At 67.3% G+C, this 115,343-nt stretch carries 93 protein-coding genes, 1 tRNA gene and 1 pseudogene (1 of these 95 running past the window's edge); 63 read left to right on the forward strand and 32 right to left on the reverse strand.

Annotation, left to right across the window (positions count from 1 at the left end):
• Nucleotides 1-191 precede the first annotated feature (191 nt).
• The 35 genes from ACQEVO_RS34810 to ACQEVO_RS34980 all read left to right on the forward strand — a co-directional run bounded on the left by ACQEVO_RS34810 (nucleotide 192) and on the right by ACQEVO_RS34980 (nucleotide 27,893).
• A complete protein-coding gene (locus ACQEVO_RS34810) occupies nucleotides 192-749 on the forward strand; it encodes a hypothetical protein (protein ID WP_432921585.1) in 558 nt (185 codons plus the stop codon).
• A 177-nt stretch (nucleotides 750-926) separates the two neighbouring features.
• On the forward strand, nucleotides 927-2,360 hold the full coding sequence (locus ACQEVO_RS34815; protein ID WP_432921587.1) for a glycosyltransferase family 2 protein: 1,434 nt from the start codon (nucleotides 927-929) through the stop codon (nucleotides 2,358-2,360).
• Complete coding sequence (locus ACQEVO_RS34820) at nucleotides 2,357-3,016, forward strand: hypothetical protein (protein WP_432921590.1); 660 nt, start codon at nucleotides 2,357-2,359, stop codon at nucleotides 3,014-3,016. Before ACQEVO_RS34815 ends, ACQEVO_RS34820 begins: the two co-directional genes overlap by 4 nt.
• A complete protein-coding gene (locus ACQEVO_RS34825) occupies nucleotides 3,016-3,375 on the forward strand; it encodes a hypothetical protein (RefSeq protein WP_432921593.1) in 360 nt (119 codons plus the stop codon). The genes ACQEVO_RS34820 and ACQEVO_RS34825 overlap by 1 nt, the downstream gene beginning before the upstream one ends.
• On the forward strand, nucleotides 3,372-3,713 hold the full coding sequence (locus ACQEVO_RS34830) for a hypothetical protein (RefSeq protein WP_432921596.1): 342 nt from the start codon (nucleotides 3,372-3,374) through the stop codon (nucleotides 3,711-3,713). Before ACQEVO_RS34825 ends, ACQEVO_RS34830 begins: the two co-directional genes overlap by 4 nt.
• A complete protein-coding gene (locus tag ACQEVO_RS34835; RefSeq protein WP_432921599.1) occupies nucleotides 3,710-4,168 on the forward strand; it encodes a hypothetical protein in 459 nt (152 codons plus the stop codon). Before ACQEVO_RS34830 ends, ACQEVO_RS34835 begins: the two co-directional genes overlap by 4 nt.
• Nucleotides 4,165-4,791: a hypothetical protein gene (locus ACQEVO_RS34840; protein ID WP_432921602.1), complete on the forward strand. Its 627-nt coding sequence runs from the start codon at nucleotides 4,165-4,167 to the stop codon at nucleotides 4,789-4,791. The genes ACQEVO_RS34835 and ACQEVO_RS34840 overlap by 4 nt, the downstream gene beginning before the upstream one ends.
• Before the next feature lie 7 nt (nucleotides 4,792-4,798).
• A complete protein-coding gene (locus tag ACQEVO_RS34845; RefSeq protein WP_432921605.1) occupies nucleotides 4,799-5,107 on the forward strand; it encodes an HNH endonuclease in 309 nt (102 codons plus the stop codon).
• 155 nt (nucleotides 5,108-5,262) lie between these two features.
• A complete protein-coding gene (locus ACQEVO_RS34850) occupies nucleotides 5,263-5,556 on the forward strand; it encodes a hypothetical protein (protein ID WP_432921608.1) in 294 nt (97 codons plus the stop codon).
• Nucleotides 5,557-5,566: 10 nt separating this feature from the next.
• On the forward strand, nucleotides 5,567-6,961 hold the full coding sequence (locus tag ACQEVO_RS34855) for a terminase (RefSeq protein ID WP_432921611.1): 1,395 nt from the start codon (nucleotides 5,567-5,569) through the stop codon (nucleotides 6,959-6,961).
• Nucleotides 6,962-6,974: 13 nt separating this feature from the next.
• Nucleotides 6,975-8,369 (forward strand): phage portal protein, encoded by a 1,395-nt coding sequence (locus tag ACQEVO_RS34860; protein ID WP_432921614.1) that lies wholly within the window; start codon nucleotides 6,975-6,977, stop codon nucleotides 8,367-8,369.
• Complete coding sequence (locus tag ACQEVO_RS34865; RefSeq protein WP_432921617.1) at nucleotides 8,353-9,270, forward strand: hypothetical protein; 918 nt, start codon at nucleotides 8,353-8,355, stop codon at nucleotides 9,268-9,270. The genes ACQEVO_RS34860 and ACQEVO_RS34865 overlap by 17 nt, the downstream gene beginning before the upstream one ends.
• Nucleotides 9,271-9,350: 80 nt before the next feature.
• The gene (locus tag ACQEVO_RS34870; RefSeq protein ID WP_432921620.1) at nucleotides 9,351-9,887 is read left to right on the forward strand and encodes a capsid assembly scaffolding protein Gp46 family protein; all 537 of its coding nucleotides are present in this window, start codon (nucleotides 9,351-9,353) and stop codon (nucleotides 9,885-9,887) included.
• 53 nt (nucleotides 9,888-9,940) lie between these two features.
• Nucleotides 9,941-10,864 (forward strand): phage major capsid protein, encoded by a 924-nt coding sequence (locus ACQEVO_RS34875; protein WP_432921623.1) that lies wholly within the window; start codon nucleotides 9,941-9,943, stop codon nucleotides 10,862-10,864.
• A 108-nt stretch (nucleotides 10,865-10,972) separates the two neighbouring features.
• On the forward strand, nucleotides 10,973-11,347 hold the full coding sequence (locus ACQEVO_RS34880; RefSeq protein WP_432921626.1) for a hypothetical protein: 375 nt from the start codon (nucleotides 10,973-10,975) through the stop codon (nucleotides 11,345-11,347).
• Complete coding sequence (locus ACQEVO_RS34885) at nucleotides 11,344-11,709, forward strand: hypothetical protein (RefSeq protein ID WP_432921629.1); 366 nt, start codon at nucleotides 11,344-11,346, stop codon at nucleotides 11,707-11,709. The genes ACQEVO_RS34880 and ACQEVO_RS34885 overlap by 4 nt, the downstream gene beginning before the upstream one ends.
• Nucleotides 11,709-11,960, forward strand: coding sequence for a hypothetical protein (locus tag ACQEVO_RS34890; protein ID WP_432921632.1), 252 nt, complete (start codon nucleotides 11,709-11,711; stop codon nucleotides 11,958-11,960). The genes ACQEVO_RS34885 and ACQEVO_RS34890 overlap by 1 nt, the downstream gene beginning before the upstream one ends.
• Nucleotides 11,957-12,358: a hypothetical protein gene (locus tag ACQEVO_RS34895; protein ID WP_432921635.1), complete on the forward strand. Its 402-nt coding sequence runs from the start codon at nucleotides 11,957-11,959 to the stop codon at nucleotides 12,356-12,358. The genes ACQEVO_RS34890 and ACQEVO_RS34895 overlap by 4 nt, the downstream gene beginning before the upstream one ends.
• Nucleotides 12,359-12,425: 67 nt before the next feature.
• Entirely contained in the window at nucleotides 12,426-13,019 is a 594-nt protein-coding gene (locus ACQEVO_RS34900) for a hypothetical protein (protein WP_432921638.1), read from the forward strand.
• A gap of 110 nt (nucleotides 13,020-13,129) precedes the next feature.
• Complete coding sequence (locus tag ACQEVO_RS34905) at nucleotides 13,130-13,447, forward strand: hypothetical protein (protein ID WP_432921641.1); 318 nt, start codon at nucleotides 13,130-13,132, stop codon at nucleotides 13,445-13,447.
• Entirely contained in the window at nucleotides 13,393-13,815 is a 423-nt protein-coding gene (locus ACQEVO_RS34910) for a DUF5361 domain-containing protein (protein WP_432921644.1), read from the forward strand. Before ACQEVO_RS34905 ends, ACQEVO_RS34910 begins: the two co-directional genes overlap by 55 nt.
• On the forward strand, nucleotides 13,812-17,726 hold the full coding sequence (locus tag ACQEVO_RS34915) for a hypothetical protein (protein ID WP_432921647.1): 3,915 nt from the start codon (nucleotides 13,812-13,814) through the stop codon (nucleotides 17,724-17,726). The genes ACQEVO_RS34910 and ACQEVO_RS34915 overlap by 4 nt, the downstream gene beginning before the upstream one ends.
• Nucleotides 17,723-18,589 carry a phage tail protein gene (locus ACQEVO_RS34920; protein WP_432921650.1) on the forward strand — a complete coding sequence of 289 codons (867 nt, stop codon included), beginning with the start codon at nucleotides 17,723-17,725 and terminating at the stop codon, nucleotides 18,587-18,589. The genes ACQEVO_RS34915 and ACQEVO_RS34920 overlap by 4 nt, the downstream gene beginning before the upstream one ends.
• Nucleotides 18,589-20,223, forward strand: a complete 1,635-nt coding sequence (locus ACQEVO_RS34925) for a phage tail protein (protein WP_432921653.1) — start codon at nucleotides 18,589-18,591, stop codon at nucleotides 20,221-20,223. Before ACQEVO_RS34920 ends, ACQEVO_RS34925 begins: the two co-directional genes overlap by 1 nt.
• Before the next feature lie 9 nt (nucleotides 20,224-20,232).
• Nucleotides 20,233-21,279: a hypothetical protein gene (locus ACQEVO_RS34930; protein ID WP_432921656.1), complete on the forward strand. Its 1,047-nt coding sequence runs from the start codon at nucleotides 20,233-20,235 to the stop codon at nucleotides 21,277-21,279.
• A 7-nt stretch (nucleotides 21,280-21,286) separates the two neighbouring features.
• Nucleotides 21,287-22,363: a hypothetical protein gene (locus tag ACQEVO_RS34935; protein WP_432921659.1), complete on the forward strand. Its 1,077-nt coding sequence runs from the start codon at nucleotides 21,287-21,289 to the stop codon at nucleotides 22,361-22,363.
• Nucleotides 22,360-23,406, forward strand: coding sequence for a hypothetical protein (locus ACQEVO_RS34940; RefSeq protein ID WP_432921662.1), 1,047 nt, complete (start codon nucleotides 22,360-22,362; stop codon nucleotides 23,404-23,406). Before ACQEVO_RS34935 ends, ACQEVO_RS34940 begins: the two co-directional genes overlap by 4 nt.
• Nucleotides 23,403-24,002 carry a hypothetical protein gene (locus tag ACQEVO_RS34945; protein ID WP_432921665.1) on the forward strand — a complete coding sequence of 200 codons (600 nt, stop codon included), beginning with the start codon at nucleotides 23,403-23,405 and terminating at the stop codon, nucleotides 24,000-24,002. The genes ACQEVO_RS34940 and ACQEVO_RS34945 overlap by 4 nt, the downstream gene beginning before the upstream one ends.
• Entirely contained in the window at nucleotides 23,986-24,810 is an 825-nt protein-coding gene (locus tag ACQEVO_RS34950; protein WP_432921668.1) for a peptidoglycan recognition protein family protein, read from the forward strand. Before ACQEVO_RS34945 ends, ACQEVO_RS34950 begins: the two co-directional genes overlap by 17 nt.
• A complete protein-coding gene (locus ACQEVO_RS34955; protein WP_432921671.1) occupies nucleotides 24,807-25,070 on the forward strand; it encodes a hypothetical protein in 264 nt (87 codons plus the stop codon). The genes ACQEVO_RS34950 and ACQEVO_RS34955 overlap by 4 nt, the downstream gene beginning before the upstream one ends.
• Before the next feature lie 65 nt (nucleotides 25,071-25,135).
• Nucleotides 25,136-25,402 (forward strand): hypothetical protein, encoded by a 267-nt coding sequence (locus tag ACQEVO_RS34960; RefSeq protein WP_432921674.1) that lies wholly within the window; start codon nucleotides 25,136-25,138, stop codon nucleotides 25,400-25,402.
• Nucleotides 25,383-25,592, forward strand: a complete 210-nt coding sequence (locus ACQEVO_RS34965) for a DUF7620 family protein (protein WP_432921676.1) — start codon at nucleotides 25,383-25,385, stop codon at nucleotides 25,590-25,592. The genes ACQEVO_RS34960 and ACQEVO_RS34965 overlap by 20 nt, the downstream gene beginning before the upstream one ends.
• Nucleotides 25,589-25,987: a putative phage holin gene (locus tag ACQEVO_RS34970; protein ID WP_432921679.1), complete on the forward strand. Its 399-nt coding sequence runs from the start codon at nucleotides 25,589-25,591 to the stop codon at nucleotides 25,985-25,987. Before ACQEVO_RS34965 ends, ACQEVO_RS34970 begins: the two co-directional genes overlap by 4 nt.
• Nucleotides 25,975-27,438 (forward strand): hypothetical protein, encoded by a 1,464-nt coding sequence (locus tag ACQEVO_RS34975; protein WP_432921682.1) that lies wholly within the window; start codon nucleotides 25,975-25,977, stop codon nucleotides 27,436-27,438. Before ACQEVO_RS34970 ends, ACQEVO_RS34975 begins: the two co-directional genes overlap by 13 nt.
• Entirely contained in the window at nucleotides 27,438-27,893 is a 456-nt protein-coding gene (locus tag ACQEVO_RS34980; RefSeq protein ID WP_432921685.1) for a hypothetical protein, read from the forward strand. Before ACQEVO_RS34975 ends, ACQEVO_RS34980 begins: the two co-directional genes overlap by 1 nt.
• On the opposite strand, the gene ACQEVO_RS34985 is transcribed toward ACQEVO_RS34980, so the two are convergent.
• Both ACQEVO_RS34985 and ACQEVO_RS34990 read right to left on the reverse strand, forming a co-directional pair.
• Nucleotides 27,894-28,793 (reverse strand): hypothetical protein, encoded by a 900-nt coding sequence (locus ACQEVO_RS34985; RefSeq protein ID WP_432921687.1) that lies wholly within the window; start codon nucleotides 28,791-28,793, stop codon nucleotides 27,894-27,896.
• Between the two features lie 609 nt (nucleotides 28,794-29,402).
• Nucleotides 29,403-29,615 carry a hypothetical protein gene (locus ACQEVO_RS34990; RefSeq protein WP_432921690.1) on the reverse strand — a complete coding sequence of 71 codons (213 nt, stop codon included), beginning with the start codon at nucleotides 29,613-29,615 and terminating at the stop codon, nucleotides 29,403-29,405.
• Nucleotides 29,616-29,842: 227 nt separating this feature from the next.
• Here ACQEVO_RS34990 and ACQEVO_RS34995 point away from each other — a divergent pair, with 227 nt between their 5' ends.
• Entirely contained in the window at nucleotides 29,843-31,054 is a 1,212-nt protein-coding gene (locus tag ACQEVO_RS34995) for a helix-turn-helix domain-containing protein (RefSeq protein ID WP_432921693.1), read from the forward strand.
• Nucleotides 31,055-31,115: 61 nt separating this feature from the next.
• Here ACQEVO_RS34995 and ACQEVO_RS35000 read toward each other — a convergent pair whose 3' ends face one another.
• The 5 genes from ACQEVO_RS35000 to ACQEVO_RS35020 form a co-directional block, all read right to left on the reverse strand.
• Nucleotides 31,116-32,684: a TROVE domain-containing protein gene (locus tag ACQEVO_RS35000; RefSeq protein WP_432921696.1), complete on the reverse strand. Its 1,569-nt coding sequence runs from the start codon at nucleotides 32,682-32,684 to the stop codon at nucleotides 31,116-31,118.
• Between the two features lie 263 nt (nucleotides 32,685-32,947).
• Nucleotides 32,948-33,018 (reverse strand) — tRNA-Ser (locus ACQEVO_RS35005).
• 238 nt (nucleotides 33,019-33,256) lie between these two features.
• Nucleotides 33,257-33,430 carry a hypothetical protein gene (locus tag ACQEVO_RS35010; protein ID WP_432921699.1) on the reverse strand — a complete coding sequence of 58 codons (174 nt, stop codon included), beginning with the start codon at nucleotides 33,428-33,430 and terminating at the stop codon, nucleotides 33,257-33,259.
• A complete protein-coding gene (locus ACQEVO_RS35015) occupies nucleotides 33,430-33,747 on the reverse strand; it encodes a hypothetical protein (protein ID WP_432921702.1) in 318 nt (105 codons plus the stop codon). The genes ACQEVO_RS35010 and ACQEVO_RS35015 overlap by 1 nt, the downstream gene beginning before the upstream one ends.
• The gene (locus ACQEVO_RS35020) at nucleotides 33,744-34,409 is read right to left on the reverse strand and encodes a hypothetical protein (protein ID WP_432921705.1); all 666 of its coding nucleotides are present in this window, start codon (nucleotides 34,407-34,409) and stop codon (nucleotides 33,744-33,746) included. Before ACQEVO_RS35020 ends, ACQEVO_RS35015 begins: the two co-directional genes overlap by 4 nt.
• Nucleotides 34,410-35,072: 663 nt before the next feature.
• On the opposite strand from ACQEVO_RS35020, the gene ACQEVO_RS35025 reads away from it, so the two are divergent.
• The gene (locus ACQEVO_RS35025) at nucleotides 35,073-35,564 is read left to right on the forward strand and encodes a DUF4254 domain-containing protein (protein ID WP_432921708.1); all 492 of its coding nucleotides are present in this window, start codon (nucleotides 35,073-35,075) and stop codon (nucleotides 35,562-35,564) included.
• Between the two features lie 97 nt (nucleotides 35,565-35,661).
• Here ACQEVO_RS35025 and ACQEVO_RS35030 read toward each other — a convergent pair whose 3' ends face one another.
• The 10 genes from ACQEVO_RS35030 to ACQEVO_RS35075 all read right to left on the reverse strand — a co-directional run bounded on the left by ACQEVO_RS35030 (nucleotide 35,662) and on the right by ACQEVO_RS35075 (nucleotide 74,128).
• Nucleotides 35,662-63,288 carry a toxin glutamine deamidase domain-containing protein gene (locus ACQEVO_RS35030; RefSeq protein WP_432921711.1) on the reverse strand — a complete coding sequence of 9,209 codons (27,627 nt, stop codon included), beginning with the start codon at nucleotides 63,286-63,288 and terminating at the stop codon, nucleotides 35,662-35,664.
• Nucleotides 63,289-63,297: 9 nt separating this feature from the next.
• Entirely contained in the window at nucleotides 63,298-64,947 is a 1,650-nt protein-coding gene (locus tag ACQEVO_RS35035) for a hypothetical protein (RefSeq protein WP_432921714.1), read from the reverse strand.
• The gene (locus ACQEVO_RS35040) at nucleotides 64,944-66,350 is read right to left on the reverse strand and encodes a hypothetical protein (protein ID WP_432921717.1); all 1,407 of its coding nucleotides are present in this window, start codon (nucleotides 66,348-66,350) and stop codon (nucleotides 64,944-64,946) included. Before ACQEVO_RS35040 ends, ACQEVO_RS35035 begins: the two co-directional genes overlap by 4 nt.
• 246 nt (nucleotides 66,351-66,596) lie before the next feature.
• Nucleotides 66,597-67,724 (reverse strand): glycosyltransferase, encoded by a 1,128-nt coding sequence (locus ACQEVO_RS35045; protein WP_432921720.1) that lies wholly within the window; start codon nucleotides 67,722-67,724, stop codon nucleotides 66,597-66,599.
• 89 nt (nucleotides 67,725-67,813) lie between these two features.
• Nucleotides 67,814-69,640 carry a bifunctional diguanylate cyclase/phosphodiesterase gene (locus ACQEVO_RS35050; protein WP_432921724.1) on the reverse strand — a complete coding sequence of 609 codons (1,827 nt, stop codon included), beginning with the start codon at nucleotides 69,638-69,640 and terminating at the stop codon, nucleotides 67,814-67,816.
• A gap of 43 nt (nucleotides 69,641-69,683) precedes the next feature.
• The gene (locus ACQEVO_RS35055) at nucleotides 69,684-71,828 is read right to left on the reverse strand and encodes an Rv1355c family protein (protein ID WP_432921728.1); all 2,145 of its coding nucleotides are present in this window, start codon (nucleotides 71,826-71,828) and stop codon (nucleotides 69,684-69,686) included.
• The gene (locus tag ACQEVO_RS35060; protein WP_432921731.1) at nucleotides 71,818-72,594 is read right to left on the reverse strand and encodes a hypothetical protein; all 777 of its coding nucleotides are present in this window, start codon (nucleotides 72,592-72,594) and stop codon (nucleotides 71,818-71,820) included. The genes ACQEVO_RS35055 and ACQEVO_RS35060 overlap by 11 nt, the downstream gene beginning before the upstream one ends.
• A 271-nt stretch (nucleotides 72,595-72,865) precedes the next feature.
• A complete protein-coding gene (locus tag ACQEVO_RS35065; RefSeq protein WP_432921734.1) occupies nucleotides 72,866-73,321 on the reverse strand; it encodes a GyrI-like domain-containing protein in 456 nt (151 codons plus the stop codon).
• On the reverse strand, nucleotides 73,318-73,761 hold the full coding sequence (locus tag ACQEVO_RS35070; protein WP_432921737.1) for a GyrI-like domain-containing protein: 444 nt from the start codon (nucleotides 73,759-73,761) through the stop codon (nucleotides 73,318-73,320). Before ACQEVO_RS35070 ends, ACQEVO_RS35065 begins: the two co-directional genes overlap by 4 nt.
• Before the next feature lie 145 nt (nucleotides 73,762-73,906).
• A complete protein-coding gene (locus ACQEVO_RS35075) occupies nucleotides 73,907-74,128 on the reverse strand; it encodes a hypothetical protein (protein ID WP_432921740.1) in 222 nt (73 codons plus the stop codon).
• On the opposite strand from ACQEVO_RS35075, the gene ACQEVO_RS35080 reads away from it, so the two are divergent.
• Both ACQEVO_RS35080 and ACQEVO_RS35085 read left to right on the forward strand, forming a co-directional pair.
• Entirely contained in the window at nucleotides 74,127-76,307 is a 2,181-nt protein-coding gene (locus tag ACQEVO_RS35080) for a hypothetical protein (RefSeq protein WP_432921743.1), read from the forward strand. The two genes, ACQEVO_RS35075 and ACQEVO_RS35080, sit on opposite strands and share 2 nt — an antisense overlap.
• A 107-nt stretch (nucleotides 76,308-76,414) precedes the next feature.
• Entirely contained in the window at nucleotides 76,415-77,329 is a 915-nt protein-coding gene (locus ACQEVO_RS35085; protein WP_432921751.1) for an SDR family oxidoreductase, read from the forward strand.
• A 64-nt stretch (nucleotides 77,330-77,393) separates the two neighbouring features.
• Here the strand turns inward: ACQEVO_RS35085 and soxR are convergent.
• Nucleotides 77,394-77,867, reverse strand: a pseudogene (soxR, locus tag ACQEVO_RS35090) (redox-sensitive transcriptional activator SoxR); the annotation flags it as partial.
• A gap of 129 nt (nucleotides 77,868-77,996) precedes the next feature.
• Here soxR and ACQEVO_RS35095 point away from each other — a divergent pair.
• Nucleotides 77,997-79,247, forward strand: coding sequence for an arginine deiminase (locus tag ACQEVO_RS35095; protein WP_432921754.1), 1,251 nt, complete (start codon nucleotides 77,997-77,999; stop codon nucleotides 79,245-79,247).
• Nucleotides 79,248-79,276: 29 nt separating this feature from the next.
• Complete coding sequence (locus ACQEVO_RS35100; RefSeq protein WP_432921757.1) at nucleotides 79,277-79,636, forward strand: GntR family transcriptional regulator; 360 nt, start codon at nucleotides 79,277-79,279, stop codon at nucleotides 79,634-79,636.
• An 81-nt stretch (nucleotides 79,637-79,717) separates the two neighbouring features.
• On the opposite strand, the gene ACQEVO_RS35105 is transcribed toward ACQEVO_RS35100, so the two are convergent.
• On the reverse strand, nucleotides 79,718-81,337 hold the full coding sequence (locus tag ACQEVO_RS35105) for a dolichyl-phosphate-mannose--protein mannosyltransferase (protein ID WP_432921760.1): 1,620 nt from the start codon (nucleotides 81,335-81,337) through the stop codon (nucleotides 79,718-79,720).
• A gap of 436 nt (nucleotides 81,338-81,773) precedes the next feature.
• Here ACQEVO_RS35105 and rsmI point away from each other — a divergent pair, with 436 nt between their 5' ends.
• On the forward strand, nucleotides 81,774-82,622 hold the full coding sequence (gene rsmI, locus ACQEVO_RS35110; protein ID WP_432921762.1) for a 16S rRNA (cytidine(1402)-2'-O)-methyltransferase: 849 nt from the start codon (nucleotides 81,774-81,776) through the stop codon (nucleotides 82,620-82,622).
• Nucleotides 82,623-82,740: 118 nt separating this feature from the next.
• Here the strand turns inward: rsmI and metG are convergent, their stop codons facing one another.
• The gene (metG, locus tag ACQEVO_RS35115; protein ID WP_432921765.1) at nucleotides 82,741-84,306 is read right to left on the reverse strand and encodes a methionine--tRNA ligase; all 1,566 of its coding nucleotides are present in this window, start codon (nucleotides 84,304-84,306) and stop codon (nucleotides 82,741-82,743) included.
• Nucleotides 84,307-84,596: 290 nt separating this feature from the next.
• Between metG and ACQEVO_RS35120 the strand changes: the two genes are divergently transcribed.
• The 3 genes from ACQEVO_RS35120 to rsmA all read left to right on the forward strand — a co-directional run bounded on the left by ACQEVO_RS35120 (nucleotide 84,597) and on the right by rsmA (nucleotide 86,818).
• Nucleotides 84,597-85,430 carry a TatD family hydrolase gene (locus ACQEVO_RS35120; RefSeq protein ID WP_432921768.1) on the forward strand — a complete coding sequence of 278 codons (834 nt, stop codon included), beginning with the start codon at nucleotides 84,597-84,599 and terminating at the stop codon, nucleotides 85,428-85,430.
• A 150-nt stretch (nucleotides 85,431-85,580) separates the two neighbouring features.
• Entirely contained in the window at nucleotides 85,581-85,769 is a 189-nt protein-coding gene (locus tag ACQEVO_RS35125; RefSeq protein WP_432923418.1) for a hypothetical protein, read from the forward strand.
• Between the two features lie 161 nt (nucleotides 85,770-85,930).
• Nucleotides 85,931-86,818, forward strand: a complete 888-nt coding sequence (rsmA, locus tag ACQEVO_RS35130; protein ID WP_432923345.1) for a 16S rRNA (adenine(1518)-N(6)/adenine(1519)-N(6))-dimethyltransferase RsmA — start codon at nucleotides 85,931-85,933, stop codon at nucleotides 86,816-86,818.
• On the opposite strand, the gene ACQEVO_RS35135 is transcribed toward rsmA, so the two are convergent.
• Complete coding sequence (locus ACQEVO_RS35135; protein WP_432921771.1) at nucleotides 86,800-87,006, reverse strand: heavy-metal-associated domain-containing protein; 207 nt, start codon at nucleotides 87,004-87,006, stop codon at nucleotides 86,800-86,802. The genes rsmA and ACQEVO_RS35135 overlap by 19 nt on opposite strands.
• Nucleotides 87,007-87,121: 115 nt before the next feature.
• Between ACQEVO_RS35135 and ACQEVO_RS35140 the strand changes: the two genes are divergently transcribed.
• Both ACQEVO_RS35140 and ACQEVO_RS35145 read left to right on the forward strand, forming a co-directional pair.
• Entirely contained in the window at nucleotides 87,122-88,093 is a 972-nt protein-coding gene (locus ACQEVO_RS35140; RefSeq protein WP_432921774.1) for a 4-(cytidine 5'-diphospho)-2-C-methyl-D-erythritol kinase, read from the forward strand.
• 130 nt (nucleotides 88,094-88,223) lie between these two features.
• The gene (locus tag ACQEVO_RS35145) at nucleotides 88,224-90,038 is read left to right on the forward strand and encodes an ABC-F family ATP-binding cassette domain-containing protein (RefSeq protein WP_432921777.1); all 1,815 of its coding nucleotides are present in this window, start codon (nucleotides 88,224-88,226) and stop codon (nucleotides 90,036-90,038) included.
• A gap of 210 nt (nucleotides 90,039-90,248) precedes the next feature.
• On the opposite strand, the gene ACQEVO_RS35150 is transcribed toward ACQEVO_RS35145, so the two are convergent.
• A complete protein-coding gene (locus ACQEVO_RS35150; RefSeq protein ID WP_432921780.1) occupies nucleotides 90,249-91,136 on the reverse strand; it encodes an Abi-alpha family protein in 888 nt (295 codons plus the stop codon).
• Entirely contained in the window at nucleotides 91,127-92,449 is a 1,323-nt protein-coding gene (locus tag ACQEVO_RS35155; protein WP_432921783.1) for a hypothetical protein, read from the reverse strand. Before ACQEVO_RS35155 ends, ACQEVO_RS35150 begins: the two co-directional genes overlap by 10 nt.
• 226 nt (nucleotides 92,450-92,675) lie before the next feature.
• Here ACQEVO_RS35155 and ACQEVO_RS35160 point away from each other — a divergent pair, with 226 nt between their 5' ends.
• Nucleotides 92,676-93,656 (forward strand): Abi-alpha family protein, encoded by a 981-nt coding sequence (locus ACQEVO_RS35160; RefSeq protein WP_432921786.1) that lies wholly within the window; start codon nucleotides 92,676-92,678, stop codon nucleotides 93,654-93,656.
• Between the two features lie 343 nt (nucleotides 93,657-93,999).
• Entirely contained in the window at nucleotides 94,000-94,629 is a 630-nt protein-coding gene (locus ACQEVO_RS35165) for a nuclear transport factor 2 family protein (RefSeq protein ID WP_432923348.1), read from the forward strand.
• A 6-nt stretch (nucleotides 94,630-94,635) separates the two neighbouring features.
• Here ACQEVO_RS35165 and ACQEVO_RS35170 read toward each other — a convergent pair whose 3' ends face one another.
• On the reverse strand, nucleotides 94,636-96,279 hold the full coding sequence (locus ACQEVO_RS35170; protein WP_432921789.1) for a peptide chain release factor 3: 1,644 nt from the start codon (nucleotides 96,277-96,279) through the stop codon (nucleotides 94,636-94,638).
• A gap of 297 nt (nucleotides 96,280-96,576) precedes the next feature.
• Here ACQEVO_RS35170 and ACQEVO_RS35175 point away from each other — a divergent pair, with 297 nt between their 5' ends.
• Together ACQEVO_RS35175 and pth are read left to right on the forward strand one after the other, a co-directional pair.
• Complete coding sequence (locus tag ACQEVO_RS35175) at nucleotides 96,577-97,179, forward strand: 50S ribosomal protein L25/general stress protein Ctc (protein WP_432921792.1); 603 nt, start codon at nucleotides 96,577-96,579, stop codon at nucleotides 97,177-97,179.
• A gap of 21 nt (nucleotides 97,180-97,200) precedes the next feature.
• Nucleotides 97,201-97,776, forward strand: a complete 576-nt coding sequence (gene pth / locus ACQEVO_RS35180) for an aminoacyl-tRNA hydrolase (RefSeq protein WP_432921795.1) — start codon at nucleotides 97,201-97,203, stop codon at nucleotides 97,774-97,776.
• Between the two features lie 9 nt (nucleotides 97,777-97,785).
• Here the strand turns inward: pth and egtD are convergent, their stop codons facing one another.
• The 4 genes from egtD to egtA form a co-directional block, all read right to left on the reverse strand.
• Nucleotides 97,786-98,757, reverse strand: coding sequence for an L-histidine N(alpha)-methyltransferase (gene egtD, locus ACQEVO_RS35185; protein WP_432921798.1), 972 nt, complete (start codon nucleotides 98,755-98,757; stop codon nucleotides 97,786-97,788).
• Nucleotides 98,754-99,590, reverse strand: coding sequence for an ergothioneine biosynthesis protein EgtC (gene egtC / locus ACQEVO_RS35190; protein ID WP_432921801.1), 837 nt, complete (start codon nucleotides 99,588-99,590; stop codon nucleotides 98,754-98,756). Before egtC ends, egtD begins: the two co-directional genes overlap by 4 nt.
• Nucleotides 99,590-100,921, reverse strand: a complete 1,332-nt coding sequence (gene egtB / locus ACQEVO_RS35195; protein WP_432923351.1) for an ergothioneine biosynthesis protein EgtB — start codon at nucleotides 100,919-100,921, stop codon at nucleotides 99,590-99,592. Before egtB ends, egtC begins: the two co-directional genes overlap by 1 nt.
• Nucleotides 100,922-101,087: 166 nt before the next feature.
• A complete protein-coding gene (gene egtA / locus ACQEVO_RS35200) occupies nucleotides 101,088-102,404 on the reverse strand; it encodes an ergothioneine biosynthesis glutamate--cysteine ligase EgtA (RefSeq protein ID WP_432921804.1) in 1,317 nt (438 codons plus the stop codon).
• Between the two features lie 214 nt (nucleotides 102,405-102,618).
• Between egtA and ACQEVO_RS35205 the strand changes: the two genes are divergently transcribed.
• The 3 genes from ACQEVO_RS35205 to ACQEVO_RS35215 all read left to right on the forward strand — a co-directional run bounded on the left by ACQEVO_RS35205 (nucleotide 102,619) and on the right by ACQEVO_RS35215 (nucleotide 104,827).
• Nucleotides 102,619-103,791: an aminotransferase class V-fold PLP-dependent enzyme gene (locus ACQEVO_RS35205; protein ID WP_432921807.1), complete on the forward strand. Its 1,173-nt coding sequence runs from the start codon at nucleotides 102,619-102,621 to the stop codon at nucleotides 103,789-103,791.
• 165 nt (nucleotides 103,792-103,956) lie between these two features.
• A complete protein-coding gene (locus ACQEVO_RS35210; RefSeq protein ID WP_432921810.1) occupies nucleotides 103,957-104,277 on the forward strand; it encodes a hypothetical protein in 321 nt (106 codons plus the stop codon).
• Nucleotides 104,278-104,593: 316 nt separating this feature from the next.
• A complete protein-coding gene (locus tag ACQEVO_RS35215; protein WP_432921812.1) occupies nucleotides 104,594-104,827 on the forward strand; it encodes a hypothetical protein in 234 nt (77 codons plus the stop codon).
• 26 nt (nucleotides 104,828-104,853) lie between these two features.
• Here the strand turns inward: ACQEVO_RS35215 and ACQEVO_RS35220 are convergent, their stop codons facing one another.
• Both ACQEVO_RS35220 and ACQEVO_RS35225 read right to left on the reverse strand, forming a co-directional pair.
• Nucleotides 104,854-105,255: a hypothetical protein gene (locus tag ACQEVO_RS35220; RefSeq protein ID WP_432921815.1), complete on the reverse strand. Its 402-nt coding sequence runs from the start codon at nucleotides 105,253-105,255 to the stop codon at nucleotides 104,854-104,856.
• Complete coding sequence (locus ACQEVO_RS35225) at nucleotides 105,252-105,581, reverse strand: hypothetical protein (protein WP_432921818.1); 330 nt, start codon at nucleotides 105,579-105,581, stop codon at nucleotides 105,252-105,254. The genes ACQEVO_RS35220 and ACQEVO_RS35225 overlap by 4 nt, the downstream gene beginning before the upstream one ends.
• Before the next feature lie 307 nt (nucleotides 105,582-105,888).
• Between ACQEVO_RS35225 and ACQEVO_RS35230 the strand changes: the two genes are divergently transcribed.
• The 8 genes from ACQEVO_RS35230 to ACQEVO_RS35265 all read left to right on the forward strand — a co-directional run bounded on the left by ACQEVO_RS35230 (nucleotide 105,889) and on the right by ACQEVO_RS35265 (nucleotide 112,261).
• Complete coding sequence (locus tag ACQEVO_RS35230) at nucleotides 105,889-106,776, forward strand: helix-turn-helix domain-containing protein (RefSeq protein ID WP_432921821.1); 888 nt, start codon at nucleotides 105,889-105,891, stop codon at nucleotides 106,774-106,776.
• Nucleotides 106,773-106,970 carry a DUF397 domain-containing protein gene (locus ACQEVO_RS35235; RefSeq protein ID WP_432921824.1) on the forward strand — a complete coding sequence of 66 codons (198 nt, stop codon included), beginning with the start codon at nucleotides 106,773-106,775 and terminating at the stop codon, nucleotides 106,968-106,970. The genes ACQEVO_RS35230 and ACQEVO_RS35235 overlap by 4 nt, the downstream gene beginning before the upstream one ends.
• Nucleotides 106,971-107,215: 245 nt before the next feature.
• Nucleotides 107,216-107,767: a DUF3558 domain-containing protein gene (locus ACQEVO_RS35240; protein ID WP_432921827.1), complete on the forward strand. Its 552-nt coding sequence runs from the start codon at nucleotides 107,216-107,218 to the stop codon at nucleotides 107,765-107,767.
• Nucleotides 107,768-107,802: 35 nt separating this feature from the next.
• Complete coding sequence (locus ACQEVO_RS35245) at nucleotides 107,803-108,186, forward strand: hypothetical protein (protein WP_432921830.1); 384 nt, start codon at nucleotides 107,803-107,805, stop codon at nucleotides 108,184-108,186.
• The gene (locus ACQEVO_RS35250; RefSeq protein ID WP_432921832.1) at nucleotides 108,186-109,535 is read left to right on the forward strand and encodes a hypothetical protein; all 1,350 of its coding nucleotides are present in this window, start codon (nucleotides 108,186-108,188) and stop codon (nucleotides 109,533-109,535) included. Before ACQEVO_RS35245 ends, ACQEVO_RS35250 begins: the two co-directional genes overlap by 1 nt.
• 139 nt (nucleotides 109,536-109,674) lie before the next feature.
• Nucleotides 109,675-110,439, forward strand: coding sequence for an ESX secretion-associated protein EspG (locus tag ACQEVO_RS35255; protein WP_432921835.1), 765 nt, complete (start codon nucleotides 109,675-109,677; stop codon nucleotides 110,437-110,439).
• Nucleotides 110,440-110,523: 84 nt separating this feature from the next.
• Nucleotides 110,524-110,877 carry a DUF6086 family protein gene (locus tag ACQEVO_RS35260; RefSeq protein WP_432921838.1) on the forward strand — a complete coding sequence of 118 codons (354 nt, stop codon included), beginning with the start codon at nucleotides 110,524-110,526 and terminating at the stop codon, nucleotides 110,875-110,877.
• Between the two features lie 421 nt (nucleotides 110,878-111,298).
• Nucleotides 111,299-112,261 (forward strand): undecaprenyl-diphosphate phosphatase, encoded by a 963-nt coding sequence (locus ACQEVO_RS35265; protein WP_432921841.1) that lies wholly within the window; start codon nucleotides 111,299-111,301, stop codon nucleotides 112,259-112,261.
• A gap of 134 nt (nucleotides 112,262-112,395) precedes the next feature.
• Here the strand turns inward: ACQEVO_RS35265 and ACQEVO_RS35270 are convergent, their stop codons facing one another.
• Together ACQEVO_RS35270 and ACQEVO_RS35275 are read right to left on the reverse strand one after the other, a co-directional pair.
• Nucleotides 112,396-113,199 carry a hypothetical protein gene (locus ACQEVO_RS35270; protein WP_432921844.1) on the reverse strand — a complete coding sequence of 268 codons (804 nt, stop codon included), beginning with the start codon at nucleotides 113,197-113,199 and terminating at the stop codon, nucleotides 112,396-112,398.
• 97 nt (nucleotides 113,200-113,296) lie between these two features.
• Nucleotides 113,297-113,839 (reverse strand): lipoprotein LpqH, encoded by a 543-nt coding sequence (locus ACQEVO_RS35275; RefSeq protein WP_432921847.1) that lies wholly within the window; start codon nucleotides 113,837-113,839, stop codon nucleotides 113,297-113,299.
• Nucleotides 113,840-113,985: 146 nt separating this feature from the next.
• Between ACQEVO_RS35275 and ACQEVO_RS35280 the strand changes: the two genes are divergently transcribed.
• Nucleotides 113,986-115,343: the 5' portion of a hypothetical protein gene (locus tag ACQEVO_RS35280; protein ID WP_432923354.1), read on the forward strand. 118 nt of this gene lie beyond the right edge of the window; the window shows 1,358 of its 1,476 coding nt (coding positions 1-1,358); its start codon is at nucleotides 113,986-113,988; its stop codon lies beyond the right edge, outside the window.

The following is a 115,343-nucleotide window of genomic DNA, read 5'->3' on the forward strand; positions in this document are numbered from 1 at the left end:
TACTCGAAGCGTCACCCGGCCGCCACACCACCCCGGAACGCTGAAGTGCTGGCGTGGATGGAATCCCGCGGGTGGAACAACTGAGTGCCCTGCTCGGCTCCCTGCATCTCACGCTGGTCCGCTTCCTGCTGCGGGTCACCGGCGTACATCTCTGACCGACAGGAGACCTCGGGTTGACGATCATCGCGGCCATGTCCGACGGAGACCAAGTCATCATGGGCTGCGACACCCGGGCCGACTACTGCGGCACCGCGATCTACATGGCCCGCGGCAAGATCATCACCCTGACCACGACGGTAGGCGAACGAGTACTGCTCGGGGTGTCCGGCAACTCGGCGATCATCGCGAGGCTGCAACACCACCTGAAGATCGACTTCGCCCCCAATGCCGACGGACCCGACCACTGGGCCCATCGTGTAGCAGAGGCAGCGACAACCGTCCTCGCCGAAGCAACTCCGCCGCTGGTCACTCCAGAAGACGACTCGGCGTCCTCGTTCGACGGAACGGTCCTCCTGGCGTGGCGAGATCGTATGTGGGTGCTGCACGTCCACGGCGCGATGCCGTTGCAGGACAGTGTCCACACGATGGGCTCGGGATCGGAGATAGGGCTGGGCAGTCTGCACACCGCCCAGCGACTCGGCATGGATCCTCGTGAAGCCGTGGATCTGGCAGTGCGGCTGGCGTCCACCTATAACGCCGGCTGCGGTATCGACGACCGCGGCCCGCTGATCCACTCCACGCTCGACTGACTGCTCCATAACCGCTGGTCGTATCGACTCAGCCGGTATGTTTCGCCCGATATGACCGATTAGGAGAACTGGATATGGCGCTGCTCGGACTGCTCTGGGAAATCCTCAGCTACAACGACTTCATGGTCGCCAAGTTGCTGTGGAAGGGCGTCAGCACCGGATCGGCGTAACCCTCCAGTGCCCGACGTCGTCATCGACGGAATCCGCTACACCCCAGACCGCGCCCCGAATCTCGGGATCGCGGTTACCGCCCGAAATCGCCACAAGGAGACCGCGGCAACGCTGGAGGCGATCGGCCGCCACACTCCCGGTGTCCCGATCATCGTCGTAGATGACGCATCCGACCCACCGATCCCGGACGCCGATATCCGGTTCGATACGAACGTCGGCATCCCGGCGGCGAAAAACGCCTGCCTGGAAGCGCTGATGGCGCTCCGGGTAGAGCATCTGATCCTCCTCGACAACGATGTCCGCCCCCTCGTCAATGACTGGTGGCGCCCGTTCGTGGAGAGCCCGGAACCGCATCTCAGCGCCCAGTTCCTCGACTTGGAGGGGAAACGGAAGCTGGGGGACGTGAAACGGCTTTACGTCGACGGCGAGATCGAAGCCTGGTCAGGGCAGCGCGGATACTGCCTCTACTACCACCGCTCCGCCATCGAAGCGGTGGGAGGCTTCGACCCGGTCTACGGGATGGGTTTGTACGAGCATTCGGATTTGGCGAACCGCATCCACGCCCGCGGGCTCACCACATGGCGGTACGCGTCCCCGAAAGACTCGCACCTGCTGATCGAGTCCCTGGATCGTCTGCAGGCGGTGGATCGGACCCCGTTGCCGGATCGGCAGCAGCTGGTCCGCCGGAACGTGGAGATCCACAACCGCCGGCGAGAAGAGGGATACGACGCCTACGTCGAGTACCGGCGCCGCAACGTCATCCTCACCTGCTTGTACACGGGGACGGTTGATCCGGCCCGCAACAAGCGCATGGCCACCGATCCCGGCCTGCTGAAGACCCTGATGGACTCGGCTGCCCCGCATCCGGTGGTGGTGTTGCACGACCAGCTCGACACCGCGCCCACCGACCGTGTCACCTACGAGCGGTACCCGAACAGCGTGAACGTGTACTTCCAGCGCTGGATCAACGCCCACCGATACCTCCAGGAGCACCCGGAGGTCGGCAAGGTACTGATCTGCGATGGCACCGACGTGGAGATCCTGCAACCCGACCGGCTGTTCGACATGCCCTCCGGGAAGCTGCTGATCGGCTGCGAACACCAGATCGTCGGATGCGGGTGGATGCGCTCCAACCACCCGAACGAGACCCTTCAGGACTTCCTCGATACCCACCACCACGACCAGCTCCTCAACGCCGGCGTCCTCGCCGGCTCCCGAGAACTGGTGATGGCCTTCCTCCGGGACTTGATCAGTGCGTGGGCCGATATCGAGATGTACGAGTTCCTCGCGAAGGCGAAAGGCAACGGGCTCGGCGATATGGCGGTGTTCAACTACGTCGCCTACACCCGGCACCGGGACAAACTCGTGTTCGGACCCGGGGTGACGACGAGGTTCAAGGCAGAGGAGAAGACGTCATTCTCGCTGATACGCCACAAATGAGCCTCACCGACATCGGACTGAAGCACGGCACCGACAAGGCCACTCACCATGGCTACACCCGGATCTACGAGCAGTACCTGAAAGCTCTCCGCGCGAAGCCCATCACCATCTTGGAGCTCGGGTGGGGTGGCCATGAGGATCCGGAATCCGGTGGGGCGTCGCTGGCGATGTGGCGGGAGTACTTCCCGAAAGCCACCGTCGTCGGTATCGACGTGGAGCCGAAGGCGAACCGCCTCGAGGGTGTGGACTTCCATCAGGGCTCACAGGCGGACCCGGAGTTCCTGAAGGGCTTGCACGACCGTTACGGGGATTTCGACGTCATCATCGACGACGCCTCCCACGTATCGAGCCTGACGATCCGGGCCTTCGAGATCCTTTACCCAATGCTCCGCCCGGGCGGTCTGTATGTCTGCGAGGACACCCACGGCGCCTACCACTCGCACTGGTATGGCGCGCACGAAGCGAACCCGGATCCGGACCGGCCTCGCAGCAACGGACAGCCGACGATGATGCAGTTCTTCCGCCGGCTCGCCGACGAAGTGAACTACCACGGCCCGTCCGATCGCGAGCTGTTCCCGAAGCGGTATTGGCTCGGCTACAGCCTGGAGTCGGTGCACTTCTACTACAACCTGACAGTCATCAGGAAGGCGGAGTAATGCCCGAGGTCGCCAAGAAGGCAACACTCGATCTGGCGCAGAAGAAGCTGTTCGTCAACGGGGAAGAATTCCCGTGGCGCATCAGCGAAGACGGACCGCAGCTGGACGACCTCGTCTCACCGCTCCGACGCATCACCCTGACGTTCTACGCACACGACGTCGAAGTGATCCCCGCGAAGACGATCGCAATGGAGAAGGCCGCACTGCGGGTAGAGCAGGCCCGCCGCGAAGTCGCCGACGCTCAACTCCGCGCGAAGGAGGCCGGCGAACGTCTCCTGGCCGCCCATGCGGAGGCTGCGCTGGCAGAGGCCGAAGCTAAGGGCCAGATCAACTGGACGAAGGACGAGGACGGCGAGTGAGCGACGACAAGGTCCAGCCTGGCCTCCCCGCAGTGATACACCTGCTCGCGGGGATCAACGAGATGGTCGCGGCCATGCCAGAGAGCGCGTCGGCAGTCGAATCGATGGCCCTCAACACCCAGCAGGCCACCATGGCCGGCATAGCCACCGTGCACGCCCTCCTCGCCGTCGAGACCCGCCTCGGCGAGCTGGTCGAGCAGCAGCGCGTCGCCAACGTCCTGGCGATGCTGAGCAAGGTCAGCAATCTCGACCTCGATTGGGAAGCCGAGCAGGCGGCATACGAGCATCTGCGCGGCGAGCTGGCCGCCCTCCTGAAGTCCGCGGAGCCTGGCGAATGAACGCCGCCGATCGGATCGCCTACGCCGAGCGCAAGCTGGCTGACGCGCAGAAGGAAGCGGCCAACGCTCAGGCGTACCTGGAATGGGCCCTCGGCGTCGCGCAGGACGAGATCGATAAGGCGAACAGCGAGCTTGTCGCGCCTGGGGCACTGATCGCCGATTTCGGCGGCAAGCTGTATGTCTCGGTGAAACGAGCTGGCTTCTCCCTGGAGCCGCGTATCGAGTCCGGCACCGGCTACACGACCGTCACCAGCCGTGCGGCTGAACTCCGTTGTGAATGCGGCCAGGCCGGCGAATGGAGCTACCCGACGAAGGCCGATGTCGTGGTCTCGCGCCACTGGCATTCGGACTCCGAGGCGGGCCGGAAACCGCATCTGACGATCGTCCATACGGCGCTGCACAAGCCGCCCTGCGACCACTGGATCCGGGTGCCGTTGAAGATGGACCTTGCGTGATCTCCTGGGCTGTCGTAGCGCACACCGACCGTCTCCCGTACGCCCTCGATCTCGCCAAGACCCTCGACGCCACGCTCACCGTGGACGACGGCACCCTGGGCGCCGACGCCAACCACCTGAGAGCTTGGACCACCGCGCAATCCACCGAGCACGCCTGGACCGCAGTGGTCGAGGATGACGCTGTACCGGTGGACGACATCACCACCCAGGCACAGAAGGCTCTCGCCGCGGCACCCGAACCCGTGGTGTCCATGTACCTGGGACGTGGCCGGCCGGTTAGGTGGCAGGACCGCATCTCCCGCACCCTCGCCACCGCCCGCACAGACCCGCACTGGTTCACCACCACCCACGTCCTACACGCGGTAGCAGTGGCTATCCGTACGGACCTGGTCGAGGACTGGCTGGACTGGGCACAGGACAAGACTCGGCCGATAGACGAGCGCCTCACAGCCTGGTGCATGGCACGAGGGCATCGGGTGGCCTACGCTTGGCCATCCCTGTTCGACCATCAGGACGGGCCCTCGCTCATCCCCGCAGACAAGCGCTACCGACCCGAGTGTCCACGCACAGCCTGGCGCACAGGGACACGGGACGCGTGGACCAGCTCCGCACAGCCCATGTGAGGTAGCCATGCCAGGCAGCACCGCACACCGCAACACCACCACCAGAGACCGGCACAGGGCAGCCATACGCAGAGGCAAGCCACCCTGCGCCCTATGCGGTGAAGACATCGACTACACACTGCCTCACCTCGATCCAGGCCAGTTCGTAGTCGACCACATCATCCCCCTCGCGCGAGGAGGGTCCGATGAGCTCGACAACAAACAGCCGGCACATCGAGAGTGCAACCGCCTCAAGTCCGACAAGACCGACGCGGAGATGGCTAAGGCAGCACAGCAGGCCGGCCCTCGGGTGTTCGTGACCGACCGCACCTGGTGACGCTCTGACCAGCCCGAATACGCCAATATCGACATAACCGCAGGTCACAGCCCTGGGGGGTGACCCCCGCCGGGCGGCGCTCGCCTCCCTCGGCATAGGCGGACCCTCCCCCCGACCACCCCCCTCCCCCCGGGGACCCGAAAGGAGGTGACCCCGTGGCACCCAAACCCCTCCGGGTCGTCTCCGACGAGGAGCGCGACGCGACACCCCCGACCCTGCTGGAAGCAGTCGAGGCCGGCGACCTCCTGGCGATCATGAAGGCGCAGCGCCGGATCATCGCGGAGTCGCTGATCACCGCGGCGGAGAACACCCGGCCGCAGTACAGCAACGAGCTGAACAAGCTGAACAAGCTGATCGCCGAGGAGGAGTCGCGCCGCTCGGTCGAGGCTGCCGACGATTCCGTTGTGGCGCCCATTGAAGTCGAAGCCTGGAACGGCACCGGCTACTGACCGCCGGCCGTTGTCGGCGGTCGCGCGTCATGTCGTCGCGCCGGTCGGCATAGTCGGCAGCGAGTGGCCGTCGGTCCGTAAGACGTGCCGGAACCTGGGCTGGGATTTCGACGGGTGGCAGGACGGCGCGGCGATGCTGATCCTGTCGCAGCGTTCCGACGGTGAGTACGCCTCCGACACGATCGTGATCTCGATCCCGCGGCAGGTCGGCAAGACGTACCTGATCGGCTGCATCATCTTCGCGCTGTGCCTGATGAAGCCGGGCCTGAAGGTGATCTGGACGGCTCAGGTCAAGGACACGGCGCTGGAGACGTTCGAGCAGTTCTACGACATGTCGCAGCGGCCGAAGGTGAAGCCGCACATCGCGAAGACGCCGCAGGGTAAGGGTGACGAGGCGATCGTCTTCAACGACGGGTCGAAGATCGAGTTCGGCGCCCGGGACTCCGGTTTCGGCCGAGGTCGCACGGATGTCGACGTGCTCGTGTTCGACGAGGGCCAGCACCTGTCACTGCAGGCGTTGGAGAACATGGGCGCCGCGCAGAACGTGGCCCAGAATCCGCTGTGCTTCGTGATGGGTACTCCGCCGCGGCCGCAGGATAAGGGTGAGTTCTTCCTGCTCACGCGGCAAGAGGCTCTGGACGGCGACTCGGACGGCACGCTCTATATCGAGATGAGCGCCGATCGTGGCAGCGATCCGATGGACCGAGACCAGTGGCGCAAGGCGAACCCGTCCTTCCCGCGCCGCACCTCGGAGCGGGCGATGCTTCGGCTACGGAAGAAGCTCCGCAACGACGAGTCCTGGCGTCGGGAGGCGCTGGGAATCTGGGATGAGCTTCCGTCGAACCGGGCTGTGATCAGCAGGACTGCATGGGGCGAGCTGCAGGACGTTGGCCCGGCGGACGGAACGAAGCCGAGCGCGCTCGCCGTGGACATGTCCCACGGCCGCGAGATCTCGGTGACCGCCTGCTGGCTCGAAGGCGAGCACGCTCACGCCGAAGAGGTTTGGGCGGGCACCGATGAAGAGGCCGCGGTGGAGTGGATCGCCGCACGGGCCGGTCGCCGGATCCCGGTAGTGATCGACAACATCTCCCCGGCGTCTTCGATGGCTCCGAAACTGCGTGCTCGGAAATGCCGGGTGATCGGCACCGGCCCGCAGGACATGTCCCGGGCGTGCGGGATGCTCGTCAGCCGCGCCACGGCGGGGACGTTCTCCCACGCCAACCAGCCAGCGGTGAACGACGCTCTGGAATCCGCCCGGAAGAGGGCCATCGGCACGGCCGGAGGCTGGGGCTGGGATCGGGTCGACGAGACCGCGCAGATCTACCCGATCGTGTCCATAACCCTCGCCCTGTTCGGGGCCGAGGCAACGAAACGTAAGCGCTCCGGTGGAGCGTCATTCGCATGAGGGGAGTGATCCTGTGCTCGACGAGGACGACCGTCGCAAGGTGATCTCCGATATGTGGCGGATCCATCTCCAGGAACGGCTGCAGTTCGACCGGATCTACGAGTACACCAAGGGATTGCGCGGAGCTCCCCAGGTGCCGGACGAGAGCGAGCCAGAAGTACGGGAGATCGCGAAGCTGTCGGTGATGAACATCCTCGGCGGCGTGCGCGACACCTGGACCCGGAACCTGTCGATCGTCGGCTATCGACGGTCGACCGCCCGAGAGAACGACCCGGCGTGGGCGATGTGGCAGCGCAATCGGATGGACGCCCGGCAGAAGGAAGTCTTCAAACCGGCGATCACCTACGGCGCATCATATGTCACCGTTTTGAACGACGAACAGGGACGCCCCGTATTTCGTCCACGGTCGCCGCGGCAGTTGCTGGCGACCTACCGAGACCCGTCGCTGGATTCGTGGCCCCAGTACGCCCTGGAGACGTGGCTCGACACTACCGACGCCAAGCCGACGCGCAAGGGCATGCTGCTCGACGCGGAGTTCGTGTATCCGTTCGACCTCGGCGAGGTTGTGCAGGTCACGGACCCCAACGTCAGTTATCCGATCGCCGTGCATGAGTTCGGCGAGCCGTACGCGCACGGGGCGACATTCGGCCACGAGCCGGTGTGTCCAGTCGTCCGGTTTGTCAACGATCGAGACGCCGATGACATGATCGTCGGCGAGATCGCCCCTCTCATCAAGGACCAGTTGGCGATCAACAACGTGAACTTCGACCGGCTGATCGTCTCCCGGTTCGGCGCATTTCCGCAGAAGGTCATCACGGGATGGAGCGGGACCCGCTCCGAAGTTCTGGCTGCGTCCGCGAAGCGCGTATGGGCATTCGACGACGTCGACGTCGACGCGAAAGCGCTTCCCTCCGCTTCCATCAGCGGATACACCGAGCTGATCGAGGCGATGGTTTCCCATGTCCATGAGAAGTCGGGGCTGTCCCCGGCGAAGAACGGGAAGATGGTCAATCTTTCGGCCGATGCGCTGGCTCTCGCGGGCAAGGACGAGAACGAAAAGCTGTTCGCGAAGAAAGAGTCTTTCGGGGAGTCCGCCGAGCAGATGCTCCAACTGGGCGCGGAGATGGATGGCGATACCGAGACCGCGATCGACTCCGGGGCCGAGGTGCAGTGGCGTGACACCGAGGCGAGAAGCATGGCGGCGGTCGTCGACGCAGTGACGAAGCTGGCCGCAGCGGGTGTTCCGATTGCTCCGCTGCTGCCGATGATTCCCGGCTTGACGCAACAGCAGATCCGGGGAATCCAAGAGGCCATGCGGTCAGTCCGGGCGCAGGGTCTCGTGGACGAGTTGCGGGCGCGACGAGCCCAGACGAGCCCCGTGGAGGATCCAGGTGCCGTCGCAGGCTGAGATCGAGGAATTCCAGACCGATCTCGATGTCCTGACGGCTCTGGCTATAGCCGAGGCCGCGAGTGCCGTAGCTGCGACCGAGGACGACGACGCCGAAGAGGCCGCCGACATCCTGACCGTGGCATATCCGGAACTGCTGGAGCCGTTCCTGTCCGCCGCAGGCGAACTGGCAGCGAACTGGTATCGGCAACTCACTCCCCACCAGATCCCCGACCGAGAACCCGGCGCGCCGGAGCTTATCGTCGGGGCCACCACGCGCCAAGCCTTGGCGGCCGCCGCGGAATTCGAACCTACTTTGGCCGCCGCTCCACCAAGCGAGCAACTGGAATCGACGGTCCGGTGGGCGGTGTTCGCCCCGACGGGTCTCGACCCGGCGAACTCGGTGCTGAGTCGTCTATCCGGCGCCACCCAGCGCTACGTCTCCAACAGCGCTCGCGACACGCTGGAGTTGAACGCCGGACGTGAGGGAATTCGGTGGGCACGGCATGCGTCGGCAAATGCGTGCGCGTTCTGCCGGATGCTCGCCACCCGCGGTGCGGTGTACACATCCGAGCAGGCTGCCGGGAATGTCGTGGGGCGCGGACGGGAAATGTCCCTGTCGGATCGGCGGCGACGCGCAGCCGGGATTACTCGGCGCGAAGGCGGCCGATTCTTGGCTGGCGGCATCCGCACCCGGGGCACCCAACAGTTGGGCGAGAAATACCACGACAACTGCCACTGTCTCCCGGTGCCGATCCGCGCGGGTGACAGCTACCAACCGCCGCCGTATGTGACGGAGTGGGACGAGCAGTACATCCAAGCCACCCGCGAAACACCCGGCCGTGGTCGGAACAGCGCGATCGACACCACCGCTGTGCTCGCGCACATGCGGGCGAACCCGGCCGCGGCCAGCGACCGCTGAAGCTTCCCCACCCGAGTGGGGCAGGCGCTCACGTCCAGCGCTCAACGGACGGATATGCCGACGGGCTTACGGAGATTCGAATGACCGAAACGTCCACCGAGACGGAGCACCAGGAAACTGCGTCCACTACGGAGCAGAAGCCTGCGGAGAAGACCCTGCCCCAGTCCGAGGTCGACCGCATCGTCAAAGAGCGGCTGGCCCGACAGAAGCAGGATTTCGCCGACTACGACGACCTGAAGGCAAAGGCTCAGCGCCTGCAGGAGATCGAGAACGCGAACAAGACCGAGCAGCAGAAGGCGCAGGAACGGATCGACGAGCTCACCAAACAGCTCGCCGACCGTGAGCAGCAGGTCGCCCAGGCAACGTTGACGTCGCTGAAGGCGACGGTGGCAGCCGACAAGGGCGTGCCGGCCGGATCGCTGACCGGATCCACGAAGGAAGAGCTCGAAGCGTCCGCCGATCAGTTGATCGCGTGGCGTGACGCGGTGAAGCCAACCCGTAAACCTCCCGCCCCGACCGGACTCCGGTCCGGCGCATCCAACAGCGGCGAAACCTCGGCCAATCCGATGGAACGCGCCGCGGCCGCGATGCGTGCCATGCGGCAAGGCGGGGCGTGACACCTATCCCGCGAGGGTCCACCTCGGCGGGCGAATAAGAGAGGAGATCCGCAATGGCGGATATCACCCGCTCCGACGTGTCGACCCTCATCGAGGAGGCATACTCGCAGACTCTGCTGCAGGCCGCCGCCGAGGCGTCGACCGCACTGACGGCGTTCGCGCCGTTCCCGATCCCGAACAAAACCACTCACTTCCCTGTCCTGGCGACCCTGCCGGAAGCGGACTGGGTATCGGAGTCGGCAACCGACGCTGCTGGCGTGAAGCCGCAGTCGAAGGTGACCTGGGCGAACCGCACCATGGTCGCCGAGGAAATCGCGGTCATCGTGCCCGTGCACGAGAACGTCCTCGACGACGCCACGGCGGACGTGCTGAATCAGATCGCCATCCTCGGCGGTCAGGCCATCGGCAAGAAACTCGACCAGGCTGTCATCTTCGGCGTGGACAAGCCGTCCTCGTGGGTATCGCCCGCACTGCTTCCCGCAGCCGTGGCGGCCAGTCAGACCAGTGAGGTCGTGGACGGCGCTGCCAACCCGGACGACATCCCCGGCGCGGTGAACCAGGTCGCAGAACTCGTCGCCGATGCGGGCTGGGCGCCGGACACCTTGCTGTCCTCGCTGGCCCTGCGGTACAAGGTCGCCAACCTCCGTGACGCCAACGGCTTCCCGATCTTCCGGGACGAGAGCTTCGCGGGCTTCCGCACGTTCTTCAACAAGAACGGTGCATGGGACCGCGACTCCGCGACCGCGGTGATCGTGGACTCCAGCCGTGTCCGGATCGGCGTCCGCCAGGACATCACCGTGAAGTTCCTGGACCAGGCCACCCTGGGCACCGGTGAGGACCAGATCAACCTCGCCGAGCGCGACATGGTCGCGCTCCGATTCAAGGCGCGGTACGCGTACGTGCTGGGCACGGCGGCCACCCCGATGGGCACCAACAAGGTTCCGGTCGGCGCGGTCACCCCGGACGCCACCAGCTGATGCGGTACCGGCACAAGGTCACAGGGCACGAGCGCGGAGCCCCCACCGGCTCCCTGCTCGATGCCCTGATGGCCGGTGATCCGAACTGGGAACCGATCGGAGGCCCTGATGGCGCTGGCGACACCGGAAGACGTGGAGGCGGCGCTCGGAAGACCGCTGACGCCGGAGGAAGCGGAACGCGTCGGAAACCAGCTCGAGGAAGCAAGCGATCTGGTGCTGGGGTATCTGAAGTGCCCGCCGGCGACACCGACGCCTGACGCGATCGTGCGGGTCGTCGCGTCGATGGTGGCCGCGCTGATCAACCGGCCCCCGACTCAGCCGCTCAACGCTGAGCTGCTGAACGCGGGACCGTACGGCACGCGGTATACCGAGGGCTCGACTTCCAATAGTCCGTGGTTGACCGGCGGGCAGAAGATGCGGCTGGAGCCGTATCGGTGCTCGATGGTGTCGATGCCCTTGGTGTCGGATCGGTACAGCTCGTGAGCTTCCCGACTCCGTACACGGTGGGCCATCACGTGGCCACGGTCACCGATGACCGGTTCCGCAACGCGGTCGCCTACGCCCCGCCGCGGAATGAACCGGGCACACCGGTGGCGGTGATCCAGATCGCCGCTCCACAATCCGAGGCCGGGACACGGGACGGCCGACAGTTGGCGGGCTATGACCGCACCATGATCGACCTCGAACTGTATGTGCCGCCCGACTTCAAACCGAAGAAGGGCGACCTCATCGACATTCCGGAGATGGGGCAGTTCGAGGTTGCCGGATACCCGGAGGACTACAACCACGGTTTCCACGGCTGGCAGCCGGGCAGCGTGGTGCCGCTCCGGAGAGTGGAGGGCTGATGGCCGAACCACGCATTCGCTGGCGGCAACGCGGTTTCGCCGAGATGCGTCGCCTGCCCGGGGTGAAGCAGCATCTGCACAGCAAGGCGCGCGCGGGCGCGCAGGCGGCGGGAGACGGATTCGTCGCCCGTTCGGCCGATACCCCCGCCCGCGCCCGCGCTGCGGTGATCGCGGCAACGATCCGGGCTCGCCGAGCGAACGCACGCGACCACACCCTGATGGGCCCGGCGATGGATGCGATGCGGTCATGATCCCCGTTGTGTTCGGGCTCATCGAGGTGGCATTGGTCGATTATCTCGCCGCAGCGCTCACTGCCCGCGGGGAGACCGTGCCCGTGTACAACAACGTCCCCCGGGAGCGTCCGCCCGAGTACGTGCTGGCGTTGCGGGTGGGCGGGGCACAATCGAATCTGGTCATGGACCGGCCTCGGATCGTGGCCGAGTGCTGCGCCGAAGTGGGGGTGCGCGCCGCGGAACTGGGCGCGCTGGTCCGGGCGCTCATCACCGCGACCGCGCCCGGGTGGGTGGGTGAGATCTGGGTGGACCGTGTGGTCGATCTGGGTCTCGTGTACTCACCGGACCCCGGCACGAATCTCCCGCGCTACCTCGTCACCGCTGAATTGCATGTGATGGGCGCGGCTTTGACCTGACTCCCGCTCGGGTCGACAACTTCATAACCACTCCCAGGGCCTGCGCATCCCGAAGGGAGACACCATCATGGGTTTGCCGTCTACCGATGTCATCGGCCCCGGTACACCGAATATCTCCGGCACCGGAGGGGCCCTCGCCGGCCCGCTCGGCTCGCCGGTTCCCACTACCGCGGTGGCGACCATCGACGCCGCCATCCGCCCGCTCGGCTACGTATCCGAGGACGGCCTGGAGCCGCAGGGCGAACGCACCGTCAACGCGATCCGGGACTGGATGGGCGACATCATCGCCCAGCTCCAGACCGAGCACAGCGTACGGTTCGGGCTCACCCTGTACGGCGCGTGGGACGAAGACGTCCTCGGCGAAATGTTCGGAGCCGAGAACCTCACCGTCACCGCGGCCACACCGTCCACCGGGAAGCTGATCACCGTCAAGGAAACCGGCTCGGTACTGCCGAACCGCGTGTGGATCTTCGACATGCTCAACGGCGGTCGCAAGCTCCGCATCGTCCTGCCCAACGCCAAAGTCTCCGAGGTCACCGAACGACCGTTCGTGGCTGGTGAGCTCGCGGGCTTCCAGTGCGTGGTCGAAGCGTTCAAGGACGACGCCGGCGTGAAGGCCTACCGCTACTACGACGACGGTGTCGTCGAGTCCGGCTCCTGATTCCCTGACCCCCCAGTGATGGCGGGTTCACCTACGCGCAGGCCCGCCCGCCATCGCTGGGGCCTACCCCAGAACGTGCCTGCGCGAATTCACAGAAAGAGGTCTGCGCGATGCCTGCAAAGCGTGCTCCTGTCCGGGCGGTCGACCCGAAATCCGACATCGTCCGGGACCCGTTCGTGTACACGGTCGGCGACGTGGAGATCACTCTGCCGTCGCTGTCGTACCTGAAGCCAGGCCTGGTGCGCCGGCTGCGGCGCATGAACGGCACCGATCAGATGTACACCTTGTTCGAGGAAACCCTCGGCGAGGACAGCCCGGAGATGAGGGCCATCGATGAGATGGACCCCGACGAGTTCGATGCCATGCGCGAGCAGTGGCACAAGCACTCGGGGATCGACATGGGGAAATCTGCAGCCTCGACGTCCTGATCGAGGCATACCCGACCGCAATCGAGAAAGACCTCATTGATCGGGGCCTACGCCTGCGGTACCTCGGCACAGAGACCCTGACGTGGGGCGACTTAGAGGCGATCGTGGCGTGGCCCGACGAGCGTTCGGCGCTCGTTCGCGCGCTCCGCGGTGACGACTGGCAGTGGGGACTTCCCGAGCAGCTGGTCGCGGCGGCCGTCGACCGGCTGAGTCTCCTCGTCTGGTTCCAAACCAAGGACGCCCAGTACCGGCGTAATCAGCCGAAACCGATTCCCCGTCCGGGGATCGCAGCTCCTGAGCGGATCGGTGATCAGCCGATGTCGTTTGCCGATTTGAACGAATTCCTTGGATGGGAGGTGGCAGCTTGACGTCTCCCGGCGGGGCGGTCGAACTCGGTGTCGCCTACATCAGTCTCCTCCCGGAGACCCGCGGGTTCGCGAATGCGGCCCGAGACGGGATTCGTGACGCGCAGCGCACGGCTGATCAGAACCCGATCGATCTTCGGGCGCAGATCGACGTGTCGAATGTGCAGCGGGAAATCGACCGGCTTCGGGGCCGCACGATCACCCAGCGCGTGAACCTCGACATCGACCGCAGTGGGTTGTCGAAACTGGCCGGCGGAACCGCGGCAGTGTCTGCCGGGCTGGCCAGCATCGGAGGTGCGGCGGGCGCTGCGGTGGGTGCAGTGGGGGCGCTCGCCGTGGGTCTGGCCGCCCTCGGGCCGGCCGCCGCCGCGGGTCTCGCTACTGCCGCAGTCGGAGTGCAGGGCATCGGGGACGCGTTCAAAGCGCTGTCGGCCGCCGAAGATGCTGCGGGCAGAGACGGCGCGGCTCAGGCCAAAGCTGTGGCCGCTGCCCAAGAGCAGGTTCAGACCGCGCTGGAAGGTGTGGCCGACGCCCAGCGCAACCTTGCCGACGCTCAGAAGGACTCCGAGGACGCCACCAAGGACGTCGCGCAGGCGTACAAGGACGCCCGGGACGAGCTGGAGGATTACCAGTTCCAGCTGGCTGATGCCGCCCTGAGCGAGAAGGAAGCCGCTCTGGCGGTCCGGGAAGCCGAGAAGGCTGTCCGCGAAGCGAAGCCAGAAGATCGCGAAAAGGCTCTTCTGCGGTTGGAACGCGCGAATCTCCGTTACGCCGAGGCGCAGGAAGCAAACCGGGACGTCCAGGAGGAAGCGACCGAGGCCGAGGCCAAGGGCGTAGAGGGCTCGGACAAGGTTGTCGCGGCCAAGGAGCGTGCGCAGAACGCCAACGAACGTGTCGCCGATGCTGAGCGGCAGTTGGCGAAGGCTCATGACCAGGTGGCGAAGGCGCAGCAGGCGGTCACTGACGCGGCGACCAAGGGTTCTGCCGCCCAGGATAAGGCCGCGCAGGCGCTCGCCGAACTGTCTCCGAACGCACGTGAATTCGTTCTGGCCGCCCGGGAGCTGAAGCCGCTGTGGGACGACCTCGTCGGCGATCCCACGCAGGACGCGCTGTTCGCCGATTCCGCGCAGGGCATCCGGGATCTCGCCGAGTCCGCGCTGCCGACCCTCGGCCGCGGCATGGTCGATGTTGCCGGATCGATGAACGGGCTCACCAAGCAGTTCGCCGCGTTCTGGGCTGCGCCGGAAAACCTCGCCGGACTGGAGTCCATCTTCGCGGGCACCGCGAACTTCATCGACGGACTCGGACCAGGCCTGCAGCAGGCCACGCAGGGATTCCTGTCCCTTGGCACCGCAGCTGAACCGGTGATGAACAAGGTCGGCGCCCAGGTCGGCGGGATGCTCGGCCAAATCGGCCAAGCATTCACCGACGCCGCGGATTCCGGCGCGCTCACGCAACTGATCTCCGGTTTCGGGGATGCGATCCAGGGTCTCGGCGCCGGCCTGAACCCGCTGATCGACGGCCTGATCCAGGCCGGAAACATCATCGTGCCCGTCCTCGGGCCTTTCCTTACCCAGCTCGGCGAGACCATCGGCGCCGTCGCCCCGTCGCTGGCGCAGCTCGGCGCCACATTCCTCACCGCCCTACAGCCGGTCCTGCCGGTGCTGGGCAACCTGATCTCCGCGCTCGCCAGTGGTCTCGAACCGGTACTGCCGGTACTGAGCACGCTGCTGCAGAGCGTAGGAAATGCGCTGATCCCACTGATCGGCCCCATGTCGCAGATCGCCCAGGTCGTGGGCACAGCTTTGACCGAGGCGATCAACGCGCTCGCGCCCGCGATCGGCCCGATCGGCGACGCGTTCGCTTCGCTGGTAACCGCGGTCGCGCCGATCATCCCGACGATCGCGACCGTGGCGTCCGGGCTGATACAGGCCCTGGCGCCCGCGCTGACCACGATCTTCGATGCGCTGGCGCCGGTGATCCAGCAGTGGACGGATCTGATGATCCCCGTCTTCGAGGAGATCCAGCCGATCCTCGCGCAGGTCGCCGGTGAAATCGGGACAGCCATCGCGGACGCCCTGAACCAGATCGCGCCACTGCTTCCGTCGATCGCCGAATCGTTCTCCGGACTGCTGCTGGCGATCGTCCCGCTGCTGCCCGAACTGGTGCGGCTGGGGACGGAACTGCTCCCGCCGCTGATCGGGCTGTGGGTGGAGATGGCGCCGGTCATGCTGAAGGTGATCGACGCCTTCACGTGGCTGGTCAACAACGTGATCGTTCCGCTGGTCATCCCCGCGCTGCAGCAGCTTTCGGACAACTTCACCACCACCATCGAAACCGCTACCTCGGTAGTGCGTGGGGCGAAGGACTTCCTGTCCGGCGCGATCGAGGACATCGGGAAGTTCTTCACTGGCCTGGGTTCCACCGTGACCGATGTGTGGGACGGCATCGTCCGCACCATCAAGGGCGCGGTCGGCCTGATCGGCAAGTTCCTGGCGGACCTTCCGGAGATCAAGATCCCGGACCTTCCCGGTATCCCGGGGCGTGGAACGAAGATCGGTTTCCAGGGCATCGGCCGGTCGATGGTCGCCTGGTCTCAGGAGGGTATGCGGGACGGCGGCTTGTTCCGTGGCCGCGGATCTGGCACCTCTGACAGCAACATTATCGCGATCTCCGACCACGAATTCGTGGTGAACGCCGCGGCCACATCGAAGAACCTGCCACTGCTGGAAGCAATCAACGCAGGCTGGGTTCCGTCCGCGGACTTCCTGCACTCCATGATCCCCGGCTTCAAAGACGGCGGCATGGTGGCCGGCAAGAAGTTCGCCACCTCCATGGACAGCGCCGACTACCTGATGGGCGGGTTCTCGCGGTCGGCGATCGACTGCTCGGCGATGGTGTCCGCGGTCGTCAACGACGCGCTGGGACTGGACCCGTTCGACTCCCGCATGTCCACGGTCAACGAGGGTCAGTGGCTGTCTGCGAAGGGCGCGTTGCCGGGCATCGGCGGGCCGGGCGATATCTCGGTCGGCTGGTTCGACAACGGCGGCGGGGCGAACGGCCACACAGCGCTCACCCTCGGCGACGGCACGAACGTGGAGTCCCGCAGCGGGGACGGCGTCGTCATCGGTGGCGATGCGGCCGGCGCGGACGATCCGATGTTCGACCAGCACATGCACATCCCGGAGAAGCTACTGCGCGGCGGAGATCTCGGCGCGGGCACCGGGAAAGGCCTCGGCCCGAACACCTCGGGCGGGCCAGGCAGGTCGGGCGGTGGAACATCCGGCGGCGGCATGAAGAAGTCACGGCAGTCCGCGGGCGGCGGCAGCACGGGCGGATCGGGCGGCCAGGAAGAAGAAGCCGCGGGTCTCGGCGCCGTGACCGATGTGTTCGTCACCAACTGGCCTGCGGAGTTCGGCGGCATCACCACCGGTGGCCCGGCGAGCGGAGGGCTTCCGCTGGCCACTGATCCCGCGGTCCCGGCAACCACTTACGGCACCGATTCGACGACTCCCTACGTGGCGCCGGCCAGCCCCAGCGCCACGACAACCCCGGATTCGTCCACGCATCCGCTGGCCTCTGTTCCGCTACCCGGGGCGCTGGGCGGACTCTTCCAGGGTCCGGCGCCTTGGTATTTGGCCGCCACTCCTGAGCAGGCGCTGGCGAACCTCGGCAGCCAGGCGGGCAGCCTCGCGCAGCGTGGCCTGTCCGACGTCCAAGGCTTCTTCCAGGACAACTGGAAGGAGATGTTGGAAACCGGGGCGGGCGTGCTCGGCATGGGCGCCATGGGCGGCGGCGGAAACACGACATACAACATCTCCGGCACTGACCCGATGTCCGCGGCGGCAGCGGTGGATCGGGTGCATCGGCGGCGGAGTCTCGCGACCCAGAGATCGGGAGGTTTCGGCCGATGAACCTGCTGCTGCGCAACCACGCCACGAAGATCGTGGTCTGGGATATTCACGGCCGGGTGTGGCATCTCGCGGGCTGCGGCGCCGGCCGAGAAGGTGTCACCCTGAACCGTCAGGCCGGGTACATGTTCGCCCCGGTGAATCTCCTCGTCAGCGAGGGTGCCCGCCAGGACGGGGCGACGTTCCTGCGGTCGGTGCGGTCGAAGAAGGAACTGGACTTCTTCGTCCTCATCAACGGCAACGGCGACGTCCGCTCCTTCCATGCCATCCATGACGCATGGCATCGCGGCTGGTCGACCGATATCCCCTGCAAGATGGGGTACTTCACGCGGCATCAGGGGTGGCGGTACCAGCTGGTGCAACTGGACTCCGCGCCGGAGCTGCAGGGCGAGATCGACCCGGCCCGCAATGCGGCGGTGGAGTATCAAATGTCGGCTACCGCGATGGATCCGCTGGAACGTCACCTCGGCGAACACAACGTGTGGACCAACTCCGACGGCGCGAACGAGGGTGTCGTGGTTGCGCGTAATGCGGCGGATCAGCCGGCGTGGCCGCGGTACACGATGCCGGGCCCCGGCAGGTACGCCATCCAGGATCCCGGAGATTCGCTGCGGATCGTGGAAACCCCGCTGCTGGTTGATGGCGAGGAGCTGCGGATCGACACCCATCCGCGGCATCGGACTGCGCGCATCTACTCCGGAGCTCTCCCGGAGGGGCGCAACGTGTGGGGCCAGATGCGCGGTAAGCGCTGGTTCTCGTCGCTGTCGCCGTGGTCGTCCACACCGATCATCGTCCGCGTCACCGGCGGGGATCTCGAATCCGCTGTCCGCGTGGATGTCATGCCGCGTTCGTCGAGGCCGTTCTGATGGCGTGGGATCACAACGCGGCGGCCCGGCGCCTGGATCTGGCGGAGCGCGCCGATCAGCAGTACATGGCCGACCAGACCGTGCTGGTGCGGTACTGGGACAAGTTCCTGCAAGAGGTCGGCGAGGAGCACAACTACTCGTCCCTGGAGATCTCGCGGATCAAGAACGGCGCCGGCGGACTGAAGATGAGCATCCCGCGAAAGGACATGGTCTATTACGACCACATCTTCTCCAACCCTGACGGGGCGGACGCCACGATCCCGATCACGGTGAACACGAAGGCGTACCGGTGGGACGGCTACATCACCAAGGCCTCCATCGTCCGGGATGAGAACGGCACGGAGACGGTGGATATCGAGGCGATCCACTGCTGGCAGCACATCGCCACCACCGCCTGCTGGGCCAGCCCGTTCGCGCCGATCCTCGCGCAGTGGCCGCGGCATATGATCCTGTTCGGTCCTGCCCGCACCATCGCGGTTCTGTACCTGGTCACGAACCTCATTCGCCTACAGGCCAGTTTCTGGACGATCCCGGATCGGTGGCTGGATGCCCCGGACTGGGCGCAGGTCGGCAACGCGCTGTGGCCGATCTGCGTGGTCCCGGTGGACACCTTTCGTGACACCTCCCCGTGGCGGGCGGGGTCCGCTCGGTTCGATATGGCGGACCAGCTGATCCTGCCGATGCTCGAAGACACGGGTGTCCAACTGGATGCGTTCTTCTACTTGCCGGAGGAGGACGAGCAGCCGGCGCCGGAGTGGTATTACCTCGACCGGCCGACCGTGGTGATCAAGGCAGTCGACAAGTCTGGCGTGACCGGCCCGTCCGGCACGCTGCTCGATGGGTTCGTCAGGATGCTCGAAGAGTGGGTGGACGACGGGACTCCCGTCAGGTACCCCGATTTCAATTCGCAGACCGAGTACGAGAGCGTCTACTCCTCGTCCGGGCCTCTCGGAACGGTGCGGACATTCCCGCATGTCTGGTACCTGGAGGGCGAGTATTCCGGTATCGGGTCGTCGGAGATCGCGCTGCACAAGCCGTTGGCGCAGCGGGTCATCGTCGGCGGAAAGTCGCCGGGCTGGGTGAACGCTGCGATCGAAATCGCCATGAAGAACCTGCTGGCCTGGCTGGGTTTGTTGATCGGGCTCCCGGGCCTGGACTCCCTGTATCAGGGCCAGTTGGATGACGTCTTCCTGGCGTGGGCTGCGTTCGAGGACGGTGGACGCACCGACCGCTCCGGCCCGTTCGGGTTCCGGGAGCACGTGGTCACCAACTCATCCAAGGCATTCACCTTGGATGGCGTAATGACAGGCCGCCGGGGTCTGCACACCACCCGCGGTTACGTGAGTCAGAAGGTGTCTGTCGGTGATGGCGCACCGTATCGGGTGGGCCAAGACTTCGACCTCGGAGATCAGATCGGGTTCGTCATCGGCGACCAGGCGTTCGCCGACTACGTGTCGGAGATGACCTTCCGCGACGACCGCAAGACTGCCGCACGCTGGGAGTTGACCGTGGGAGATGGCTCCGACGAAGAGGACTCGCTGGTCAAGGCTTGGGACCGGATGTCCGCCATGGCGCAGATGCTGAGAACCCTGGCCACCGACGTCGGTGCAGATCTCGACCTGCTCATTTTCTGAGGGAGGAATATGGCTGACGTCTCGTTCTCCGCGCATATCACCGTCGACGAGGAGACGGATATCGATGGCCTGCCGATCCTCACCGCCACGGTCACCCCGGATGAGGAGTCCGCGCAACTGCCGCTCCCGGCCGGGCCCGCCGGACCCGTGGGGCCTACGGGATCGCCGCGCACGACGTTCTTGAAGATGGGTGAGATCGCGAACGCGGCCGCCCGGCCTGGGGACTTGACCGCGGAGGATCGCGGGAAGTGGTGGCATCGCCTCGATACCGATGGCATGGATTTCTGGACGGGTACCACGTGGGTCCACTCCCCGGGCGCCGTGGGCCCGCAGGGGCTGGTGGCTCCGGCGACGACGATCACCCCAACGACCACACACAGTCCAGCGTTGACGACGCCGGCGGTGCGGTTCACCGGTGACGCTCCCGCGCTGAACCTGTCGGTCACCGCTCCCGCGGGATTGCAGGGACCGGAAGGTCCGCCGGGGGACAGCGGCAGCATCTCCACCGCTACAGATTTCGACACCACCACAGGGCCCGCCCAGCGCGGGATCTTCACGTGGGCGCAGGGCGCGCGGAAGTGGAAGGTGCAACCGGCACCCAATGGCTTCGGCATGTGGTCGTGGTGGGATACGGATTTCAACGCCGCGACGACCGCCGACACGGACCGGCTGATCGCCGGGACTTTTGCACTGCCGGATATGCCGTTCGCCTACCGCCCGATGGCGTGGGGTCGCCTCACTATCAGCAGCGAACAGAACACCAGCACATTCGCGGAGATCCGCGTGCGGATCGGGTCCGAGACCGGGCCGATGGTCGCTGCCGGTGCTGGCATCCGGACGATCAGCGGCAGCTCCTACATCACGGTCTTCTCGCCCTCTATCGGCGACTCGACGACCAAACCGATTTCGCCGACGTCCACGCTGGCGTCTGTCCCTGCGTACACCCCGACGAACTTGCTTGTCACCGTGGAACGTATCGGCCAATCCACGTCGGTGGACATCGGTTTCAACCCCGCGCGCGCGAGCTTGACCGTGTGGGCTCAGCCGATCGGATAGGAGGACTATGACGACAGTCGCCGAATATCTTGCCTCGGTCGCGATCCGGGGAATCAACGAAGGCATCGGTCAAGCCGGCGTCACGCAGTCCTTCAACGCCACCCCCGCAGACGGGTCGCTGGAGCTGCCGGTGGGCGCGCAGGGCGCGGATGGGCCGACGGGGCCGGATGCGCCGCCGTTCCGGTGGGAGGGCGATATCTCCGACCCCGGCGCCCTGTCCGCCCTGGCTCCAGATCTCAGGCCGGTGCATGCAGGGAAGGCGTGGCGGGTCGAGTCCACGAACACGCTGATGTACTGGAACGGGACCAACTTCGACGCGTTCCCCGACGCCTTCGGCGCGGCCGGGCCCACCGGTGAACTCAACACCCTGGCACTCGGCACTGTCACCACCGGTGCGGCGGGCAGCGATCTCGTTGTCGAGGTCACCGGCACACCGCCCACGCAGACGGTGAACCTCACCATCCCCCGCGGCGTGCAGGGTTTGCAGGGGCCCCTCGGCAGTCCGGGCCCGATCCGGGAGGCCGCCGACTATCAAGAGTCGGCGGAGCCGGTGGAGGGCGCGGTGCCGATGTGGGATGCCGTGGCCGAGAAGTGGGAGCCGACCCCGGCGCCCGGCTGGCGTGGGCCGTGGACGATCACCGAGGCCACGGCCTGGGACGGCGGGGCCGGGTTCGCGGCGTCGGCGAGCAACATCTCCACCAACCCGAACACGATCGCCATCGTCAACATCCCCGCGCAGGACGTGGATTGGCGGCCGATGGTCCTCGGCGGCGCACAGGTTCGCGGAGGCGGTGGATCGCCGTCGACTCGCCTGGATTTGGAAGCCTGCATTGGCTCCGCGGCCGGACAGGTCGTGTCGGTCGGCGGCGGCTTGTCCGAGCCGTACTGGTGGTACAACCAGCTGATTCCCCAATATCAGACGTCGGCGATGACGCCGGCCTCGTCGGTGGGGGTCATCGCGGCGGGGGCGTCGGCCGCGATCCATCTCGTGCTGCGCCGCAATCAGGGGTCCGGAACCTATTCGTATTCCCGCACGTACGCACATGTCGCCGTGTGGGCTGTACCCGCGACGGGGGCACCGTGACCGAGGTCTACAGCAACGACGTCACAGTGACGATGCGGGGTGTGGGCGACCCGATCGGCCTGCCCTACACCGTCAACCCCCTGGAGCTCGCCGAACGCGATGCACTCATCGAGGTCCGCGAAGGACCACAGGGTGATCCCGGCCCGCAGGGCGCACCAGCGTGGCCGTGGGCATGGCAGGGGGACATCGCCGACTTCGCGACCCTCGAAGCGCTACCGCTCACCACCGCCGACGCCCGCAAAGCGTGGCGCGTGGTGGCCGAGAACGCGCTGTATGTCTGGACCGGCGTCGACTGGGTGCGATTCCTGGACGCTTTCCAAGCCACCGGGAAACAGGGCCCGCCCACCACACTGACCGGCGTCGCGGCCGCTGGGACTGTCGGGTCATCGGCGGCCGCCGAAATCACCGGCGACGCCCCGAACCAGACGCTGTCGATCACCTTCCCGCGCGGCGCCGTGGGCGTACAGGGCGACCCGGGCACAGCGGGAGCGATCGCCGACGCCGAGGACGTCGCCGACCTCACCGACGCCAAGGACGGATCGGTCCTGTCCTGGTCCACCACGGACGACCTGTGGCATCCGACGCCGCACCCGAAACTCCTGGGCCCGTGGTCGATCGCCGGCAGCCAGTTCGCCGGCGCCTCGAACGTGTCCGCCCCGGAGCGGGTAGTCGCGACGATGACGCTGCCCGCTCAGCCGGTGGCGTATCGGCCGATCGTCATCGCCGGGCACCTCAGCGTGAAGGTGCACATCGCCAGCGCGGACGACACCCGCATCATCGTGGAGATCCGGCTCGGCTCAGCGACCGGCCCGATCATCGGATTCGGGATGCCGCTCGGCGCCCCGAACTCCACCGACATCCTGCTCAGTCCACGGTGGGAGCAGGCGATCACCCCGGACTCCACCCATGCCACGGTCGCGGCGAACCAAACCGCCACCATCTACATCTCGATCCTGCGTGTCTCCGGCAGCCGCACATACACAGTGGTCACGCAGGGCGCGCAGCTCATCATGATGGCCCAACCCCTGAAGGATCAGACGTGAGCGAAGAGGTCCACTTCAAGGCGGGGCAAGTCCCGCAGTATCAGGCCAGCGGGGTCGACGGGGTGCAGGTCACCGAGAAGTGGAAACGCTTCATGCAGATGGCGGTCGACGGGAAACTCCCGGACCCCGGGGACGTGCCGCAGATGGACCCGAACGTCCGCACACTGGCTGAGGATCTCGTGGTAATCCACCTCCCGGAGTGGCGGAACCCGGCCGGCCGGGTGATGGCCGAGCCGACGACAGTGCACACCCAGAACGCGCCCCGCATCGCGCAGTACTTCCACGACCGCGGCTGGCGCCACCATCCCGAGCTCGAAACGGTGCGCTGGCGGCCGACGCCCGGGGGCCCGCCCGGCGTCTACGACCAGGGATTGCACATTCACCCGGACGAGGACGGTAACTGGCCGGACCCGGACCCGGAGGACTTCTACGACTTGGACGACATCAAGGTCGGCCCGCTGGAGGACGGACGCTGGGCAGCTACCCACCCGCGCGGACTGCAGTTCGAGGCGGACACGAAATCCGAAGCCTATGAGGGCATCGTCGGCGTGCTGCGCCGCAAGATCGAGGAGGCCAAGAATGTCCTGGACGGGTGATCCCGTATGGCTGGCGGACGTGCTCCGCGCCGAGGGCCTCAAAGTAATCGAGCACGAGGGCTGGGAGCGGCGCGGCCACGGTGACTTCCGTGATATCCGCGGCGTGCTGTGCCATCACACCGCGGGTGGGGGGCCGAACGACTGGCGCGTCGTGCAAGACGGGCGCCCCGGGCTTGCCGGGCCGCTCGCGCAGCTGGTCCTGGAGAAGGACGGCACCTATCGCGTGGTTGCCGTCGGCGTCTGCTGGCACGCCGGCCGCGGCTCGTGGCCGGGCTGGCCCACCGACAACGCCAATTACCACACGATCGGTATCGAGGCGGTCTCCCGCGGCACCCCGCCGTGGGACTGGACGCCCGCACAGCTCGACGCCTACAAGCGCGGGTGCGCGGCGATCCTGCGCCGAATCGGAAAGTCCGCGGCCACGGGATGTGTAGCGCATCGCGAGTACTCCAGCGAGGGAAAGATCGACCCGGCAGGCATCGACATGAACGCCTTCCGCCGGGACGTACAGGCATTGATCGACAAAGGATCCGGAGGAGGAGCCGACATGGCATTCCTGGACGAGAAGTTGAAGAACCATCACGGCCAGGAGGTGACTGTTCGCACGTTGCTGCAGTACCTCGACAAGCACGCCGGACTCGCCCTGGATCAGGCGGCCGGCCCGAAGACCGCGCAAGGCGCCAACTTCCCGGGCTGGGATTTCCTCGGCAACCGCACCACCGCCGAGGCGCTCGGTGCGATCGGGGCGGCGCTGGATATCCCCGGGTTCCGTGATCCGCAGGCCGACGAGACGGAGGCGAAGAAGTGACTGCACTGAAGAAGTGGTGGAACGAAGAACCGATCGCCAGCCGCATCGGCCCCGTGGTCGCTCTCATCGCAGGCTATCTGCTCTACAAGGGCGTCATCGACGCTGCCACCGAAGAGCTGGTTATCGGCGTCGTTGGCCTGCTGCTCGGCGGCACCGCCCTGGTCTCGGCGCGGTCGACGGTGTTCCCGTTCGCGAAGCTCGGCGCGGCGGCCCTGGATGCGATCCGCGGTGAACGCCTACGCGATCGGCCGAGTGAATAGTGCTCGAAGGAGCGGCGCTCGGAGCCGTTCCCTGGGGCGATCTCGGACTGGTCAGCTTCAGTGCGGTGCTCACCATCACCTGGCTGCGCATGATCATGTCCGGGAAATTCGTCCCCCGCGAACAGGTCGATCTCGGCTATGCCGACCTACGCGCGCGTATCGAGTACCTGGAGCAGGCCAACACTACGAAGGACCAGACGATCGCTGAGCAAGCATCGCAAATAGCGAAGCTGACAGCGCAGGGCGACCTGTCGGTGCGCATGCTCGAGTCCATTACTGCCTATGGCACCAACGCCCGGTCGGGGAGTGGTCATGTGGCGTCGGCGGAATAAGCACGTAGAGGAGTCGGAGGAGTTGCGGAGGGCGCGGGCCGAGAAGGAGCGCGCCGACCGGCAGCTCGAACACGTGCGACGCAATGGTGAAGAGGTCGACCGGGTTAGTGGCGCGGTCACGGCTTACATCGTTCGCAATGGCTTCGGGGAGTCGATCAACAGGACTTTCACACGGAGGGCAGCGACATGATGCGATACATCGGATTGACGACCACCGCCATCGCCGGCACGGCGGCCGTGTTGCTGAGCCCGGACAAGGACCTGGTCGCCAATGTCATCCTCACTGGTGTCGCCGTGGTGTCGTGGGTGTTCTGCCTCCTCTATGTGACCCGGTCGAATTGGCGGGCGGAGGCGACTGGGCGGGCGATCTTGCGGATGGTGCTGTGCATCGCCGCCATCTGCACGCAGGGTCTGGTGACGATCCTGACGGACTACAACTACTGGGGCCGGGAGATCTTCCGGCCGATCATGCTGCTTTTCGTCGGCGTGGCCGTGGCGGACCTGCTGTGGACGCTGATCCGGATACAGCGGGGACGACCCACCTTCCAGCCGGTTGGACATTGGAGGAACAAGTGGCATCACTGAACCCACTGCGGTACGGCAAGGTCGTCGGCCGGTTCCTCGCGAACATCAGCGATGGCCCGGACATCGAGGACCTGCCGGAGTTCCCACCGCTGTCGGGGACGCTGACGTTCACCGCGGGCGCGCCGAAGGTTCTGGTGGCCACGGCCGAGCCGGACCCGGCCACGTATGTGCAGCTCCCGCAGCACTACAAGGTGAGCCTGGACGAGTTCGGCTATCTGACATGGCGGGGCGACCGTGGCGTGAAGCTGGTGGCGCCCACCGAGGACACCACCAACCCCAGCGGCTGGACGTGGAAGGTCACGTTCGATCTGAACTACGAGGGCACCCCGGTCCCGATCGCGCCGTTCTCGTTCAATGTCCCAGAGTTCATCCCGGGCCCGGACCCAGAGAACCCCGATGAGGACTCCGAAGGGCTCGTGGATCTCACCCTGGCCTCGCCCGTCCCGGCGAGTAATGGGGAGGCGGTCGTCCGCGGCCTGTCGGTGGTGGATGTCGAGCTGATCGGCAATGCCCTCGAATTCATCCTGGACAACGGGGAACACCTGGACCCGGTCACCATCCCGCAGATCGAGGAAGCAACCGACGCGGCGGCCGCGGCTGCGGCGAGTGAGAGTGCGGCCGAGACTGCGGCGGCCGATGCGGCGGCGGCGGTCAACTCGTTCGACCTGAACGTCGGTACCGTCACTACCGGTGCGCCGGGAGCGCCCGCCACCGCGAATGTGTTCGGCGGGCCGCCGGCGTGGACCCTGGATCTCACGATCCCGAAGGGCGACACCGGCGAGACGGGTCCACCCGCCCCGGACGCCACCGACACCGTGAAGGGCATCCTGCAGCTGACCGGCGACCTGGGCGGCACTGCGGCCTCCCCGACCGTCCCCGGGTTGGCGGGCAAGGCCGACACCGTGCACACCCATGTGGCCACCGATATCACGGACTCCACCGCCACCGGTCGCGGTGTGCTCACCGCAGCGAACGCGGGCGCTGCCCGGACGGCGATCGGCGCCGGCACGTCCAGTCTGGTTCTGGGGACGACCGCGGGCACGGCCTGTGAGGGCAACGACAGCCGGCTGTCCAACACCCGCACCCCGACGACGGGCACCGTCCCGTACGACATCTGCTTCCCGGCGTTCGGCAAAGACACCACCCGTGCGGCGAGTTCGGCCGGCGATCTCCCGGGCGGGCTGAAACTGCAGCGGGCGGCGACGTTCACGTCGGTCACCTATCGGGCAATCACCGCCGACGCCTCCGGCAACCTCACGGTGGAGCTGCGAAAGAACGGCGTCACGGTCGCCGGTACAAGTGCGGCGATCGCCGCGGCCGACCAGGTCGCGGGCGGGACCGTCAGCGGATCCTGGTCCTTCGCGATCGGCGACATCCTCACCGTCTACATCACCGCGGTAGGGACCACGCCCGGCAAGGGCTTGGTCGCCGATATCACGGGGCTGGCCTGATGCCGTGCATCGTGGTCGGCGGCGTAGGCGGATCGTTCCTGCCGTCCGGGATGAACAAGAGCAGCAACCAGACCATCCCGAACTCCACCCTCACGCAGATCATCAACTGGACCGCCGATACAGCGACCTTCCCGGGATCCTCGGTGTCCAGCAATGGCCTGGTTGCTCAGCGCAATGCATCCGCGGCAACCCTCGCGGTGGAGTGGTCCGTGCAGAACTCGGGGTTCACGGCTGTCACGGTCGAGGTCGATTTCCGGGTCAACACAGTTTCTCTCGGAGCGCCATTCATCCAATCGTTCGTGGTCGACGGCTCCTCGACGCAGATCAGGACCGCCTCGGTCGCGGGGATCGCGCTCGCCGAGGGCGATGTCGTGACGGTGTGGGCTCGCGGGGTGTCAGGCGGCGGAACCCGAACCCTGCAGACCGGTGGGTGGATGCGGATCACGCAACCCTGATCAGGGCCCGGGCATCCACACCGAATCACCGCGGGAGCCGACGCACACCATCGGTGTCCCGTCCGCGGTTTCGGCTACCCCCGATTCACTCATGTCACACGGGGAGCCTTCCTCGCGGACTCCGATGAATGGCGCGCTGTTGACCCACTTCGATGTGGGGCCGCCGGCGTAAGCGCAGCGGAGTTGCCCGCCGGAGGAGTCGAGCGCCCACGTATCGGTGCTGGTGTCGCAGGATTCCCCGGCTTCCGGGTAGCTGATCTCCTGGGTTTCGATCACCACCGGCGGGGGTGGCGGAGTTGTGGTGGTTGTCGGCGCGACCGTGGTGGCGGGTGCGGGCGCTGTCGCCAGACCGGGCAGCGGGATCTTCACCGATTGCGGCGCGACGGGCACGAACTTGATGTTCTCGATGGTCGAATCCGGCTCGGCGACCAACGGCTGAAACACCACCGCGGTCGGCGGGCTCTCCACCTTCACCAACGCCCAGCCCTCAGTCTTGGATCGCGGATCGGATCTGGCGATCTCGGGATAGGTGGGGTCGCACTCCGATTCGATGGTGGTGTGCTCGACGTCCCGCGTGTAGCCGCCCTCGTCCACGGTCTGCAGTTGGAAGGCGTCCGGCGCCGGCAGGTAGATGTCGCCGGGGTTGTCGATGTCGACCCGAAGCCCGAGGACTTGCTCGTCGTCCCAGGTGCATTCCGCGGGCAGCATCACGGCCTCGTGGAATCGGATGGTGCCCACCGTATCCCCGCCGTCGGCACGTGAGAACGTGATCAGCTCGCCGAGCGTCGGTTCTTGGGTGGTGGATGTGCTCGAGGTGGTGGTGACGGATTCGTCTCCACTGCATGCTGTGACGATCGCTGCGGTCGCGAGGAGTGCGCCCGCCAGGCCGTATCTGGCCATGATGTCCCCTGTCTCGGGGAACGATGCCCCCGCTGGTCCTGATATCAGGATCGGCGGGGGCGTTTCGTCGTTACAGGATCGCCAGGGCGGGCCGCCGATACAGCGGCCCGCCCGCCCGTGTCCACCAAGGCACCTCTCATGCCCGAGTAGACGCGGGAGCTTTGACACCCAGCGGCGGCACGGATGCGCCAAGGGCGATGTAGATCCCGGACCACGCGCAACCTCCGGACTTCAGGGGATGCAGCGCGAACCGGTTCTTCTCGACGGTGACGAGCTTCCCGCAACCGGGACAGCCGGCCGCCCGGACTGGGTTGATGGGGATCATCCCGTGGTGGAAGACGTTCCGGAGGATGCCGGCGCGGATCCAGGGCCAGCCACCGCATTGGCAGGGCATGGATTCCCGCACCCGCAATCCTTCCCAGCTACACCGACCGGCCATATTCCGGTAGTGGGGTGCGATGACCCCGTCCCGGATGGGTGCACCGAAGTGGCAGTGGTCTCGGTCTGGGCAGCGGATCACGTCTCCGGTCTCCGCTGGGGTTAAGCCGAGCATGCCGATCGTCACCCATGGACGCTGGCGGCATTCGCAGGTGGCCGGATCGGATGTGATCACGGGGCCGCCACGAGGTAGTTGGCGGCAGCGGTGTAGCGGGGGCAGCCTCGGTGGGCGGCGTGCGCGGACATGACCATGTAGGCGTGGGCGCAGGTGGTGATCGCGTCCTTGGCTCGGCAGGCCGGGGGATGGTCGTCGCGGAGTCCGTCGAGGGTGCGCTGGATCAGGTTGTGGTCGCGGCAGCCCCAGTTTTGCAGTGCGGCTGCCATGGCCCGGTTCCGTGGAGTGCGGACCGGGAGCTGTGGTGTCTCTGTCATCGGAGACCTCGCGTGTTGTGTTGTGGATGTTGTGGTGTTGCGTGGTGGTTTGGCACCCCAGGCCGGAGTCGGGGTTACCGGCCCGGGGTGTTGCATCCAAGATTCGTCCGCTGTTCATCAGCGGAGGGACAAAACTTTTGGCACCATGGTGAGCAGGGGCAACGCAGGATGTGAGGACCATGAGCGCAAAGCAGAAGAACGACGGCGTGGGGGCGCGCGTCGCGGAAGAACGCAAGCTCGCCGGCTGGACACAAGCCCGGCTCGCCGCCGAGGCGAACGTGTCGCACTCCCTGGTCAAACAGGTCGAGCAGGGCAGGGTCCCCGCATCCCCCGCCTTCATCTCGGCGTGCGCCCGGGCGCTCAAGGTGGGCGTACCGGATCTCCTCGACCAGCCGTATCCGAGGGACAATCACGACGAGCACATGGTGCACGCGGGAATCCCGGACGTCCGCCGGGAGCTGGCGGTGTACCGGATCCCGCCGGACGATGTCCCCCCGCGGTCGATCGATGACCTCGCCAAGGATGTGGCGCGGGCGTCGAAGCTGCGGCACCTCGTGAAACTGGAGGAGCTGGGCAAGCTACTCCCGACGCTGCTCCACGATCTCCGCGTGGCGTGGTACTCAACCGATGGCCCGGAGCAGGAGCGGGTGTTCGGGCTCCTCGCGGAGGCGTACGCGGCGACCTCGCAGGTGGTGTACAAGCTCGGCTACATCGACCTCGCGTCGCTGGCGGTGGACCGCTACGAGTGGGCGGCCGCGCAATCCGGGGACCAGCTCGCCGTCCTGGCCGGCGACTACCAGCGGGCCGGGGAGATGATCTGCGCCGCCGACTGGACGGGCGCGGAGAAGTTCCTGGAGCAGTCGCGGCGGCAGATCGAGTCCGAGATCGGCAAGGGCGACCCGAAGGTGCTGTCCATGTGGGGCAACCTGCATCTCAAGTCCGGGCTGGCTGCGGCTCGTGCAGGACGTAGGGATGCCGCGGACGCGCATCTGGCGGAGGCGACCGAGACGGCGGCCCGGATCGGCGTGGACCGTGACGACTACCGGCTGTGCTTCGGTCCGACGAACGCGAAGATCTGGTCGGTCGGCCTGGCCGTGGAAGCATTGGACGGGACGACCGCGGTAGCGCGCGCTCAGGGAATGGAGCTGCCGAAGAACACTCCCAGGGAGCGGGCCGGCCACCACTACATCGATCTGGCGCGGGCGTTCCTACTGCACGGGGATCGGGAGGGCGCGTTCTCTGCCCTTCAGGTGGCGCGGAGGATCGCTCCGACGCAGACCCGGTATCACCCGATGGTGCACGAAACGGTGCGGGCGCTGGCGCGTCAGGAGGCGCGGAGCACGGAGACGCTGCGGAATTTCGTGGCGTGGTGCGGGATCAAGGCGATGTAACCCTGAACGGGGGAGAGCCCGGCTGGATACGTTCCGGCCGGGCTCTCGTCATGTCCGGGGGTCAGAACGGCCAGTTGCCGTCCCGTCCCCGTTCCAGCAGCGGGATCAGATCGAACCCCTTGTCCGACAGTCCGCCGAAGGTGTGCCGGTTCGGTCCGCCCGCAGCGTGACCGTGCCGGTACCCCGCGAGGTTCCAGGTGTACAGCGGCACCGTCGGAGGCAGCACGGCGCCCGGGTCGCCACCCCAACCGGTCTGCTCGTCGGTCAGGATCACCACCCGATCGTGCCGGTCGAACGTCGCCTTCGTAGCGGCTGCGGTCGCTGTGCCGGCGCCGATGAAGAAGCCGTCGTTCTTCCAGCGGGCGATCGCCGACAGCAGCGACTCTCCTGCCCGCAGGTCGAACCGCAGTCCGTGGTTCGAGTAGGAGACCACATCGGCGTGCGCGCAGCGGCGAGCCAGCGCCAGGCCGAACACCACCGCGGCATCCCAGCGCATGAGCGTGCCATCCTTCGAGAACCCCGCGTTCATCGAACCCGAGGTGTCGATCAGGATCAGCGTCCGGCCGTCGAGTGCGGGCACGTTCGACACGGCCGCGTCCAACGCCTGCTCCAGCGGCCACGACCAGCGCAGCGACAGGGCCGCCCGGTAGGCGGACAGGAACCGCATCGGCAGCTGCCGGGACTTCGCCACCTGCTCCGGGTCGGACAGGCGAGCGCCTACGGTCGCGGCGACCGTGTCGGAGACTCCGGCCTGGTCGAAGTTGCGCAGGTTCCGCAGCAGGGCCATGTAGCCCATGGAGGGGATGATCGACTCCCACAGTTCCTTGGTCCAGGGACCGTTCACCAGGGACGGCACAGCCTCCCAGGTGACTCCGGCCGTGGACAGGTGCTCGGCGAGTTCGCCGGCCTCCGCCAGCTCCCGGATCCGGTCGGGTCCGAGAGCACGCAGTACGGTGTTCGCCCGCAGCACGCCCAGCTGCTCGGGGATCTGCAACCCCTCGATGCCGATCCGTGCCTCGATGGCGTACTTGAAAAGGGCGGACTGCCACTCCGACCGCGGGTCGACGTGGGCGAGCTGGATGACGTCGGCGAACCGCACGCCGCGCGAGTCGCTGTCCCACTTCAGGAACGAGCGTTCGTTGTACAACCGGGCTGCCGCGTCGGCGACGCCGCGCTTCACGGCCATGGGGAGCTTGCGTCCGTAGTGGGCGTGCCAGTAGCTGATGAACTCGGCGGGCTCGTCGGCCCGCTGAAGTACTGAGGCGATGAGCGCGCGTGAGCCCGGCTGCTCAGCCGCGAGGCAGGCTTTCGTGCCCTCGGCTGCCAGGGCCAGGGACGCGGAGCGCATGTTGGCCTCACCGCGGAGCCAGCGTGCGAATCGGGTGAGCCAGTCGAAGTCGGTGACGGCAACCTGGCGGACGAGCTGGGAGAACCGGGAATCCCGATCGCCGGCGCTCTCGTAGAAGGTGTTCTCGCCGACCATATTGGTGACCGCGAGGAGGAAGAGTTCGGACTGTGCGTCACGCGCGTACCCGGGCGCACCTTCGTAAGTGGTGCCGGTAGCGGTGGAATCGGTCCGGATCGGAGCATGCCCCACGGGGCGGGCGGTGCTCGTGTTGAACTTTGCCATGTCAGTCCCCTTTGTGAAGGGGGAGAACAACGTCGGAGTCCCGCGTGTGGGTCCTGAGAAATGATCGGTGAAGGACTTGCCCAATTGCTCTACCGCCTGAGCTACAGCAGCAAGCTGCTGGCGGGACTCGAACCCGCGACCCATTGATTAACAGTGAAGTAACCCTCACCTGCGCAGCAGGACCCTACGCGAGGTTTGAATCGCCCGAGAAATAGACGGCAGAAGTGACGTTGGCGTCCTAGGCCACTAGACGACAGGAGGCAAGCCTCCCGGCGGGATTCGAACCCGCGTTACCCCTGTGAAAGAGGAAGTAACTCCCACCTACGCAACGGGCGATTCGCACACTCTGAAGTTGTGCTCCCGAGAAATAGTCGCCCGAGGTACGGATCGCATCCCAAATGTGAAGTAACCCCGGAGCTTCGCAGCGGAAGTACGTCCAATGTAACCCGTCGGCCCGATAATCTCGAGCTGGTTTCGGAGGTGTCCATCACAGCAGATTTATGTCACTACCTGCCAAAACGTGGGCAATAAGAAACGGCGCCCCATCGGAGCGCCGTTTCTTGACGTCTGACCTACCGCTGCCGCGCGAGCTCGTCGAGGATCTCCTCCGGCACCGGTGTCTCCTCCGGCAGCCGGTACAGCACCGCGGACCGGAGGCAAACGTCGCACCGGTAGCCCAGCGTCGTAAGCCCGGCCACGGTGAAACGATCCGTGAGGCTCACCGCGGGGTGCTGGCAGTCGTACATCAGCTGAGCACCTGGCGCAGGACTTGCCCGTACGGGTCGACCTGCAGCGCGGTCCGGTGTTCCTTCTGCACGATGGCGATGATCGGCCACACGAACAGCCAGCACCCGCACGTCACGAGCGACAGGATCAGGTGCAGGGTGTGGTTCGGTTTCGAGCCGCGCACGATGACCGCGGTGGTGTCGGTCTGGGATTCGACGCGACCGCCGGCGGCGACCTCGGAGGCTACGGCCATCGCCATGGCCTGGCGGCGGGCGTCGAGGGACTGCTCGGTCAGCTGCGGCTGCCACTCGGGCAGGGGCATGGTCGGGTCGCTCATTTCGCGGCCGTCGGGGTGAGCAGAACCTGCACCATCTCGATACCGGCGATGACCGCGGTGGGCCCGCCGACGATCAGGGTGCCGAGGACTCCGCCGATCCCGGCGCCGGTGACGCCACCGGTGAGGCAGCCCAGCGGGATGAACACGAGGGTGGGGCTGGTGACGACTCCGCCGATCGCGCAGCCGAGCACGAACCCGGTGCCGGCGCCGATCAACGATCCCGCGGTGGTGGCTACGCCGACCTTCGCCGACCACGAGGACATGGCGGCGTCGTTGTCGGCCTGGCTGGCGATCTCCTGGGCGGCCGGGGTGCCTGCGGGGGCGGCGGGTATGTCCCGGAGCAGCGGGACGGTGTCGTCGCATCGGACGTCAGCCATGACCCCGAGGGCGTAGCCCTGAGCCATGGGATGGGGGTAGTCGGTGGCGAGGAGGTCGAGTGCGGCCCGTTTGCCCTCGGCGGTGGGATCGTTGCGGAGGGTGTCGCACACCTTCGTGGAGTAGCCGGGGATGTCGACGGGGTTGACGCCGACGAGGCGGAGGCGGGCGTCGATCTGGAGGGTGTGGTCGATGCCGGGGATGGGTGCGGCCTGCGCGGGCAGGGCCCCGGCGGTGGCGGCTGTAGTGGCGAGAGCAGCAGCGGCCAGAGCCTTACGGATACGCATGATGTTGTGGGTTCCTGTCGTGTCTGAGGACAGTTGATAGCTGTTGATGCCATCAACCACTGAGCGGAAACCCGCAGGTCGCGAGGAGGTGCCGAAAGTTTCTCAGAATCCTTAAAGTGCAGGTCAACCCCGAAAAACCAGCGAAAAGCAAGGGGTTCGATTCCCCTTAGCTCCACTCGTCGGAGGCTCATGCTCATGGAGAGCATGAGCCTTTCTCGTTTCGCCGTGTTTTGTGGGGGCGAAGCCCCCACGCCCCACCCGGCGGGGCTTTCGCCCCCCCCGGATCCCCAATCGGAGATGCTTTACGGAGTGACGTTGCGGCTTCCTGCTGCCGTTGTCGCGGAGATCCGCTGTTCGCGCTCTCCATCAGCGTCCGTGCCCCGGAGATCGCCGGTGCGCAACCAGCGGACCCGCGTCGATCACCATTGCGGTTTACTCCGGATCCGCTCGGTGTTCGAGCGTTCGAGCAGCCACCCCGTGTGAACCGGAACCGCGGTGGCCGCGGGGCGGGTTGTGTTGCGGGCCGGGATGTCCGGGTGTGATCTACTCCAAATCGCAAACGCAATAGTGCGTTTCTGCGGCGGTCGGTGATGTTCATCAACTATTGTCAGCGACTGAACAAAGCCAATCCGATATGCGGTACGACCGAATCGAGAGCCGATCATGTTTGAACAGAGTGTGATGGTGCCGGGTGACGTTCGACGGGGGGCGCAGGTGGGGCCCTCGCGGGGCGGATTGCCGACAGCTACCCAGCTGCTGTGCAGTTTCCAGGGGACCAAATTCGCCGATCACGACCTGCTGCGTTCGGCTCATGCGCTGGCCGTGCTGCACACCAGCCGGGCGGGGATGAACGATGCGCGGCTGGTGGCCGAGGTGGACAATCGCCGCCGGGAACTTGTGGAAGATATCGACGACTGGGTCCACGAGCGGGCGCCACTACGCCACGACGGGCTGATCCATATCGAAACGCTGGGAGCAGTGATCGATCGCATGGCCTGGGGCTGGGTGGATGCCAACCAGGCGGTGGAAACCGATGGCGCACGTGATCACCACGCCCGGAAGCGATGGCACCGCCTGGCCGAATTGATCGACGGCTACACCGAACTGATCACCGATGTCGTCGGCGGCCGCCGGCGGTTACCCGCCCGGGTGTGAGGAAGTGCTGGTGCCCGGCCGCTACGGCCCGGCACCGGAAGCGCCGCGGCCGGCCATGGAATCAGGCCGGGGCCGTGCCGTGGCGTTCGGTAGCAATTCAGCGGTCGCGGGGTGTGTGCCGCCCCACGACTTCGGTCGCGAGATCGACGAGTTCGGTCACGGTCAGCATCGTATGGACACGGCCGTGCCAGTTGACCTGGACTTCGCCGAGGACACTGTTCACGTACCAGGCTGCTGCGTACATCCGGTCCCCGGAGGGAGTAGCGGTCTTCGCCTCGTCCACGAGACGAACCGTGTCGGTGAACATGCGGGACATGTTGAGTAGTGCGATCCACGGCTGGAGACGAAGGGGAATGTTGTCCATATGGCCGCCGCTGCCCGGGTCGCGCTGCCAGAGGATCGCCGCTTCGTAATCGGCGGGACCATAGACCATGAGGCCGGGGTCGACGATTTTGATCGCGCCGAGGGGAGTCCGGATGAAATTACCCTTCGTCTGATCCCCGTGCAGGAGCCGGAACCGCTGAGATCTGATGACGGGAACAAACACCTCCAACCCTGCCGTCAGCCGCTCGGGGAAGCCCATCCTGTCGAACATCGCACGGTACACGGGAATTGTGCGGAGATAGTGGTAGCGCTGCTCGTAATGTTCGGTCAGCATGCGGAAGAAGCCGACCGAGTCCTCGGGGTAGTTATCGGGCAGCGGCAGCAGCTCCTGGGGTACCGTGACCCGGCCGAGCAGGCCGTGAATGGCGAGCACCGCTTCCGCCATGTCCCGGCCGGTCAGAGTATGCACGGGCTCACCGTGGATGCGGCGCTGGATTTCGAAGACCGTACGGCCCCGTTCGTCCAGTTCGGCATACAGCACCTGCTGAAAGGGAGAATCGATATCGTCCGGTATCGCCTGAGCGATCGCCTGCAGCGTACGGTGCTCGTGCGGCCACAGCACGAAGTCCATTGGCAGATCGTTGTTTTCCCGGTGGATCAGAACCGCGAAGTCGCCGAACAGGTAGACGTCTTTGTAATTGCCCCGCATGGTCCGGCCGTCCCGGACCGCCATCTCCCGCAGTGCGCCGGCCTCCTCCGGTGTCATCCGGACTCCTTCGGTGCCGCCCAGATGACGGTAGGCTCCAACCGGACGTAGGACCCGCGGCATCCGCTGCTGCGGGGCGCCGTCGGCGGGCTTCCGCGGCGGGCGACTTCCGATCGTCCGCAGATCGAGCTCCACCGGCGGGCGGCGCTGCGTCATATCCGCCTCGAAATTTTCCGCATACTTCGGTAGCTCACCCAGCCGTTCGCGAATATGCTCCGTCGCTACCCGGCCGGGAGACTGTTTGTGTGTGTTGCGGAGAGATTCCGACGCTTCGTCACCGAACAGCTGCACGATATGGCTCAGCCAGGGCGCCAGGTGCTCGGCAACTTCCTCTTCCCGGCGTGCCGCCACCTCGAGAGCCGAGTCTCCGGTCCGGGTCTGCTCATCCACCGGCGAACCCCGCTGCAGCCGCAGTACCTGCCGGACCCAGGCGGCCGCCATGCTGTCGGTCCGCTGCGGTGCCAGCCAGATCGTCGTCGTAGCCCAGTCGACAAGTGATTCACCGACGTACGGCTCCAATCGCAGGCGCTCTTCCTCGGGCAGCCGCTGTTCTGCGGGATCCACCTCGTGCTCGGTGAGCAGGCGCGTACGCGCCATTGCCGCATCGAGCATCGTGCGTACCTCTTCGGTCCGCATTCCCAACTGTCCGCCGAGTGCCCGAGCTCCGTGCTCGGCAAACCCGCGCACACGTTCCTGCCATGAATCGCGGCCGGGGAAGAACTCCGGTCGCGGTTGCAGGGACCGGTCGGCAGTTCCCGCCCGTGCGATTCCCCGTGGTGCACGGTGCGGCTGCTCCGCGGTGTCCTGGTCCGGAGTCTGCCGAAGGCTGTCGAGTACGGCCCGCCGGTGATCGGATACGGCGATTCCGGCCTGCTCGTCACCGGTGACGATATCGGCCACCAGTTCCCGGAACAGCCGCTCTTTTTCGCCGCGGAGCCAGTTCATGATGAGTTCGAGCGGTTTGGTGGCCGTCACGATATCGCGGTGCATCAGGGCCTGGAACAACCGGTCGGCATGCGTCGCCTTGTCGGCGAACTGCCGGTCGACCCAGGCCTGGCCCAGGCCGTTGACCGTACCGGCGCCGAGATATGCCAGGTCCGCGGTGCCGTATCCGCCTTCGCCGCGACCGGCGAGTGCCCGGTTCGAGGCGGCGCTGCCCTCCGCCACCGCCGCGTCGGATCCGCGTCCGCGGGCGGACACCTCGCCGAGCGGCGATCCATGCCATACCGCGAACCAATCGGTGAGCAGCCGGCGCAGCGTATCGGGCTCGGCGGGGTCGTACACGATGTAGGTATCCACGTCGGCGTATGCGTCGGGATTCGGCCGCACCACGGTACCGGCGCCCGGAATGCCGGGTACGATCTGCACGATCTCCCGGCGCGGTGGCAATTTGCCGGGGCGCGCGATATTCAGCTGGACGACACCCGAGGTGCCCAGGCGGATCAGTTCTTCGGCGTACTCGTCGTCGGCCACCGCTTGTTCCAGCACAGCCAAGGCGGCGTCGACCTGTTCCCACGGCGACCGGGCGAGGGTCGCGGCGAGGCCGGCCCATTTGTCGGCGAGGTCGCGCGACCGCGGTTCGTCCGGATGTGCACCGGCCCGCTGTCGCAGCCGGGCCACGGCACCACGGATGTCGTCGTAGGTCTGCAGGAGCGAGCGTTCCCAGGCATCGCTGACCGCGCGGGCGGTGGGCCCGGGCTGGAAGGCACCCGCCCGGTTGTTCACAGTGCGTTGCTCGTCGGCCGCGTTGACGATCACGCCGAGGCCGTCATTGGCCACGGTGATCGCACCGTTCGTGAGTGCCTGGAGGGCGATCGCGGGATCGCCGCCGGACAAGGCGATCAGGCCGGGAGTCACATCCTGACCGAGGGCGCGTAACGCGCCCCGTTGCACCAGCTGCGCTACCGGCACTCCGTGCATCACTCGCTCACGAGCGAGTAGATCGTCGAGGGTGCGGCGTAGTTTCGCCAGCTCGGTCTCCGATACCTGCCGTCGCCACTGTGCCGGCAGCCGGATCTCGACGAGCCGTTCCCGGTGCTGCTCCCACCGCACTCCTCGGCCGAATGCCAATCCGCGGCGGTAGTCGGCACCGGCGATGTACACCAGTGGCAGGTGGTACTCCCGGTTGCTGTTGACCGAGATCGCGGCATACAGGACCAGCGGACGGCCGTCCTGCAAGGTCGTGCGGATGGTCGCCAGCAGCGCATCGCCGGCGCCGGCCGCCACCTCCTTCACTTCGACACCGGCTACCTCGGGCCGTTCGGTTGTACCGAGGTTTTCGCTGTCGAAAGCGCGGATCTCGTCGTGTTGCTCGGCCCACTCTCGGACCATGCCGGTCACCACGTCGAGGACGTCCTCACCGGCGGTGAGCATATTCGCCGATTCGGCGTCCGCCGAGACTCCGAACGGAGCCAGAACCTCTCGCTGCAGTTCGTACTGGGTTTGGAGCAGTTCGATCGCTTTCCAGCCCAGAACGATCCCCAGCCCGGTGGAGGTGTCGTACTGCATCCGTTGCTGCATGGCGTAGAAAACGTTTTTCATATGGTATTCGCATGCCGATTCGTTCATCAGCTCGCCGGGTATCGCGCCGAATTCACCACCGGCTCGGCCCAGGATCATCGCCGCGGCCAGGGGTTCGACACCCAGCGCGGTCGAGAGGGCCACGGTGGTCGGCGCATAGAGGGCGCCGTTGATGATTCCCGGTTGTTTTATCCGGGATCCCACGCCGGGAATATGGGCATACGCGCTACCGACGGTGGACAACGATTTATCCAGTTCCGTGAGAAACGTCTGCGCCAGTTGTTCGTCGGTGCGGTAGTACAGGTTCGGTGAAACGTTGATTGTGAGGTCGAATTCGTTGATTTTGCCGGTGTTGTGGAAGGTGATGTGCGTTTTCTCCACCGCGCCGACCTCGATTCGGTAGGACACGCTCACCTGCTTCATGAACCGGTTGCCGACCAGTGGGAAGACGAATCTGCCTTCCTCCTCCGGCAGCGCGGTGCCCCGCAACGGCTGCAGGTGCAGCTTCAACCAGCGCGACTCCGCCATCGACGCCGGCACCAGCAGCTGCCAGGTTCCCTCTTCCACCGCGCGCCGGAACCCACGCATCAGGTTCTCCGCCCGTTGCCCCAGGTCGGCTCGTTGCTCATCGGAAAGCTGTACGGTTTCCTCGGGCGGGCTGTACCGCAATGGGCTGCGGCCCAGTGCTTCCGCGACCGGGTTCAGCAGCTGTGCGGTCCGGTACTGGTCGGCGGAGATCTTCCGCGCGACCGGCGCCATACCACCTGCGGTCGCGGCGTCGTAGAGCTCGGCCAGCATCGTGCGCTGCATTTTCCGGTTGGCCGCCGCATATTCGGTAACCATTCCGAAGCCCTGGCGCACGACGCCGCCGATCAGCATGCCGGCCACCGGCCAGGGCAGGAACCCGATATCGAGGGCGGCCGACACTCCGGTTCCCGCGAGGATCCCGCCGCTCCCCGCGCCTACGGTGATCAGGTTGCCGCGCACCGTGGTGCCCGGTGGTGGCTGGCGGGGGACGTACTCCGCGATGAAACCGCGCAGGTGCGCGTCGAGCGCGGTGCGGATTTGTTCCCGGCCGGCGTTCTCGTCGATGACCAGGACGTATTGCTCCCGGTGAATCCACCAGCCCCGCACCACCGCATCGTCCGGCAGCTCGGCGGTGCGCAACTGCACAGTGGGCCCGGCTGTCCAGAACACGCGGTTGTAACGCCATGACCAGGAGAACACGGTGTCTTTCACAGGGTGCAGGGCACGCTGAGGATCCGGGTGCGGATACCGGTCGAGGTCATGCCAGAGTTCGGCCACCGGCGGCAGATCGGTCCATTCGGCCTGGGCCTTGGTGATCGTGCCGTACGGGGCGGCGATACCCCCGAGGTTCGCCTCGAGCATCCATTCGGTCGCATAGGCCAGCGACGGATTCGGATGCCGGCCGCGGTCACGGTATCCGTCGAGCCAGTCCAGCATCCGCGGGGTGAATCTCGTCAGCCGGTGGTCCTGTCCCGCCCGCAGGTACCGGATACGCCGTTCGGCCTCTTTTCCCGACACCGTGTTGAGCTGGAGACCGTAGTCCCACCCCACCACCGCACCGTCGATGATCCGCCGTGCGGAGCCACCGACCAGCCGGCGGATCCGGCCCTCGGCTTCGACGAGCTCCGTATGCCATCGGCGGATCTGCGCCGTGTTGGCGCCGACGTGGGCCCGGAACTCCTCCGCCCACCGTAGGTCCGTCCCCAACGCCTCGTTGAGCTTGCCGGCCAGCCACTTGTTGTAGGAGATCTCGTCGGCCAGTGCCATGAGGCCGGGTAAGTCCTCGGTGAGGCCCGGCCATTGATACTTCCCGCCGCGGCGACCGATCAGACCGGCAATCGTATGGCCTGGGAATTCCAGACCGCTTTCGGCGGCGAGTGCCTTGGTCTGGCCGCGGGTACTGCCCCCGAGCCCGGTGAATTCGCCGTCGGTCCGCAGGAAGAAATAGTCGAGTTCTCGTTCTCCGGCTTCTTCGAGAGTCTTCTGGTGTTCCATCTGCCAGCGACTTTCGGTCGTCCGGTCGCGTCCCGCCTGGCTGTCCAGATAGCGGATGAAACCGTGGTCGTTGACCACGTTGAGGATGTGTCCGTCGTGGTTATGGGTGGCGGGGAGGTATGCGAGCATGCCGCGGGCAAGGTGACCGCCCGCGATCAGCTCCCGCTCCAGCTCGGATCGGTCGGTCACCCGGCGGAACTGCGTGGCGTATCGGGTATCGAGGAATGGTGCGCGCAATCGGTCGCCCTGGAAAACGAAGCCGGACCAGCCCGGGCCGGACGCCGCGATGTAGTTCCCGCCACCCAGATTCAAATCCGTGACGAGAGCGCAATCGGCGCAGTTCCCCTGCTCCTGGTCGCCATCGCCTCTCAACGGATTGGACTCGCGGATCAGGTCCAGAAGTGGGTCCGCACCTCGGTGCCGGGGCGAGTTCGTATCCAGGAAACGCCCGGCAAGGTCGGCCAGGGCAGTGATCGCGGAGGGTTCACCCGTCGTCTGTTTCCTGCGCGCGCCCAGATCCCGCAGGTCCGCCAGCGGTGCGTCGCCGGACGATTCGTGCCAGTAGTAGGCCGGTTCGTCCAATCCGAGCAGGTGGTAGAGCCGTCCGTCCGCGACCTGTTGTCTGCGGTACAACGATGTGCGCTCGTCTTCGGTGATTCCCCCGGCCATGGCCTCGCGCAGTTCCCGGTCGAATCTGATCCGAAGCCCGATCCAGGCGGGGAGTTGCTCGATTTCGGTGCGGCCGGCCGCGGCGGATCGGGCCTCCTCGGGCATGGCCCGCCACTCGTTGTGGAACAGGTTCAGCGCCTGCCACAGGTATTCCTGGCTTTCCAGTTCAGCGGGCTCGAGGCCGACCGCCCGGGCGAACTCCGCGCGAGCACGGTCCGCGCTTTCCGGAGAGCCGGCCGGTGGATTCGCCGGGTGCGAATCGTATGACGTATCCGCACCGGTCTCGGCGCTGTGCCGACCGGAGCCGATGGCGGTAGCAGGCTCGGCGGAGGAGCGAGATGCCTGTGGATCGTGCGGCCGCGACCCGATGGACGCCTCCGGCTGTCCGTCGCCATGCCGGCCGGACGCCGCGATCTCGCGGTCGAAACGTGCCTGCCATTGCGCATCGGTCTCGCCGTTCGGCAGCGGATAGGTGGTGCCGTCCGTCAGATCGGCGAGGCGCTGCGCCAGGCCCTCGAGGTAGGCGTCGAGGAGGCCCGGCCAGGCGTCGTCGTCGAGTTCGTCGGCCCGGACCTGCAACAGCTGCCCGTGCAGATGCAACTCGACGAAGCCGTCCAGGATGTCGATCTGGCGCAGCATGCGGTCGTCGCGCCGGAAAAAGGGGTCGGCCCGCAGATCGGCGACAACTGCCCGCCAACCCTGCGGAGTGTCCTGTTCGGGGCGGACGCCGAACCGGTACGCAACGTCGTCGCGGAGCTCTTCGAGCAGACGCACGGTGCCGGCGAGCGTGGTGCGCGGCGGTTCCGGCGGTTCCAGAGAGTTCTGGAACCGCACGAAATGGGAGACAACGTCCGCATACCAGGATTGCCGGTCTATCCGCTCGAACGCCGCCTTCGCCTCCATGATCGCTTCCCGGACCGAATCCAGTTCCTCCGGCGGAAAGAAGAGGGTTCCGTCGAACAGTTTTGCGATCGGAAAATCGAGTTCCGGTTGCAGGAAGGAGTTGCTGAAATCGATCGGTACCAGATGCACACCGTGGTCGACGCCCAGGTTCTCACCTTCGAAACGGTCCCACGTCCGAAGGAGTTGCTCCGCCAGTACCAGCCGCCGCCAGCCCGGCGTGTGCTTGAACCTCCGCACGGAGGAAATATCCATGGGGTAATCGATTACGTCGGGCACATAGCCGATCAGCAGAGCGAGCCCGCGCGCGTCCCGCCGCAGCAGCGGTGGAGCGGGGGAGCCGGCCAGCCGGGAGATCAGGTTTCCCAGTTCCTCGGCGTCGGCCTGGTCGATATCGCGGACGGTCTTCTCGATAACCCGGAAGCCGTTGGGATAGGTGAGGAGCACAACTTGTTCCGACATCGTCGAGTCGCCGGAATCGTGTTTGAGAACCCTGCGTCCGGCGACACCGGATGCTTCCGCTTCGGCCACCTTCTCTTCGAACGGCCGTTCGTCGACAAGATCCTTCATCCACGCGATGTCGTCCGGATCGAGGTAGTACTTCAGGCCCGATTCCGGCTCGTCGTGGACGCCGGAAATCGTTTCGACGGTTACCCGGCCGTCCCGGCCGACCTGCACATGCCAATGGTCGATCGGAATACCGTCCACCGCCGCCATCTCCCGCACCGCGGGAGCCACCGCGCCGAGGAGCTCCTGCTGATCCCGCAGCGGTGAGGCCACCACGATCCGCAGGGAACCGTCGCTGCCGTGGAAGAGCCCGATACCGCGTTCGAGTCTGCGCGCTCCCGCCGCTGCCAGGACATCGTCGGCCGCCAGCACCGCCAGTGCCACACGTACCTCGTCGACATATCTGCGCCACGCATCGATATGGCCGCGTACCAGATCGAAGGTGTTGTGGACCGCGACAACTGCCGCATCGTCGGCGAGCACCTGGCCCGCTACGCGATCGAGAACGCGACGTCGCAGGACGGCATCCAGCCGGCGGGTCTGGATTTCGGTCAGCTGCCGGATTCCGTGGGCGATTCGGTCGGTGTCTTCCCGATACAGGTGCGTGAGGTCGATACCGAGCTCATCCGCTCGCCGCAACGCCTCGGCGGCCACTTCGGCGGCCTGCTCCTCGGAGCGTTCCAAGGCCCGCCGCGCGCTGGGCGCCGGCTCGCGCGATTGGGCTATCGGCCGACCGCCCGCATCAACGGGTGTGGGCCTCTTGCCACCGTGCGGCCCTCCGCCGCCGTCCCATTCGCGTCCGTTCTCGTCGTGGTGGAAGCCCAGGGCCAGATCGAGATCGGGCCGGCCGGCGAAGGACTTGCGTCCACGACGCACCGGGAGGCCGAGTGCGTCGGCGCGGTCGACTTCGTGGAAAGCGATCGGCCCGGGGCGCGGGCCAGGACCTCCAGCGGGGCGTGGACCGGAGGAGGAGACCGACGGTACCTCGGCTATGGGCGCGGCCTCGTCGAGTTCGAACCAGAGCGCCTCGTAATCACCCGAGACCGTTCTGCCCGACCGCTGCGACCGGGCTTTCAGCAACTCGAGCGCCGTCTCGCCGGACACCGACTCACCTTCGCGGGTCACCGATGCCGACTCCGCCACACGGCCGGCTGCTTCGACACGCAGCACCCGAGCGCCCGGATTGCCGGTCACCCGGACCAACAGTATGCCCCCGTGTCCGGCATCGACGAATCTGGTGCCGTATTCCGACGCCAGCCATCCAGCGGTTTCCGCCTGTGCGGCCGGCCAGTCCTGCAACAGGTCTCGGACATGTCTCCGTGCCTCGGCCACGGATTCCGGACCACTGAGGAGCAGTTGCGTCGGTGGTGCCTCCCGAACAGACGTCCCGGGCGCGCCCCCCGGAACGGAGGCGTCGGAGTCACCGGCGTGCGGCCGATGCCCCGGCTTCGGCTGCCCGTCCTGTCGAGCCCCGGCGTGCGGGTTCACGGGTTCTCGGATACCGGACGGTTCGACATCGGCCGGGGGAGGGATCGTAGCTTCGGTATCCGGACCGGCGACGAATCGTGACTCCCACGGCGCGCGGTACGGTTCCCGCTGGTGCGCCGGTCCGGCCCCGTCCTCGATCCGGGCCGCCCAGTCGCCGAGCTCCTGGTAGGTGATTCCCCACCGCACCGCGTCCACAACATAGGCCGGATGGGTCGGATCGGCCGGATTCTCGTAGTCGGCCTGGACGGACGCCTCTGCCCAAACTTCTATTTCGCTGACCAGGTCCGCACGCGCGGTCCCGTCGACGGACCGGGCGTAGCGGCTCAGCTGGGACAGCCAATCCGGGTAGGAATCGGTCACCAGACCGCGATCGGCGAAATGCCGGTATGCCTCTGTCAGCAGTCGATTGATCCGGATTCCGACGAATCGATCATCGATATTGTGGAACACATGGTGGAGTTCGTGCTTGGCCAGGGCTTCCAGCAACTTGTGCCGGCCGCCCGACCGGAAATCGGTCTCCTGCGAGATCCATGCCTCCAGACCTGTACGGGTCAGCTTGCGGTAGTTCACATTCATGGTCCGAGCCCGGGCATCGGCAAGCCTGGACTCGCCCAGGTCGGAAACAGAAATATTCTTCAGTGGGAGCCGGAGATCGGGGCGGAACCGTTCGACGAGCGCGATCTCCTCTTCGATCGTCCCGAAGAATCGCCGCGCCACGCTGATCGGTATCGATTCGTCGACGCCGTGAACCGTGATTCCGGTTCGTGCGGTGAAACCCTCGATGTAGGCGACCGTCGCATCCGGGCGCTGCGGCTTCGACGCGGGTTCGCCGGCGGCCCCTTCGCGGGACATCGGGTCGCGCTGCGGCGCCGACCACGGCGTCGCGCTGGGCCCGGGTTCCGGCGCTGATACGTCGGCCGACCGGCCTGCCACAGTGGGTGGGTGGCCGGGTTCGGAAAATGTCACGTCGACGATGCTGTGTTCACCGTATGGACCCAGCAGGTGGTTGACGGTCACCTCGGTGAACCCCAGCGCACCGGCCATCTTGCCGGTGAAAGTCCGGCGGGCGGCATCTTCGGGGGAGAGCTGGAGATCCTGCAGGTACGCGTTGAAGGTGTCGATGTTGTCGGTGTGGCTGTCGCCCGCCGACCACGGAGCGCGGATCGCGCGCACATGGGGCCCGATCTCGGACATCATGTCCCGGAACATCTGTTGGCCGGACGGCGTGCCCTCCGCCGCGCCGATCTGGAACAGGAGAACACCGTCCTGGTCCACCCATCCGTGGATGCCGTCGTGGTCGCCGGCGCGGTAGGTGTTCGAATACGTGGCGATCGCGGTATCGGCGCGGCGAGCCAGGTACTCGGCGGGTGTTTCCGACGCGGGGACGAGCTGCCGGGAGAAGTAGCGGTTGCTCCACACCGCGAGTGCCTCGGTGCGGGCCGATTGCGGTGCGCTCCGGGAGCTCGACACCTCGGGGGGATACAGCTTCGCCAAGGTCGACCACACGTTCTCCGGCAACGGTCCGGCGATGGTGCGGGGTGCATCGAAATCCAATGCCGCTGCCGCCCGGGCAGGCCGGTCGGGGATATCGCCGGAGAAGTGCTCAGGAAACCTGTCGGAGTCGTATCGGCCGAGCAGTCGGCCCAAAGCCTGTTCCGCCTCGGCCCGGTCCGCCGGATCCACCGGCGTATACACCAGTGCACGCGTCTGCCCGGGAGCCTCCGGCCCCGGTACGAATTCATGGATGATGCCGTCATCGGTGTCCGGATCGCGCACCTCCACGACTCGGCGTCCGTCGTAGACGAGCGTTCTGGCGCGTTCCACACCATCGATGAGTTCGAGCACCACCGCGCTCTGTCCAGGAAGGCCGTTACGTATCAGCAGCTCGGCGATCTGATCGGCGGTACCGAGGTCACGCAATTCGGCGCCCGGTGCAGTGAAGGCCGCGTGCGCTTCCTCGGACAGTGCGCTCAGATCCCGCGGCGGTTCGTTACGAGTGCCGTCGCCTTCGCCGTCGTTGCCGCTCTGTACAGGTTCGGCCGGGTCCCCGCGCGTCGCGATCGGTGTCGCGCGGTGGCGGTCCGGGTCCCTGGGAGCTGCGCCGATGACGTCGGCGATGAACGGCACTCGGGCGACCGCCGCCGGTGGATGCCGCCGCAGTACGACTTCGCGCACCGTCTGTGCGAATCCCTCGGTTTCCGGGTGGTTGCGTCGCCGCAGATAGCCCCCGAAGTCGTAGTCGCCGGCAAGTAACTCGGTTGTGGTCGATACGAAGTGCCACAGTGCGTCGTCGGCCGGTGCGGACCTGCCGGTGCGGCGGTGGAGGTGGGTGCGCAGGGCGCGGTCGAGGATATCGGGCGCGGCATCGGCGGGTGCGGCCAGTGCCTCCGCGACGACGGAAATGAACCATCGGCCGATGTGGTCTTCCGGCGAGGACGTGTCGCGGAAGCTGTCGCGCAGTTGGGTGGCGTGGCGAAGTTGATAGGGCTCGATCCAATGGTTCAGGAAGCGTTCGTACACCGCCCGGCAGGCGATCTCGGGTAGCAGGCTGTCACCGGCGAACCGCGCCCGGAAATAGGCAGGCTCGTCCCGGGGCAGGGCTCGGCAGCCCGGATAGTTCGCCCCGTACACCCCATTTCTGGGGATGGGATCGAAATGGCCGAATTCGGCCGGTGTCAGGAATTGCCGGGTCAGGTCGCGGTCCTTTTGGAGTATCGGTCGCGCTGCGATCATCGCAAGGTAGGTGTACTGCGCGATCTCGTCCAGGGAGAGCTCACGCTGGAGACGGCCGATGGTGCTGGAACGTCGTGCGCTATCGGGGCCGCTGGGCTGTTCCGGCGTATCGACCGGCATGGTCCGGTACTTGTAGAGGTGCAGTATTTCGTTCGGTGTCAGCGGTCGGCTCTGCTCGATGAGCAGCGGCCCCGGACCGGCGTTGGGCAGGCCGGCAACTATTTCCGCCTCCAGCGCCGCACCCGAGAAGGCGGCGAGCATGCTCAGGCGGGGACTGCGTTCCCGCAGCCAGTTCAGCTGCCAATCCCAGTATTCGGGGCTGTCGATCCAATCGCTTCCGTGCTGTTCGCCCTCGGCGATGCGCAGCAGGTCATCGATGTAGGCGAAACTCGGGCCGAGGCCGCGCAATTCCGCGGCGAGTTCACCGATCTGCGGTACATACAAGGTAGCGGCCGCCGGATACGTGCGCTGTGCGTCGGCGTCGGCGCCGGGAACCGGCTTGCTACCGATCCGGCCGGTATCCCGGGTTGCCGCCGTCCCGGACTCAGGTTCGTCCGCCGCGCGCGTGCTGCCCATTTCGAGCCGGGTGGACAGTGGCTGCAACCCGATACGATCACGTGTTCGTTCCGGCGCATCGGCGCGATCGGTGGGGTTGCGCTGCTGCCACGGGGTGGGAGCCGGGGCTGCGGTGTTGTCGTGATTGCCGGTGCTGCGGCCCGGTCTTGCGCCGATCGTATCGGTGGGGGCCCACGGGGACGAGGCGGGCTGCGGGCCGGTGTCGAAGTCCGGGGGGAGCTTACCCACCCACTCCTCGGCCAGCGAACGCGCCCACTGTTCGACGGCGTACTGGTTTCCGCCCGCTGCGGCGGCTGTGGTTCGCGCGTCGTCGTGGTGCACGAAAAACCGTTCGTACCGCCGCCGCATCGGCTCGGAAAGGCTTTCGGCCAACGGACGCAGGATCTCCGGGGCGGATTCCTGGATCCCGCGGATCGCTGCTACCGCTTCCGCGCCGATGAGCAACTCTCTGCCCGACAGCAAGGTGTTCAGGCGCACTGCGATCCGGCGCTGGTGATTGGTCAGTGAGTCCACCGATCGATTCAGTGCCGCCGCGAGTTCGCGGACCGGCTCCTTGTCGACGAAGACCCTGGTGGCGACTTCCCTGTCCGCTTCCGGCAACTTCGGGATGAGCTCCGCGAGCTGCGCCCGTGGCGCCGCTCGCACGACCGAGAGCGCGGAGGGTTCACGCCGCGGCGCCGCGGCCGGTGCCTGCCGCGGCGCGCTCACCGCTGGAACCGGCGACGAACGCGGGCCCGGCGCGGCATCGGAATAGTCGACGACGACACCGGAGCGGATCGGCCGGTATCGGAGCTTGTGGGCCGCAGCCCGGACTGCGTCCCGGATGGCACTATCGCCCACGGGTTGATCGGCGAGAATCTTCGCGACCATCGGCCGCGGTACGCCGCTTTCCCGCGCGATGTCCTCGTGTGTGGCCCGGCGCAAGATGCCGCCGTCGGTGTACCGGGCTGCGGTACCCGGCGGCAGCATCCCGGCCACCCGGGCGGCGACCCGACCGATAGCACGACCGGCCGAGGAGAGGGTCCGGCCCTGCGCGAGCGCCACCGCGTCGGCCGGCTCACCACGCACGAAATAACGGTCGAATACATCCAGCTGGTCCGCAGCGTCTTCCGCGAGCTGATCGCGGCAGCGCTGCAACAATTGCGGTTCGGCAGCCGCAACCGCCTCCACCAGCAGGGTGGTCTTTCCGCCACTGGTGTAGGCGGTTTCGGCAGTGGCCGCGTCGGCCAACCGGGCCAGCCGCGTCGTCGCCTCGTCGAGTGTTCTCCCGGTCCGGGCGTCGGTCCCGAAGGCGCGCACCATGAGCTCGTACATCGAAGTCGCGCGATAGTAAGCCGATGCGGTGGTGTGCGCATCGACGAGTTGCGTGTGCAGATGGGCCAACCGAGTGGATGCGTCCCGCAGAACCTGATCGTCCGGTAGCGATGCACTCACTGCAGCCAGGGCGTGCGCCGCTCGCTCGATGCTCGCCAGGCCGGCAGCGGTATCCCCCGTGTCGATCAGATGGTATTTCGCCATCATGAGCAGGTTCGGCAGGTAGGGCGCGGCCGCGGCGACCAATTCGGCCGTGGTGCGCGCGCGAGCGAAAGTAGCGGCCTGGCCGGGCAACAGCCGGAATGTTTCCACCAGCACGGGCGCGAAGCCGTGCTGCGCGCGCAGCACAAGGTACCGGTCGATCACCTCCGACCGGAAGCCGGTTTCCGCGCCTCGCGGATCCCACTCGATCGCGGACACCGCGGCGCGGACCGGTGCCCAGTGCGCTTCGGTCGCCACGGGTTCTTGCACGAGTGCGGTGCGCTCGGTCCAGGGAACCCGGGCAACGACCTCCTCCGAGAGGTGCGCCATCCGTCCGAATTGCATGGCAAGCTGGTGTAGTTCGGGAGCCAGGGCATGACCGGGACGGTCGGTCCGGGCGCCGGCACTGCCGCGTACTGCCGCGGCGGCGTCCGCGATCAAGCGTGCGGTATCGATATTTGCGACCAGGTATTGTGCGACGTCGAACAACGTGGCATAGCCGGAGTTGCTGTCGTGCGGCGGAATACCATCCGCGAGCCGGCGACTCGTCTCCGCGGCGAGTACGTTCAACACCCGGGCGGCACCGGCCGACTCGCGGGCCGTCGCTGGTAGCTCACCCCGCTGTAAACTCGCCAGTTCGGTGGTGACGGTCCTGTGTAGTGCGGACATCAGTCGCCGGGCGTCGCCGTCGGGCAGACCATGCACCCATGCATCCAGGGTGTCCGGCGTAGCGGCGATCAGGTCGGGAACGGCCTCGTGGAGCATTTCCACGAGTCGGCGTTCTGCGTCGGCTTCGGCGGCAGCTCGGTCGATTGCTGCTTCGCGGGCCGCCCGGCCGCGATCCCGTCGGCCGGGTGCGGCGGCTACTTCGCGAGTGTTGTTGCGAGTGCCGGGCCTCGCACTGGAGGCGATCCCCCGCAAGCCTTCGTCGAGCAATTGGGCAATCCGGGCGGGCGGTACGTCCAGCGCGGCCGCCACCCAGTCGGCACTGTGCCGATTCTTGATGCGTAACAGCACAGTCCGGCGTGGTAGGTCGTCGAGCTGCCGGAGGGCTTCCTGTAGCTCGCCCCTGCTCAACTCCGCGATACTCTGGGCCACCCGTTCGGAAGACCGCGAACCGTAACGATCCCGGTATTCCGCCGCGAGGCGCTCTCGAAAAGCAATGAATTCTTTGTATTTTCCGGCAACGGCTGCGGCAATGGCATCGAACCATGTGCCCGGCGACAGGTCCGGGATCTTGTCGATCTGGCGGGCGGCCTGGGCAAAGGTCTCCTCGGTCAGAACCTCGGCAGTGACCGAATCCCGGACCGCCGACGTGATCAGCCGCTGGACGGCCGCTCGGTGCCGTGCCCGCAACTCGTCGAACGCGGAAGCATCTCCTTCGCGGGCGGCCCTGGTCAGCGGCGCCGGGTCATCCTGGCTGCCCGCCGGCCGGGGCCGGGATGACGGAATATCCTCGGCCGGTTTCCCCTTGCCACTGCGTTTGCCGGGCTCCGGTCCGCCCGTGCCGCCGTTCATCGGCGCGGCGCCGTCGGGTGTGGGTGCTGCACCGATACGTTGCTGCCACGGGGTGGGAGCCGGTACCGCGGTGTTGTTGCGATCGCCGCTGGTGCGGTCCGGATCGGGGCGTGGCTGCTCGGCCTCGGGTGTGGTGCGTTTTGCGTTGGGCTCCGGGTGACCGGCGATTCTCTTTTTCCGGGGTGGTTCGCCGCGGTCTCGGTGGGGGAGGTCTTTGTGGATGTCTTCGAGAGTGCCGTCCTCGGTTCTGCGGAATTGGGCGATGTGGATTCGGCGGACTGTTTCGTAGGGGTGGGTGAATTCATCGGCGTCGATCCACCGGGCAATATGGAGTTTTTTCTCGCCGGATGATTTCGCGTCGGCGCGCTTGATGTTGGTGTCGTGAATGAACGCCTGGCCGGGGCCGGTATTGACGATCGTGAACACATGCTCGGTGTTGCCGCCGTCGTCGACCAGGACGTCGATCGTGTCGACCCCGGTTTGCTCCACATTCTTGACCTGGTCGATGAGCGGTCCGAACAAACCGGGGGTGCGCGGGGCCTGCGGGTCCGCTGTTTTGTCGGCGGTTTCGGTCGGGGGGTGGTATTCGACGAGTGTGCCCTTGGTGTATTTTTCGAGTGCTTTGTAGTTTCGTTTCCTGCCGCGGGGCGCGGTGGCGTCGTCCTTACCCAGCCCGTGCAGGATTCGGGCGGTCCGGTCGAGGCAGTCGTCGCGTAGTTCTTCCCACCACTGTTGGCGCACACCGTTTTCCAATGCGAGCGCGGCGGCGGTCGCGCCGGCGAACATACCGGCGGTGGCCAGGCCGGCACCGGTGCGGCCGAAGGTCGCTACGGCCGGGATCACCAGTGCGGAGCCGGCGATGGCACTGACCTGGTTGACTGTGTTGGTGATCGACCATCCCTGCCCGAGTCCGTCGCCGGTGAGATTACGCAGGTAGTAGGCGAAATCGATATTGTTGAGCATGACCGTGGCGCCGGTCGCCGCTACGGAGCCCGCGATTGCCCACTGATTGTCGGTGGCCGTCAGGGTGCCCGCCTGCAGCATCCAGCTACCGAAGGTGAGTCCCAGGGTTCGGTCTTTGATCCATTCTCGGAAGGATTTCCACGCCTTCAGCGCCGCGCCGCCCAATGCGCCGACTCCCGCGGCGGCCGCCACCATTCCGATACTCTGCGGCGAATAATTCGCCTCGTCCATCAACGCTGCCAGCTGCACCCAGATAGCGCTGCCGCCGATGCCCCAGGGAATGAGCAACCCCTGGTAGTAGCGCATGTATCGGTCGTTCCACATCGTGCGCGCCACCTCGCGCATCGAAGGTTGTTCGTCCTTTTCCGGGCTCGTATCGGGCAAGCCCCGCAGCGACCGCCAATTCGCCAAACCCGTTGCCGTGGTCGCCCATAACGGTGTGGCAGCGGAAATGCCGGTCATGATCGGCCAAGTGAATCTGCCGACCATACCGCTGGAATGACGGTCGATCATCATCAGGGTGTCAGCGGCTTTCCGCCCCTCCGGGGTGCTGATGAGGGAGGGACCGTAAGCCTGAACGCCGGCGTTGTACACCGCGCCGGTTGCCGCCATGACGGTCCCCGAGGCGATGAGTGCCTCGACGGTGCCGGGCAGACCGAACCCGGTATACAAGGCCGCGCCGCCGGCGGCCGCCGAACTGAGCAGCCCCGCCCGCATCATCCACTTACGCGCATCGCGGTCGACCAGCATGCCGCCCGGCAGCGTGGCCGCCAGTGCCGCGGCGCTCATCAGCGCATTGGCGGTGGCGGTCAGCTCGACCGAACCGGACGTCTGCTGGACGGCGTTGATCAGATACGTCGCCGCGCCGGCGCTGCCGGAGCCGGCAACGCCGGACCAGAGCGCGAATTTCGTGAGGTTCTTCTGCTCCTCCGTTCGTGCGGCCCGGCGTTCCCGGAGCCGCCGCAGCAGCGAACGACCGTCCGGGTCTCGCTGCGCCGGCCTGCTGCCGATGCTGTCCGGCCTGCTGCCGATGCTGTCGTTCCCGGCGCCGGTCCGATCGCGCGTACTGCCCGGTTTCCCGGTGCCGGAAGTAAGGTTCACCACCAAGTCGGGGGTGATTTCGGGCGGACCGAGGGTGGTGACGAAGTGGTGGATAACCCATTGCGGGCTGCCGACGACGGGACCGTTGATCTCGACATCGGCGAAGCCGACCGCGATCGCCTCGGCCGGGTCGAGTGTGTCCTTCGCCGGGTCGGTGAAGGCCGCCGCCGGTAGGCGCTGTAGCCATTGCTCGAACGGTTCGGTGATCAGGCGGGCGATGAACAGGTCGGCCCAGGCTTGTCGCAGCGTGTGCTCGACTTCCCGGTTGAGCCGTTGGCCGGCGGCAACGTCGATCGCGTGTGCGAATTCGTGGATCACATCGTCGCGATAGGGCCGTCCGCTGCTCGGATGAAAGCCGATATCGCGGTCTGTTGCATCGTCTTTCAGCGCCCGAGCCCGGTCGGCCACTCGGGATAGGTTCAGCTGCATCCATCCGGCCCGGGTGTTGCCCGCCTGTTCCGACATCTCGGCGTGGATCTGTTCGGAGCTGAGGAAATCGATGGCCAGACCGCGAATATCGGTCATGTGCGTGGCCGAACCGGGCGCGTACCGGTACCGGGTGAGCAGGTCGGCCAGCGTCTCGAGAATTTCCCGGACCGCGTCGACGGGCACCCGGGGGTGGTCGAAGCCGCTGAGGGTGAAGTACGGATGGTCGAGACTGAACTCTTCGACCAACCGTGCCTTGGCCTGCGCGTCAGCGCTCACTCCGCGGACGTGTGCCGCCTCGTCCGGTGTGTGTAGCGAGTGCCGCTCCGCACGAGTCAGCTCGGTGAGCACTCGCTGGTGGATGCCGGACAACGCGTCCTGCTGCGCGCTGAAGAAGATCTCTATCCGTGGCGCCAGCCGGGCCACCCGTTCCCGCATCGCGGTTATCGCCGACCGCGGGATCGAATGGTCCCGCCAGAGCGCGCGGTCGTCGACGATCCGGGTGAACTTGGCAGCGAACGGGCTCGGCGCGGCAGCTTCGGAGTCGATTGCCGCGCGACCACCGGTGACCTCGTGATCGGCACCGATACTCCAGTGGAGCGCGCCGCGCCGGGTCCCGGTGACCGCGTCCAACAGTCCCAGCAGCTCACCAGACGGCGAATCCAGATACCCGCGATCGACAGGACCGAGCGCCACGCGCATCGCATCCGCCGGATCTTCGTCGATCAATCCGAGATCGTATGCTCGCGCCGATTTCTGCGGCAGGACAGTATTGGCCGTGCGCGCGGGAACGATCTCGCGATACAGCACCGCGCTGTCGTCGGAGTCCGGGTAGATGCCGGCGACGGGCGCGCCCATGGCGCCGCCGATTTCCGATAGCAGCCACTGTTTCGCCGCCTCCTCGGTATCCTCGTAGGTCTCCCGGATGCACTCGTAACCGTTGCCGAAACTCACTCGCTCGACCGTGACCCCACCCGCCCCCGGCAACGGTTCGCTGCGCACCACACCGGAATTCAGCCCCTCGACGACGAGCGCCGTGCGCAGGTTCGGGTCATGTGGTCTACTCCCGATGGCGTCCCCCGGTCGCGCACCGGGCGGATCGGTGGGGATCAGCCGGCGGTCGAGTTCACCGACAGCGGCAAGGGCGTCTCGATGGCGTTCTTCGGCGGCAGCGGCCTGCCGTTCCAGCTCGGTCGAGCGGTCCACGCTACCGGCCGACTCCTGTATCAGCCAGGATTGCAGTGGAGACGGATTGAGGGCGTGCGGGTCGTGGCGAAGGCCGGCTATCAGTGTCTCGTACTGCTGCGCGCGGTCTTTCGGTGATGCGTGCTCGAGCAGGCTGATCAGCGCATCGAGCCAATCGACCAGCTCCACCAGGGCTTTGTACTGCCGGCCGGACCGCTCGAATTCTCCTTCACGGGTTTCCTCGACCGCGTCCATATCCTGCGCGGCATCCCGCATGTGCTCGAACAGCGTGGCATACACCAGGTGCACTTGACCGATGACCGCGCCGTCGCGTCCGTCGAGCATCCGGACGGCCTCGTCGCGACCGGCGGCGCCGCGCGCCACAGCTTCCACCGTTGCCGCGATGGAGCTGACGGTGGCAAGTGCCGCTTGCCGCCGGGCTTCGGCGTCGGCCGCAGCGCGGGTGCGCGCCATCGCTGCGGCCGCTCTTTCTACTTCGGTGACCGCATTCTCGAATTCGGTCAACTGCCGGATCCGGTCGGTCGCGGGAGTATCGGCCTGCTCGGCCGCCCGGAGTTCTGCGAGACGAGCTCGGACACGGGCGACCGGAAACGTGGTCTCCGCAGATTCCCGCTGCGCACGGTAGGGGTTTGTCTCGGATCGATCCTGTCCGAGGCGTGTTCTCGGGCCCGGTTCCCGCTCCCACACGGCGTTGGTCCATTCGTCGCCGCGGTGAAGAGGTTGCTCGGCTCGGCCGTTGTTGTCGTAGGTGATCGCATGGAAGACGCGCCGTTGCCGCTGCTCGTCCGGTTCCTGTAGCTGCGTGAGGCGGGCGTGTGCGTCCGCGCCGCGGTAGACGAGATCGACAACATCGCCTGCGGGTCCGAGAACCACGGTGTCGTCCGCGTTGCGCCGGACTTCGTGTACCCAGAGTTCGCCGTTCTCGTCGACACCGAGAGTCAGAACATGACCGTCCAGCCGATCGTCGCTGGAGGCGGGAGGTTCGACGGTGAGCAGGGCGAGAGTAGTCGGATCGGCCGGGTTCTCGAGGTTGTCGAGCAACGGCTTCAGCGGTTCGGTCTCCGGATCGGGGGACGCGTACTCGCGGTATCTGCCGCCGGCGTACTCGGCGAACTCCCGGCCGCCGATGCCGAACAACTCCATGATCCGGGCCGTTTCGGCATCGGGCAGGCGAACCGGGGAACTCTGTCGATCCGGCACGAGTTCCGCGAGCCGGTCCGCGGCGTAGGTGAGTTCGGCGAGCGCACAGCGGGGCGTGGTGTTCCCGCCGCGCAGCGGTGAGTTGCGGGCCGCCCGCCGAACCTCGGCATCGACTCGCGCGTCGGTGCCGGTTGCCGTCAGGGAAGGTGCCAGGTCCCCGGTGATATGCACGATGTCGCCGTTCGAATTCGCTCGGCGGACCGCCAGATTCTGCCCCCGGCCCACGACGATCTCGGGTTTTCCACCGTTGGTGACGAACCATACGGGAGTACCACGGGGCACCAGTATCCGCAGAACTCCAGTGAGGTGAGTGAAATAGGCGGATGACTCCGGACCTGTCGCGCCGCTGGTGTATGCGGGCTGCGGCCACACGTCGCCGGATCGCAGATCTCGCACGAGAACCGGGTCGACACGGCGTGTGATCCAGATCGACTGCGGCAGCGGTTGCATCAGCGCATCGATCTCGCCCACCAGGCGGTCCATCTCGCCGGTCGTCTTGATCTTCAGTGTGCGCCGGTGCCAATTCGGATCGCCGCGCAGGTACCTGTTGATCGCCGGACCCTCGGTGATGTACAGATCGGCGAGCCGGCGATGGTCGTCGCTGTCGGGGGAATGCCGGTCCCCGAAGGCTCGGGCTTCCTCGTCCGAGGTGAACGTCGTGCCGCGCTGCTCCGTGATCGCCTGGGCGAAGTCGGCGAGCGGAACAACCTCGTCGCCGCGCCCGGTGAGGTTCAACCCACGCAGACCGTCGCGGAAATCCTGGTCCCAGAACGGGTAGATCGACAGCTCGGTCGATTCGTCACCAGAATTCACCACCACATACGCCGGTTCGACGTTGTCCTGGCCGGAATGCAGGCGACTGTGATTCCTTCGCCCGGTGTGGCGAAGCTGCTGGTCGATCTGGTCCTGGGCGATATGAGGTGGGGCAGGCCCGGTGCGCAGCGGGGCGAGGACCTCGGCGAGCCGCGCGAAGTACCGGAAACGGACCGCGATCGCGGGCTCACCGTCTGCGCTCAGCGGGACGTGGTGGATCGAGGCGAGCGCTTCGGTCAGCCATTGTGGCAGCGAGGGTGTCTCGACAACGCGGAAGGAGACCTCTCGGCTCCAGACCGAGCCGTTGCCGGCGAGCCGCACGTCGAGACGGCCGTGCACCGAGTCCGCCAGCACGGAGTCGGCCGGTAGATCGGTTCCGCTGTCGTGGACACCGAGACGAAGCTGGCGGGATCCCGGTTTTCCGGTAACCTCCAGTACCACTCGGACGTCGGCACTGGTGGTGCGCAGCGCGTGCTCCACCGTATGGGCGAGGGTCAGACCGGCGTCATCGATGCGTGCGGCGGGCCAGCCGGACAGTTGCCGAGCCAGCCAATCCCACACTTCGGCCGCAGCCGGAGAGTATGCCTGGGGCTCACCAGGGCGATACCGCACAACAAGTTCCCGGCGCTCGGGTTCGGTGGGCACGGACAGACCGCCTGCGGGACGCAGCCGGTGTATTTCGAACCAGGAGGATTTTCCCGAGCCATCTTCGAATGTGGTGATGCCGGCGGCGTCGGCGGCGATCGCCATCATGGGCAGGCCGCGGCCGCGTTCGGCGAATTCGTCCGGCAAACTGCCGATCTCGGGTGTATACGTGCTCTCGTCGCGGACTTCGAAGCGAAGTTTACGTTCTGTCGCGGTGTCGGTCTGGGTGATGACTACCTCGACCTTGCCATCGGTATCGGCCAGGGAGTTCGCGATCAGTTCCGACATGAGGATGACCGCGATGTCGACGCCGTCGGAGTCCAACCAGCCGAACGACTCGTTCAGCAGTTCCTCGAGGCGGTGACGTTCCGCTGAGATATCGCGGGTACGCGCCCTTTCACCTTCCCTGCCGGAGGGTCCCTGTGCCGCATCGCTCTCCCGGACGGTGTATTGCTTTCGGGTATCTGGTGACGACGGATCGGTGTTGGTCGGCCTGCTGCCGATGCCGGCGGCGCGACGGTGCGCATTGTTCGATATATCTCCGGCGGCTCCCGACCGGACCGGCCTCGCCTCGTCCAAGCCCGGCAGCCCCGCGAACGCCGATTCGATATCGGCCACTGTGTCCGCGGAGACGGGGGGTTGCTGGGATGTTGGCAGCCGCTCGGCGTCGGGGGCTTCTGCGCGGGAGCCGGTGACGAGGTTGCCGTCCCGGTCGAATTCGATGGTTTCGAACTGCTGCTTGTCCGCAGGTAGTCGGTTCAGGTATACCTGCTGCTCGCGGTGCCAATCGTCGAATGCGGTGGCTTTGTTCAGTAGTGTCCGGCGGTTTCGGAGATCCTGGGGGCCGTAGTCGGTATCGGTGTGCCGGTCCGGTGATGCGGCCAGGTCGACGACGACCAGGTTCGGTTCGTCGGCCGAGGTGCTGTCGTTGACCAGCAGCACCATATGGTCGTCGGCTTCGACACTGGTGCCCGCAGCCCGGGTGTCTTTCCATTTGTAGACCAGGACGGTGATTCCACCGGGCCGGGACTTCAGCGATTCGACCACCGCGTCCAGCGAACCGGCCTGCGCCAGACCGGCGCCGAAGATGTCGCGAACGGTCTCGCGGTCGTGGCCCTGCAGCGTGGCGTCAGGCATTCGGAAACGGCCGGCGTTGCCGGGACACAGCACGCGCATCCCGGTCACGGCGTTGTTTACACAACTGTTGGGGCTGCGGCGGTGGATCTGCACGACGGTATCGAGCAGGGCCGAGAGGGCCAGATAGCGTGACGCGGCGGCAGCGATGTCCTCGGCTGCCGTTTCCCCGGCATCCCGGGCCTGGGCAGCCGCCTCACGAGTGTGCCGGCTCGCCGGCCCGGAATCCGGCGCGGCGGCATCCGGGGTGTCCCGGCCCGCCGGGCCGGGACCACGCGCCGCCGCATCCTGGGTGCCGGGGCTCGCCGGCCCGGAATCCCGCGCGGCCGGCGCGGTGTCGTTGCGCGTATCGGCCGGTCCGGTATTCGTGGTGGTCAGGTGATCGCCGACCATTTCGCCGAGAATGTCGCGGGCGATGGCGGGGGTGATGGACGCAGCGGGGTAACCGAGAGCTGCGGCGAGAATGTTCCTTGCTTCGGTCAGTGCAGGGTCGAGAACGCGCATACCTTCGGCGCCCTCGATATCCGCGATCGGCTCCCCGAGTTCGTCGGCGAGCTGGTCCCGCAACGGTGCCAGATGGTCCAGTGCCTGTTCGTCCGTGAAAAGTGCACGTTGCAGTGTCGCCGCGGGGGCGGTCGCCTCGACATGTTGCCGCAGCGCCTCTGCCGCGGCGGGCGCGATACCGGACCGCTCCAGCAGCTCGCGATACGGGTCGAGGGCACCCTCGCGTTGGAGTACGGCAATCCGGTCCTCGACAGCCGGAGCCGGGATCCCCAGCAAACCGGCCAGGCGTGCTGCCCGGTCCGCCGGCTCGTCCGGGCGGAAGAAGTCGGTATCGGCGCGGTAGTGCCCGGTCTCGGCCTCGGCGAGGGTCAGGAGGGGCTGGGCGGTGGAGTACGCGTGGTGCCGGATGAACTCCGCGGTGGAATGCCGCAGCGCGCGCTGTTGTAGTTCGGGTGCCAGTTCACGGATGGAGTGGCTCGCCTCGACGACCGCCTCGTGGGTCCGGGGGGTGGGATCGGCGGTGTGCGCGGCTACGGCTTGTTCGTAGTGGACCACCGCTTCACGGACGCCGCGCAGGTGCATGGCATTACGGATCAGTTCGTCCTGGGGCGACATCACCACCTGCGCGCTGCCGCGGTCGCCGTTGCGGGCGGTGCGATTCTTGGCCTGCTCGTGAATGTAGGACTGCTCCGGGGCTTCGGTCATCCACACGTGCATGCCGCCCTGGTCCTGCACGGCATCGGAGACCGAGATATCGACACCGCGCTGACCCTGCCGGTTGATCACCAGGATTTTGCCCTGCTCACCGGCGTCGTCGAAAACCTTCTGCAACTGGGCTTCCCAGTCGGCACCCCACCCGATGATCCGCCGGGCATCGACGGCTTCGATCGCCTCGCGGGGCACCCCCGCGCGGACCAGTTCGTCCACCTGCCGGGCGACCAGATCGTTGCGATGACACAGGATCTGCTGGAACCGGCCCCCGCCATCTGCTCGCATCTCGTTCGCGTAGTCGGCGATGGCGCGTAGTTTGGCGTGGGTGCTCTCGACCACGTCGGGGGCGCCCTCCCACAGCCGTTGCATCTGCGACCGTCCGACCTCGTACGCCGGTTCCAGGCCGTAGACCTTCTGCAGCACCGGATTGAGATCGGCGAGGGTGCCCGATGCGCCGGTCACTTCGTCGAAGAACTCGCCTCCGGCACGGTAGATTTCGACCGAATCGATTCGTTTGGCGGATTCCGCATCCGCGCGCACGACGACCTGGTGCTCCTCGGCGCTCAGCCCGCGGGCCTCGGCAACGCGGGTCTCCTTGGCCTCGATGGCCTGGGCGAGACTCGCCTTACCGGGTTCCGCGCTCCAGCGGGATTCGCTCGAGGTCTTCGGGTTGCGTTGCAGGCCGTGCTCGGCCTGATCGATGATGACGATCTTGCCCGAGTCCATTTCGTAGTGGACACCGGAGCGGACGAGGAATTCGGCGTGGGCCGCGGTCTCCAGCCGAGAAGCTCCCATTCCGTCCAGCCAGTCTTTCCCGCCGGGCAGCGTCTCGACCTTTGCCCGCCCTTCCGGCGTCAGCTCCGGTTGGCCGTCGTACCAGAACTGGACCTCCGGCCGGCCGTCGGGACGTACGCCGATTTCCTCCGCGATACGCGTGAGACCGAAATCCTTGTGCGACAGCGTCCCCTTTGCCAGCGCGTCGGTGAGGAAGTCGTGCGCGGCGAAAACCTGCTGGGCGGTCGCCTCCGGCGCGGCCTGCTCGGCACCTTCGGAGCGGAGGAACTGGCGTTCACCGCGGTCGATGATGCCGTCGATCTCATCGATCAGCACATGCCGTGGTGGCCGGTGGCCGGCATTGGTCAAATGCCCGACCGTCTCGCCGGTCGCGACCACGATCGCCGGTCGTCCCTCGGTGATCGGCCCGAAGCCACTGTGCTGATCGGCCCGGAACACGTCGATCCCGGAGCCGGCCAGCAGCTTCTCGTACCTGACCACTTCGCGATTGGCGAGCCCATCGGTCGTGGTCACCAGGAGCACCGACTCGTGGCGCACCGCGCGCTGGATTGCCGCGGCCGTGAACACCAGCGATTTGCCCTCGCCCGGTTTCATTTCCACCGGACGCGAAGCCAGTGCGAACACCGCTTCCGCCTGCTCGACCCGCAGGACCATTCCGCCGGGGATCGCGTCACTGATCGTGCCGCGGCGGATGAACTCCATTGTCGCCAGCATCGCCTGTTGCGGATCGCTGTCGAACAGCCCGGCCCGCACCACCTCGTCCGGCAGATTGTGGAGGCGCTGACTCTCCGGGATGTGCTCTCCGGAACTCTTCTGGAAGTCGTTCACCAGCTCGACCGCTCGGTCGCGATCGCTGGGCGGCCCGGCGGTCTCCCCGGGACCGTCGGGATCGGCGGTCGCCTCGCGCTGGGCAGGCGTGTGCTCGCTGCTCCCCGATGATCCCTGTTCGTCGCGAATGCCCGGCGGCGATCCGGTCTCGGCGTCGGCGGGCGGATGCGGCCGTGCCGGGGGCTGGTTGCCGTCGCCGTCCGCGACAGCGGTGTGTTCGCCGGCCGGGCGGTGTTCGGCCTTCGCCGGTGAGTCGGGGTCGGCGGGGATACCGATTCTTTCGGGCGCATCGCCGGCGGGTCGCGCCGCGGTGCCTTCCGGGATTTTCGGCGGCGGCGCGGTTTCTCCCGCCGCCTCGACCGTTCGCGGCGCGGTCGATTTCCCGGCCGCGACCGTTCGCTCAGGCTGCGGGCGCTCCCCCGGAGCGGCCGCTTCGGACGGTGCCGCGGGCCGTGCCGGGGCGGCGTCGGACGTCGCGGCACGGACAGCGGTCTGCGGTCCGTCCGGTCGAGTGGCTGCCACGACGGTGGTTGTGCCCGGACCCTCGCCGGCGCGCACGGTCGTCGTACTCGTGGCCTTCCCGGCGTTTTCGCCGGGCGCCTCACTGCGCGCACCTGCGGACCGCGCAGACTCCGCGCCGCCGGCCTTCCCGGCGCTTTCGCCGGGTGCGCTGCCGCGCACACTGTCGGTCCGCGCAGTCTCCGGAGCCGCGGCCCATGCGCGCTTCGCGTCCGCCCACCCGCGTTTCGACTCGGGTGACACCTCGACGGATGGCCGAGCCGCCGCGACGGATGGCCGAGCCGTCGCGGTGTCCCCGCCGCGCGCTGCCGGGACCGTATCGGGCGGTGTGAAGGTCGCGCTGCCGTCCATCGCCACCGGACGGGCGGCGCCGCGGGCGTACACGCCGCCGGCGAAGGCGCCGTTGAGCAGCGGCGCCAGCACCTGCTCGTAATGCTGCGGCCAGCCGGCGACCATCGACGCCGCACCCAGCCCCGCGATCGCCCCCGCCGATCCATGGACCAGCCCCATCGCCACACGACTGCTCGCGATCTGGGGAAACACCATCGGAGCGAAGCGGCCCGCGACCATACCGCCGGCTACTCCGCCCGCGCCTGCCAAAGCCGCGACCTCGATCGACACCAGGTCGATTCCCCTGGGATTCGTGCCGTCCGACCCGATGATGCCGGTGGTCCGATCGCCGGTGGCAACCTGCATTGCCTGCACGCCCGCATCGACACCCACGGGTAGCGCAACTGCCTTGGCCAGGATGGTCGCGAACTGCGCGGGGCTCAAACCGCTGAGCCGGGCAGCTGCCTGCGCGCCTCCGGCCTGAATGGCCCGCTCCAAGCCGGTGCGCATCACAGCGACCTCGGCTCGTCCCTTGACCAGCATGGCATCCACTGCCGGGGCCGCCGCGACCGCGCCGCCCGGACCGGCCGCCGCGGCGCTGCTCATCAGAGCGAAGATCCGCCACGCCAAGTGGATTCCGAAGGCGAACATCACGCACAGCCACTTTTCGGCGTCGTTGGCTGCCCCGTGCGCTTGATCGGCCAGGGTGTTCACGTCACCGCTGAGCTCGGCCGCGCTCTTCCGGTACGCGCGCAAGGTTTCGCGTAGCTGCCCGGCCAGCTGTCCTACCGAATCCTCCTGTGCCAGGAGGGCGTCGATATCGTTCGAGTAGTTCTCCAACTCGAGGCTTCGGGCGCGCAGCTCATCGGCCATCCGCCGCAACGTGGAAATATCGGCGCGGGGCAGCTCGCCGCCGAACGCCACCATTTCGATCGGGGTGCGCAGGAAACCGGGCAGACTTTCGAAGGCGTTGCGCAGCTCCACGACCGGGCTGAACAGCGAACCGTCCATCGCCGGGGCCTACTCAGGCCGGGTGGCCGCGGCGACCAGCACCGCATGTATCAGTCGCGCCTGGATACCGGCTTCCGCGCCGTTCTGGACCACCGCGGCGAACGCGACGCCGAGCGCCTCGTCCAGATCGAAGTCGCCCGCAATCCTGGGGCTTCCTGCCAATTCGGCACGCCACTCCCGATAGCCACGAACCACCTCGGCGAGCGCCGGTCGGGGTCGCGGCTGTGTATCCAGGTACTCCGCGATCAGGACACGCTGTACCTGTCGACGGGCGACACCGCCACCGGCGGCATCGAGAGCGCGGCCGAAGGCTCGCAGGGTCGCCGGATAGATATCCGCCGACGCTGTCCCGTCTGTTTCCGCGGCTCGGGTGGGGGCCGCCACCTGCTGAGCGGCGCGACGGTCGAGCGTTATCGACCTGGTATCGCCCTGGACACCGCGCGTCTCACAACTCCACCCGACCGGGCCGTCGTCGGCGAGCTCGGCTACCGCCACGATGTCCAGCGTGATCATCGGATAGCCGGTGAGCACTCGGTCCAGTGCTGTGACGAACTCCTGTACGGGTGGAAGCCGGAGGCCGGGGGTATCGAACCCGGTCACCTGGACACCGTGCCGCTCGGCCACTTCACGTGCCAGCTGCTCGACCGCGGGGTCGGGTCCGGGCTGCTCGCGGCGGTCGCGCCGATCGGGTTCGCGGGGCTTTTCGCCGGCCGGCGCGTTCGGTCGCGGTGGGACACCGGGCCGCGGGCTCGCCGCGGGGTTTTCGGGTGTTCCGGGGTTTCCGGCTGTGCCGGGCATCCGGGGTGGGCCGGCCGTCCGGCCGGGCTGCTCGGACCATGGGGTATCGCGCCGTGCCGCAGGCGTCGTGGCGCGATTACCGGGCGGCATCTCCGGCGGTCTCGGCGCGCTCGACCGCTCGGGCGTGCTCGATACCGGCGGGGGCGCCACCGGCCGGGGTGATACCGGCGGGGGCGATACCGCGGCGGATGGTGGCGGTGCGGACGATGGAGAGCGCGGGCCGGGAGCGTCGGCTGCGCCGTTGCTCGCCGGACCGGATTCGGGCCGAGAACGACTCCATGGTGCCTGTTGCTGCCGGTCGTCTCCCGGAACGGCCCGCCCCGGGGTTGCCTCCGGCGACGGAGTCCCACTCGGCCGCTGTCGACCATCCGCCGGCTGTTGTCCGGAGTACTGCTCCCCGGCGGTGGGATACACCGGAGAACTCTGTTCCGGCGAAGACACGACGCGATCGGATGCGCCCGGCCGACCGGCATCGACAGGGGAAACCGGACCGGCTGCACCCGTGGGCCGCGGCTCGGTGAGCTCATTCGATCCCGGATCCAGATCTCGGGCCGCGCCGGCCACCCGCGCGGCGGCCTGGGCGTCCTGCGCAGTGAACTCGTCTGCGCCCTGGACGGTCCGGGCAGCAGTGTTGCGCAGGTGTTCGGCCATCGCCTGCACGGTGGCCAGTACTCGATCGGCGTGCGGTGTGAACTGTTCGGCGAATGCGCGACCCATATGGTCGTCGCCCCAGCTGCCTTCGGCCTGCGACAGGCTGTCCCGCAGCTCGGTGTGGGTCTGTTTCACCCGATCGGCGATTTCGGCCAGTTGTGCGCCGCGTTCGCGGAGGCCGGCCAGGTCCAAGCGAAGTTCGCCGCTCATCTCCCACCTCTGACCGGTGCCCCCGGGCCACCGACCCGCAGCCGGAACCGCCGCTCGAAATCGGCGATGAAGGCGGACAACGGCACCGATGAGCTCGACCGCTCCACGACACCGTCGTCGGCGACATAGAACACCGCCCGATCCAGTGCTATTTCACCGTCCGGCACCGGTGAGCGCACCATCCATCCCACACTGATCCGCTCGGCCCGCAACGTGGAGAGCGGGTATCCGGTCGTATCGTCGCCCCGGCCACGAATGTGGGCGCGGACCAGGTTCAGCGCCTCCGCTTCGTGGATCCCGGCCACCTCGCCGGCGACCAGACCGGCGAGCACGAATTGGAACAGGGCACCGTCGACGTCGCGCCCGGGATCCTCTCCTACGACCTGCACGATCGCCGCGCGCGTCACCGCGGCGGCCTGTGCGGCCGACACCAGCTGTTCGGCGGTGTCCGGTGCGGGGCCGTCCAGCACACCGGCCACCACCTTGGCCACCGTTTCGGTCGTCCATACGGCCGGCAACGCTGCCGCGCATTCCGCTATCGGAGCGGATTCACCTCGAAACCATTGCCCCTGGTCCCACCAGTAACAAAACGACAGCATGCCGGTCATGACACGCGGATTGAGCACCGGGTCGACCACCCAATCCGGAGCTCCCGCGAACAATTTCGGCATCGCGCCGGCACCGTTGTAGGCGGCATCCAGGATCGGCGCGTCCCATACGCCGCCCGACAGCACCGCCCGGTCGCCGGGCAGCAGCGTCAGCGTCGAACCGCTGTGCCCCGCGCTCTCGAAGATCCCGACCGACGGGCCGATTCGCGGTCCCCGTTCCGATCCGGCCGCCACGAAGGCCGCCCCCAGCACCGCCCATCGTGCCCACACCACCGCCAGATCCGGCAATTCGCCGGTCACGGGCACAGCCCGCACGCCCGCAACCCGATCCGTGCGCACACCGTCCGCGGCCGCGCGCGGCGACCTCGATTGGGGTTCGCCGCGCCCGATATAGGCAGCCAGCCACACGGGTAAGCGGCTGCGCGGATAGCGCTCCAGATCGGCCAGATACGCCTGTGGCGCGAACAGTTGCTCACCGGGAAACGGCTCCGCGCCCTGGTCGGTGACGACCTCGGCCCCGTCGGCATCGATGTACACCACCATCCGCCACCACGGCCCGTTATCCAGTTCGGCCGACAGCTGCCGGTGCCGGCGTACCGGCTCCCACACCGCCTCCGACACCTGACACCGGACGAGGTGGTCGCCGTCATCGGCTACGAACAATGCCGATTCGGCGACAACGGTCATCGCGAACGATGCTTCCAACCGCTGCTGTCCGGCCGGGGCGAGCTCACGCAGCCCGGCGACGATCCGATCGGCCAGCTCCGCGAGCTCCGCACCCACGGCACCGACCACAGCACACTCCAATATCAGCGGACCTCTGCCCAGCAAGCGGACCTGCACACCCTTGCCCCGGAGAGGCTCGGCGGCAAAACCTGCGTTGCTGCGATGTGCCGGACAGGATCGCGCTCGGAACGAAGATCGCGCAATCCGGCTCGGAGCGCAACCCACGCCCCTTGCCAACCATGGAAAGTGATCGAACCGGCGGATTCCGCCGGCCGCTACCCGACCCACCAGGGGCCGAACCGGCGATCAGCGGATTCAGCGGTCGAGGACGGAGAGCATGCCGGATACCGCTGCGGGCCAGGTGAACTGTTCGGCGCGCTGCCGGGCCGCGCCGCGCCGCTGCGCGGGCGGCCGGGCCAGCACATCGGTGACCGCGTTCGCGAAGGCCGCGGGGTCGTCGGCGGCGACGGCGCCGCAATCGGCGGTGACGATATCGGCCAGCGCCGAGGACCGGCTCGCCACCACCGGTGTGCCCGCGGCCAGCGCTTCCAGGGCCGCCAGTCCGAAGGTTTCGTGCGGTCCGGGGGCGAGTGAGATATCCGCGGTGGCCAGCAGGGTCGCCACCTGCGTCCGGTCGCTGATGAACCCGGTGAAATGCACCGCCGGCAGACCGCCGGGCAGCGGGGGCAACGACCGGGCCCGCCGTTCGAGCGCGTCGCGGCGCGGGCCGTCCCCGGCGACCACGAGCCGCGCGTCCACCCCGGCCCGCCGCAGTTCGCCGATCGCCTCGATACTGCGGTCGGCCCGCTTTTCCACCGACAGCCGCCCGCAGTGCACCAGCAGCGGCTGACCGGGTACCCCGAGATCGGCCCGCAGCCCGCGGTCGTGTCGGTTCGGGGTGAACAGGTCCAGATCGACGCCCAGCGGCACCATTTCGACATTCGGAGCGCCGATCCGCCGGAACTCGGCCTGCGCGAATTCGGTGGTGCAGACCACCATGTCGTATTCGGCGGCCGTGCGGCGATTGGCGATATCGGCGCAGTGCCGGGCGTAGCGGTCCGGCATGATCTGGCCGAGCAGCCGGTCCAGGCGTTCGTGGGAGATCATCACCCCGGTCACGTCCCGGCGGCGGGCCCAGCGCCCGAAACCGCGCAGGGTCAGGCGGTCGGAGACCTCGAGGACGTCCGGGCGCAGACCGGTCAGCGTATCGGCGACTCGGTGCGGATCGGCGGCCCGGTAGCCACCGGTCCACGGAATCTTCACGGCGGGCAGGGTGATCCGCAGTACGCCGGTCGGCAGGATCTCTTCGGCGCGGCGCCTGCCGGGGACGATCAGGACGACCTCATGTCCGGCGGCGACGTACCCCTCACCGAGATGGTGCAGTGCCGTACGCAGGCCCCCCGACCGCGGGCCGTAGAAGTTCGCCAGTTGCACTATGCGCACGCCGCCGATCGTGACGCGGGCCGGGTGCCCGCCGGAACCGGGCCGCTGAACTCGCGGTTAACGACGGGTTTTATTTGAAGTGCGGGCCGCTACGGGGTGTGCCCGGAGCGGGGCAGGTCGAGATTCAGCGGGATCCGGCCCACGCTGAGATGTTCGGTGACCTTGTCGGCGGGCAGCGGCCGGGCGATGAGGAACCCTTGCGCCCGGTAACAGCCCAGGCCCACCAGGGTGCGGGCGGCGACCGGGGTTTCCACACCCTCGCCGACCACGCCGAGCCCGAACGACCCGGCCAGGCCGATGATCGATTTCACGATGGCCAGATCGTCGGTGCTGGCGCCGAGCCGCTGCACGAAGCCGCGGTCGATTTTCACCGCGTCCACCGGCAGTGCCTTCAGATGCGACAGTGAGGAGTAGCCGGTGCCGAAATCGTCGATGGCGATCTGGACGCCCATCCGTTTGAGCCCCCGCAGCGTGACCTGGGTGCGGGCGAGGTCCTGGACCACCACGTGTTCGGTGATCTCCAGGCAGATCGAGCTGCCGTCGATGCCGAAATGTCGCAGGATGTCCTCGATCCGTTCCACGAAATCCAGGCTCACCAGCTGTACCGGGGACACGTTGATCCGCATGACCATATTGCTCGCCAGCCCCTGGCGCCGCCATTGCGCGAACTGGGCGCAGGCGGTGCGGATAACCCAGCGGCCCAGCTCACCGGCCAGATTGGTGGCTTCGGCGACGGTGACGAACGCCCCGGGCGGCAGCAGCCCGCGGGTCGGGTGCAGCCAGCGCACCAGGGCTTCCATGGCGACGATCCGGCCGGTGCGCAGATCGACCTCGGGCTGGTAGTGCAGGATCAGCGACCCGTCGGCGACAGCGCTGCGCAGGTTGAGCTCCACATCGTCCTGGAGTTCGAATTGGGCGCGCATGGCGTCGGTGAACAGCGCGACTCCGTTGCCGCCGCCGGATTTGGCCGACAGCAGGGCGTGATCGGCGCGGCGCATGATATCGGCGACCGTGGTCTCACCGGGGATGCCGACGGCGACCCCCACGCTGGCGCCGCGGCTCACCGATTCACCGCCTACGGTGACCCGGCGGCTGATGAGTTCCTGGATCCGGATGGCCTCGTGTTCGGCGGCCACGGTGTCCATGGGTTTGGCGGGCACGATCACGAACTCGTCGCCGCCGAGGCGGGCGATCATATCGTGCGGGTCGAGATTGTCCTGCAACCGTTCGGAGAGGGTGCGGATGAACTTGTCACCCGCGGTGTGGCCGAGGAAATCGTTGAGCGCCTTGAGGCGGTCGAGGTCGAGGAAGAACGCCGCCACCGGGCCGGGGCTGCCGGGTTGCAACCGCTGTTCCATATGTTCGATCAGGGCGCGCCGGTTCGACAGGCCGGTCAGATCGTCGTGCAGGGCGATGAAACGCAGCTGCTCCTCGGCCTCCACTCGTGCCTGCAGTTGCGCGAAGAGGGTGGCGATGGCCTTGAGGACGTTGAGTTCGCGATTGCTCCAGTCCCGGTCGCCGACCTTGACGAAACCGAGCAGCCCGGTGGATTTACCTCGCGATACCAGCGGTACCGCCGCGGAACTGATATCCCCGAGCCCGGACGCGGAATGCACGGTCTGCTGGTAGTCGGCGGCGCTGGCCGGGACCAGAAACGGTTCGGTGGCGTGTTCCAGCGACCGGAACACCGAATCGGCCTGGTCGAAGTACACGACCTCGAGCGGGTCCGGGTCGGGTTTGTCCTGGCGCGGCGGCCACTCGGCCACCAGGACCGTGGACCGGTTCTTGGGATCGTTGTGCCGCAGGTAGCTGAAGTCCACGTCGAAGTAGTCGATCAGCATGGCCAGCACCTGCTCGGTCGCCGACACCATGGTCGCCGAATCGACGCCCATCAGCTCCGCGGCGACCTCAGTCACCAGCGAGTCGAGTGTCCGCCGAGGCACCTGATCTCCGATCACACTAGCCGCGGGGCTTCGTGCCCGATAAGGGGCGACGTCTGCTCCGCACGCTGGCAGCTGCCGCGTAACTCAGGCGTAGTACCAGCGCCACGCTTTCCTGTTCCGGCACTTCCAGTAGTTCAAGGAAACGACCCTGAAGTGTGCACAGTCTACTTCCGTATGCCGGGGAAAGGGCATCCAGTTCGGTACGGGTTTGCGAAAACAGGAAGACCGGGGACATCGGCTGCACCGCCAGCCCGGCCCGCTGCGCCCGGATCCACAGCCGCTGTACGCCCGCCCCGGCGCGGGCGTAGCCGGCCAACTCGCCGCCCTCGGCCCCGGATTCCCGGCGGAAGGTCACCGCTACCACTGCGGAGCTGGAACGTACCCGGTCACGGGCGTAATCACCGAGCGCGGCCCCGGCCGACCAGCTGTGCAACTGGGCCATCACATCGGCGCGTCGCCCGATCTCCAGGGCCGCGCGTTCGTCGGGTGCGAGTTCGAGCGAACGGATATCGATTCCGTCGGAGAGGTCGTCGGTGGGCCGGCGCATCTCCGCGAACATCTCCCGGTGCAGCTGCGGGGTGAGATAACGGACCCGGTCGGCTTCGGCGAGCAGTGTGGCGGCCGCGCGCAACCCCGGGGGTTCGGTGACGGCCCGCATCCGCGCACCTTCGGCCGCGGCGGCCGCGGCGAGATCGGCGAGGACGGACTCCGGGATCGGGCCGCCGTACCCGAGCCGGCGGTTGGTCTCGCGGTCGAGTGCGTAGGGGTAATCGGCGGCCAGCGCCGGGTCCGTGCCGGTGCCGATATGCAGAACCGCGGCCAGCGGTGTGTCCGGTGCTGTGCGGTATTCGTGGGCACCCAGCAGCTCATGGGCCGCTGCGGCGGCGCGGGCGTTGTACAGAGCGGCACCCACCGCGACGGCGCTGCCCCGGTATCCGATATCCATCGCGGTGGTGTAGCGGGTGTCCAGCGCGATTCTGATCTCGCCGGGCGCGGTGTGCAGCGACCAGGGCTGAATATTGCCACCCGAGGGTGCCCGCTGCGCGCAGGCCAGAATCCGGTCGACGGGTGCCCGTGCCGGCTGTTCGGGCTCGGGATCGGCGGCATCTTCGTCGAGGTCGAGATCCGGGTCGGCGAGTGCGTCGAGCGCCTGCTCGATATCGAGGCGGGTCCGGCCCGAACGCAGCGGCCGTCCCAGTCCGATCCGGCGCACCACCGTCGCGACACCGGCCGCGCCGAGCATGACGTCCCCACCCAGCTGCGGCCAGCTGTTCAGGGTTTCCCCCACCTCGACCAGGCTGCCCGCCATCCGTGCCGACAGGTCCCGCGCGCCGAGCAGCCCGACGACGTAGGGTGCCTTGTCCCGGGTGGACAGGCCGCGTAGCTGGGTGACCGCGGTATCGCCGAGCAGCCCGTGGAACGGGCGGCGTTCCGGTTCCAGGTCGAAGCGCTCCACGTCGAGCAGGCCCCGGTCACTGGTCTCCATGATCAGCGGTAGTTTCCGGCGGCGGGCCGCTTCCCGGACCAGCAGTTTGATATCCAGGGAGTCGCATTCCTCCACCACGATCCCCAGCCCGGCGACGAAATCGTCGACGGTATCGGTATCCACCCCGCCGCCGCGGACCTCCACCGGCAGGTAGGGGTCGAGTTCGGCGATCCGGCGGGCCGTGACGATCGCCTTGTTCACGCCGATATCGAACAGTGTCGCGGGGACGCGGTTGAGGTTGGACAGTTCGAGTTCGTCGAAGTCGGCGAGCCGCAGTGCCCCGCATGCCCCCTCCTGGGCCAGCGTGTAGGCGATGGCGTGCCCCACGCTCTGGCCGACGATGCCGACCGTGAGGGTGCTCAGCCGTTCCTGTTCGGCGCGGGTGAGTTTGTTGCGATTGCGGTCGAGCCGGATGGCGCGGAAGGTCCGCGGGCCGGGCAGGACGACGACACTGCGCCGCCACGGGTAGTACACCCAGCGGTCGTCCGCCGAGCCCTCGCCGGTTTCCGGCGGATCGTTGAGCCGGCCGAATTCGGCGGCCAGCAATCCGCGCAGATCGTTGAATTCGATATGCGTCGTGCCGCGCAGGCCCGCCAGGGCGCGCTCGTCGTCCGGATCGCCCGGATCGAGCACCAGCGGTCGATATTCCACCCCGAGATCTGCTTCACCGACCATAAGCCCAGCATTCCTCCCCACTGTGGCGCAACGGCCGGTTGGGCCGCCGCGACTTGGGTTCAGCTAATCCCATTGCGCGAAGTTCACCACGCATCAGCAGATACTGCAACTTATCGGCAAATATGTGATACGTCCGGGTATCCCACCAAATCGGGACGGTGCGGTAGCGCTCGTCCGGGTAGGGCACCGGCGTAATCGCCTCGGCGACCACGCCCCCGCTCGCACGGTGCCGTTCGGCGGTGAACGAGGCCACGGTCGCGAACCCGTAGCGGGCGCCCAACAGGTGCGGCGCGTGCGCGATACAGCGCGACAGCGCGGCGGTGAGATCGCCCCGGCGCGCCGCGTCGCGACCGACCCAGAGCGCCCGGGATTCGACGACACCGCGTGGGATACGCCGGGCCATCATGCGGCTCAGATCCGTCGCGCCGGGACGTCCGGCCCAGGGGTGGAGGGAGGAAACCTCCGAGACCCAGGTGTACGGGCCTTGGACGCGGAGGCCGCCGACCACCTCGCCGGCGCTGTCGGTGGCCGTGAAGAACAGGGCTGTGGACGAGCCGTCCGCCATCTTGTCGAATTCCAGCGCCTGTTCGTTGCCGAAATGCCGGTAGGTTTCCCGAGCGCCCGCCAGGTAGCGGCGCCAGAGTTCGGGGGAGTGGTCGGGGGTGGTGGCGCAGATGTCATAGCCGGAGACGTTGTCGCGAAATCCCGCAGTGCGGCCCTTGCACGGGTGGTCTTCCTGGCCGACTGCGATCGTTTCGACAGTCATGCAGTTCCTACTCGTTCGCCGTGCGCACAGGTGTGCGCACGGGATTTTGTTGTCCAGCAGCTCGTCCGACGCCCCGGCTCATCGGCGTGCCCAGTGCAGTATCCGTCATGGAAACACAATTGACCAGGACTCTGGTTAATCTTCCGAAAACGGGTCCGAGATCACGCTGTTATCGCAGGTCAGGCCGGTTGATTCAAGAATGGTCGATTACCAGCAGACCGGTTGGTTCCCATTTGGTTAACAACCGGCAACTAATCGTACAGGGTGTCCGCTACGCGCTGATCGAAATGAACAGCTCCACCGATTCCGAGCCGTGCCAGATCTCGATCTCCTCGCGGTAGGCGCGCGTGATCTCGGCCGAGGCCGTCGCGTCGTCGACCTGCGCCCAGACATCCTCTACCGGATCGTGGTAATCGCCGTTGGGAACGAACCGTGCGTAGACGCCCCGCGGTACGCGGACGAGTACGTCACCGACCTGCGCGGCGTCCGGTTCGGGATATTCGAAACACACCAGCGCGTTGTAGGTTCCGGTCGGTGTGCGGACGTACACGGTGTACATGGGCCGTTCCGAATCGGCCGATCCGGCCAATCCCGCCGCCCGTTCCCGCAGCCGGTCCTTGAGGAACTCGATGAGTTCGCTGTTGCTCACCTTGAAGCTGGGGCGGACCTTCGGGAACACCAGACCGGCGTACAGGGCCTGGCCGCGCACCACGATCGTGTAGCTCATCGCGGCTCGACCGCCAGGTACATATCGATCTTGTAAGCGTGTGGGTAGAACTCGAAATCGCCGGTGAAGGTGCGGCTTATCTGGTGTTGTTCCTCGGCGTAGGCGATCTGTGCCCACAGGCCGGTCAAGATCTGCGGGAAATTGCCCACCGAGGAGAACTTCGCGTAGGTGCCGCGGGGTAGCCGGGCCACCAGATGTCCGCGGGTGACCTCGTCGAACGAACTGCACCGGTAGCCGACGATCTGGGTGTTGTAGGTGCCCAGATCGTGCGAGTAGTCGGTGTACGCGGTGGCCAGCGGTCCACCGAGTTCGTGATGCAGCACCGACGACCAGGCTCCCTCGAGGTCGCGGTCGCGTAGTTCACCGAGCGCGCGCTTGGGGCTGCGTACGGGAAGGCCGGCCACCCACGTCTCGTCCCGCTCGACGATTTCAAACTGCATGGAACGACTCTTTCGAGGTGTCTCCTGGTGAACAAGCCGACCGGGTGGTCGGCCGGAGTCGCCATGCTATCAACCGGCGGCCGTTGCGGTGGTCCGCCCGCCACGCCGTAGCCGCCGATCGGAGCGCCGCACCGCAAACCCACCATCATCTACCGGAACCGGTGAAGTCGCCACAGCTGAGCAATTGTCGAGTAATTCGATCAGCTTGTTCGGAATGGCGCATCGTGCAGGAAAGTTCGCATATTTTAGCCGTATTCTCAACGCTGGGTACGTCATCCGATATTGTTTCGTAATTCACTGGTGCAGGCACGATCGGCCACTGCCAGTTCAGCTGAACTTCATTCGGCGTCATTACCAATGCCAGCATGATCGGCAGAGCAGCACCCTGGCGGCGGCGCATTCTGTGCTGCCTCGCGGCGCTGGGTGTGTTCACCGTTGTCCCGGGGGGCCTGGGCGCGGTCGCGGTCGCGCAGGACGGGTCGGGGGTCACCGGAGTGAGCCGGATGGACGGGGTTGCCTGGATGAACATCCGGGATTCCGCCGGTGTGGGTCTGGCCGATTACTCCTTCGTCAGCGACCACGGCGGGTTGCTCGACCCCGGCGCGACGATCATGTGGACGCTGATCGGCCTGGAATTCGTCGGATACATGGTCATCGTGACCACCGCGATCTGGTTCATCGGCTATGCCCTCAGCTTCGCCTGGCTCGACCTGTTCGCCGGCGCGCTGCGCGGTACGGCCGACGCCCTCGCCGCCCAGCTCGCGACGCCGGCCGTCCTGATCACGGCCGCGGCCATCGGCGCGTTCTTCGTGGCCTGGTTCACGGTGCGCGGTTTCCACAGCCGGGCCGCGGTCCAGACGCTGACCATGCTCGCCGTGGCAATTCTGGGCCCGCTGTTCCTCGCCGCACCCCTGGCCGGTGCGCTCGGCTCGGACGGGGTACTCGCCCGCGGGCGTGATGTCGGCGTTGCGATCGCCGCCGGTTTGAACGGATCCGCCGCACCGGACACGGATGCGCAGCTGTCCACACTGCAGGTCCAGATGGCCGACAATTTCGCGCGCCGGCCGGTGCAGGTGTGGAACTTCGGCCATATCGTCGACGACCGGTCCGCCTGTGCCGCCGCGTGGTCGGCGGGGATGACGGCCGGCGATACCGAGCGGACCCAGCGCGCCCTCGACGCCTGTGGTGACACCGCGGCCGCCGCGGCGACTCGTCCGCGGGCCGGTCAGCTCGGCACCGGCCTGGTGCTGCTGGTATCGGCGGCGATCCTGCTGTTGTTCGCGGTCATCCTCTCGGTTCGGCTGATCAAGGCCGCGCTCGATGCCGTCTACCAGGGATTCCTGGCGATATTCGGGTTCGCCGCCGGTGGTTTCGTCTACGGGCCCACCCAGACTTTCCTGGTCCGCAATCTGGTGAATTCGGGTATCGCCGCGGCCCGGATGTGCGCGTACACCGTTTTCGTCGGTGTCTACCTGTTGTTCCTGGGCAATCTGTTCCAGCAGGCCCGAGGGCAGGTGGTCGCGGTGATCGTGATCGCCGCGGTGGTGGAAATCGTGGCGATCCTCCAGATGGGCCGTTTGTCCAAGAGTCTCACCCGCGGCTCGGGCTGGGTGGCGAACCGGTTCGCGCTCGCTGTCCAGGGCGCGCCGGCGGGGTCCGGCGGTTCCGCGCTCGGGATGGGCGGCGGCGCCGGCAAGGGATCCGGTGGTGGTTCCGGTATGGGAACGATCGCGGCCCTGGCCGCCCTCAACACCGTCAACGCCTCGCCGCTGACCGCCTGGTTGGCGGGCGGGACGCTGAACCCGCTGCACCCGCTGGCCTTCGGGAAGACGCGCAGCGACCGGGTGAGTATCGCCACCGCGGCCAGCCGGCTGGAAGGGCATCAGTGGCGGGCCTTCGGCCGGCAGAACTGGCGGCTGCTGGCACGGCAGGAAGCCGATTCGTGGGGGGGTATCCACACCGAACTCGGGCTCAACCGCGCACTGAAGTATCTCGACAACAACCGGGTGCCCGCCGAAATGTTGCCGGCCGTCCTGATCGATGCCGGAGCGAGCCACGAGCGGGTCCACCACCATATGCGAGCCCGCCAGACCCGCAGCGACACCCGCTCTCGCAACCCTTACGGATTCCCGCCGTTGCAGAAGGCCCTCGCCGCGGGCAATGCGGTGCTCAACCATATCGGGACGGACGCGGAATCCGCGTTCGCGGCGCAGGCCGTCAGCGATGCCGACAGCCTGGCCCGGCACACCCTCGCTCCCACTCCCGGGGCACTGCTCGACCGAGGGTTCATTGCCCGCGTCCAGCAGCACTGGGATTCCGACCGGGCCCTGCGCGCGAATATCGGTCCGGAGGAATGGAACAACGTCGGCCGCGAGACCCGTACCGCCATCGCCCATCAGGTGGCGACCGAGCATCTGGCGACGGCCCGCGCCTACTCCGCGGCCCCCAACGACGCGAACCGTGCCGAACTCGCGGCCTCGCTCAAACGACTGTCCAATCTGGACCACACGCTGCCCGAGTTCGGCCTGGATCCGTGGGATCTGTGATCGTGCGAACGAGTAGCCGCGTGCGATGCCGACCGCGCCACCGTGCCACGCGCGCCCCGGGTCGGTACGCTGCAGCCGACAGCGCAGTCGTCAAATCGGGAGTCGGCATGGGGCGGGTCAACCGCAGAAAATCGGTGCAGGGCGCGAAAACACTGGTCACCGGGGCGGCCAGCGGGATCGGGAAAGCGACCGCGCTCGCGGCGGCCGCCCGTGGGGCCCGCTTGGTGCTCACCGATATCGACGCCGACGGGCTGGCCGCCACGGTCGGCGAGATCGAACGGGCCGGTGGGACGGTGCTCGTTTCCCGGGCCCTGGATATCGCCGACTACGAGGCGGTTGCCGAATTCTCCGCCGCCGTGCACGAGGAGTTCGGCAGTCTCGACGTGGTGATGAATGTGGCCGGAACCTCGGTCTGGGGGACGGTCGACAGCCTGGAGATCCGGCATTGGCGGCGCATGGTCGATATCAACCTGATGGGGCCGATCAATGTCATCGAACGTTTCGTGCCGCCGATGGTGCGCGCGGGACAGCCCGGCGCGCTGGTGAACGTCTCCTCCGCCGCGGGGCTGCTCGCGCTGCCGTGGCACGCCGCCTACAGCGCGAGCAAATACGGATTGCGCGGTCTGTCGGAGGTTCTGCGGTTCGAGCTCGCGGAGCACGGGATCACCGTGCACCTGGTGACGCCGGGCGCGGTGGCGACCCCGCTGGTGCGTACCTTCGATCTGGTCGGCGTCGACAAGGAGCATCCGCGGGTGCAGCGGGTGACCTCGCTGTTCACCCGCCACGCGGTGCCGCCGGAGAAGGTGGCCGCGGCCATCCTGAAGGGCATCGAACGGAATCGCTTCCTGGTGTACAGCTCCTTCGACATCCGGTTCGGATACTGGTGGAAGCGGAAATTCGCCTTCCCCTACGAAGTGCTGATGCGGCTGGCCAACCGGCAGTTCAGCACGCTGAAGCAGTCGGTGAATCAGGATCTGGCACCGCCGAACACGTCGAGTCCGGAAACGCCTGCGGCGCACTGACGCATTCCGCGGCCACGCCCGAGTTCTCCGGTGGTGCGGCGGCCGGATCGCCGGGCTCGCACGTGCCCGGCTCCGGGCAGTTCAGGTGGACGTCGAGTACACGGGCGCCCGGGCCCTCGTCACCGAGCCGGTCGTGCTCGTTGACCAGTTTGCAGCTACCCAGCGAGAGGCAGCCGCAGCCGATGCATCCGGTGAGGTTGTCCCGTAACCGGACCAGCTGGGTTATCCGCTCGTCCAGTTCGGTACGCCAGGCGGTGGACAGTGTTTCCCAATCGCGGCGGGTGGGTGTGCGACCTTCCGGCAAACGATCCAGGGCGGCGCGGATTTCGCTCAGCGGGATACCCACGCGCTGGGAGATGCGGATGAAGGCCACGCGGCGCAGGGTCTCGCGGGTGTAGCGGCGTTGATTTCCGCTGGTCCGGCGGCTGGAGATGAGGCCCTCGCGTTCGTAGAAGTGCAACGCCGACACCGCGACTCCGCTACGCTCGGAGAGCTGGCCGGGGGTCAGCTCCTTGGTTTTCCAGTCCGTTGTCGGCATCCGCCCTCCTCCGTCATCCTCAACCATACTTCGGGTTGCTGGCCGATGTGAGCGGAATCGGGGCAAATATGCCGCGAACCCACGCGGTCACCGCGTGCCCGCGGCCCGCGCGCGCATTACTGTCGGGACATGGGACCAGATGCCGTATCCGAAACCCCGGCCCCGAACGACACGGCCCCCGCCTACGGGGTGACCAGCGAAGTCGGCAACCTGCGGGCGGTACTGCTGCACCGGCCCGGCGACGAACTGCGCCGGCTCACCCCGCGCAACAACGATCAGCTGCTCTTCGACGCGATCCCCTGGGTGGAGCGCGCCCAGCAAGAACACGACACCTTCGCCGGAGTCCTGCGCGAGCACGGTGTCGAGGTCTTGCTCGTCGCCGATCTGCTCGCCGAAACTCTGGCGGTCAGCGGCGCGGCGCGTATCCAAGGCATCTCCGCGGCCGTCCACGCACGCCGCCTCGGCCATGCGCTCGCCGGCGAACTCGCGACCCATCTGCGCGGCGTACCGGCCCCCGAACTGGCGCGGATCCTGATGGCCGGAATGACCTTCGACGAACTTCCCTTCGCCGGCGACGACACCTCCCTGGTCCGCCGGATGCACCACGGCGGCGATTTCGTCATCGACCCGCTGCCGAACCTGTTGTTCACCCGCGACTCCTCGTTCTGGGTGGGACCCAAGGTCGCCATCACCGCACTGGCGCTACCGGCCCGGGCCCGGGAAACCTCGCTGACCGATCTCATCTACGCCTTCCATCCGAGGTTCCTCGGCGTCCGGCGGGCCTACGAATCGCATACCGCGCCGATCGAAGGCGGCGATGTACTGCATCTGGCGCCCGGCGTGATGGCGGTGGGGGTCGGCGAGCGGACCTCCCCGGCCGGCGCGGAAGCGCTGGCCCGCAGCCTGTTCGACGACGGTCTCGCCGAAACCGTCCTGGTGGTCCCGATCGCGCAGAACCGCGCGACCATGCACCTGGACACGGTCTGCACCATGGTCGATACCGACGCCGTCGTGATGTATCCGGGCGTCCGCGAAACCCTCACCGCCTACACACTCCGCAAATCCGGTGACGACGGCTGTGTGGTGAGCGGACCCGATCCGTTCCTGCCCGCCGCCGCGGCGGCCATGGGCATCGGCAAACTCCGCGTGATCGATACCGGGCTCGACGGGGTCACCGCCGAACGTGAACAGTGGGACGACGGCAACAACACGCTCGCCCTGCGCCCGGGGGTGGTGGTCGCCTACGAACGCAACGAGATGACCAATGCGCGGCTCGAGGATTCCGGTATCGAGGTGCTGCGTATCCCCGGCTCGGAACTGGGCTCCGGCCGCGGCGGGCCACGATGTTTGTCCTGCCCGCTTGCGCGAGATGAGGTATGAAACTCCGCCGGATGCGGTAAGAACGAGCCATGCTCGAGATCACAGTCTCGCACGATTCGGGCGTCCCACCCTACGAACAGCTACGGCTGGCCGTTATCGCCCGGGTGCGCGCGGGCGAGCTCACTGCCGGAACCAAGATCCCGACGGTGCGCGCGCTGGCCGCGCAACTGAACCTGGCGCCGAATACGGTCGCCCGGGCCTACCGCGAGCTGGAACAGGACGGCGTCCTGGAAACGCACGGCCGCCTGGGGACCTTCATCGCATCCTCCGGCGACCCCACCGCCGACGCCGCCGCCCGGGCCGCCACCGAATACGTCGCCACCATCCGACACCTCGGCCTCGACGCCACCGCCGCCCTCCACTACGTGAAGTCCGCCCTGAACCCGTAGCCAAACCGATCCCTCACATCCGGTGGTTCGGGGCCCGCGCCGCCGGAGGCGGCGCCATGACACCGTTCGGGGCCCGTCTCGTTATCGCCAGCTGGGCAGCCAGAGGTGGTCCTGCCAATTACCGGTGGTGATGGGCAGGGCCGTGAGAATCGGCCACAGCCAGATGAAATTCGCGATCACCAGGGCCAGGTACAAGCACACCGCGAGCAGGCCGAGACTGTGCCGTTCGCTCGGTTCGGCGGGTAGGAACGTACCGCCGGGCGCGCGGGCGACCGGCCGGCGCGCCGTGCCCAGCACATCGCCGAGTACCAGCGCGACCGCCATCACCAGGAACGGGGCCAGGGTGACCGCGTAGAAGTAGTACATCTGGCGGTCCAGGGTGAGGAACCAGGGCAGCAGCCCGGCGCCGTAACCGGTGAAGACCGCCGCGTAACGCCAGTCGCGGCGCACCACCCAGCGCCACAGCCCCCACACCAGCACCGGCAGCGCGACCCACCACAGCGCCGGCGTGCCGATCAGCATGACCGCCTTCACGCATTCGCTCTGCCCGCAGCCGGTGACCCCGTCGTCGGCGTAGTAGTACAGCATCGGGCGCAGACCCATCGGCCACGTCCACGGTTTGGATTCCCACGGATGATGGTTACCGGCCGAATTGGTGAGCTCGGAGTGGAATTCCAGGGTGCGGGAGTGGAAGTACCACAGCGACCGCACGGCGTCGGGGAACAGTTGCGACCAGAAACCACCCGTCCCGATTCCGCCCTCGGGTGCGGACGGGTTGCCCGCCATATAGCGGTAGACGGCGGTTTCCTCGCGGAACCAGGCGGCATAACTGGCCAGGTACACGCCCAGCGGGATCAGGACAAGCGCGTACAGGGCGGGTCCGATATCGCGGATCGCGGTACCGAACAGTGGTTTGCGCACACCGTAGGTGCGGCGGGCGGAGAGATCGAACAGCACACTCATCAGGCCGAAGGCGGCGATGAAGTACATGCCCGACCATTTCGTCCCGCAGGCGAGCCCGAGCAGGATCCCGGCCCCGAACCGCCACCAGCGCACCCCGAGCCGCGGCCCCCACGGCGTCAGCCCTGCCCGGCCCTCGGCATCGGCTTTCGCCAGCCGCGCCCGCACTTCGTCCCGGTCGACGATCAGGCAGCCGAAGGCGGCGGTGACGAAGAAGGTGATGAAGATATCGAGCATCCCGATCCGGGAGGAGACGAAACTCGCCCCGTCGGCGATCAGCAGGATCCCGGCGAACGCGCCGAGCAGTGTGGACCGGGTCATCCGCCGCACGATCCGGATCACCAGCAGCACCAGCAAGGTGCCGGCCAGCGCCGCGGTGAACCGCCAGCCCCAGCCGTTGTATCCGAACAGCGCCTCGCCGATCGCGATCAGCTGCTTACCGACCGGCGGATGCACCACCAGCCCGTATCCGGGGTTGTCCTCGATCCCGCCGGTCAGGAACTGCCACCCCTGCGGCGCGTAGTGCTTCTCGTCGAAAACCGGGGTCCCGGCGTCGGTGGGGTAGTTCAGCATGGTGAACCGCGTAATGGCCGCGATCGCCGTCAGGAACAGGCTGACCACCCAGCCGCGCACGGTATCCGTGGGACCGAAATCGGGCGCCGGCCGCAGCGGCGCCGGGCTCGACCAGGTGCGCGCCGGCCGCCAGGCCGCGCTGGGGCGCGAGTCGGTCAGCTGTGTCACGGGGTGAGTCTATGTTTATCGCCGACCGCCGCCGACGGCGCGGGTTCCAGCCCGTACGGCGGTCCTGCGGTCCCCGCGCTTTGCCTGGCGCACCAGGACCCGAGGCCCGCCCCGGCCCGCCCAGAGGAGAAGACCATCAGGTGACGTATAAGAATGGGCACGCCGGTGGAACAGGCCCACCTGTTCCGCGGCGAACCGAACGCGCCCAGCGGCGGCGCCGAGTCTTACGAGGCCTTTGGAGGTTCACATAACCCCGGAACCGAACGGGACCACGGCGGTGCCGAGTCTTACGAGGCCCTTGGAGGTTTTGGCCCGTCCCTGCTGTCAGCGCTCGATGCGATGCGGCGCAGCCGCGAGTGTCGAGTGCTGACAGCAGGGACCAAGGGGGGCCAAAACCACGTGCCGCCGGAGGCGGCACCAAAAACACAGGAGGAGTGTGGTGACTCAGGGTCGGCTGGTTCTGGCGGCGACACCGTTGGGCGAGATCGGTGACGCTTCGCCCCGGTTGCGGGAGGCGCTGGGGTCCGCCGAGATCGTCGCGGCGGAGGACACCCGGCGCACCCGGTCGCTGGCGGACGCGCTCGGGGTGGAGATCCGTGGTCGGGTGGTGAGTTTCTACGACCACGTGGAGTCCGCGCGAGTTCCCGTGTTGCTGGAAGAGATCGCCGCCGGGCGGACCGTGCTGCTGGTCACCGACGCCGGGATGCCTTCGGTCAGTGATCCCGGGTTCCGGCTGGTGGCGGCTTGCGCCGAACGGGATCTGCCGGTGACCTGCCTGCCCGGGCCCTCTGCGGTGACGACGGCGCTCGCCCTCTCGGCCCTGCCGGTGGACCGCTTCTGTTTCGACGGTTTCGCGCCGCGGAAGTCCGGTCGGCGCAAAGAGTGGCTGGGGACGCTGGTCTCCGAACGGCGGGCCTGCGTGTTCTTCGAGGCCCCGCACCGGCTGGCCGAATGCCTGGCCGATGCCGTCGAGGTCCTCGGTGGCGATCGCCGGGCCGCGGTGTGCCGCGAACTCACCAAGACCTACGAGGAAGTCGTCCGCGGCACGCTCGCCGAGCTCGCGGAATGGGCGGCCGACGGTGTGCGCGGCGAGATCACCGTGGTGCTGGAAGGCGCGAGCCCAACCGTTGCCGAACCGGAGGACCTGGTCGCGCAGGTCGAGGAACGCGCTGCCGCGGGGCTGCGGCTCAAGGAGGCCAGCGCGGAAATCGCGGAGATCGCCGGGGTCTCGCGCCGCGAACTCTACGACGCCGTCCTGGCCGCCCGCCGCGCCGCCACCGAGTGAGGTGAGGTCGCAACCCCGTACCGCCTCCGGCGGCCCGGGCGATGCGCGTGCGTACCGACCTGCTACGCCGGAGATACGGCGCGGGTATGCACCGAATCGCGCCCGGTCACCGCGGAGATCATTCGTCGGTCTTGGGCTCCACATAGCGCGGGAAGACCGGTTCCGGAGCGGGTAGCGGGACCCCCGGGACCAGGGGTGTGGCGATATCGGCGAAATCGCGGCCCTGCTGGGCGAGCAGGTCCAGGATCTTGGCCGCCGACCCCGGCATCGCGGGCTGGGCCAGGATCGCCACGATCCGGATCACCTCGAGGGTGACGTAGAGGACCGTCGCCATCCGGGCCAGGTCTTCTTCGGTACCGGATTTGCGCAGCGTCCAGGGCGCCTGGGCGGTGAAGTACTTGTTGGTTTCGCCCAGGGTCAGCCAGATCTGTTCCAGCGCCAGATGCATCTGCTGCACATCGAATTCGGCGCGGCAGCGGTCGAGCAGGCCGTTCGCGCGGTCGAGCAGGGCGCGGTCGTCGGCGGTGAATTCGCCCGGGGTGGGGATCACGGCGCCGCAGTTCTTGGCGACCATGGTCAGGCTGCGCTGCACCAGGTTGCCGAACTCGTTGGCGAGGTCGGCGTTGATCCGGGAGACGATCGCCTCGTGGCTGTAGCTGCCGTCCTGACCGTAGGAGATCTCGCGCAGCAGGAAGAACCGCACGGCGTCGAGTCCGTAGGTGTCGACGAGTTCCAGCGGGTCGACCACATTGCCGACCGACTTCGACATCTTCTCGCCCTTGTTGTACAGGAACCCGTGCACGAACACCCGCTTCGGCAGTTCGATACCGGCCGACATCAGGAACGCGGGCCAGTACACGGTGTGGAAGCGGGTGATGTCCTTGCCGATGATGTGCACGTCGGCCGGCCAGAACTTCCCGAACGACGCGGAATCGGTATCGGGGAACCCGACCCCGGTGAGGTAGTTGGTGAGCGCGTCCACCCACACGTACATCACGTGGTCGGGATGATCGGGTACCGGAACACCCCAGTCGAAGGTGGTCCGGGAAATCGACAGGTCTTTCAGACCCGCCTTCACGTAGCTGACGATCTCGTTGCGCCGGGTGGCCGGGGCGATGAACTCGGGATGCTCGTCGTAGAGGGCGAGCAGTTTGTCCTGGTAGGCCGAGAGCCGGAAGAAGAAATTGGATTCCTCGGTCCAGGTGACCGGAGTTTTGGTCTCGGTGGAGATGCGGCTGCCGTCGTCGAGCAGCGTGGTCTCCTCCTCGGTGTAGAACGCCTCGTCGCGCACCGAGTACCAGCCGGAGTAGTTGTCGAGGTAGATATCGCCGTTGTCCAGCATCCGCTGCCAGATCGCGGCACTGGCCCGCTGATGGTCGGCGTCGGTGGTGCGGATGAACCGGTCGAAGGAGATATCGAGGGATTTGTCCATCCGCTCGAACACATCGGAGTTGCGCGCGGCCAGTTCCTCCACCGGGATGTTCTCCGCGGCGGCGGTCTGCTGCATTTTCTGGCCGTGCTCATCGGTGCCGGTCATGAAGAACACGTCGTACCCGTCGAGCCGCTTGAACCGGGCGAGCGCATCGGTGGAGATGTACTCGTAGGCATGCCCGATATGCGGCGCACCGTTCGGGTACGCGATGGCCGTGGTGATATAGAAGGCGGGGCGATCGACTGCGCTCATGGTGTGTCGATTCCATCATGGGGACCGGAGTGAACCCGACTCGACTGCGTGTTCATGCCCAGAAAGGGTACTGGCCCGGTCGCGCGGGCAGGAATCGAATTCCCTCGGCCGCCGATCGAACGGTGATCTCGCGGCGGGGTGGTGGCGTAGGACATGCGCCGCGCGCCCGAGGTGTCGTAGCCCCCTCGGGCGGCGGACTCTACTGTGAGGACCGTGCCTGTGAGTGACTCCGTGCGAAATACCGGCCCCGCCGCGTATCCGGTGCGCGCATACCGGCGGGGGGTCCGCCGATGAGCGCCCGGCGACCCGCGCCGCCGCTGCCCGAACCACTCGCGCCGCTGGTGGATGCCCATACCCATCTGGACGCCTGTGGCGCTACCGATGCGGCCTCGGTCGCGGAGATGGTCGACCGGGCGGCCGGGGTCGGGGTGGGGCGGGTGGTCACCGTCGCCGATGATCTCGCGGCGGCGCGCTGGGCGGTGGACGCCGCGCATTGGGACGACCGGGTGTACGCGGCGGTGGCCCTGCATCCCACCCGGGCGAATGCGCTCGACGAGGCCGCACGGGCCGAACTCGAGAAGCTGGCGGCCGATCCGCGGGTGGTGGCGGTGGGCGAGACCGGGCTCGACTACTACTGGCCGGGCAAACTCGACGGCTGCGCCGATATCGAAACGCAGATCGAAGGTTTCCGCTGGCATATCGACCTGGCCAAGCGGATCGGTAAACCGCTGATGATCCACAACCGGGAAGCCGATCACGATCTGCTGACCGTGCTGCTCGACGAGGGCGCCCCGGAGACGGTGATCTTCCATTGTTTCTCGTCGGACGCGAATATGGCGCTGTCGTGTGTGGCCGAGGGGTATGTGCTGAGTTTCTCGGGTACCGCGAGTTTCAAGAACGCGCACGAACTGCGGGAAGCCGTGAAGGTGGTGCCGGACGAACAACTGCTGGTCGAGACCGATGCGCCGTACCTCACTCCGCATCCGCACCGGGGCGCACCCAACGAGCCGTACTGCCTGCCCTACACCGTGCGGGCGCTGGCCGAACTGCGAGCGCAGGATCCGGCGGAACTGGCGCAGATCAGCACGGCGAACGCACGCCGCGTCTACGGATTCACCGCCTGAACCAGCCGCTCCGAGAAAGTGATTTGCGCCACAGTTTCATCGGCGGTATGGCCACTAGCTGCGGCTCGGCGGTCCGGAGCGAGCCCCGGGCCGGCGGGCTGGTTCGTTGCGGTTGTCCCGGCCTCCGGGCTTCGTTATCGTCCCGTGACCGTGTCACCCTTTGCGAGGATCAACTCCTCACGCTCGCCTCTGCTGTACGCAGCGATCGCCGCAGTGCTGCTGACCCTGATCATCGGCGCCGGGGCGGCCATCGCCACGCACGATGCACACGACCGTGCGCATTCGGCCCCCGCCGCCACCTCCTACCAACTGCCGGCCACCCAGTCCGCAGCCGCCTAGCCGTGTAACCGTTGTCTTCTGGCGGGGAAGGGCATACCCCTCCGAGAACCTTCTCGGTCTCACCGGCCGCCGTATCTTCCCCCGTCGACTCGACATCGCCCCACGCGCTGATCGGCCGCCGAGAACCAGATTGGTAAGTTCGCCCGGTGTCGGATGCCGAGATGATGGCGCGTGGTGAGGCGGCTCTGCTGGGGCCCGCGCAGGTGCGGGAGCTGGCCGAGCGGTTCGGCGTGCGCCCGACCAAACAGCTCGGGCAGAACTTCGTGCACGACGCCAATACGGTCCGGCGGATCGTGACCGCGGCCGAGGTCGGGCGTGCCGATACGGTGCTCGAGGTGGGGCCCGGTCTCGGTTCGCTCACCCTGGCGCTGCTGGATGTGGTGGATGCGGTGGTCGCCGTCGAGATAGACCCGGTGCTGGCGGGGCAACTGCCCGAAACCGTGCGGGAGCGAGCCGAATCGCTGGCCGGCCGGCTGGCCGTGGTGCCCGGTGACGCGCTGCGGGTCCGGGCGGATATGTTGCCGTCCGTCCCGACCGCCTTGGTGGCGAATCTTCCCTACAACGTGGCCGTGCCGGTGCTGTTGCATCTGCTCGCCGAATTGCCGAGTATCCGTACCGCGCTGGTGATGGTGCAGGCCGAGGTTGCCGACCGCTTGGCCGCGCCGCCGGGAAGCCGCGTGTACGGCGTGCCGAGCGTGAAGGCCGGTTTCTTCGGCACCGTGACCAAGGCGGGGTCGGTGGGCCGGCAGGTGTTCTGGCCGGTGCCGCAGGTGGAGTCGGGGCTGGTGCGGGTGGACCGGTTCGCCGAACCGCCGTGGCCGGTCGACGAGATCCACCGGAAACGTGTGTTCGAGGTGATCGATCTGGCATTCGCGCAGCGCCGCAAAACGTTGCGTGCCGCGCTGGCCGGGTGGGCGGGTTCCCCCGCGGCGGCGGAACGAAGGCTGCTCGGTGCGGGAATCGCGCCGACTGCCCGCGGGGAGACCCTGGACACTGCGGCCTTCGTCCGCCTGGCCGCGCAGGCGGACGCTCAGTCGGCGAGTTCGTAACCCGCTTCGTCCACCGCGGCCGCGATATCGGACGCGGCGATATCGCCGCCGGACTCGACCACGACCCGGCCCGACGCGAGGTCGACGTCGACGCCGGTGACGCCGTCGATCTTGCCGATTTCGGTCTGGACGGCCTGGACGCAGTGGCCGCAGGTCATTCCGGTGACGGTGTAGGTGCTGGTGGACATGGTGTCTCCTTTGCGCTCGGTCCCTCAGGACACCGCCGAATATACCCCCGGGGGGTAATTGCGGCAAGCGGTTCCCGCTGCCCCCACGCCGGGGCAGGCGATAGGCTAGGGCACCGTGCTGTCCGTTGTGCCCAGTCCCGTCACCGTGCGGGCACCCTCGAAGGTCAACCTCCATCTGGGAGTAGGTGACCTGCGCGCCGACGGCTACCACGAGCTCACCACCGTGTTCCAGGCGCTTTCGCTCGCCGACGATCTGGAGATCGCGCCCGCCAACTCGCTCGCGCTGCGGGTTACCGGGGAAGGCGCCGCGGAAGTGCCCACCGACCGGACCAATCTGGTGTGGAAGGCCGCGGTCCGTCTGGCGCAGCTGGCCGGCCGGGCGCCGCTGGTGGAGATCACCATCGACAAAGGTATTCCGGTGGCCGGCGGGATGGCCGGTGGCAGCGCCGACGCGGCCGCCACCCTGGTGGGCCTCAACGAACTCTGGGAACTCGGTATGCACCGCGACGAACTCGCCGCGGTGGCCGCCGAACTCGGCAGCGATGTGCCCTTCGCCCTGCACGGCGGTACCGCGCTCGGTACCGGCCGCGGCGAACGGCTGCTACCGGTGCTCTCCCGCAACGTTTTCCACTGGGTGCTGGCGCTGGCCAAGGGCGGGCTGTCCACCCCGGAGGTCTTCACCGAACTCGACCGGCTCCGCGTCCAGGGCGACCCACCCCGGCTCGGCGAGCCCCAGGCCCTCATGCAGGCGCTGGCCTCCGGCGATGCCCGGCAGCTCGCCCCGCTGCTCGGCAACGACCTGCAGGCCGCGGCCGTTTCCCTGCGCCCCGAATTGCGCCGCACTCTGCGCGCCGGTGTGGAGGCCGGGGCGCTGGCCGGGTTGGTGTCCGGGTCCGGCCCGACGTGCGCTTTCCTCTGCGAAACCGCCGAATCGGCGGTCGCGGTCGCGGCGGAACTCTCCGGTGCGGGAGTCGCCCGCAGCGTACGGACGGCCACCGGCCCGGTTCCCGGTGCCCGGATCACCGGCCAGGGGGAGCCGCACTACCCGGTCCCCGAGCCGCCGGCCCCCGGTCCGCGGCGGGCGTGAACTCCGGTCGGGCGCCGACCGTCCACCGGCTCGGTCACATTCGCCCGGCGAGCGGGCATGGGTGGCGTGGCGATTAGGCTGGGACGGCCGCGCGTATGGGCGCGGCCGGTAGCCGGAGACGGAAGGATCCATGTCCAACCTGATCAACCTCGAACAGGTCAGCAAGAGTTTCGGGATCAAACCACTGCTCGACGGCGTCTCGCTGGGGGTGCACGCGGGCGAGCGGATCGGAGTGGTGGGTCTCAACGGCGGCGGGAAGACCACGCTGCTCGAGGTGCTGACCGGGATCGAGGAGCCCGACGGCGGCCGGGTGAGCCGGCTCGGCGGGTTGCGGATGGCCGTGGTCACCCAGCGTGGGGTGTTGCCGGCGGGGTCGACCGTCGGTGAGGTGGTGCTCGCCGGTCTCGCCGAGGACGCGCCGACCGGGGATCTCGCCGAACACGAGTGGGCCGCCGACCCGCGGATCCGCTCGGTACTCGACGGGATCGGGATCGCCGGTCTCGGCCTGGACACCGCGGTCACGAATCTCTCCGGTGGCGAACGCCGCCGGGTCGCGCTGGCCGCCGCCCTGGTGCGCGAGCTGGATCTGCTGGTTCTCGACGAACCCACCAACCACCTCGATGTCGAGGGTGTGCAGTGGCTGGCCGAACATCTGCTGGCCCGGCGCAGCGCGCTGGTCGTGGTCACTCACGACCGCTGGTTCCTCGATACGGTTGCGACCCGCACCTGGGAGGTCGTGGGCGGCCGGGTCGAAACCTATGAGGGCGGCTACGGCGACTGGATCTTCGCCCGCGCCGAACGCGCCCGGCAGGCCGATGCCACCGAGGCGCGACGGCGGAACCTGGCGCGCAAGGAGCTGGCCTGGCTGCGCCGCGGCCCGCAGGCCCGCACCTCCAAACCGCGCTACCGGGTGGAGGCCGCCGAGGCGCTGATCGCCGATGTCCCGCCGCCGCGGGACAGTGTTTCGCTGGCCTCGTTCGCCAAGAAGCGGCTGGGCCGGGTGGTGGTGGAACTCGAGGATGCCACGCTCACCACACCCGACGGCCGCGAGCTGGTCCACGATCTGACCTGGCGGCTCGCGCCCGGCGAACGCGTGGGTTTGGTCGGGGTCAACGGCTCGGGTAAGACCACCCTGCTGCGGGCGCTGGCCGGTGATGTCGAGCCCGTCGCGGGGAAGCGGGTGCAGGGGCAGACCGTCCGGATCGGCTGGCTGCGGCAGGAACTCGACGACCTCCCCACCGATATGCGGGTGCTCGAGGCGGTCCAGGAGATCGCCATGCGGATCACCCTGGGCGAGGGCAGCAAGGCGCTGGAACTGTCGGCCGGGCAGCTCGCGGAACGACTCGGTTTCACACCGGCCCGCCAGCGCACCCCGGTGCGGGATCTGTCCGGTGGTGAACGCCGCCGCCTGCAGCTCACCCGGATCCTGATGTCCGAGCCGAATGTGCTGCTGCTGGACGAGCCCACCAACGACCTCGATATCGATACCCTCCAGCAGCTCGAGGATCTGCTGGACAATTGGGCCGGCACGCTCGTCGTTATCAGTCACGACCGCTATCTGATCGAGCGGATCTGCGACAGCACCTGGGCGCTGTTCGGTGACGGCAAACTCACGAATCTGCCCGGCGGGATCACCCAGTATCTGGCGCGGCGGGCCGAACTCGAAGCCGGGGACACCGCCCGGCAGGCGGCGTCCGCCTCCGCGCAGCGCGCCGAGGCGGAACAAACCGATTCGGCGGCCTACCGGGCGGCCCGCAAGGAGCTCACCCGGCTGGAACGGGCCATCGACAAACTCGGTGAACGCGAGGCGAAACTACATGCGGCACTCGCCGAGGCCGCCACAGAGCCGGACAAACTTGTCACCCTCGGTGCCGAGTTGAAAGAGATCCAGGCGCAGAAGGAAACCGCCGAGGAACGGTGGATGGAACTCGCCGACCAAGTCTGAGCTATCGGCATCGAGACGGCTGAGCGGACCCGCTGCGTCTTGGCCCGCGGGTGGGTTCACACCCGGGCTTCCGGATCGCGATCGTGGTCGACATACGGCGCGCGGCACCTCGACGCAGGCCACGGGTGGCTCCGAACAAGACCGGTTCACAGCGCGCGCGTAGCGGCGGGCGGGCGTGGTTTCAACGCTGCGTCGTGGCGGTGCCCGTGCTCAGCGGGTTGCGGTGTCGGGGGCATCTTCGCCTGAAATGGGCAGGCTGGCCTGCACGAATTCGGTGCCGAAGGGGGTGAGGGTGATACCCCGATGCCGGAGTTTGCCCCGGCCACCGGCCTGTTTCAGGAGTTCGGCCACCGCCGGCTGGGCTTCCAGGAGCTGATAGCGCTCCGGGGCGCCCACCGGTTCGTCCAGCAGTTCGACCAGGCCCACCCGGCACAGATTGGTCAGGTAGCCGTGAATCCGGTCGGGATGGCGCAGGCCGGCGTTCTCGCCGATCATGCTGACGCCGAGATCGCCGGTCCCGGTGCGGGCCGCGCCGGTTCGCCGGGTACGCCGTGACGAGCGGCCGCCGCGGACGACGACCGTCGGCTGCGGGCCGTCGAGGCGGAGCAGCCGAAGAATGCGGGCTTCGTCCGAGGTCAGTTCGGCCAATACCCGTGCGAAGGCCGGATGGCCCTCGTCCGGGGCACGGGTGCTGGCGGCCAGGCGCAGCAGCGCCGCGCCCTGTTCCCGCAGCGACCGCTCGGTCGGGGACGCGGTGCCGGACGGTTCCGCGGCCGTGACCCCGAGCGCCAGGCGCAACGCCTCCCGCACCTGCCCGATCGCCTCCGATCGGACCTCGGCCGGGGGATCGCCGGCCATACTGCCGCGCACCACTGTCTCGGTGACGTCCAGCGCCGTGTGCACACCCCAGCGCGCGGTACCCGACACCACCGACGCCGCCACCCGCGCGACCCCGCTCACGGCGCGTACCGCAGCCACGGGCCCGATCGGCCCGGCCGGCCCGCGGGCCTCGTTGTCGCGGCTGCTCTTGCCGGACCGGCCTGCTCTGCCGGTCCGGTCGGTATCGCCGGTGTCTCGTGGTTTCTCGTTCACAGCCATGTGGTCGCCACCCCCGTTCCGAAGACCAGGATATGCGCGTATCCCGCGAACAGGCCCAGAACACCGCCGTGCACGAACAGTAACCATTCGTCCTGTTTGATGGCCGCGCGCAGCATATCGACGAAATCGTTCGGCGACAGCTCCGACATCTGCTTGGCGATATAGGCGCCGATCTGTTTGCCCTGCCGCTCGTTGAAGTCGGCGTCGGCGAACGCCAGCGGTGCGATCGCCATCGCCTCCGAGGTGAAGGTCTGGGTCAGTGCTTTGTACTCGCGGCTGCCGAGGACCAGTTTCACCGCGCCGCGGGCGGGGCCGAGGGCGCGGTCGGCGGCCGGGCGCAGGGTGTCCTCGAGCATCTGCAGGGTGCGATCGGATTTGGGCCCGTTCAGCAGTTCGTCGCCGATATTGGCGACCGTCATCACCTGGGTGGAGACGAGTTCGGCATAGCCGTCGGTGATTTCGTTCTGCCGTTTGATCAGCAGGCCCTGCCGCCACGGGCACCACCATTTCGGCTCGGCGGGCGCGAAGATCATATTCAGGCCCACCCAGTTGACCACCCAGCCGATGATCACCCCGCCGATCGGCAGTACCGCCAGCGTCGGCCAATTGGTCACATGCAGAATTGCGACCAGCACCACACCCATGGGGGCGCCGAAATAGAGACCGAAATTCTGCATGAACCGCAATTCCTTGGCGCCCAGCACCTGGAACAACTGATTGAGCAGCTGGGGCCGGGCCTGGAAATAACGGATGACCATCTGTTTGACATCGAGCAACTGGTCGATGTTCGCGCCAAGTTCGTTCGTGAGTTCGCGCAGGACATCCGGTAACTGCCGGCGCACCCGCTCGTGTACCGCTTCGCGGACCTGGCTCGGCAGGTTGTACCAGAGCTGCGGATGGTCGCGGCGCAGAATGTTCTCGACGATATCGCGGATCTGGGTTTCGGCGGTGAGCGCGAGGTGTTCGGCCAGTGCGTCCGGTTCCAGTTCCCGGTAGAAATCGGCGACGCTGCCGAGCTTCGAAAGTCCTTTGTCCACCGCGATACTGGCCATTTTGTCGGCCCGCGAGGGCACGATACCCTGCCAGCCGAAGCGGCCGTCGTAGCTCAGCAGCGGCAGGATCTGGATCCGCTTCGGCAGATACGGATACAGGTAGCGCAATCCGGGTACCCGGATACCGTGAAAAGCGATCGGCCGGAACAGCATCAGCACACCGGTCCAGTTGGTGATGTAACCGATGACGCCGGTGAACAGCGGAATGGTCACTAATTCCAGGAGGATCGTCGGGTGCACCCCGAACACACTCTCCAACACGACACACCCTCCTGCTCCCGGTGATCGCCGCCCCACCGGGACCTCAAATTAGCACCACAACCGCGCCCTCACCGCGCCGCGGCGGACATCCACCGGCAGCGCGACCGGACGCGACACATTAGTGTCTCAGACGTGAGCCGGATCCATGGTCCGGCGCGGGGCTATCACCGTCGATGGGCAATAATCGATGAGCGGGATTCGTTCATCTGGCGATATCGGAGTAGACGTGGCAGACGACAGGACCGGACAGGAGTTCCCCCGGACCGGTTCCCGACCCGTGCAGTGGAGCCCCCCGTCGAGCACCGGCCGGAACGGGGCGCCGAACACCCCGCCCGACCCGGCGAGCGTCGTACGCAGGCCGCCGTCGAGTGTCGAACGCAGCGCCGATGTGGAGCAGCGCCAGATCAGCAACGAGGCCAGGCTCATCCGCGGCGTGTTCCGGGCGGCCGGGCTGGCGGCGGGCAGTGTGGTGCGCGGCGGGCAGTGGGCGGTGAACACCTCCTACGAGGTCACCCGGGAGATCACCCAGGCGGCCCTGGACGGGGAGTCCTCGGCCGAGATCGCCGAGCGCACCGGTAACGCGCTGCGGTCCATCGCGCGCAGCGCGCTCGGGGTCACCGAGGGATCGGTGCGCGAGATCGTCAGCTATGTACCCACCGGGCAGACCTCCGCGCAGCAGACGGTGGCGGTGGGCTCGTATATGCGGTCGGCCACCGTCGCGGAATTGCGTAAACGCGGGGACGCGCTGCTGGCTCGTTCGGCCGATGTCTACTTCACCGAGGAAGTCCACCCCGCCTACGACCGCATCCTCGACGAACTCGCCCCCGACGAGGCCCGCATCCTGCGCTATATGGCGCTCAACGGGCCGCAGCCGATGGTGGACGTGCGCACCAACCGCCCACTGGGGATCGGATCCGAGCTGATCGCGGGCGGCCTGAGCTCGGTGCCGGAACAGGCCGGCGTCCGCTATATCGACCGGGCGCGCTCCTACCTGATCAACCTCAGCCGGCTGGGATTGACCCACAGTTCCGACGATCCGGTGGTCTTGAGCCGCTATATGGTGCTCGAGGTCCAGCCGCTCGTGGAGGACGCCCTGAAAAAGGCGGGCCGCGCCCCGAAAATCGTGCGCAAAAGCCTGCGGCTGACGGAGTTCGGTGAGGATTTCTGCCGCACCTGCTTCACCATCGGCAACGGCGAACGCCCCTGATATCGGCCCTGGTCACCGGCCCCACCGGTGGCCTCGAACGAGCCGAATCCCACCGCTGACCTGGCCGGATCCGTACGCCGTAATAACGCCGACGCAGGATAGCAATCCGATGCAGATCTGAATAACCTCCCAATTTGTCCATTTCAGGTGGGATGGTGGAGTTATGGACCAGGGCGAGGAGCGCAACGATCCCGGACCCCGTCCGGGTGGATTTCCGCGGCGGCCGGGTCAGAGCAGTGAGACCATGGCCTTCTCGGGTGCCGCGCTCGCCGCGGCGCTGGGTGCCGGGCTGGACGTATCGCTCCCGCCGCGGCTCGACCCCGAAACGGACGTACCACTGACCATGGGACCAGCACGACCGAACAGCTCGCGTCCGGCGGCGCCGGTGACGTCCGAGGACGTCCTGGAGATCCATCGCCTCAAATATCGCTACGTGCGCGCCCTGGACACCAAACTCTGGGAAGACTTCGCGGAGACGATGACCCCGGAGGCCACGGCCACCTACAGCGAATACCTGCAATTCGAATCCCGGGAAGCGTTCCTGACGTTCATGCGGAACACGCTGGGCCCGCATGTGATCACCGAACACCGCGTCGATCATCCCGAGGTCGATGTGCACGGCGACCGGGCCAGCGGTGTCTGGTACCTCTCCGATACCGTGCTGATCCCGGAGAACAATATGTTGCTGCGCGGCGCCGCCTTCTACACCGACGAATACGTGCGCTGCGACGACGGCCGCTGGCGGATCGCGCATACCGGCTACGAACGCACCTACGAGGTGGTGCTCTCGCTCAGCGATCTGCCCAGCCTGCGGTTGACCGCCAACCGCTGGGGATTGATCCAGCAGGCGACCGGTATCGAATCCGTCGAGCGGGATCCGCGCGAGACCGCGGCCCACGACGAGACGCCCGAGGAATCCCTCGGTGGCGCGGATCAGCAGTATCCGCCGCCCGAGGAGCGGGCCGCGGGCTGAGCGGCCTCAGTCGGCGGCTGCCACCAGCGGTTCCAGGGTGAGCTTCGGCATTTCCTTCTGGATGTACTGCAACCGCCATTTATCGCTGAACAGCGCGAGGATCGCGCCGTCGCTGCGGGTGAACACCTCCACCCCGCGCTGGCGGTCCAGTTCGGGCGCCGAAGCGGCGTCGGTGCGGCGGGCAATGGTGTAGGCGAGGTTGTCGAGGTGGGTCTCGACGCCGAACTCACCTTGCATCCGGGCCGTCACCACCTCGAACTGCATCGGGCCCACCGCTGCCAGCACCGGAGAGGCGTCACCGCGGGCGTCGTTGCGCAGTACCTGCACCACGCCCTCCGAGTCGAGCTGGTCGATCGCCTTACGGAACTGCTTGTACTTACCGGCGCTCTGGGCGCGCAGGGCGGCGAAATGCTCCGGCGCGAACGAGGGGATGGGCGGGAATTCGACCTTCTTGTCGACGAACAGGGTGTGCCCGGGCGCGAGCGCGGTCGCATTGACCAGGCCCACCACATCCCCGGGATAGGCGGTGTCGACGGTCGCGCGTTCCCGGCCGAAGACGGTCAGCGCGTATTTGGTCGCGAACGGCCGCCCGGTCTGCGCGTGGGTGACCACCATGCCGCGTTCGAACTCACCCGAGACGATGCGCATGAACGCCAGCCGGTCGCGGTGCGCGGTATCCATCCCCGCCTGCACCTTGAACACCACCGCGCTGAACGGGTCCTGCGGTTCGCGGGTGTGACCGCCGATATCCGCCCGTGAGCCGGGGGCGGGGGCCAGCGACACCAGCGTCTCCAGTAGCTGCCGGACGCCGAAGTTCAGCATCGCCGAGGCGTAGATCACCGGAGACGTCTGCCCGGCCAGGAAAAGTTCCTGGTCGTGATCCTGACCGGTGGCCGACAGCAGTTCGCTCTCCTCCGCCGCGGTGGTCCACGCCGCGCCCTCCCGGGCCTCGGCGGATTCGGGCGTCAGCGATTCCTCCGGCGCGATGGTGGCGCCACCGGCGGTGCGGGTGAAATGGATGTACTCGGCGGCCGCGCCGTCGGGCCCGCGGCGCAGCAGGCCGCGGAAATCGCCCGCGATACCGACCGGCAGGAACAGCGGCGTGGGGGTGAGACCGATCCGCTCGTCGATTTCGTCGAGCAGTTCCAGCGGGGCGCGGCCGGGCCGGTCCCATTTGTTGATCACGGTGATCACCGGGATACCGCGGTGGCGGCATACCTGGAACAACTTCAAGGTCTGTGGTTCGAGACCCTTCGCGGCGTCGATCAGCATCACCGCGGCGTCCACCGCGGTCAGCACCCGGTAGGTGTCCTCGGAGAAATCGGAGTGGCCCGGGGTGTCGACGAGATTGATCACATGATCGATCTCGGACCCCGCGGCCCGGTAGTTGAACTGCAGCGCGGTGGAGCTCACCGAGATACCGCGCGCCTTCTCCATCTCCATCCAGTCCGAGACGGTGGATTTCCGGCCCGCCTTACCGTGGATTGCGCCGGCCTCGGAGATCTTGCGGGCGTGCAGCGCCAATGCTTCGGTGAGCGTCGATTTACCCGCGTCGGGATGCGAGATCACGGCGAAGGTGCGGCGCCGCGACACCTCGGCGGCCAACCCGCGCGTGGCGGGCGCGGCGGAGCCCTCGGTGGAGGCGGTCAACGGAGAAAACCTTTCGGCGAGCGATCAGGGGTGAACCTGTCCAGGCTACGTGACGGTTCTGACCAGCTGTCGACGTGTCGGCGACCACCCGATTCCGGGGTTTTGGCCGGGTTGGGTTACAGTGTTCGGGTTGTCTCGGCGAGGGTTCGCAAGATTTTGCGGCACCGTGATCGACGCGGCGCGGCTTCCGGTCGCCTGGTGTTCGGTCTTCGCCTGACGAGCAGACCAACTGACCAGGGGCGCGATTTCCCTGGCACCCGCCCACCAGTCGCGTAGAGCCGTAGGAGTTATCCAGTCATGTCCGACGTCAACCTTCTCGAAGCGAAGATCCGCACCGAGTTCGGCAAGGGTGCCGCGCGCCGCACCCGCCGCGCGGGCAACGTTCCGGCGGTCCTGTACGGGCATCAGTCCGACCCGCAGCATCTGTCGCTGGACGCGCTGTCCTTCGCCGCCATCCTGCGCCAGCACGGCACCAACGCGATCCTGAACCTCGACATCGAGGGCAAGAAGCAGCTCGCGCTGACCAAGTCGGTCGTGGTGCACCCGATCCACCGCTACATCGAGCACGCCGATCTGCTGATCGTGCAGCGCGGTGAAGAGGTCAGTGCCGATGTGCCGATCACCCTGGTCGGTGAGGCCGGCCCGGGCACCCTGGTCACCCAGGAAGCCACCACCGTCGCCATCTCGGCCGACGCGCTGAACATCCCCGAGGCCCTCGAGGTCTCCATCGCGGGCGCCGAGGCCGGTACCCAGATCACCGCCGGTTCCGTGGAGCTGCCCAAGGGCGTGAGCCTGACCGGCGATCCGGAACTGTTGCTGGTCAACATTGTCGAGGCCCGCGCCACCGCCGAGCCGGAGGCCGAGGGCGAGACCGCGGCCGAGGGCGAGACCGCCGAATAAGACCGCCGGTCACCTCCCGCGATGTCCGATACCGCGCCGGCGCTGGTCGTCGGCCTGGGTAATCCGGGTCCCGAGTACGAACGCACCCGGCACAATGTGGGGTTTCTGGTCGCCGATTCGCTCGCGCAGCGGGTCGGCGGCCGTTTCACCGTGCACAAGAAGTCGGGGACCGATCTACTGCAGGCCCGGCTCGACGGGCGGCAGGTGCTGATCGCGAAACCGCGGTCGTTCATGAACCTGTCCGGACGGCCGGTTTCGGCGCTGGCCCGCTTCTTCTCGGTGCCGCCCACCGAGGTGATCGTGGTGCACGACGAACTGGACCTGCCGTTCGGCGCGATCCGTTTGAAACGCGGCGGCGGTGAGGGCGGGCACAACGGGTTGCGCTCGATCTCCGGCGCGCTGACCACCAAGGACTATCTGCGCACCCGGATCGGTATCGGCCGCCCGCCCGGCCGCCAGGACCCGGCCGATTTCGTGCTCAAACCGTTCGCGGCGGCCGAGCGCAAAGAGCTCCCGGTCGTGGTCGAACAGGCCGCCGACGCAGTGGAACTCCTGCTGCGAGTCGGTTTGGAAACCGCCCAGAACCAGCTGCACTGACCGGTCCGGTCAGACCCGGGCGGCCAGGACCAGGGCGAAGCGGTCGTCGGGGTCGGTCCAGGTGTGTTCGGTGACGAAACCGGCGGCGCGGAGTTCGGTGTCGAGGCCGGTGGGGCGGAACTTCGCGGAGATCTCGGTGCGTAGTTGTTCACCACGGGCGAAGTGCGCGGTGAAGCCCAGGCCGGCGACGGTGACGTCCATATCCGCGGTGGCTTCCAGGCGCATTTCGATCCATTCGTTGTCGGCGTCCCAGTGCGCGATATGGCGGAACGCCGCCGGATCGAAATTCGCGTCGAGCCGGGAATTGAGGACGCGCAGGACATTCCGGTTGAATTCGGCGGTGACACCGGCGGCGTCGTCGTAGGCGGGGATCAGGATCGCCGGGTCGGTCACCAGGCCCGCACCGAGCAGCAATTGCTCCCCGGGTTCGAGGACATCGTGGATACCGCCGAGGAATTCGGCGCGTTCGGCGGGCACCATATTGCCGAGGGTGCCGCCGAGGAAGGCGATCATCCGCCGGCCGCCGCGCGGCAGGGTCGCCAGGGTGTCGGTGAAATCGCTGACCACTCCGTGCACCGCCAGGCCGGGGAATTCCGCCGCGACCTCGGCCGCGGAGGCGCGTAACGCAGCGGCCGAGACATCCTGCGGAACATAGGTTTTCAAGGGCCCCTCGGAAGTGAGGGCGGTCAGCAGGAGTCGCGTCTTGGTGGCCGACCCCGATCCCAGTTCGACCAGCACCTCCGCCTGCGCGGTGCGCGCGATCGCCCCTGCGACCTTCGCCAGCAACGCCCGCTCGGTGCGTGTGGGGTAGTACTCGGGCAGTTCGGTGATCTGCTCGAACAGTTCACTGCCGCGGGCATCGTAGAACCATTTGGGCGGCAGCCATTTCGGGCGGTCGGTCAGGCCGCGGCGGGCATCCGCGCGCAGGGCTGCGGTGAGATCGGCGTCGGTGAGATGGACTTCCACGGTGGGTTCGTTCATGACCCCAGGCTTTCGGTCGCGGTGGATCCGGCGAGTTCCAGTGGTTCGACACTCAACCGGCCGGGTTCGGCATGCACGAGAACACGATCGGGCAGCGGCTGCCATCTCGTATCGTCGTCGTACGGTTCGGAGGAAAGGATCGCGAATTCGTCGGTCACCAGTGCGGACAACGAGTGATAACAGGTGCTCGCCCACAGGGCGCTGCCGTCGCAGATCAGTAGGTTCAGCCGGGCGTCGGGGGCGTGGTGCAGCACCGTCGTCACCAGCAGGCGCAGTGCGGTACCGGGGTTTTCGGCCAGTCCCGCCGGGGTGTCCGGGTCGAGCAGGCGGCGCAGCAACACCCACAGGGCAGCCGAATCGGTGAGGGCTTCGGCTTCGAGCAGATGGCTGGTTTCGTACCGCCTGGTCATCCCGGCGCGGGTCGCGGCGACATCGAGATCCGACAGTACGGCGGTGAGCACCGTCCGCCACTGCGGCACGACCCCGTTGTGGCTGAACGCCCACCGATCCCACAGGAACGGCGCGCACGCCGACCGCTGCACCGGCATCCCGACGGTGGCCGAGCGAACACTGCCCAGCACCGCATGCGAGGTGAGTTGCGGCAGCACCTGCCCCACCGCCGGATCGGTCCAGATCGGCTCGGGGTTGCGGTAATGGGTCACCGCGGCCGGTTCCGGGCCCCACCAGGCGACCCCGAAACCGTCGGCGTTGATGGTGCCGCCGCCACGCATATCCCGCGGCGCCCACGACTGGGTGCGCAGCGAATGCGGTCCGCGGAGCAGCAGTTCACCGACCGACGCGGGCGGGCCCACGTAACCGAGATGCCGGCACATCACGCCTCCCGCGGGTCGAGTGTGCGGGCCAGCCGGAAACCGGCGAAGATCTGCCGGCGGATCGGATGGTCCCAATTGCGGAAGGTGCCCCGGCAGGCGACGGGGTCGGTGCCGAACGAACCACCGCGCAGGACCCGGTAGTCGCCGCCGAAGAAGACCTCCGAGTATTCGCGGTAGGGGAAGGCGCGGAAACCGGGGTAGGGATGGAAACCCGAGGACGTCCACTCCCAGACATCGCCGATGAGCTGGTGGACCCCCGCCGGCGACGCACCTTCCGGATAGGCACCGATATCGGCCGGTTCCAGATGCCGCTGCCCGAGGTTCGCGGTGGCGGGGCCCGGTTCGGTATCGCCCCACGGGTAGGCGCGGGTGCGGCCCGTGGCGGGGTCGTGGCGGGCGGCTTTCTCCCATTCGGCCTCGGTGGGCAGGCGTTTACCCGCCCAGTTGGCGTAGGCCTGCGCTTCGAACCAGCACACGTGCACCACCGGCTGGTGCGGCTGCAGCGGTCGCCGGACCCCGAACACCCGCCGCGACCACTGCCCGCCGGAATCCTGCTCCCAGAACTGCGGCGCGGTGAGCCCCGCCTCCTGCCGATGCGTCCAGCCCCGTTCCGACCACAGCTCGCGCCGGTCGTAACCACCGTCGGCGACGAATTCGAGGTACTGCGCGTTGGTGATCGGGGCCGCGTCGATCGCGAAGGCGGGCAGATGCACCGGGTGGGCGGGGCGTTCGTTGTCCAGGGCCCACGGGTCGGTGGAAGTGCCCATGGTGAACTCACCGGCCGGGATCACCACCTCGCCGCGCACCGCGGTCACGGCGGCGGGCGGCGGGGACGCGGACAGCACCGGGGCTCCGGTACGCAGCTGATGGGTGGCGAGCATCGTCTCGTCGTGCTGCTGTTCGTGCTGGGCGATCATCCCGAACGCGAAACCGCCGTCGACCAGCTCGCCGCCCCGCAGCGGACTGCGTTCGAGCACATCCCAGACCTTCTCCCGCACGGTGCCCACGTACCCGCGGGCCTCACCCGGATTCAGCAGCGGCAGTTGCGGACGGTTCGACCGGGCATGTTTGAACGCGTCGTAGAGCTCGTCGATATCGGCGCGCACCGGGTCGCGCCCGCCGACATCACGCACCAGCCACAGCTCTTCCTGATTGCCGATATGCGCCAGATCCCACACCAGCGGGCTCATCAGCCGCGAATGCTGCGCGACGAGTTCGGCCTCGTCCACACAGTCGGTGAGCGCGGCGGTCCGCTGCCGGGCCCGCCGCAGCGTCGCCGCGATATGTTCGCGCAGCTGCTCGGTACCCGATCGGTCGGTGTAGTGCTGCAAGGTCACGAAATCACTCCGCTCGACGACAGGGATACGGTGGGCGGCTCAGGGCGATCGATCGGTCTCGCACCGGCACGGTGGACGAGCCCTCCATAGGGCATCAGGCAGACCGGTCGCGGTGCGCGGAACAGCCGAGTGGTCCCACGCCGGACCGAACAGGGCCCGGTCATGATGTGCCCCCGGGCTGTTCACCGGCCGTGCAGCGGCGCACCGCCTTGTGCAGTTCGGGACCGGCGGTCGAGCTGTGGGCTATGGCGGCCTCCAGAACGGCGACCGCGGCGGCTCTCAGTTGTGGATCGGCGAGACCGTGGCGGGCGGCGTCCAGCCAGCGGTCCGCGGTGTCCGCCGCGGCGGTGGCGGCGTCGGCGACTGCGGCCGGAGTGGACAGCAGGGCGTGGAGCACCGCGATCGGTACCTTCCAGCCGTCGCCCGGTTGGGCGTCGAGATAACGCACCTCGAAGTACCCCGCTGGGCGGACCGGGGGGAACAAGGTGGTCAGGTGGTAGCGGAGGTCATCGATACCCGGGCGGCGGCCGATCTCGGTGTCCAGACCACCCGTGAGCCAGTCGGCGAAGGTCGCACCGGCCGGCGCCTGCCAGGCCACCGTTGGCCGGCCCGGGCCGGGATCGGGGCGTCGTACACACAGCAGCGACGCGTCCAGCGCCCACCGGGCGTAACCGGTGACCGGATCGGCCCAGTCGGCGACCGGGGGACAGGCGCGGGCCTGATCCAGGTGCAGCCAGGTGCGCATGCGCTGCGACGCCCACTCGCCGGACGGGGCGCCGCGGAGAACGGGGGAGCACGCGAAGGCTGCCACCAGTGCCGGGCCGATGGCGTGCAGGGCTGTCCAGCGGGCGGTGAGTTCGTCCCCGTCGGCGCCGATATCCACGCTGACCTGCGCCGCAGCCGTATTGCTCATCATGAGCCGGCCGTACGGGCCGATCCGGCCGAAATAGTCTTCCATGGCCTGATAGCGCGGCAGCCGTAACTGACAGCGGGGTGCGCGGGCGGGATCGGCGGCGGCCGAGACCATCGCGATGGACTGTGTGCCGAGAAGTTCGCGCAGGCGCCGGTGGTCGGCGCTCAGGCGGGCGCACAGGTCGGCGGGGTCGGTGACGGCGATGCTGGAGAGTTCGATCTGCCCACCGGGTTCGACGGTGACGCGGCTACCGCCGGACAACGGTTCGGCGGGGGAATCGGGGGCGATGGAGTGCGGTGCGTGCGGGCCGAGGGCACGGGCGAGGAGGGCGGCGGTAGGGCGGCGGCCGGCGAACGGGCCGGGTGCGGAGTCGTGGTCCGGCGGATGCGCTGCGGTACGGGGGCGGCAGACGGTGAACCATTCGAGTTCGGCGCCGATGAGCGCCGGTGGGCCGAGTTTGAAGCAGACACCGCCGAGATACGCTTCGGCCGCCGCTCGGCTGCTGAGGGCCGGGTGTGGGGGTGAGTCGCTGGTCGATTCCGGGTGTTCGAGGGTGACCGCCATACCAACCTCCATGCGGCTTCTCGGTGGTTCTTCTCTCGCGTGTTCGGTCGCCGGTGCTGCGTGTGCTCGTGTTCGGTTGTCGGCCCGGCTCGGGTGGGCCCGATCCCGGCGGCCGCGGCCACGGGTGCGGTCGCGCGTGGAATCCAGGGTAGCGACGGGGACGGACACGTTTGCGACGCGAAGCTGTCACGGATCCGGCACTAAGGTCGGGTACATGGTGGATGAGCAGCGAGTACGCGCCGATACGCCCGGTGTCGGATCCGGAGCGGTTTTCCTGGACAGCGCGGGATCCTCGCTCCCGCCGCGGGTGGTCACCGAAACCGTGATCGGCCATCTGCGCCGGGAGGCCGAAATCGGCGGCTACCGGGCCGCGAACGAACGGCTCGACGATCTGGCCGGGGTCAAGGCCGCGATCGCGGAACTGCTCAACACCACCCCCGACACCATCGCCCTCAGCGACAGCGCCACCCGATCCTGGTCCGATTTCTTCTACTCCGTCCCGTTGCGACCCGGCGACCGGATCCTGATCTCGGGCGCCGACTACGCCAGCAACGCCATCGCGGCACTACAGCGCGCCCGCGCCACCGGCGCCCGGGTGGAACAGATCCCCGACGACGCCCAGGGCCGGATCGATATCGCGGCCCTCGACGCGATGATGGACGAACGGGTGCGGCTGGTCTCGCTGCTGCATGTACCGACCAATGGGGGCCTGGTGAATCCGGTGGCCGCGGCCGCGCGGATCGCCCGGGCCGGCGGCGCGCTGGTGGTGCTGGACGCCTGCCAGTCCGCCGGGCAACTCCCTCTCGACGTCGCCGAACTGGGAGTGGATGCCCTGTCGGCCACCGGCCGGAAATGGTTGCGCGGCCCCCGCGGCACCGGATTCCTCTATCTGCGACCGGAACTGGCGGCCTCGCTGGAACCCGGCCGGCTCGACCTGCACAGCGCCACCTGGACCGGCCCGGACGAATACCGGATGGCCCCGGATGCCGCCCGGTTCGAATTCTGGGAACACGATGTGGCGGCCCGCCTCGGCCTCGGCGCGGCCGTGCGCTATCTTCTCGATCTCGGACCCGATCAGGTCTATGCCGCAATCGCCGAGCGCGCCGACTATCTGCGGGGCGCGCTCGGCGAACTGCCGGGGGTCACGGTGCGCGATCTCGGTGTCGACCACAGCGGCATCGTGTCCTTCACCGTCGAAGGCGTGGCACCGGTGGAGGTCCGGGACCGGCTGCTGGACAAAGACATCACGGTGACGGTCAGTCATGCGAGTTCGACCCTGCTCGATATGTCCGCCCGCGGTCTGGACTCGGTGGTCCGCGCCTCCCCGCACTGCTTCGTCAGCCACGATGAACTGGACTCGTTCATCGCCGCCGTCGCAGCGTTGTAGCGGATCTCGGCCGAGGAAAACCACTGCCGAACGCGAGGCGGTAGGCACGGTGGCGTGCACGCAGTCGGCAGCGGTGGTCCCGATGGCGAGTGGGCGAGTGTTGTTCGCGCGGTGCGCAATTGCCGGATTGGGTGCTGTCGGGAAGGCGAGGTAGCGTCGCCGCTCATGAGCGAGCAGCGGGGTGGCCCGCACGACCTCCTGAAGGTGGGTGACACCACCGAGGCCGACTTGGCCGCAGTCGTCGGACAGATCGGCCCGCGAGCCAAGGAGGCATTCGTGACCACAGCAGAAGCCATCGAGGCCCGTGGCGAGGCCCGCGGTGAGGCACGTGCCCGTACCAAGTTGCTGATCGACCTGATGACGGCCAAGTTCGGGCCGCTGCCCGAGGCGGTACTGCGCCGTATCCGGTCGGCCGACGCCGACCGGCACCATGAGTGGGCGACGCGAGTGCTGACCGCGACCTCCATCGAGGAGACACTTTCCTGACCACCTCCGACGCCGACTTCGACCGGTCCATCGGCACCGACCCGGCCCTGAGCGACCCGCTGTCCGTCGACGATGTCGAGCTCGACATCTGGCGCGACCGTACCCCGGGCTCGGTGCCGGATCTGGAGGACTGATCAGGCGTGCTGTCCCCGCTGGTATGGACTGGGCCGGCCGCAACGTCGCCGACTTCGCGGAGGCCGGGTCCGCGCCGTCGATCCGTGGGAGCTGTCCGCTCACCGACCCGGCAGAATGAACCACCGAGGCCGACTTGGCCGCAGCCATTGAACAGATCGACCCCCGAGCCAAGGAGGCTTTCGTGACCACGGCAGAAGCCATCGAAGCACGTGGCTATGCACGTGGCTATGCACGTGGGTTTGCCCGCAGTGAGGCCCGTGGTCGGGCGGAGATCCTGGTCATGCAGATGACGGTTTTGTTCGGGCCGCTGTCCGAGGCGGTGCTCGGTCGTATCAGGTCGGCCGATATCGACCAACTCTGTGCGTGGACGCCGCGGGTGTTCACCGCGACATCGATCGAGGAGATGCTGGCCTGATATCCGCCTCGGTTCACCGGTGCCGCTCAGCGTCGTCGCGACCCTGGACCGAGGAGGGAGCGCAGGCGGGCGAAACGCCCCCGGGTTTCGGGGAGCACGGTGGTGTCCACGATCACCGGTGTCATGGTGCGTAAAGCGCGCAGTTGTGTGCCGGGTAGGTGGGCCGGTGCCGCGATGATCACCGCGTCGGCTCCGGTCCGGTCCAGCGTGGTGCGGAGTGTCGCGAGATGGTCCGGGGTGGGGTCGGCCGGGAGTTCGACCAGCCAGCGGAGCCGGTAGCCGTGGGCGATGGCGGTCAACCGCAGGCGCGCGGTGGCGAAACCGGTGTGCCCGCACAGGTCGGTGCGCAGGTAGCCGATGGCCGTCGGCCGATTCCCCAGCTCGGGAAGCGTGACGCTCTGGTTCGGGTCGGGCGCATTGTCGCTCACCGGTACACCTCCGGTGCCGCCGGTATCCAGCGGTCCAGTTCACCGCGGCGGTACCGGCCGTACGGGTGCAGCACCATCAGCTCGAGGTGTTCGAGTACCACCGGTGCGCGGAAGCCGATGTGCTCGACGGTGGGTGTCACCATTGCGTCACAACGTAGCAATTCCGATTTCCGCAATGTCCATGCCAGTACATCGATCTCGCATTCCACGACCACGCGGGCGATACCGAAACCGTACGCGCCGGCGAAATAGCGGCATTCTGCCTCGAGTAGTTCTGTTCTTGTGCCGCAAAGCTTTTTGTTCAGGTATACGATTGCGACGGGCAAAGGTTTCCGCCTTTCGTGAGAGGCGATGGGATGCAGCCCGGCGCAGGGTCCGATCAGCTGTGGCGGCCGTGATCGGACCACCGGTGTCGCGACACTCCAGGTCTCGGCACCGATGTGCCCCAATGGTTTTCGGGGAATTTCCTGCGCCGGGCGCGAAATCAGTAGACCGGAACAGTGCAGAGTGTGGAACCGCCTCCGGAGGAAAACCCGCCCGCTGAGCCCGGCCTCCGTGCCGGGCCGCTCCTGGTATTGCGTTCCGGGCCGGAGCATTCCGAAAAGCGCTGCGATAATTAGGAAAGGTCAGGAAATGACGGGTGGATCCACACTCCCGAAACGAGCTCTCGGCCGCGAACTACGCCGCCTGCGGGAACGCAGCGGTACCAGCCAGGCCGCCGCCGCCCGCGCGATCGAGGTGAGCCCCCAGACGATCGGCCGCCTGGAAGACGGACACGCCTCCCGGCCCACAACGCTGCAGATCAACGGGTTGTGCGACAGATACGACGCCTCGGATGAAGAACGCCGGTTCGTTCTGGACATGGTGCAGGAATCGCGAGCGATGAAACTGTCCGGAGGAGGGTGGTGGCGCGCGTACGCCGACGAGATCCCCAGAGATTTCAACCATTACCTCGGACTGGAGGCGGCAGCCCGCCGAATGACCAGCTGGCAGACAACACTCTTGCCCGGATTGCTGCAAACACCGGAATATCGGCGCGCGATCATATGGGCGGCTCATCCGGACTGGCCGACTGTAGATGTGGAACGGCGGCTCGAGCTCGCCGGCCATCGACGGGAAAAATTCCAGGACAGCGCCTTTCGCCTGGATGTGCTGCTTTCCGAAGCCACGTTGCGGCATCATGTGGGCGGCGCGGGCGTAATGGCAGACCAGCTACTGCATCTGGTGGAAGCGAGTAGGCGGCCCAACGTATCCCTGCGTGTTGTGCCATTTGATGCGCGAAGCCCCGTAGGGCTGGTCGTCCGATCTTTCGTTTATCTCGAGTTTCCTGTGCCGACGAACACGAGAATCGCGGAGCCACCCGTCGCCTATGTCGAGGGCTACACCGGGGACCTCTACCTCGAACGTGCAGCGGAAGTATCCCAGTACACGGAAGCCATTCGGAGTATCGCGCGTGTAGCTTTGGACGAGCAGGAGACCAGGGATCTGGTCGTGCGTATTGCGAAGGAGTACCAGCGGTGACCAACAAAACAGCAGGTGCCCGGTGGTTCAAAAGCTCGCATAGTGGTCCGGATCGAGAATGTGTCGAGATCGCGCATCTTGCGGGTGGTGCGGTCGGGGTTCGCGACAGTAAGAATCGATCCGGTTCCGTCCTCGTGTTCGGCCCCCACGTTTGGGACGCATTCCTGAACGCCACGCGGCGAGTTCGCTCATGACGTGCGTGGTCCCGGCTTTCGTTCAGAGGCCGGGACCACAAGACGGGTGCTCCGATCGCACGAACCTCGGCTCCGGTGAAGGAGTGCAGGTCTGATGTCCCAGCCCCTCCGGGCTTCTGACCGGTCGGTCAACGGATGTCGCAGCGGTAAAGAGCGGTTTGCGGAATTCGGTGGAACCACCCAGTCCGAGGGTGCGTCCTATAGTGATGGCGGGGTAATCCGCCGCACCGACACAGGGGAGATCCATGCGAACCGCCGACTTCGTCCGTGCTGTGCTCGCTACGGCGGCCGCCACCACCCTGATCGCCGGGTGCACATCGAGTACCGACGGCGTAGCGACAGGGACGGCGGCGCCGACGTCTACGGGGCAGATCGAGGTCTTCAATCCCTGTACCGAACTGTCTGACCAGGTGTTGAGTCAGGTCGGGTTGGATCCATCGACGAAAACGGTTACCACTGACCCGCCGGACGGTCCTTCATCGTGGCGCGTATGCGGCTGGATGACACCTGACCAGTTGATCTTGGTCGATGTGTTTTCGACATCGCACACGCTCGACGAAGCTCGCGCCAACGAAGACTTGGTCCAGAAGGTCGAGACCACTGTCGGCTCCCGTCCGGCGATTCGCGCGTACGACAAGGCCGAATCAGATGGACGGTCTTGCTATGTCTCTATGCAGGCCGAACAAGGAATGTTCGAGATCAAGGCCGGGTGGTTGGCGGCGGATGGTTGGACTCGCGACATATGCGAAGTCTCTACCGAGTACGCCAATGCCCTCGATCCCCATCTTCCGAGATAGCGGAGCCCTGCCGGATTCAGGCGAGGAACAAACCCATGAGCAATGATAAGAACCACTGGCAGGGTCTCAAACAGCAGGCGATCGACGGAGACCTGCGCATGGACTACGACCTCGGCGAGGCCCTGCACCGCGAATGTGAAACGCTCATCACGAGTCTCCAGCTCCGTCGGAGGACGGCCACAAACCTCAACCACTTGGCCGGATACGGCGGCTTGCCTTCCGCCCTCGACATGAAGCGAAAATTCGAGTTGAAGGCATCGGGTGCGGAGAACGGTGACTCCGCGGTAGCGCGACTCGACGAGATGATCGAAGTCGTGACTCTCATGCGCGACACCTACGCGGCCGCGATCGGAGGTCTCCAGCAGACCGACCAGCAGAACTCTTCTCAGACCACCGCTGCCGGCGAAGGACTCCGCTGATGCCCGCACCCTTGCTCGTCGCTGCCGCGGTTGTCGCGGCCGTCGCCTCTGTCGATGCCGTGGTCGATGATGTCTCCGGCAATTACGACGAATCCGAAGGCAACCGCAATCGCGCGTCCGATGCTGCCGGTGCCGCGGAGCAGGAATGGGGTGGCGACCGGAGCCATATCAACAACGAACTGGCCCGGGTCAGCCAGGGTTTCGACGGTGAGTACGCCCAGGCGACGGCGACGAAGGAAGCGTTCAAAACCTGGACCCACCAGCAGATCTGGGAGGCGCTCAATGGCAACTCCCAGCATCCCGCCGTGGAATCCGCCGATATCAATGCCGGCGCGGACGGCTGGCGGCGGCTGACCGAGGATCTGTCCATCGCGCTCGACACCTTCGGTAAGAACGTGGACAAGGTGATCAACGATAAGTGGGGCGGGCAGTCCGCCAACGCGGCGGTCGAGGGCACCCGGACGTTCACCACCGACGCGCAGAAGCTGGTCAAGAGCTTCGAGATGGTCGCCAACGGGATCGACCTCATGCAGGGCTATCTCGCCCAGGCGAAGATGTCGATCATCCCGCCGGTCGAGGTGTCCGGATTCGACGAATTCGTCGGCCATATTCCCGGAAACGGTGTGGTCAAGGCCGCCAAGCATCGTGCCAACGAAGCGCAGGCTCAGGCCCAGGATTTGATGATCGAGTTCTATCAGCCCGGTGTCACGGCGGTCGATACCAAGACCCCCGTACTGCCTGTGACGAAAAGCCCGGTCGGCGAGGGGCCGGGGCCTCAGCAGCCGGTGGGGCCCGGGGGCACCAACCCGGCGGGTACCAACCCGAGTGGCACCAGCCCGGCCGGGACGAATCCGAGCGGCACGAATCCGCAGGACACCGGAACCCCAGGGCAGGAGACACCGCAGAATCAGGCGACCAACCCCGCCTCCACCGAAACTCCGGCGTCGACCACCCCGTCCACAACCACGACCCCGGCGAACACTGTCCCGCTCGAAAACCCGGTGGGCCGTCCGAACACCACCGCGCCCGGATCGCCGAGTATTACTCCCGGCGCACCGATGCTCGGTGCGCCGGGCGGCACGCAACCGCCGGGAACCCCGGGCCGCACCGTCAGTGGAACCCCGGGAAACCCGAATCAGACCGCCGGACCCGCTACCCGCTCCGGTACCCCGGCCGGTACCCGTGGAATGTCCGGGGCTCCCGGCATGATGGGCGGCGGTGGGCAGCGTGGCCGCGGTGAGGACGACGACGAACACAAGATCCCCGACTACCTCGTCCAGGATCGCACCACCGAACTGCTCGGTGAACAGCCCCGGGTTCTCCCGCCCGGCGGGGTCATCGGCGGATGAACGGGTCCCGCCTCGAGGAGGCAGCGAAGCGTAACCACGCGGGGCCCTCGGTCATGCGCAGTCAACGCAGCATGAACGATTCAGGTCAGGAGGTTCGGGCCGGTCACCAGCATCGATCCTGGCAGATGGCCGGCACGGCATGAACGGAACGCGCTGGCAGCTCGGCGGTTACGAATTCACGCTGGCGCTCGAGGCGATGGGGCGCGACCGGTTGCCGTATCCGCTCGAGTACATGCCGCCCCCGATGGAGCACGAGGACGATTTCCAGCGTTACCGGCAGCAGTGCGCGCGTCGACTACAGGGGGTTTTCGACGAACCGCTCTACAAGGCGCTCACCGTACTGCTGGAACCGGAGATCCGAGTGGAAATCTACGGAGTCCACGGCTTCCCGCAGAACGAGGCGGTGCGGATGCACGCCGGTGTCGTCGGGCGAACTGCCGTCCTCGCCACGCAGTTACCCGGGCCCGCAAAGTCCGGCGGGGATATCGTCCTCGCCCGAATCCGCACCGACCAATTGGCCCCCCGCCTGGTCGCCGGCCTCCCACCACTCCGCGCCGGTAACCATCGCCCCATCCGCGGTCGCCGCAGCGACCTCGACGCCCCTGTCTATTCACGGCACCCGACGCAACTGTCCCCCTTGGAAGATATGCAGCGTTTCTTCCGCCGCCGCCGCGCGGGCACCGGCGAAATCACGGTCTATCCCGGCTACACGGTGGACACCCGCCCCACCGACGACGGCTACGCCTTCCTCTGGCTCGACTACCCGAACGACGGCCGCTACCTGCTCCACCACCACAACGCCGACGATTTCACCCTCACCCCGGGCCCTCCGGACGAAATCCTCCGCCAACTCCGCAACCGCATGGAGACCGCCCACCGAGCCCGAACCCGCACCTATCAGTAGGGTTTGGGTATTCACCAGCGTCCGCAACCAGGGGTACGAAATGACCGGGTCCTTGACAAGATGCCGGCGCGTGGAGTGGGCGTAATGAGTTGCATATTCGAAATTGGCGATCAGACGGTATGGAGTCCCGCCCTTCGGGTGGGTAATTTGTATGTAAGAATGGCGCAGTCCGTGGCGGAGGTTCTCGGTGTCCCTACAGGTATGAGCGCCATGGCGTCGGACTTCTGGGAAATAGATATTGATGTATTCGAGCCGTTTGTTCATGCGATGTACGGGAGATATTTTTCCAGTAGCCATGAAATTCTCAAGTCCTTGATAGGGCCAATTCTGGCGCCATCTATTGTTATGCTGAAACGTGGAGGGAGGATCATCTCCCCCAAATCTCTTGAAGAGCGAGATTTCATTGCGCGGTCGCATAATCTATCCATGGCGCAATGAGCCTTGCTGTTGGCAGAGCCCGCGATCCCGCTCACAGCGATTCAGGCGTTGACCGGGATCGACCTCGCTTTGGCCTGCGACGGCGCCGAGCCATTCGGTCGGTGGCGGGGTCCAGGAATTCTTCGGCGGTGACCCGGGGGTGCTCGTCGGGAGATGCTGCCATCACGATCAGCTCCTCGTGGGGGCAGCGGCCATTCATCGGGATGGCCCGCGAACATGCAGGTCGAAGGTATCACCTGCCTCGGCGCACTTGCTGCGGCTACCGGCCGATGAGTGCCTCGGGGTAGCGCCGAGCGCGTCCATGGCTCGAGGGCCGGCGGTGCCGAGGAATTCCGGGAATCGGTCGGGTCCGGCCGCGACTGTGGCACTGTCGCAACCGTTTCGGGCCACGGCAATCCGGTCCCGGAGCGAGGGTGGGGTGGTGGGGTTGTGCAAAGATCTCGCGGTGCTCAGCTACGTTCAGGCCTGTGTGATCGGTGCGGTGCAGGGTGTCACCGAATTGTTCCCGGTCTCCAGCCTCGGGCATTCCGTGCTGGTCGCCGGATGGGTCGGTGGTGAGTGGGGTGCGCTGGTCGAGGCGGAGGAATCCGGTGCGCATACGCCTTATCTCGCGTTTGTGGTCGCTTTGCACGTGGCTACGGCGGTGGCGTTGCTCGGTCACTACTGGCGCGATTGGTGGGCGATCGCGACCGGGTTCGTCGGCGTGGTGCGCACCCGGCGGCTCGATACCGTACCGAAGCGGCTGGCCTGGCTGATCATGGTCGCCTCCCTGCCGGTCGCCGTGATCGGGCCTCTGGCGGTGCATCCCCTGCACGCGTTGTTCGCGGCGCCCGTGTGTGCCGCTGTTCTCCTGACGCTCAACGGTGTCGTGCTGCTGGTGGGTGAGCGGCTGCGGCGGCGAAACGAACCGTCGCTGGCCGAATACGGGCGGCGATTCGCGCTGCAGCGGGCACGCGTCAGCGCTGTCAGCAGTGCCACCAATCCGCCTCGGCGATCCGACCGCCCGATGGCGGCCTTGCGCGTCACCGACGCGCTGGGGATCGGTTGTACCCAGCTGGGCGCGCTGCTGACCGGTTTCAGCCGGGCCGGATTGACCATGGTGGGCGGTTTGTGGCGCGGCCTGGAACATCCGCATGCCGCGAAGTTCGCCTTCCTGCTCGCGACGCCCGCGATCCTCGGGGCCGGAATCGTGGAGGCACCGGAACTGGCCGGCCCGGACGCCGCCGCCATCCGCGGCCCGATCCTGGTGGGCGCGCTCGTCTCCGGGCTGTCCTCATGGCTCGCGGTGCGGTACCTGGAACGGTACTTCCGGACCCGCACCCTGCTGCCCTTCGCGGTGTACTCGATATTCGCCGGCGCCGTGTCGATCATTCATTTCAGCTGACTACCGGCGGCAACCCCACCGCCCTTCGCGGACCCACTGTCCCGCAACCACGCCTGAGCCCGGAACCCCCGAATCGTTTCGGTGGTTCCGGGCTCGGTTACCGGTCCGCAGCCGGGTGCCGGGGCGGCCGCGACTCACGCGTTGACCGGGATCGACAGCACGACCTCCTGTTCGTTCTCCGGCAGATAGTGGGCGGTGACGATACGCCCGACCTGGACGTTCCCGATCGCGGTGGGCGGCAGGAACTTCTCCGTGGTGGTGCTGAAGGTGCTTCCGTCGGGACGGGTGACGGCCAGTCCCACCGCGACTTTGGAGTAGCCGTCGCGGATTTCGCCGGGGACGGTGAGCGATTGGACGACCGCCTGGGCCGCGATACCCCGGGCGGCGATATCGACTTTCTCGGGTGTGGTGAAACCCTTGCGGATCAGGGATTCGTTCATGACACGCTGGGCGGCCGTGCTGTCACCGGACAGGTCGAGTTGCACGACGCCGGGGCGGTCCGGCCGGTAGCGCACCGGCAGCACCACACCCGGGGCCAGCAGGGACAGTTCGGTGAGCGGCACGATCGTTTTGGCGGTGGCGCCGAAAACCTTGCCGTCCGCGCCCTCGACACTGAACTCGATCCGGATCTGCGGCTGATCGTTGAGGGTGACACCGGTGTGCGCGAACGATTTCACCGTGCCCAGTCCCAGTTGGGCGTCCCGGAATTCACCGGTGTTGTGGCCGGTGAGCGCGGTGACGATCCCCGATCCGGTGAAGGCGAACACCATGACGACCATGGTGAAGGCGATGATGGGCAGTGCCATGAAGCCGTTCAGCCAGGCGATGTAGGTGGGTTCGTAGACACTGGCGGTTTCGTAGGTCAGGCCGTGCCAGAGGTAGAAACCGATGGCGAGGGCGGCGAAGGCGAGGGTGAGGGTACGGATGGTGCGGATCATTGGTTGCTCCTTGTGCTGTGGTCCGGATACCTGGCCACCCCGTCGCGCCGGACACCGTGCGGTGCCGGGGCGACGAGGAGCCGGATGTCCGGACCGGTCAGCCGACGATGTCGGAGCAGGCGAAGGTGATCTCGAACTTCGCGGTGGCCGGGCCGGCCATCGGGTTGCTCATATCGGGTGCGCCGATCCCCTCACCGGTGACGGTGTAGGTGTCGCCGTCCTTGGTGACCTGCGCCGAACCACCCGGCTGGCCGTTGCCGTAGCCGACGGCGTACGGCATCCCGTTGGAACCGCCCTGGCTGCCGGCGATCGCCACCGCCTGCACCGTGGTGCCGTCGGCGATGCTGGCGCTCACGCTGAGCTGGCCGTACTGCTCGTTGGCAGTATCGGTGAGCGCCAGCGCCAGGGTGTTGCCCTGTTTCGCGCAGGTGGTGTCGAAGTCGGCGGTGAGGGCTTTCCCGTCGACCACGGCCTTCGATTCCCCACCGGCTTCGCCCGCCGGGGCAGCGGACTCGGTAGCCGCCGGGGTATCGGCGGAGGTGGCCGGGCTGCTCGCGGCATCGTCGCCGCATGCGGAGGTCAGCGCGATGGTGGCGGCGGCGAGGGCGGCGGCGCCGATGCGGAAGAGCGTGGTGTTCATGATGGATCCTGTTCTCTCGGTGTCGCGGCCCCGGTGGGCCGTTGAGATAAAAGTTAGGAACCCGGACCCGCCTACCGATCCCAACTTTTGCGTCCCCGGATCGGCTGGAACTCCGTTAACCTGGGCGCATGCGAAGACCGCGGGCCATGGTGCTCGATGAGGTGTGGCGCGGTCTCGAGGGTGTGCAGGCGTTGAGCGGGCCGCAAGGCGGGCCGTTGCGTCGCACCGTGAAGCTCATTCTGGATCCGCTCGTCATCCGGCCGGTCCAGTACCCGAGCTGCGGTGGTGCGATCCTCTCCGCGGACGGCGCGACACTGCTCGCGGCCCGCATCCACGCCCACGCCGATGCACTGCGGGCGACGGCGGCCTGGTTCACACTCCTCAAACAGGTCCGGCGCGAACTGCGGATCACCGACGGCAACGCCCAGGACCTGTACTTCCAGCGCTGTTTCGAACTCGCCGCCACCCGCGGCCACCCCGACCCCGGGCGCGACCGGTTGCGTGCGGAGGCAGCGCTGCGAGAGATCCACGGGTTCGCCGCCGGGCGCACCACGCAGGCGTTGAAGGAGCATCTGACCGATCCCGCGCGGGCGGCCGGACTGAACCGGCTCCTCGATACGGCCTGGCGTCGCCGGCCGGTATCGCCCGCGATGGCCGCCGAGCATTCGACGGAGTTGCGTGGGCTGCTGGAGTCCGCGGTCGCGACCCGGACGACCGGCGATACCGCTCCCGGCCGGCGGGGCCTCCATCAGCTGATCGCCGCGAATGCCGGGGTCCATACCGGTATCGAGCTGTGGCGGGAGAGCGCCGAACGACCACCGTTCGTGAGTTCTGGATCCGGCGGACAGGTGGATGCCCAGCGCAACAGGGTTTCCGAGCCGGCCACTGCATATGGGCAGCGGCCGGGTGTGCGTGAGTCAGGGGCACCGGCGGCTACCGCTGCGCCTGCCGCGCGATACGACGCGAACGTGCTCGGGCTGACCGAACACCCCGTTCCCTGCCGGCCCGCGCTGGGCGACTCCGCCTCGACGGCCGATCTCGGCCTGCCCTTCGACCGGACCGTTTACGAGCGGGTTTTCACGGTCCTGCAGGTCTCGACCGAACGCGCCGAGCTGCCACCGATTCCGGATCTGGTGACCACGGAGATCGCCCGCAGTTGCGCGCCGTGGGCCTTGCTCGACGAATCGCTGCGGGTCACCGCCGCGGCGGGGGTGGAGTTGGCGCTCGGGTTGGCGCCGATCACCGGCTCGGCCGACCGGCTCGCGGAGGGAACAACGGAAACGGCTGCGCATCGACTGGTCAACAGCAGATGGCAGCGGGAGGCCTACGTCCTGCAGGCCCGCCGGATGGTGGTCCACCCGGTGCCGGACGAAACCAATCCGCTCGCGGCCGTCGCCGCCGACCTGCGCCGTCCGTGGCGGCCCTATCTGCGGCGGCTGTGGGTCCGGTTGCACGGCCGCGACGTCCGCGACCTTCCGGTGACCGAACCCGACGAGCTCTGGGA

Origin of the sequence: Nocardia sp. CA-290969, assembly GCF_050936135.1 — a bacterium.
In the GTDB taxonomy this organism is placed as follows: domain Bacteria; phylum Actinomycetota; class Actinomycetes; order Mycobacteriales; family Mycobacteriaceae; genus Nocardia.

Coding starts and splice junctions, on each gene's coding strand:
- egtC (WP_432921801.1), bottom strand. CDS start 99,590: ATGTGCCGGCATCTCGGTTACGTGGGCCCGCCCGCGTCGGTCGGTGAA.
- ACQEVO_RS35205 (WP_432921807.1), top strand. CDS start 102,619: ATGGTGGATGAGCAGCGAGTACGCGCCGATACGCCCGGTGTCGGATCC.
- ACQEVO_RS34820 (WP_432921590.1), top strand. CDS start 2,357: ATGAGCCTCACCGACATCGGACTGAAGCACGGCACCGACAAGGCCACT.
- ACQEVO_RS34875 (WP_432921623.1), top strand. CDS start 9,941: ATGGCGGATATCACCCGCTCCGACGTGTCGACCCTCATCGAGGAGGCA.
- ACQEVO_RS34965 (WP_432921676.1), top strand. CDS start 25,383: ATGTGGCGTCGGCGGAATAAGCACGTAGAGGAGTCGGAGGAGTTGCGG.
- ACQEVO_RS34995 (WP_432921693.1), top strand. CDS start 29,843: ATGAGCGCAAAGCAGAAGAACGACGGCGTGGGGGCGCGCGTCGCGGAA.
- ACQEVO_RS35055 (WP_432921728.1), bottom strand. CDS start 71,828: ATGGTCGGTGAAGCAGATCTCGGGGTGGAATATCGACCGCTGGTGCTC.
- ACQEVO_RS34900 (WP_432921638.1), top strand. CDS start 12,426: ATGGGTTTGCCGTCTACCGATGTCATCGGCCCCGGTACACCGAATATC.
- ACQEVO_RS34985 (WP_432921687.1), bottom strand. CDS start 28,793: ATGGCCAGATACGGCCTGGCGGGCGCACTCCTCGCGACCGCAGCGATC.
- ACQEVO_RS34835 (WP_432921599.1), top strand. CDS start 3,710: ATGAACGCCGCCGATCGGATCGCCTACGCCGAGCGCAAGCTGGCTGAC.
- ACQEVO_RS34970 (WP_432921679.1), top strand. CDS start 25,589: ATGATGCGATACATCGGATTGACGACCACCGCCATCGCCGGCACGGCG.
- ACQEVO_RS35035 (WP_432921714.1), bottom strand. CDS start 64,947: ATGAGCGGCGAACTTCGCTTGGACCTGGCCGGCCTCCGCGAACGCGGC.
- ACQEVO_RS35165 (WP_432923348.1), top strand. CDS start 94,000: ATGGGACCAGCACGACCGAACAGCTCGCGTCCGGCGGCGCCGGTGACG.
- rsmA (WP_432923345.1), top strand. CDS start 85,931: ATGATGGCGCGTGGTGAGGCGGCTCTGCTGGGGCCCGCGCAGGTGCGG.
- ACQEVO_RS35070 (WP_432921737.1), bottom strand. CDS start 73,761: ATGCAGTTTGAAATCGTCGAGCGGGACGAGACGTGGGTGGCCGGCCTT.
- ACQEVO_RS35255 (WP_432921835.1), top strand. CDS start 109,675: ATGAACGGAACGCGCTGGCAGCTCGGCGGTTACGAATTCACGCTGGCG.
- ACQEVO_RS35030 (WP_432921711.1), bottom strand. CDS start 63,288: ATGGACGGTTCGCTGTTCAGCCCGGTCGTGGAGCTGCGCAACGCCTTC.
- ACQEVO_RS34810 (WP_432921585.1), top strand. CDS start 192: ATGTCCGACGGAGACCAAGTCATCATGGGCTGCGACACCCGGGCCGAC.
- ACQEVO_RS35080 (WP_432921743.1), top strand. CDS start 74,127: ATGATCGGCAGAGCAGCACCCTGGCGGCGGCGCATTCTGTGCTGCCTC.
- ACQEVO_RS34990 (WP_432921690.1), bottom strand. CDS start 29,615: ATGGCAGCCGCACTGCAAAACTGGGGCTGCCGCGACCACAACCTGATC.
- ACQEVO_RS34920 (WP_432921650.1), top strand. CDS start 17,723: ATGAACCTGCTGCTGCGCAACCACGCCACGAAGATCGTGGTCTGGGAT.
- ACQEVO_RS35120 (WP_432921768.1), top strand. CDS start 84,597: ATGAGCGCCCGGCGACCCGCGCCGCCGCTGCCCGAACCACTCGCGCCG.
- ACQEVO_RS35010 (WP_432921699.1), bottom strand. CDS start 33,430: ATGTACGACTGCCAGCACCCCGCGGTGAGCCTCACGGATCGTTTCACC.
- ACQEVO_RS34950 (WP_432921668.1), top strand. CDS start 23,986: ATGTCCTGGACGGGTGATCCCGTATGGCTGGCGGACGTGCTCCGCGCC.
- ACQEVO_RS35210 (WP_432921810.1), top strand. CDS start 103,957: ATGAGCGAGCAGCGGGGTGGCCCGCACGACCTCCTGAAGGTGGGTGAC.
- metG (WP_432921765.1), bottom strand. CDS start 84,306: ATGAGCGCAGTCGATCGCCCCGCCTTCTATATCACCACGGCCATCGCG.
- ACQEVO_RS35230 (WP_432921821.1), top strand. CDS start 105,889: ATGACGGGTGGATCCACACTCCCGAAACGAGCTCTCGGCCGCGAACTA.
- ACQEVO_RS35095 (WP_432921754.1), top strand. CDS start 77,997: ATGGGACCAGATGCCGTATCCGAAACCCCGGCCCCGAACGACACGGCC.
- egtA (WP_432921804.1), bottom strand. CDS start 102,404: ATGGCGGTCACCCTCGAACACCCGGAATCGACCAGCGACTCACCCCCA.
- ACQEVO_RS35085 (WP_432921751.1), top strand. CDS start 76,415: ATGGGGCGGGTCAACCGCAGAAAATCGGTGCAGGGCGCGAAAACACTG.
- ACQEVO_RS35060 (WP_432921731.1), bottom strand. CDS start 72,594: ATGACTGTCGAAACGATCGCAGTCGGCCAGGAAGACCACCCGTGCAAG.
- ACQEVO_RS35025 (WP_432921708.1), top strand. CDS start 35,073: ATGTTTGAACAGAGTGTGATGGTGCCGGGTGACGTTCGACGGGGGGCG.
- ACQEVO_RS35000 (WP_432921696.1), bottom strand. CDS start 32,684: ATGGCAAAGTTCAACACGAGCACCGCCCGCCCCGTGGGGCATGCTCCG.
- egtD (WP_432921798.1), bottom strand. CDS start 98,757: ATGAACGAACCCACCGTGGAAGTCCATCTCACCGACGCCGATCTCACC.
- ACQEVO_RS34895 (WP_432921635.1), top strand. CDS start 11,957: ATGATCCCCGTTGTGTTCGGGCTCATCGAGGTGGCATTGGTCGATTAT.
- ACQEVO_RS34870 (WP_432921620.1), top strand. CDS start 9,351: ATGACCGAAACGTCCACCGAGACGGAGCACCAGGAAACTGCGTCCACT.
- ACQEVO_RS34880 (WP_432921626.1), top strand. CDS start 10,973: ATGGCGCTGGCGACACCGGAAGACGTGGAGGCGGCGCTCGGAAGACCG.
- ACQEVO_RS35175 (WP_432921792.1), top strand. CDS start 96,577: ATGTCCGACGTCAACCTTCTCGAAGCGAAGATCCGCACCGAGTTCGGC.
- ACQEVO_RS34935 (WP_432921659.1), top strand. CDS start 21,287: ATGACGACAGTCGCCGAATATCTTGCCTCGGTCGCGATCCGGGGAATC.
- ACQEVO_RS35135 (WP_432921771.1), bottom strand. CDS start 87,006: ATGTCCACCAGCACCTACACCGTCACCGGAATGACCTGCGGCCACTGC.
- ACQEVO_RS35240 (WP_432921827.1), top strand. CDS start 107,216: ATGCGAACCGCCGACTTCGTCCGTGCTGTGCTCGCTACGGCGGCCGCC.
- ACQEVO_RS35275 (WP_432921847.1), bottom strand. CDS start 113,839: ATGAACACCACGCTCTTCCGCATCGGCGCCGCCGCCCTCGCCGCCGCC.
- ACQEVO_RS35150 (WP_432921780.1), bottom strand. CDS start 91,136: ATGGCTGTGAACGAGAAACCACGAGACACCGGCGATACCGACCGGACC.
- ACQEVO_RS34925 (WP_432921653.1), top strand. CDS start 18,589: ATGGCGTGGGATCACAACGCGGCGGCCCGGCGCCTGGATCTGGCGGAG.
- pth (WP_432921795.1), top strand. CDS start 97,201: ATGTCCGATACCGCGCCGGCGCTGGTCGTCGGCCTGGGTAATCCGGGT.
- ACQEVO_RS35270 (WP_432921844.1), bottom strand. CDS start 113,199: ATGATCCGCACCATCCGTACCCTCACCCTCGCCTTCGCCGCCCTCGCC.
- ACQEVO_RS34905 (WP_432921641.1), top strand. CDS start 13,130: ATGCCTGCAAAGCGTGCTCCTGTCCGGGCGGTCGACCCGAAATCCGAC.
- ACQEVO_RS34930 (WP_432921656.1), top strand. CDS start 20,233: ATGGCTGACGTCTCGTTCTCCGCGCATATCACCGTCGACGAGGAGACG.
- ACQEVO_RS35250 (WP_432921832.1), top strand. CDS start 108,186: ATGCCCGCACCCTTGCTCGTCGCTGCCGCGGTTGTCGCGGCCGTCGCC.
- ACQEVO_RS35075 (WP_432921740.1), bottom strand. CDS start 74,128: ATGCTGGCATTGGTAATGACGCCGAATGAAGTTCAGCTGAACTGGCAG.
- ACQEVO_RS35145 (WP_432921777.1), top strand. CDS start 88,224: ATGTCCAACCTGATCAACCTCGAACAGGTCAGCAAGAGTTTCGGGATC.
- ACQEVO_RS35015 (WP_432921702.1), bottom strand. CDS start 33,747: ATGAGCGACCCGACCATGCCCCTGCCCGAGTGGCAGCCGCAGCTGACC.
- ACQEVO_RS34845 (WP_432921605.1), top strand. CDS start 4,799: ATGCCAGGCAGCACCGCACACCGCAACACCACCACCAGAGACCGGCAC.
- ACQEVO_RS35245 (WP_432921830.1), top strand. CDS start 107,803: ATGAGCAATGATAAGAACCACTGGCAGGGTCTCAAACAGCAGGCGATC.
- ACQEVO_RS34825 (WP_432921593.1), top strand. CDS start 3,016: ATGCCCGAGGTCGCCAAGAAGGCAACACTCGATCTGGCGCAGAAGAAG.
- ACQEVO_RS35100 (WP_432921757.1), top strand. CDS start 79,277: ATGCTCGAGATCACAGTCTCGCACGATTCGGGCGTCCCACCCTACGAA.
- ACQEVO_RS35260 (WP_432921838.1), top strand. CDS start 110,524: ATGAGTTGCATATTCGAAATTGGCGATCAGACGGTATGGAGTCCCGCC.
- ACQEVO_RS35020 (WP_432921705.1), bottom strand. CDS start 34,409: ATGCGTATCCGTAAGGCTCTGGCCGCTGCTGCTCTCGCCACTACAGCC.
- ACQEVO_RS35065 (WP_432921734.1), bottom strand. CDS start 73,321: ATGAGCTACACGATCGTGGTGCGCGGCCAGGCCCTGTACGCCGGTCTG.
- ACQEVO_RS34980 (WP_432921685.1), top strand. CDS start 27,438: ATGCCGTGCATCGTGGTCGGCGGCGTAGGCGGATCGTTCCTGCCGTCC.
- ACQEVO_RS34890 (WP_432921632.1), top strand. CDS start 11,709: ATGGCCGAACCACGCATTCGCTGGCGGCAACGCGGTTTCGCCGAGATG.